A 115,343-nucleotide genomic window follows, 5' to 3' on the forward strand; every position below is an offset into this window, starting at 1 on the left:
AACTCTCTCCATTTGCCCAGCATATAGCTTTGATAAGCTTCATCTTGCCATTGTTCCTTAGCTTGTGCTGACAAAATTTGCTGCGTTTCCGGCTGCTGCATTCTTTGACTCATCTTGGCACGAAATTCTTTACCTTGACGAGTTTTCCGGCTCTTTTCAATTACATCTTGACGATGTAATGTTTTTTCAATATGAGCGCGATGCAAAGCTAAGTGGGACTCAACCGATAACCGCTGTAAATTAGTAGGGTTATTATTACGCTTGTTGAAATCAATATGATGGCAATGTTCTCCGTCTGTTAGCTGATAAACACCTAAATAACGGTTATACCAAGCCGCTAAGGTATGGGTGAACAACCAAGAATCAGAACGGGGATTCCAAACCATTTCATAGCCATTAATGGTAATCCCTGGATTGTTTATATCAGATATTTGCTGATATAGAGGCATGAGGGAATCATCAGGGGTTAACAATGCAGCTTGCTTATAACTGCCATCGCGCAACATGAAGCGATGATCCGGTGTGCAAACAATTGTTTCACCATTATCCAATGTCACCTTAATGACTTCAGCATTGGCTTTAGTCATGCGGGGGTTAATAATCCGTTCTACCCCAATAGTGCCATCATTACGAATGGTGTAGCAAAAATGCTCTTTTCCGATTGCTTGTTCGGCGACGATTTCTTTAAAACTGAGCGATCGCCCATCAACTAATGCTACTAATGTATCACCATGAAAACAGCCACCCGCTGAATCGCCTTCCACGATGTATATTTCAGACTCAGCAGGGTCGCGGGAACTACAATCTGCTAATTTACCAGGGAGAGGAGAAGATTCTAATACTGATTTGCGACGGACTAATTCCCGTGCGTGTCTAGCAGCTTCAGCAGCTTTAAACGCTTGTATGGCTTTATCTAAAATAGCATCAGCTATGGCGGGATGAAAATCTAGATACTCGGTGAGAACTTCACCCACAAAAGAATCAACAATACCGCGAACTTCTGTATTTCCCAGTTTAGTTTTAGTTTGTCCTTCAAATTCAGGATCAGGGACTTTCACCGAAATTACAGCGGTTAAACCTTCGCGGACGTGTTCACCACTAAGATTAGATTCATTCTCTTTAATTTTATTCCGTTTACGAGCGGTGGCATTTAATGTCCGAGTTAAAACTGCTTTTAAACCTTCTAGGTGTGTACCACCATCAATAGTCCGAATATTATTAGCAAAGCCGAGGACATTATCTGTGTAAGCATCAGTACACCACTGTAAAGAAACTTCTACCTGGACGTTGTTACGTTCCCCTTGGACATAGATAATTTCTTCATGGAGAGGTTGCTTCTCACGATTCATGTAGGCGATATATTCTTTAATACCACCCTTGTATTCGTAAGTTTCTATTCTTGGTGTGTCGCTTTTAAGGATTTCTAAACGATGATCCGTAAAAATAATTCTGACACCTGCATTCAGATACGCCAACTCGCGCAAACGACCTGATAAAGTAATGTAATCAAATTCTATGCTGGTGGTAAAAATTTGTGTATCTGGCTTAAAAGTAATAGATGTACCAGTTCTATCTTCTTTGTAAGGCGTTGCTACTAATTCCGTAACCGGAAAACTCCGTTCATATCGCTGGTTGTGTACCTTGTGATCACGCCAAACCGTAACTTCTACAAACTCAGACAAGGCGTTAACAACGGAAATCCCCACCCCGTGTAAACCACCAGAAACTTTGTAGCCACCACCACCAAACTTACCACCAGCATGGAGAACAGTTAATACTGTTTCTAAAGCTGATTTCCCGGTTTTTGGGTGAATATCTACGGGAATACCCCGACCATCATCTGTTACTGTAACAGAACCATCAGCATTGATATCCACTTCAACATGGGTACAGTGACCCGCCAAAGCTTCGTCAACAGAGTTGTCCACTACCTCGTAAACTAAATGGTGGAGTCCTCTCGGACCTGTAGTACCAATGTACATCCCTGGTCGTTTGCGGACGGCTTCCAGACCTTCCAGAACTTGAATCTGATCGGCACTGTAACTGCTCGTCATGAAAATTCTCCTGATGCTTGGGTGTAATATCGCCAAAAGGCGAAAAAAGTCAAATCACCCCAACATTATAACACAAAAGCCTTCCTGCCGTCTGTAGCGCAATTTGATGAGAAGTTTATATAGGGACTGTAACCCTAGGGGGAATTGGGGAGAAAATTCCCTGTTTTTCGTTTTTATTCCCACTGACAACTGACAACTGACAACTGACTAATGACTAAATTAATTGTAATTTGTGGAGCGACAGCGACGGGTAAATCTGGTTTGGCTTTGAGTTTAGCCCAGAGATTAAATACTGTAATTCTTAGTGCTGATTCTCGTCAAGTATATCGTGAATTTGATATTGGTACAGCTAAACCAAATCTAGCGGAAAAAAAATCAGTTCCCCATTATTTAATAAACATCTGCGAACCAACTCAAATAATGACGTTAGCAGATTATCAGGAACAAGCACAAGCTTTAATTGCTAGTTTAGAAGTTGAGCCACTGCTGTTAGTTGGTGGAACTGGTTTATATATTCGTTCCATTGTACAAGGAATGAAGATTCCCAGAGTTGCACCACAACCAGAATTGCGATCGCAATTAGAATCCCTTGGGCAAATTCAACTTTACCCCATGTTACAACAAGTTGATCCCATTGCTGCTCAAAAAATTCATGCTAATGATTTGGTGCGAACTTTAAGAGCTTTGGAGGTTTACTATACAACGGGTATTCCCATTTCTGAGCAGCAAGGAGAAAATCCTCCGAATTATCCAATTTTACAAATTTGTTTAGATTCTGATGCAGAACATTTAGATGTGAGAATTCGCAAACGAACTGAGCAAATGATTACAGATGGTTTAGTTGGTGAAGTTGAATATCTTTGTCAAAAATATGGTACTGATTTACCTTTATTAAATACTTTGGGATATCAAGAAATTAAGCAATATTTAACTGGTGAACTTTCTTTAGATGAAGCCAAAGAATTAATTGTTTTACATACCAGACAATTCGCCAAACGTCAACGGACTTGGTTTCGACAATCTCCTAATCTTGAATATGTTGATATGGATAATCCTGATTTATTAGAAAATGTTTGGCAAAGAATTAATCAATTTGTCGGAATCAGGATATCCAGGATTTAAGGATTTTCAGGATGTTATTTTTTATTTTTTTGTTGATATCAGGATTTTTTTGATTTAGGGATTGTTTGGAGATGTTATTTTTTTGTTGATATTAGGATTTTGATAATCTAGATATTTAGGGATTTACAGGATATTATTTTTTTACTTGTTATTCTTAATATCTTGCTATTCTCGAATAATACATCAACAAAAATCCTGTAAATCCTTAAATTCTGGATATCCTGATTCCGACAAAAAATTCATCAATAAAAATCGGAAAAACCTAACTCTAAATAAATAAACTAGGAGAAACTTTAAAATATTCTCCCAAGGCTTTAGCTTGTGCTTTACTAATTGAACGTTTACCGTTGACAACTTCTGAAACTACACCGCTACTAGAACCAAGAATGCGTACTAAGTCAGCTTGACGAATTCCGCTAGATTCCATGATATGTAGCAATATGTCATGAGGTGTAGATTCATCCATTGGATAATTTTCTTCCTCATAATCTTCAATTAGTTTGACAATCAATTTATCTAAAATTCGCTCCTCTGGAGTAAGATTCTTTTTAAAAGTTAGAAATTCTGCAACTTTCAAAAGCCGTTCATACTCTGCTTCAGTTTCAATTACTTGAGGAGCAATTTCTGCTAGTAATTGACTATAAGTTTTATCGTCAAAAGTAATAGTCATTTTTCCATTTATCTTTATTGTATTCAGCGTGAGTTAGCAAGTATTTGTAGTGAACCTTTTTTGTTTCATAATTAATCCCGACAATTAAACGATAATCATTACCTTTGATATTAAAAACAGTAAAATTACCAACAGCTTCAGCATCTCGGTAATTCTTGCGGACATCTTCTAAATTTTGCCATTCTGCTTTTTTAACAGTTGCATACCAACTCTCAATTTGTTTTTTGATATCAGGGTACTTTGCTGCTTCTTCGCGGAGGTTGCGAATTGAAATTAAGTGCATATATTTTGATTTTTCTATTATTTTTGTGTATAAACATAACTTTTTTCCTTGGTCGGTATTGTAGTCTATTCTCTCAAAATGAGAGTAAATTGTCAATCCCTAATCATGACTTATGCAAAATCTCTCTAAAACCCTCTTCCCTATCCCTAACGGGACGCTCCGCGAACGTGTTCTTCGTTCCTATCCCTTCGGGACGCTCCGCGAACGTGGTTCATTTTTCTGTAATTAAAAACTCCACAAAGATAAAAAATCCTTGAGGAGCTTGAGAGAGTATTAACAGCTTTTACCGAGCCATAAAGAATTAAGCCATAACACACCAAATAGTAAATTTACTAATTATCTGGGAGTTGCTTTTTCAAAGCATCTAATAAAGCCCAACGGCTATCAGTAGGTGGTTCGGAAACAGCAGAATTCAAAATACCTGGACAATTAATGTTACATAATTGACGCTGAGGCAATGCTAAACACATCTGTTGATAGAGCCATTCACCGGGATCAAAATGACCATCAGGCGCTAAAGTTTCCAGTAAATCCTCTACAGCAACTTCCATTTCTAAAGGCAAATCTTCCGTTTGATTAGAGGTTTCATCTAACCAAATTACTTCCTGAGTATTGAGAACCAAACGATGGTTATACTGCTGCAAACAGCGATTGCAGGTGCAAGTAACAATTGTTTCTGCCTGAGATGAAACTTCTAAATAATTACCCTGGTGTTTAACCTGGATAACTCCGCGAACTGGTGTCAATGTTTCTAATCCAGGCAGAAACTCTTGAACTTGAATTTCCTCTGTCCGCTCCGGGGCTTTGGTTAGCTGCGGAATAAAAATAGCGTCCATAGGATTTGTGAAATACCCTTAAAATTGATCATTGGTAATGGGTAATGGGTAATTGGTAATATTCTTGTCTGTTCCCTGTTACCTATTACCTATTACCTAATTATGGTGTAACTGCTTGACGAACAACTAAATGACGATAAGGTTCTTTACCACGACTGAAGGTTTCTAAATCAGAAAATTCCTGCAATAACGTGTGGATTTTGCGGCGTTCTGAAGAACTGAGAGATTGAAGTTCTACCTCTCTTCCAGAAAAGCGGACTTCTGCGGCAGCAGTTTCGGCTAAAGTGCGGATTTCGGCTTCTCGTCTCACCCGATAACCGCTCAATTCAACAGTGTAAGCCGTCTGATTGTCTTCTGGTTGATTTAAGTTGAGAACGGAATTTGCTAGATACTGAATTCCATCTAGCACCGAACCACCTGCACCAATTAAAATCCTAATTTGTTCTGATGTTAAATTGGTTTGATCTATTGTCAACCAGCAGTTTACTCCTGCGGGTACATCTTGCTCAGAAGATGGGTTAGTTTCTAAATTAGCCCGTACTTGAGTAGATACACCAGTCAGAAGTAGCAAATTCTGTAGCCATTGTTCACTACTCTGCATAAAAATGTCGCTCATAATCAACCATTAGCCTTTTTCTTAGAACTTTTGGGTTCAAATGGCAACGCTTTTACTTCGATGGTTTGGGCTTCTTTCTCTTGTAAGTCTACGATTTTTTGAATTTCTTCTGGTAGAGGTTCACGGGAGAGAATATAGGTTTGGATAGTTTGAAAAACGTTACCAATTACCATATACATGAGTACCCCAGCCGGTAGGGGGAAGAATAAGAACATCCCAGAAAAGATCACAGGAGTAATTTTATTTACCGTGTCTTGTTGAGGGTTGCCACCGCTGGAATTTTGCCCAGACAGCATTTGGCTCACATAAAGGCTGATACCAAAGAAGACAATCATCGCCACAATATCCCAATGGACTGTGTTATCGGGATCAATAGCTCCGACTCTACCCAAAGCGTCAATAAAGAGAAATCCCTTATCTGCTGCTAGTCCGGGAATTGTGCCTTGAATGGTCACGTCTCCGGCTTCTAGAGCCTCTATATTGCCTTCGGCATCAATTTTAACTCTTTCTTCACCTTTAGTGATTGTCCATTCTGGTGTCAATTTAGTGTCTGGATGTTCTACTAAGAGCAGATCAAATGGCTTACCTTCTAAGGTTTGATATTGAATCTTAGTTTTTTCTCCCACCGCTAACTTGTTACCACCAGGAAGGAGTGCGGTAACTTTAGTATGCTCCCCATCAGCAATGTAAATATTTTGTGGGGGAGTGGCAAAGGCTTGGGGTTGAATGCGCTCAATTTGTTCAGAAGGGAAGATTTGCAAGTTAACGGAGTAGTTAACCCCGGAAAAAGGCGAACCCCGCAAAGTGGCAAACAGTGCTAGTAATACTGGCATCTGTAAGAGTAGAGGTAGACATCCTGCTAAGGGATTACCAAATTCACTTTGGACCTTGAGCATTTCCTCTTGTTGCTTTTTCTGATCATCTTTGTAGCGTTCTTTAATTTCCGCCATTCGCTTTTGCATGAGAGGTTGCACGACTCGCATCCGGCGCATACTACGGATAGAGCCAGCACTCAGGGGATAGAGCGCAAAGCGGATAACCAATGTTAAAGCTACGATCGCCAACCCATAGCTAGGGACAAAACCATAGAAAAGGTCTATGATTGGCAACATCACGTTGTTCGAGAGAAACCCGATACCAAAATCCATTATTCTGAATTCAACCTGCGGTACTTTGACACTCCCACCCCGGTTAGGAGTGGGATGCTTAGTTGAGCCTATCTTCTGACTATAGTTAGTTGTCCTTCTATGTTAGAGACGGTTCTCTTCCAAGCTTTTGCTCTATATTGTAGAGGTTTTTGTTAAGCATTGCTGTGACTACCCACAAGCTACGCAAGCTTTGAAAGCTACGGATAGCCGCACATTAGATAAAAATGTGAATGTTAAAAAAGCTGTCAGCGGCTTGTTGAGAAGGGGATTTAAACCCCACCTCAACAGGTAATGAAACCCAGAATTAGCTTACTAGCTGATAGCTTGTTAACGCTCTGGACAAATGACTTATTTAGGACTGCTATATTGGGGATTTTTAGCAGCAACTTTTTCATTAATGTAGTCATAGACTTCCCGAAAATTAGGAACAGCCCGCATTTCTATGAGAGTACCATTTTTGAGAGTGATTGCCATATCTCCCCATAGGCCGATGCCACGGGGAACTTTGACAACTTTCAGCACTTCTGAATAAATTACATCATAGCGATCGCGTCCCATCCAACCGCCTGTTACACATACCCGTCGATCTGTGATGCGGAAGCGTAGCCATACAGCCCTGACTATTGCTCCAACAGCTAAGGGGATACCCACCACTGTTAGCCCAACCAGCAGGTTGAGAATCAAATCCCCAATGTGGGGACCACCCTCATAATAAACTTCTTCACGAATGCCCATTTAATACCTCAGTTTGTGCCAACAACTGCTCTAATTCTTGCAGAAATTTCTGGGTTTCGCACTCAGATTTTGCTGTTGTTGGTTTCACAATTAATACTAGCCGCCATCCTGGGACTAATTTAGGCAACAATTGATGTAATGCTGCTGTAATTTGCCTTTTGATTTTGTTGCGAACAACGGCGCGTTTACTGACTTTTGTACTAATGGCAATACCAATTTTTGTGGCAGGGGGGGCAGTATCCAAAGAAGGTTCTGTCGAAAGAGCAGGTTTTAAAGCTCTCAGGGTGAAATGAGAACTATGTCGCCGAATTCCTTCCCGGAAAACTGCCTGAAAATCCTGACGGGATTTGAGACGATATGCTTTGGGCAAAGCCACAACTAGATATTAATTGCTGAATTTTACCCTACACGCTCAGACGATGCCGTCCTTTTCTTCTTCTAGCGCTGATCACGTTTCTGCCGTCTGGTGTCCGCATTCTGGCCCGAAATCCAGATGTTCTTTTTCTTTTACGGCAAGTGCCGCCCAGTGTTCTTTGCATATCGTTCTCCTTTTAGGCGATTTTCATAAAAAGTCACAATCTGATATTTTACCACTTTACAGGCAATTGCATGAGATTTCTGGATAGAGTTTTCCAGAAAAATAAAAGCCGTAGGTTAAATAATACTGATAATCCATGAGCCGAGATAACGCAATAATGGCACATCTCCAGGGGAAAGAACTTGACAGTTAAAATAGAAAACTCCCCCAAAAGCCGGATTTTGGACGTTAGATAAGACTACCTCGACTTTTTGACCAGCGGGAACTGGTTCTTCGGGAAATATTTTAATTACCCGGCCTTCCTTATCCCATTTGACTTCCGATAGGGGGACTTTTTTGCCTTTAACTAAGACTTCAATATTTTTGGTATCAAAAGTTCCATTGTAATAATCAGGATAGGTAATGGCAAATTGAGCCACTGCCAATTTCATTTTTTTGGCAGGAACTCTGAGTATATAACGATCTGTGCTATTGGTTTGTCCGCCAAAATCTAACCGAAAGGGTAACTGATTTTCACTTTTCACGCCGCTAAAAAGTGTCAAGCCAGATTGCGCTAAGGTTGTAGCTGGTAAACTCGTTAATACACAGCTAGTGACAGCTAAAGCAGCAAGTAAGCGTTTCATAAATTGGGTTTCCTCTAGTTGATAGTTTTTAACTAAGCGTTAGTATTTGTAACTAAACTTTACTACTATATGCTTGACAATTGACGTTAGTTAAAGGTAAAAGTGCCATTCTCGTGAAAGATTCCATTTATAAAGCAAAATTACTGTTATTTAACATTTAGAGTAAATATTATTAATTTTATCATCTAAAAGAATAATTTTTGTTGCTAATTATGAATATTTAGATACATTAAAAATGATTAAAAATTAAATAGTGAATCAAAAAAAAAGAGTCGAACTCTTCCAATATATAAAATAATCTAAAGAACAATATCCAAAATGTAGAAATCGGCAGAAGATGTGCGATAACTAATTTTACTTATAGCTATTTTGTAAGGATGATATCTGCATACTGTCAAATTGAGATTGTGACTAGATAACGAAGATAACAAAAACAAAATTTGAAAATTCTATCTACAAAGGTAATTCATGGTTCATCATCCCATCAGCTTAATGATACCAATTTGAAATAAAAAGTATTAAAAGTTAACGGATGATGTTAAGTATTCATATCCAGGAGATTGCATGAAAATAGCAGTTGCGAAAGAAATAGAAGTTTGTGAAAACCGAGTGGCATTAATTCCCGACACCGTAGGCAAATTAGTCAAACAAGGTTTAGAAGTTTGGGTAGAAACAGGGGCGGGAGAAAAAGCATTTTTTAGTGATGCTGACTATGAAGCAGCAGGAGCAAAAATTAGTCATAATTCTGCCCAATTATGGAGTGAAGCGGATATTTTACTCAAGGTTAGCCCACCGGAAACTAGAGAAGATGGCCGGACAGAAATTGAGTTGCTCAAATCTGGTTCTGTATTAATTAGCTTCTTGAATCCTCTGGGAAATCCCGTAGTTGTCCAAGAACTGGCAAATCGGCAAATTACAGCTTTGAGTATGGAATTAATCCCCCGTACCACCAGAGCGCAAAGCATGGATGCCTTGTCCTCCCAAGCCTCACTGGCGGGCTATAAAGCGGTATTGATTGCGGCGGCGGCATTACCGAAATATTTCCCCATGTTAACCACTGCGGCGGGGACAATTGCTCCCGCCAAAGTATTTATTATGGGTGCAGGTGTGGCAGGATTGCAAGCGATCGCTACCGCCCGGAGACTAGGAGCAGTAGTAGAAGCCTTTGACATCCGCCCAGCCGTTAAAGAAGAAGTCCAAAGCTTAGGAGCGAAATTCGTCGAAGTCAAACTCGAAGAAGAAACCGTTGCTGCGGGTGGTTACGCCAAAGAAATTTCAGAAGACAGTAAAAAGCGTACCCAAGAACTAGTAGCCAGCCACGTCAAAAACTCCGATGTTGTCATTACTACTGCCCAAGTACCAGGAAGACAAGCCCCCAGACTGGTGACAGAAGAAATGGTAGCGCAGATGAAACCCGGTTCAGTCATAGTAGACTTAGCCGCAGAACAAGGTGGAAACTGCGCCTGTACGGAAGCAGGTAAAGATATTATTTGGAACGGTGTCACCATTATCGGACCAATTAATTTACCCTCATCAATGCCAGTACACGCCAGCCAACTGTATGCAAAAAACGTTACTTCATTAATGCAACTTTTGATTAAAGACAAAGCCTTAGAAATCAACTTTGGTGACGATATCGTTGAGGCTGCTTGTGTGACTCATGGTGGAGAAATTAGAAACCAACGAGTAAAAGATGCTTTGCAAGCGGTAGCGGTGTAATCAAATATAGATTAAATGAACCACGAAGAAGCGAAGAACACGAAGGAAGAAGAGTTTAAGAGAGATTTTGCGTAGTAAATTTTCTCTTTGCGTCTTTGCTCCTTAGCGTCTTTGCGCGAAACCTCTTAAATCCAAGAATGACATGACACAAGCATTACTTCCAGCCTTATTTGTACTTGTCTTAGCCTCTTTTATCGGCTTTGAAGTCATCAACAAAATTCCCCCCACGTTACACACCCCGTTAATGTCCGGTTCAAACGCCATTTCCGGGATTTCCGTAATTGGTGCAATCCTGGCTGCGGGGGACAAAAACACGAATTTATCAGTAATTCTCGGTTTAATCGCCGTAATTTTGGCAATGGTGAACGTTGTCGGCGGTTTTTTAGTAACAGACAGAATGTTGCAAATGTTTAAGAAAAAGGAAATAAAAGCATGAGCGACTTTTTACCAACTGGGATTCAGCTAACTTATTTAGTCGCTGCATCATTATTTATCCTGGGTTTGAAAAAACTCGGTTCTCCTGCAACTGCTAGAAACGGTAATATTGTGGCTGCGTTGGGAATGTTGTTAGCTGTTGTCGCCACATTACTAGATCAGCACGTATTAAATTACGAGATGATTTTGATCGGCTTGGCTATTGGTTCGGTAATTGGCGCTGTTATCGCTTACAAAGTGGAAATGACGCAAATGCCCCAAATGGTGGGTTTACTCAACGGTTTGGGTGGTGCTTCTTCGGCACTTATCGCTGTGGCTGAATTTTGGCGGTTATTAGATAGTTCTCAACCTATCCCCCTCGATGTCAACATATCTATGTTATTGGATGTGTTAATTGGTGGTGTCACTTTAACGGGTAGTTTTCTGGCTTTTGCGAAATTACAAGGTTTAATTAGCGGTACTCCCATTACCTTTCCTTTGCAACAACCTTTTAACCTGTTGCTTTTGGGTTCTTATTTAGCTGGAAGTGCCTATTTAATCAGAACACCAGATAGCCTCCCCGTATTTTTAGCTGTGGTGGCTGTTTCTTTGGTGTTGGGTGTGATGTTCGTCCTCCCCATTGGTGGGGGTGATATGCCCGTTGTCATCTCCCTGTTAAACTCCCTCTCCGGTGTGGCTGCGGCTGCGGCTGGGTTTGTGGTGATGAACAATATGTTAATCATCGCCGGTGCTTTGGTGGGGGCTTCTGGTCTTATCCTGACGGAAATTATGTGTAAGGCTATGAACCGTTCTTTGTTCAGTGTCTTATTTAGTGCCTTTGGTTCTGTCTCTACTGCTACTGGTGGTGCGGCTGCTGGTGCTAGTGATCAACCTGTTCGCAGTATTGATGCGGAAGAAGGGGCGATGATGTTGGGTTATGCCCGTTCTGTGGTGATTGTCCCAGGTTACGGTATGGCGGTTGCTCAAGCCCAGCATAGCGTCCGCGAGTTGGCAGATCAACTAGAACGCATGGGTGTGGATGTGAAATATGCGATACATCCGGTGGCGGGGAGAATGCCGGGACACATGAATGTATTATTGGCGGAAGCTAATGTTGCCTATACGCAGTTGTATGATATGGAGGATATTAATCCCCAGTTTGAACAGGCTGATGTGGCGTTGGTGATTGGTGCTAATGATGTGGTCAATCCGGCGGCGCGTAGTGATGTGAATAGTCCTATTTATGGGATGCCGATTTTGGAGGTTGATCGCGCAAAGCAAACTATTGTGATTAAGCGTGGTATGAGTGCTGGTTTTGCTGGTGTTGATAATGAGTTGTTTTATAAGGCTAAAACGACGATGTTGTTTGGTAGCGCTAAGGATATGGTGGCTAAGTTGGTTAGTGAGGTGAAGCAACTTTAGTTTATGGGTAGGGGTGTAGTTTTTGACTATGCCCTTTTTTTTTCACGCAGAGACGCAGAGACGCGGAGAGGTTTGTTTCGCGCAAAGTCGCTAAGGAGCAAAGGCGCAAAGAAGAGGTAAGATTAAATTCTTTCAAACCATTTATTTAAAGCATGATAAAGCAATATATTTAAACTCTGATTTTTAGCTGCTTTTTTTGCCATTTCAATACGAATTGAATGTATACTACCAAGTCCTTTACCAGCAGGTTTAACTATAGCTGCATTACTCCAATCTGTCCAAATTCTCATTCTTGTTATATTTGTTTGGATACCGCTATAAAAATTATGAGGTAGCCACAGAAAAAGTACAAGTTCTTTTTTGCTGCTATTGAATCGTAATTCAGCACAATATTTAGTTTTACCTTTCCCGTAATAAATACCTCCATCTTGGACTATTTCTTCCATACGATCATCAAATTGTAAAATTGTTTCTCGAAATTTGAGTAGTTTAGCTCGTTGTTGAGGTGTACATTTTTCAATTAATTGATAAAATCGTTTATGAGGACTAGGAATATTTTTATTTACATGATTTTCTGGTAAATAATCAAAGTCTAATTTCCAGTTGAGAGTAGTATCTGTATTAATTATGTTTAAACTGAATTTTTGCTCTTGACAAATAATTTTAAACTGCAAGAAATGAAATTTTAGTTGATGATATTTTCTGTCAATGTGATTATCTCTATGAAAATTTGGAGTAACAGCAATTAGAACTACAGGAACTTGAAAATTGATGTGTTCAGAAAAAGGTTTTTCATCTAAAAGAGCATCATAATAACGAGTAAGTTGTTGGACAATATATCTATCTTCAGAGTTTTTTAACTCTATGATTACAAGTTCTTGATTTTTACCAAAAGCTAAAATATCACAATATTGTCCACTGACTTGATACTGTCTCTTTAAAGGTTTATATCCAAATAGTTTTTCTAAGTTGTTCCAAACCAAATCTTCTAAATCTTTTTCGCTTTCAAATTCCCATCCGCTTGCTACTTGTCTTAATTTCATTTATATCTATCTATCAAACTATGAGTGTGGGTATATTTACATATTTTACCTCAACCTGTTTCTGTTGATACGATATGCTATGCGATCGCTCTCTCTTCTTCTTCTTTTCTTCCTTCGTCTTCTTCGTGTCTTCGTGGTTCGTTAAAAAAGGATGTTTGGGAGATTGAGGGGGTGCGATAGCGAAGCGCTCCGTAGGAATCGCTGTTTGGGGGGTTGAAGGGTGCGATCGCTCTTTCTCTGTGTCCTCTGTGTCTCTGTGGTTCGTTAAAAAAGGATGTTTGGGGAGTTGAGGGAGTGCGATCGCTTTTGGGGAGTTGAGGGGGTGCGATAGCGAAGCGCTCCGTAGGAATCACTTTTGGGAAGTTGGAGGGGGTGCGATCGCTCTTTCTCTGTGTCCTCTGTGTCTCTGTGGTTCGTTAAAAAAGGATGTTGGGGAGTTGAGGGGGTGCGATAGCGAAGCGCTCCGTAGGAATCGCTCTTTGGGGAGTTGAGGGGTGCGATCGCTATTTGGGGAGTTGAGGGGGTGCGATCTCACGTTGACAGAGAAAGACTTAACACCACAGCTAATGCTTGAGAAATAAGCTGCATTTCTGATTCAGAAAGTTGACCTAATTTTCTAATTAATCGTGTTTCTGAAACATAACGGATTTGAAAAGTATCAACACTAGAAACTTTTGCCAAACTATTCTCTGTAGTTGGTTCTAATTTTACCATCCAAGGTCTAATAGAATATCGTTCTTTCCAATCTGTAATCGGAACAATCACCTTTAAAGGTAAAATACCAATTCCATTATCATTAACTATAATACAAGGACGTTTTTTACTAATTTCTGTGCCTACAGTTGGATCTAAATTAACTAACCAGACTTCACCTCTATACATAAATTTAACAAATTCTATTAATCTTCATCTGGATATTCATAAAAATCTTCTCCATCTAAATCGGAGAAAACATTTAATTCACCATCATTTGCATAATCTTCAATAGCTGTAATAGCTGCTAATGCTAATTGATGTTTTTGCTGTTCTTTTGTTAAAAATTCTTGTTGTTCATTAACCAATTGTAAAGCAAATTCAGCTATTTTCAAGCGTTCATTGATACTGAGTTTTGGCAAAGATTCAAGAATTGCTTGCGTTTCCATATTAACTCAACCTCTCAATTTATTAAGTATATCACAGTTTAAGTAAGATATGTGTTAGCGTAACTCATCTTATCGCTTTTCTACTTGGGGAGTTGAGGGGGTGCGATAGCGAAGCGCTCCGTAGGAATCGCTGTTTGGGGGGTTGAGGGGATGCGATAGCGAAGCGCTCCGTAGGAATCGCTGTTTGGGAGGTTGAAGGGTGCGATCGCTATAGTATAATCATAAAAAAGTCAAAATTTTAAACAATATGGCAACAGGAATACCTAGTAAAAATGGGCGTAACCATAAACAAAATACAACATCTTTCCGAATTGAATATGAAGGGAAAATGCCTATAGAAGATATATTAAAAATTCAGCCAGCTAACTTAAATCATATAATTAGCGTTGAGGGATATCCTAGAAATCAACTAATATATGGAGATAATTTAAACGTTCTTCGCACATTATTAAATAATGATAATGTTGCTGGAAAAGTTAACTTAGTATATATTGATCCACCTTATGCAACAGGTAGCAGTTTTGAGTCTCGTAGTAGCAATCATGCTTATCATGATCTCATGGAAGGTGCAGAATATTTAGAATATTTGCGTCAACGTCTTATTTTAATTAGAGAGATTCTATCAGAAGAAGGTTCTATTTATGTTCATTTAGATGAAAAAATGGCTTGTACTGTCAAAATTATCATGGATGAAATTTTTGGAGCGAAAAATTTTCGTAATTGGATTACTAGAAAAAAATGCAATCCTAAAAACTATACACGCAAACAATATGGTAATGTTGCCGATTTTATTCTTTTTTATACAAAAACAGATAATTATGTATGGAATCAACCTTTTGACGCTTGGACAGAAGACTCGATTAAAAAAGAATATCAATATGTGGAAGAAGGAACAGGAAGACTATATAAAAAAGTTCCTATTCATGCTCCAGGGGTAAGAAAAGGAGCAACTGGTCAACCTTGGAGGGGTATGTCACCACCTCCCGGTAAACATTGGCAATACATACCAGAAACTTTGGATGAAATGGACGCAAGGGGAGAAATATATTGGTCTTCAACAGGTAATCCTAGAAGAAAAGTATATTTAGATAATAGTCAGGGTATTTCAATTCAAGATATTTGGCTTGATTTTAAAGACGCTCACAATCAAAATATTAAAATTACTGGTTATCCAACGGAGAAAAATTCAGAGATGATGAAACGGATAATTATGGCTTCATCAAATCCAGGAGATATTGTTTTAGATGCTTTTGCAGGAAGTGGAACTACTCTAACTGTATCTGAAGAATTAGGTAGAAAATGGATAGGTATTGATAATTCTCAATTATCTATTGATACAATCATTAAACGTTTAGTGAATGGTAGTGAAGCAATGGGTGATTTTGTTAATGGCAAAAATGGTAATTGTAAATATAAACAAATAAATTTAATTGAAGTTAATAGAATTTTAAAAACAGGTTTAGATTTTTATATTGAAGAATCACTAAATTTAGAGTTAATTTCTGATCAAATCATCAAAAATTGGAATAGTAAACTTAACTGTCTAACCAGCTTTGTGTAAATCTCTCGTCTAACATTTTCAAAGTACAAACCATCACTCTACTTTGTCCATATTGTTCTAAATTAGCGTAATCATTCCACATAGAACCTAGAAGTAATCCAGGACCATCATTCAGCATCAATACTTTTAATGGCAAATTATAGGTTTGAGCATAACCCAAAATTTCTGTTATTTTATCTCGATTACCACCTGTTCTATCATCTTCCTGAGAACCTCCTCTGTCGGAGTCATAACGAGCAAATCCAACTACCAATGGAGTACCATCTAAGCGGGATATCAATATATCCGCTGGAGTTTTATATTGCCAGTTCTCTAATACTTCATTTAGCATTACATCTCTTCCAGCACGAACAGGACCACGAATTAAATAATCCTTGCTAAATACTTTGTTAAACCATAAGAAAAAACTTTCTGTTAAGTCATAACCTTTTTGTCCTCGCGTACTTTGCTCTAAAAGTATTGCCATGAGAGTCTCATCAGGTATAGGACGGCTTTGCAAATTTTGTTTCACTTGCTCTATTGGACGAAATCTATAGCCAAAGTCTTTAATAATATCAGGTATTTTGGTTTTCCTTTTAGTCATTTCAACTGATGTATCTGGAGAGACATATCTCCGAAATACTCTGAGTAATTGAATTCTCAAGGGATCAGGCTCTTTAGTGATAATTTCAAGTAAATTTGCAGAACTTTGAGCTTGTTCTACAACTTCTGTAAAACGCAATAACACATTCTCATAAAGAATTTTAGCTTCATCTAAGGAATCTGGATAGAAAGGTGAATCAAATATAGTAATCCAATTAGATGCTGTTGCTTTGTAACTAGCAAATGTAGTCAAAATTATTTCCTTATTTTTATGATCAGCACAGGTTATTAATATAAGCAATAGTGGTATTCTTGTCCAGGTCTTTCTTAAAAAAGTGATATTTGGGAGGAAGGTGTGCGATAGCGAAGCGCTCCGTAGGAATCGCTTTTGGGAAGTTGAGGGGGTGCGATAGCGTAAGCGCTCCGTAGGAATCGCTGTTTCTCTGTGTTCTCTGTGTCTCTGCGGTTCGTTTAAAAAGAGATATTGGGAAGTTGAAGGAATGCGATAGCGAAGCGCTCCGTAGGAATCGCTGTTTGGGAGGTTGAAGGGGTGCGATAGCGTAAGCGCTCCGTAGGAATCGCTGTTTGAGGGGTTGAGGGGATGCGGTCGCTCTTCCAATATAATTAAACAACACTACGTGGATCAACAACGACAATATCCGAAAACCGTTTAAAATCATCAACATTAAATGTCAATAAATGTGTAATATTATGAGCTACCATAGCCGCAGCTAAACGTGCATCATGCACCTGTTTTCCCATCACTTGATATTTAATAACAAGTGATTCCCACTCAGTAAAAATTTGTGGTGTATCCAATTCCAATATAAATATCTTTTTAAGTTTTTCGCTTTCCTCTTCAGCTTGAGTTATAGATAAACCTAAGCCATTTTTATCAATAGGTCTTGTAGCAACAGCCCAAAATTCAATTATATTTTGGGGAATAATACATAAAAAATCACCTTGCTTTTTGAGAGTTAAAATTGCCCTTTGAGTATCAAGGTGCATGAGACTATTTTTTTGTACCAAACGCAGTAAAATATTAGTATCTACCAGATATTTCATAACATTTCATCTTCTCTGGTATAAATACTATCTCGACTAATAGCTGCATCTGAAAGTGGTGGTGCTAAAGCAAAAGCAGGACTATTAATTAAACTCATGAGTTCTGTTTCCCAATCTTGCTCAGTTGTTACTTGAGAAAAAGATTTTCCCTCTTGATTTTTCAAACTATCTTCAATCAAAGATTCAAGATAAGATTCAATTGATAAACCTTGTTTATTAGCTTGGGTAATCAGACGATCTTCTATTTCTGGTTTCAATTGTAGCTGTATAGTTTTATATTGTTTCATATTCTGAGATTCTAGTTAATTAATATCAAGTAAAACTTATGATTAACTTGATCTATTAAAAGTATATCAGATTTAAACACCGAAGGTATCGCTTTTGGGAAGTTGGAGGGGTGCGATAGCGAACGCATTGCGTCCCGGAGGGAACTAGCGCGACCTAGGAATCGCATAGCTGATGACTATAGCTATTCTTCTTCTGCTAAAATCTGTGAAATATCCCGTGCAGAATGAATTAACCGAACAATTTCAATATACTCATCCCCTTCTAAATAAAAAATTAGATGCTTTTCAAATCCTCTAACTCCCCACTTCCGCAAACCAACTAAACGCGGATTTTTAACATTATAAACACTACCAATACCAGGTAGTCGTGCTAATTGTGAAAAAGTCTGCCTCGTAGCATCAAAAAAACTCAATGCTGCATCAAAATTACTGTCAGCAATATAAGCAAACTGTTCATCAAGGTCAACACTAGCCTTTGGTCTAATTACAATTCGTCTAGTCATTGCTATTATTTGCGGAGTCTCTCCAGAAGCTGAGTGCGTTTTTGTTGCCACCACTCATCCGTAATTTCAATCGCTTCACCACTATCTAAGCCTTCTAATAGCAATGTTTCTAGTCGTGCTTGTGCCACTTTTTCTAAATCTTGACGAATCAAATGTCGAATATATTCGCTTGTGGTACTGTAGCCACATTTTGCAACCTGTTCATTGATAAAGTCCCGCATGGAATCGGGAAGAGAAATATTTACTGTGGTCATAGCTAATAAGTCTTTATATTTCTGATTCTTTAATTATGGCAAATATTGTCAATTTTTGTCAAATGTTTTGTAGGGATGTGGGTGCAATAGCGAAGCGCGACCTAGGAATCGCTGTTTGGGGAGTTGAGGGAGTGCGATAGCGAAATTAATCTAAATCTTCTTCAATCAAACCAGCATCTTTCAAAATACTTCTGAGTGTACCAGTAGGTAAATCACGATTACCATGAACAGGTATAGAAAGAATCACACTCATACCTTCCTTAACATAGATATGATGACTACCTGTGATCCTTTTTAGATTCCATCCATAACGTTCAATAATCTTACACAGAGACTTACCAGAAACGGATTTCATAAAGATAACTCAATTAACTGTTTTTGTGGTTCAACTTCTTCTTGCTGACTAGCAACTTCTAACCAACCTTGAACAGCATCTTTCAACATTTCTAATAAATGTTCATAACTTTCACCCCAGGTATGACATCCTGGTAAAGCTGGTACAGAACCACACCATACACCGTCTTCTTCCCAAATAATTGCTTTTATTTTCATAGCCAATTCCTTGAACTAAAGATATTTTACCGCAGGGGGAGTCAGACGTACCAGTTTAATAAAGATGAATAATCGCTGTTTGGGGAGTTGAGGGGGTGCAATGGCTATCATTAAACAACACTACGTGGATCAACAACTACAATTTCTGAAAAACGTTTAAAATCATCAACATTAAATGTTAATAAATGTGTAATATTATGAGCTACCATAGCCGCAGCTAAACGTGCATCATGCACCTATTTTCCCATCACGTGATATCTAATAACCAGAGATTCCCACTCAGTAAAAATTTGTGGTGTATCCAATTCCAATATAAATATCTTTTTAAGTTTTTCGCTTTCTTCTTCAGCTTGAGTGATAGATAAACCTAAACCATTTTTATCAATAGGTCTTGTAGCAACAGCCCGAAATTCAATTATATTTTGTGGGATAATACATAAAAATTCACCTTGCTTTTTGAGCGTTAAAATTGCCCTTTGAGTATCAAGGTGCATAGGACTATTTTTTTGTACTAAACGCAGTAAAATATTAGTATCTACCAGATATTTCATAACATTTCATCTTCTCTGGTATAAATACTATCTCGACTAATAGCTGCATCTGAAAGTGGTGGTGCTAAAGCAAAAGCAGGACTATTGATTAAATTCATTAGTGCTGTTTCCCGATATTATGAACCGTGCAGAATATCGTGGAGAAAGAATTTTAATTCAGCGTCATGGTAAAGCTGCGGTAGCGATAATTAGTATTGAAGATTTAAAACTATTAGAAGCAATAGAAGATGCCATAGATTCTGCTAAACTACGACGTGCAATAGAAGAAAACGCAGGATTTACCACCATAGAAGAAATAATAGCAAAACGCCCCAATGAGTGAACGTTATACATTGAGGATTGCTAAAACTGCGGAAAAAGATTTATTAGACTTACAACCAAAACAATATAAACAAGTCGTATCAAAAATTCTCTCCCTTCAGGGTAATCCACGTCCTCAAGACTATGCAGCTTTAAAAGGTTATCAAGGAGGTTATCGTATTGATCAGGGTGAATACAGAATTTTGTACACCATTGATGATGATAATAAATTAGTTGATGTTTTTCGGGTTGGTAAACAAAAAGGGCAGGTATTAAACCCACCCTCATTATAAATTGTAGCTGTAATTACGAATTATTTACCAATGATCGGCGCAGTCAAAGAAACATTTTGCACAGCTTTCTCTGCTGCCAAAGTGGGGACAGAATCACGTAATCTTGCAGTCAATTGCACAGTTGTAGCATCGTACATTTGCGTTAGCAACTTAGGATAGAAACCAATCCCAATAATAGGTATCAACAAACAAGCAATGATAAAAACTTCACGGGGTTCAGCATCTATCAAATTTTGGTGAGAAACTAACTCTTCATTCTCTTGTCCGTAGAAAATCTCCCGTAACATTGATAGCAGATAAATTGGCGTTAAAATTACACCAACTGCCATCAAGAAAATGACAATAACTTTGAATGTTGGATTATAGGCATCGCTAGTAGCAAAGCCCACAAATACCATTAATTCCGCCACAAAACCGCTCATTCCTGGTAATGCTAAAGATGCCATAGAACAAGTTGTGAACATGGCGAAAATCTTCTGCATCTTCTTACCCACACCACCCATTTCATCTAACATTAAGGTATGTGTGCGGTCGTAAGTTGCACCGACTAAAAAGAACAAACTTGCCCCAATTAACCCGTGAGAAACCATTTGTAAAACTGCCCCACTTAAACCCAAATCGGTGAAAGAGGCAATCCCAATCAGCACAAAGCCCATGTGAGAAATTGAAGAATAGGCAATTTTCCGTTTTAAGTTCCTTTGGGCAAAGGATGTTAAAGCAGCGTAGATGATATTTACTACCCCCAAAACCACTAACGCAGGGGCAACATAAGCATGGGCATCGGGCAGCATTTGGGCATTCATGCGAATTAAGGCATAACCACCCATTTTTAACAAAATCCCTGCCAGTAGCATATGCACGGGCGCTGTAGCCTCACCGTGGGCATCTGGTAGCCATGTATGGAGGGGAATGATCGGCAACTTGACAGCGTAGGCAATCAGGAAGCCAGCGTATAGTAAAAGTTGTAAATTCAGGGCGTAATCTTTCAAGGCGAGCGATCGCATATCAAAAGTCACCGTATCGCCATAAAATCCCATTGTCAAGGAAGACAGCAAAATAAACAGCGACCCACCAGCAGTGTATAAAATAAACTTGGTTGCTGCATATTGGCGCTTTTTACCTCCCCAAATTGACAGCAGGAAGTATATCGGCACAAGTTCCAGTTCCCACACCAGGAAAAATAACAGCATATCCTGGACAGCGAAAACGGCAATTTGACCGCCATACATAGCCAGAATCAAGAAGAAAAATAATTTCGGCTTGAGTGTCACAGGCCAAGCTGCCAAAATCGCTAGGGTGGTAATGAATCCAGTCAAGAGAACCAAAGGCATGGACAAGCCATCAACCCCTAAAGACCAATTTAAGCCCAATTGGGGAACCCAGGGATAACTTTCCACCAGTTGCAAATCGGGATTAGAGAAATCGTACCCAGTATAAAAAGCGCACACTATCAGGACAAAATCTATTAGCCCAACGATGAGGGAATACCAGCGCACCGTTTTGCCGTCTTTATCTGGGATGATAGGCAGTAGTAGTGACGCGGCTATGGGGAATAAAATAATCGTCGTCAGCCACGGGAAATTAGCTATATTCATCTCAATCAATCTGTAATTAAAATCATGTTTGCCAAAAAGTCATTAGTTATTAACTAACAGCTTTTTGGCAATTTTCCCTTCATTGTTAGGTTGATTTAATCAAATTGGCAATACCCTGGTTTTCTGCTGCGGAGTCTTTTTTGATCATTAGGGGTGTGAAATGTGGGTTAGAATACTCCCAGTCAAGTCAGAAATTCACGCTAGAAAAGCCGCTAAATAGAGGATTGATGCGATGTAATCGCGTAGCGCACCGTAAGTAAAGAGAATGGCAAACATTTTAACTGACAGTTTGCCGCAGAAATCAGAAATCTAACTAGGGATATATTTATATTTACTTTGTTTCCATCCAATTATCCCCTGCATGAATATCAACGACTAAAGGCACAGATAAAGAAACAGCATTTTCCATCACTGACTTAATTTGTGGTTGTAATTCTTCCCACTCTTGGGGAGGAACTTCAAATACTAATTCATCATGAACTTGCAACAACAACCGTGCTTGATAGTTCTTTAAAACCTCATGCAATTGCACCATGGCTATTTTGATAATATCGGCACTAGAACCTTGAATGGGGGCATTAGCAGCAGAACGGAGTAACCCGGCATCATAAGCGCCTAAATTCTTTAATTTCTGCAAATTAATATCTTCTAATTGGCTACCTTTTAATTGACGCAAACTATTATTAGTAAACTCAAAATAACGTCGTCTACCCAAAATTGTTTCTACGTAACCGTAAGCAATAGCTTCTTTTTTTACTTGCTCCAAATAGGCAAAAACATGAGCATATCTTTCGTTAAATCTTTCAATAAATAATTTCGCATCTCCTGGATTTATTCCCGTTTCTCTAGCGAATTTTTGCGCTCCCATGCCATAAATTACTCCAAAATTAATCGTCTTCGCAAAACGCCGTTCATCTGAAGTAATATCTTCTTTCTCAAAGACTAATTTTGCCGTCACAGTATGAATATCTTCATTTTGCTGATATGCTTGAATTAATACAGGTTCTTGACTCAAATGCGCTAAAATTCTTAACTCAATTTGTGAGTAATCAGCCGCTACCATTAACCAACCTGATTCCGGTAAAAATGCTTTTCTAATTTGCCGACTAAAAGCAGTGCGAATGGGGATATTTTGTAAATTTGGGTGAGAAGAAGATAACCTGCCTGTAGAAGTCGCAGTTTGGTTAAAATCAGTATGTAATCTTTGGCTTTTGGGATGTACTAAAGCTGGTAAAGCATCCACGTATGTAGACTTTAATTTTGCTAAAGTCCGATATTCAATAATCGCTTCTACAAATCCGGTATGATCAACTTCTTGGAGTTTTTCCAAAGTTGCTGCGTCTGTAGAATAACCAGTTTGAATCTTGCGAGAATATTTCGTGCTTAAACCTAATTTATCAAAAAGAATTTGACTTAATTGTTTAGGAGAACCTAAATTAAATTTTTCTCCAGCAATTTCAATAGCTGTTATTTCTAACTTTGCTAAATCTATTTCTAACTGCTGTGAAAGTTCTTGAAGATAAGCTGAATTAATTCTCACTCCTGTATATTCAAGTTCTGCTAAAACTGCTTCTAATGGTTGTTCAACCTCATTCAAAAGTTTATATAAAGCCGGAGTTTCGGCTAACTTCTCCCGTAATTTTGGAACTAAGTTAAATGTGGAATAAACATCCATTCCGCAATAATCAGCAACCGCAGAAATACTAATATCAGCGATAGTTTGTCCTTTAGGAACTAAGTCTCCATAACTTTTCCCACTTAATCCCAAATATCGCAGAGATAAATCACTTAAATTATGACTACTATCTGGATTAATCAAATAACTAGCCAGCATTGTATCAAATACCACTCCAGCTAAATTAATTCCTTGACACCGCAGAATCAACCGATCAAATTTAGCATTTTGTAAGGATTTAGGATAATCAGCACTTTCCAAAATTGGCCGCAGTGTTGCTAATACTAAATCTCGATTTAAATTATCGCCGTTTTTATGACCTATGGGAATATAAGCAAGTTCATCTGGTTCTGTTCCCCAACAGCAACCAATTCCTACTAAATCTGCATCTCGTGGTTCTAAAGCAGTAGTTTCTGTATCCCAAGCAACGGGTATTTCTGGGTTAGTGAATTTTCTTAAAAGTTCCACTAATTCCATTAGTTTAGTTTCTGTATTAATAATCCGTGGTTGAATCGGTAAAGCATTTTGTTTTATTTCTTGTGCTGTGTCTTCTGCACTAAAAAACCATAAATCATCATCTGTTTCTATTGTTTCAGATACTTCAGGTTTGACAACTTCTCCACCAAACTTTTGCTGAAGTTCATTAATTTTATCTAGAAATCTTTTAAATTCCAATTTCTCTAAAATCGGAATCAGCAAATTATTATCAAAACCTTTTAATTGACAATCTTCTAAATCAATTTCTAAAGGAACATCACAGACTATCTTAGCTAAATAGCGAGATTTTTCCGCGTCTTCTTTACCAGTAACCAGTTTTTTCTGAACTGCACCTTTAATTTCATCTATAGCTGCATAAATCTGATCAAGGGAATTATAAGTATTTAGTAATTGTACGGCTGTTTTTTCACCAATTCCTTTGACTCCGGGAATATTATCTGATTTATCACCACAAAGAGCTTTAAAATCCACAATTTGTGTAGGTAATACCCCTAATTTTTCTTTTACTTCTTCTGCTCTAAATTCCGCAATACTATTTGTAGAACGTTTTAATGCTTCTGGAGTAAAATTTAAAACTGTAATTTCTTTATCCGCATCAATGAGTTGAAATAAATCTCGATCACCGGAAAGTATCTTCACCCGATACCCAGCCGCTGCGGCTTTTTGTGCTAATGTTCCCAATACATCATCTGCTTCGTAACCAGGTGCAGTGAGTATAGGTAAATTCAAACCTCGCAGCAACTCATAGAGATTTTCTAAGTCGGGAATAAAGTCTTCCGGTGTTTCTGCACGTCCAGCTTTATAAGTATCATCAGCTTCATGACGGAAAGTAGGTAAAGCTAAATCAAAAGCCACAGCTATTGCTTGCGGTTGTTGTGTGGCTATTACCTCTAATAAGCATTTAAGGAAACCAAAACACACACTAGTAGGAATACCAGTGTGTGTACGCAATCCCCCATCTCTACCTTTAGCAAAAGCAAAGTAGGAACGAAAAGCCAGGGAGTGTCCATCTATGAGGACGAATGTAGGGTTGTTTATAACTGAAGAAATAAAAGTCAACTGATTAACCGAATTAGGGAACTATTCTATTGTAAACAGACACTCCCATAAACTCTTAGTTAAAAGCTTTGCAAGTAGCGTTGTTGCGTTGACGACGACGCAAGAAAGCGAATGTAGCTACTGCACCTAAACCGAGCATTGCACCAGGCTCAGGAGTGGTTTTTCTAGCGACAACTTTGAAATCAGGACCGTTAAAGCCTGTTTCAGCACTTAATTTCAAACCTTTTAAACTGGTTACTCCTAACTGCGCGAGGCTGACTCCCCATGAACCGACACCTTGAGAGCCAGTAATTTCTGTTGTGTCAATCTTGAAGTTAGCCCATGCTTGTTCACTGCGTAATAACTTGAAGGCAGTACCATATGTTCCGTCCTCTTTTATAGCTTGAATTTGCAAGTCACTATTCATACCCCGCTCCCAAAAGAATAGACTATCTAGTCCAGAGTTATCTCCTTTAATCACGCTATCGAAGAATACGTCAATGTTAAATTTACCGAAATCTTCGGTGTCGATGATGCTGTTTAACTGCTTGTTACCCAAGTATTCAGCAATGTCAGCACCTGTGGGATTTTCTTTACGAGTACCCAGAGGAATACTGACGTTATCGCCTTTGTCTGTACTAGCAGCACCATTATTTGTGCCAGTTTCTAAGTCATTTTGAATGATTTCAGCACGGTTAACGAAGGAAAAGGCACTGACTGTTTTGTTATTCTGTGTAATGGAATTTAACCAAGTATTTGATTTTGGTCCAGCTACCTGATTGTAATTAGTTGTAAAGCTTGCCGCTTGAGCGGAATTAGAAACCGCTAATACTGAACTAACAACTAAACCGGCAGCAACTAATAAATTTTTGACTTTCATCTTTTTACCCTTGACCTTCAATTTGATTGCGGTGAACCTTACTTATCTATTAATAAATCGAAATTTTATCTATGTCTACCAGTAAATACACGAATTCACAAACTCTTTAAAAAAGTTAGCTCTTGGTAATTTCCGCATAACACTACCTTAAAGCCGTCACTGTATAGGTTGTACCCGGTTCTTGAATCCAAATCCCTGTTTGACAAATATATTTTTTTCGTAAAGCTAGACAAAAGCCTAGTACCCCAGGACAGAATTCAAAATTCAAAATGAATATGGTATGAGGTTTTCAGGAATTTTTAAGGGTTACTTAACTGCCACCGTTGTTTACTAGTTAATTAATTTGTTACTTACATCAAGTAAGATTATTAAAAAAAATAACCTGTCTAGCTTTTTTATGACTCTTGCATCTAGAAAATTTATGACACCATTAGAGAATTATTTAAGGTCAACCGATTATCAGCCGGAAAATATTAAACTGTTAGTCTTAGATATAGATGGGACTATTGCTGGACAATCCAATACTCTCAGTAATCCGGTGAAGGAAGTTATTGCTGCGGTACAAGCCAAGGGAATTCAAGTAGCTATAGCAACGGGGAGGATGTATTGTTCAGCTTTGCGGTTTCATCAAGAAATTGGCTCTATGCTGCCTTTAGTAGCCTATCAGGGAGCTTGGATTCAAGATCCTCACAGTCACAAAATTCACCGTCATTTACCTGTATCTAGGGAAATTGCCCAACAGCTACTAGAATACTTTGAACAGCCAGATTTGCGATCGCTTCTCTCTGTTCATTTTTACATCAATGATCAACTGTATGTGCGGGAAATCACTCAAGAAACCCAAAGTTATCAACAACGCTGTGGTGTGACTCCTATTCCCGTTGGTGATTTACGTCAATTATTAGATCATGAACCGACTAAAATTTTAGCTTTGTGTGATGACGCAAATTTAATTCAACAACTTTTGGCTAATTTACGCCGCATATATAACCCCACAGAGTTATATCTAACAACATCTGTTGCGACTTTCTTAGAAGCAGCTAATACTCATGTTAACAAAGGCAATGCTGTCCGTTATCTAGCTGAAGAAATACTAGGCTTAGAAAGTCATAATGTGATGACTATTGGTGATAATTTCAATGATGTGGAAATGCTGGGCTATGCTGGCATTAGTGTAGCAATGGGTGACGCACCACCAGAAGTACAAGCGATCGCCCATTGGGTAGCACCTAGTGTAGAGTTAGATGGTGCGGCAGTAGCCATGGAAAAATTCTTGCTTTCTTAGATAATTTGACCATACACATCAAAAAAGACACCGACGACTGGCCGTGTTTCGTCTCGGTGTCTTTTTTGGTTCGCTCCTCACACACCTGCAAGTTTAGCCGGGGATATTTTTTTTGTCAATATATTTGCTCAAAGTTTTTGTAAAGTTCCTATAGATCCCCGACTTCTTTGAGAAGTCGGGGATCTAGTTAAAGTTCTACAGGTGCAACAATCCCCAATTTGCCTTCTAACACCCACCTTAAAACCAACTGAGTCGCTATTAGCAATCCCAATCTAGCTTGGGCTAATTCTGGATCATGAATTTTCACTTCCCCCCAAATCCGACAATTACACCAAAATCTCTCAACAGCTTGACTTAAGTTGCCAGCAGCTTTTTCCCAGTTGATAGTGCTACTACTATGAGCAAAAACTAAATCGTCTACCACTTTGACTAATTGATGAATAAGAAAACTCTCATCAGCGTGATTAAGGCAAAGTTTTTGATTATTATTAAGCCAAGGTATAGATTTGACGGATATAAAACTTTTAATACTTGTCCTCTGAAGTTCAATTAATCCTTCCTGGTGTCCTAGGAGTAATAAAGAACAACAGCGGGCATGAGCGTGTTGAATTGTAAAGATTTTTAATGAACTTGTTAATTGGTAATTGGGAACAGAAATTTTTATTCTCTCCTGTTCACTTTGTCCCAGTCTCCAGTCCCCATTTTCCCTGACAGTGAGATCATGTAACCAAGCCGCTAAGGTAGAGTCAACGAGTTCTATATGAATCTCTCCAGGGGGAACTACTTTAACCCTAAACAAACTATCACTGTTCTGAGATAAATGTACAGCTATAGCCTGGGCAATTTCCATCGTGGGTGAATTCTGAGATTTTGATATGCCCATAGCCATCCCAGAAATATATAAAATTTTCTGATTATATCCTCCTTGATAGAGAGGAACTTTTCTACTTTCTATGCCTGTAATTTCCTCATTATAAGTAAAAAGACTGAAAGCAGAAGTCAAATATTTGGTTACTAGCTGTTTAATTGCTTTGTTTTCACTAAAAAGTAGCCTATTACACACGTATTTATTAGATGAAATTTATGGAGTGCATCATTTTATCCTGTTCCATCTACCTTGAGATAGAAGTTTAGTCTATGTAAAGAAAAATGAGAGTAGGATAAAATTTGATGAATAATGTATAAAAGATGGGTAAACTTTACTACCCTCGTTGTACAGTAGGAAGTATAAGAAAAAAATAGAGAGCAATTTAGCTTTCTATCCCATTGGAGGGCTGGCGCTGTTAGGCGTTAAGCCTACCCCGTTAACACAAAGACACTCCTTGCACTTTTCTTATAACGTCTTTGTTTTCAGCCAAACGCTCTTTGTTACCTATGCAATCTCCATCATCCTTTTCCGAAGCTTCACGTCCTTTCTTAACTTGGCAACGTATTCTTGACTGGGCCCAAGAACACTACCGCTGCCGCACCTTCAGTAAAGATGAGCGGATTCCAGCTAGACCTGGCTTGCTCTATTTAGTGCAAAGAGGTGCTATCCGCATGGTAGGAACTGCCCAAGTCAGCGCTACCGCTAGTCAGTTAACATCTAGACGAATTAACAGAACTCCAGAAGAAGCCTTCTTAGGTTTTGTAGGAGCAGGACAACCTTTTGAAATTGTTGCTCAATCTCCATTCACACTCCAGTCCTACGCCCACGTTGACCAAACAGCCGTCCTGTGGATGTACTGGCATGACCTAGACAACTGGCCTCACTTCCGCCGTGAAGTCATGGATGCTTTTAGATATCAGCATCAGCGCAAGTTGCTCTGGTTGAGTGCTTTGGGACAACGACGCACAATTGACAGACTCTTAGGATTTCTCACCTTGTTGATTGAGGAATATGGAGAGCCTTCCATGAGCGAAACTGATCCTGATGTCATTCGTGGTTATTGCTTACCTTTTCCCCTTACCCATGCCCAAATTGGCAGCGCCATTGGTTCAACCCGTGTTACTGTCACTCGTTTAATGGGTAAATTACGTCAACGTGGCTTAATCCTTACCCAAGGAGATAATCTGATTTGCTTACCCGCAGAATCTATCAATAGAGTCAGCTAAGACGTAGTGCAAATTTCTTATGAGCAGCAGATTGATAAATGTTGACTGAGAGCTTGCCACTCTCGGACACACCAATGGCAGGTATCAGTGGATTCTGACTAACCCAAATTGGGTAATTAGTTCCTGAGCCTGCTCCTCATTTTCACTAATCTGTTTGACCACCACAAACAGATTTCGGGTAATCGGGTATGAAATTAAAATGTCTTGGACAAAAAGTTCTATAGTGCCTTCATCATGAATGGGGCATTCATAACGCTGGATCGGCAAATTGGGGCCACCCACCTGGTTCCAATTATTGGTCTTGCCTGTATAAAGAGACTTCTACGGCTCTACTCTCAATTTGAGAAGACCATGAATTTTGTATCTCACTCAAGTGCATACTCACTATAATTTGTAAATATTTTTTAAATAAGTTCAGATTGGCATTGCTGCTGATCTGAACTTGATTTATTTGGACTTATACTGCAAACGGTTCATAGTTTAACCAAATATAGAACCCCTCTGGTAAACCTCTCCCCGCACCCCTCCCTGACCCTCCCCTACACCTACAAGGGAGGGAAAAGGAGCAGCTTTTATGATTGGAGAAGCTTTGAACTTGTTCTTGGTATTATAAAAAAGTCCAGATTTTAGCCGTTTTGAGTATAATGTCACGCTTTTTTACTAGGGGTGCTATTTTTTCAGAATTGGCTCAAAGTCATTAGCAATTTATGGTTAACTAATGACTTTTGACTGATGACAAAGTATTTAACTAGCATCAGAAGCATTAGGTGTTGCTATATCTAATATATCATTTATCACTAAGTTCATTTGTGATATTTTTAACATATCTTGAGTCCAACCAGGGTTAGCAAACTGAGGTAAAATTTCTCGGCTAAAGGCTTCTGCTGCCTTGGATCTATAGCGATTAGGGTTGAATATTAGCCAGAGTGTGCGCTTGACGACAACTCCTTCGATGGGGGTACGATGAAGGACACCCATTTGCAATTCTTTAGCGATCGCTGAAGTAGAAACAAAGGCAGCACCTAAGCCAGATTGGACAGCGTTTTTAATAGCTTCTATGGAATTTAGTTCCATTTCAAACTTAAACCGCCTAGTGTCAATATCACAACGGGCTAAAACCTGATCAATAACTTTGCGGATAGTTGATTGGGAGTCAAGAGCAATGAATTGTAATTTATATAGGTCTTCTTTTTGGATAGTTTCTAATTTGGCAAAGGGATGGGATATGGGTAAGATAAGTGCCAATTCATCTTCAGCATAGGGAACAGTTTCTAAAGATTCCCCTAATTCTGTGGGAATTTCTCCACCAATAATCGCCAGATCAACCTGACCATTAGATACACTCCAAGCCGTGCGCCGGGTGGAATGGACGTGTAATTGCACGGCTACTTCTGGATATTTTTGGCGAAATAAGCCGATCATTTTCGGCAAAAGATAAGTTCCGGTGGTTTGGGAAGCACCAACAATTAATGTCCCTCCTTGGAGATTTTGCAGATCTTCAATTGCGCGGCAGGTTTCCTGACACAAACTGAGGATTTTGTCTCCATAGTTGAGCAGTAAATGTCCAGCTTCAGTTAATTGAGCGCGACGGCCGCCTCTATCAAATAGGGGAACATCCAGTTGCCGTTCCAGGTTTTGAACTTGCAAACTGACAGCGGGTTGGGAGACATACAGACTATCAGCCGCCCGCTTGAAACTCCCTTCTTGGGCGATCGCTTTGAGAATTCGTAACTGATCTAAAGTAAAAGGAAGGTCAGACATAAGACTTAACCCACAAACTGGGATTCATGAGCAACTTTAAAAATAAATCAAAATGAATAGTTTGGTGACTAAGCATGATTTATGGCATTGTTAACATTTGAACAACTAACTAAAATACTTACCACAACATCTTGACAAAATCTTCCTGTGTATCATCGGTTGAAAGTCAAGATGTTTACCAATAGTAGCTTCTTTGAATTTGAATTTTGAATTGAGTTGTATTTATGATGCCCAATCCTTGGTTTACCTCCAGTCATTTTGTCATACTAGGGTTACAATTAGTTTTTGCGATCGCCCATAGCGGGGGGGCTGCTGTGCGTCCTTGGGCAGAAAAATACCTTGGACCGAGGCTTTATCGCATTATCTTTGCATTAATTAGCCTGCCTTTGGCTGTGATCTTAATTGCGTACTTTTTTAATCACCGTTACGATGGCTGGCAACTTTGGCAGGTACAAGGTATACCAGGGGTGCAACCATTAGTTTGGGTACTATCAGCTATATCCTTTTTATTTTTATATCCTGCTACCTTCAATCTACTAGAAATTGCGGCTATTCAAAAGCCCCAAGTTCATCTTTATGAAACAGGGATTATCCGTATTACCCGTCATCCCCAAATGGTAGGACAGGTTATTTGGTGTGTAGCCCATACCCTGTGGTTAGGGACTAGCTTCACTCTTGTTACCTCCATCGGTTTGGTACTACATCACCTATTTGGAGTATGGCATGGCGATCGCCGTTTAAGTCAACGCTATGGAGAAGCTTTTGAGGTTGTCAAACAACGGACTTCGATTATCCCCTTTCAAGCGATTATTGATGGCCGTCAATCTTTGAACTGGCAAGAATTTCTCCGTCCTGCTTATTTAGGAGTTGCCATTTTTACTGGTCTATTATGGTGGTCGCACCCATTGTTATTAGTGGCAACAAGTAGGATAATGTGGTAGTTTAGTCTGATCCCCAAGATCAACAAAACATATAAATTTAATAAAACTTTATCCTGATCACTTGCTACCAAAACAATGTACGATAAACTCAAACATATATCATTAGACTGTTTACCACTAGGATTGGGAAAAGAATTTATCCACCAGGCTCAACTGGGTTTTATGCCCATATACAAGAAGCAGCCATCTACCTTGGTCGAAACCGAAAATAAATAGCAATGTATAAGCTCTACTACTTTATTCCATAAAAAATTTAAAAGATTTAAAGAGTAGTAGTAGTCAATAGTAATCAGGATTTGAAATGGATAACAGCCAGCGCGAAATTCACGGTGGCTTTTTTGTCAGCAGGAAAACATTAAAATCCTCAGTCTAAAATTTAAAATCCAAAATGGTATAACCTACCAATTTGCTCCTGCTGACAGCTAATTTTGATATAAAAACCTTATAATCACAAGAGGCGTCATGGTGTTGTCGGTTAATGAACGGACATTTACTCAAGAAGTTTTAGAATCTCCAGTTCCCGTTTTGGTTAATTTTGAAGCGCCCTGGTGTGGACTATGCCGCATCATTCACCCGCTGTTATTACAATTTCAGGCTCAATGTGGTGACGAACTTAAATTAGTGGGAGTCAACGCTGATCAAAATTTCAAGTTGTCTAATACCTATAGACTCAAATCATTACCAACATTACTTTTGATAGAAAAAGGTATTGTTAAACAAAGGCTAGAAGGGTTTGGGGGTAGAGATGATTTCCGTTTAGCTTTAGAAACAATTAAACTCACCTATACAAGTCTCGAAAAAATAGATATAGCAGAAGTCAGGAGTCAGGAGTCAGGAGTCAGAAGGTAAGAGGCAGGGAGCAGAGGAGCAAGGAGCAGGGAGCAGGGAGCAGGGAGAAAGATTTTCCACTGACAACTGACAACTGACAACTGACCAAATCTAAAGCCATGCTTAAAACCCCATCCAAAGGTATCGGGTGGGGTATTTTATCCTTAAGGGTGTGTGTTCCAATTAACTGGAGGCTGGAGTAAGAAAATGTCAAGTGTCTGAATCAGCATTTACAGGATGTAAGGATCTTCAGACGTTTGAGGATAGGGAATTTAGCGATGGTGTTAAATCCCCCAATTGATGCTGAGACCTACACTGGTGTTTGGTTCTCCTGTCAGTGTTCCCAAGCCACTCTGCCCAATTGCGTTAGTTGCAAAAATGTCAAATGCCAAAGCTGCATTTGGTAAAAAGCGCAAGCCAGCACTCCAAACATCTTTTCTGTTATCAAAAATAGGTGTATATTCTCCAATCAATTGCAGTTTATCGAAAAGAACTTGGTTAACGCCAAGACCCACGCCAAAGCGGGAAGTTTTACCAAACAATCCTACTTTGGGATTAATGGATATGGAAGTTTCAGGAGCAAGTTGGTAACTAATAGGAAACTCTGAATACAAAGTCCCTTTGATTGACCCATTTTGGGGAGTTGTCTCGCTGATTCCGGCCAATTTAAAACTGAGGGAAAGGGGATCACCCCGGAGTTGATCTAAAAATTTAAGTTTCATTGCACCGCCAATTTTGACCCCAGATCCAGGGATATCTTTAGCAGGAATGCGATCGCCAGCCCCAAATTGATCAACATTAAGTTCTAACTGCGAATCATTTGTCAAGCCATAAGCCAGGGCAAAACTGGAACTACCATTTGTACCCAGCCCTCCTCTAACTTGGAATTTACCGGTTGGTAGGGTGTTTGCGCTTGCAAGTGTAAAACCATCAAAAAGGAGCGTCTGATCTCGATAGGAAAGTGGTGGTTGGAGGCGATTTTCAAAATTAGCTGCATAGCCTTGTCCGAAATCAATCACGTGCTTGAAGCGAATCCCCACCTGTAATTCATCACCATCAGGAAGAAAGGCCAACAAGCCTGTGGTGGGCGTTGTACCATAACTGTTGGTAGCATAAATTTCTGTTCCCATTCTGGGATTGAGGGCGTAATCTAAACCTACAGTCCACAGTAACTGCCGAGAGATAGAGCGATCTTTGGAATTAAACGTATTACCTCCTGGACCTAAAGCCGCTTGAATATTCCCAAACAAGTTCAATCTTTCAGAAGTTTGCCAGCTAAATCCTGTACCAATGTTGAAAAAAGTCCCAAAAAAGCTGGCTCCCTTAATTGTGTCAGGAAAGAAAGCAACTCCAGGGGTAAGATGTAGTTGAAGAGTTCGAGATACTTTATAGGTAGTAGGAAACTGGACAGCACCTACTGGTCTAACTACAAAAAATTGGTTTTTGGAACTGTTTGCTGGAGGATTGTCAAAAACCCCTGGAGTCGTAGATATGTGTAACAACTGAGCCGTACCCATGACACCAACAGCCCAACGGTCTTTATTAATTAATCTATATTTTAACTTTGTTCCATAACTTACAGTTGTTAAATCACCACAATTCCCTTTAATTTTGCATTTTGCAAAATCGTCAAAAATATCGCCTGTAAAACCTATTTGTAAGTTGTCTGTGACTCCCCAGTCAATATCAACTTGATAGGTTTGCAAACCCGTGCCTGTTATAGAACTATCCGTTGGTAGAACTTGCAGAAAACCGGCTTCCCCCTGAACTGCTCCTTTTCTTAGTTGGTTGGCTGTTTCCAAGTTATGCAGTTTGGTTGGCTGTTCTTGCAATGGGGAAAGGGGAACTTCTTTTTGTATGTCTTTGGTTGGATTATTAATAGGTAATGGCTGTTGTGGCTCTTGCTGTGCAACTGTTTCCGCAGAAAATACTAGGGGAACTTCTGGTTGTAAATCTCTAGCTTGATTACTAACTGGTGAAATCAAAATACTGGGTGGTACTGCAACTTCCTCTGGTATGGTTTTGATGTCAGAATCCTTCGGTGCTAAGTCGGATGCGTAACATACACGGGGAAAGGCGATAGTTAATAAGGTATAGGAAAGAATTTTGAGGATGTGCATATTTATTTTTTTATTGTGTAATCATCGAGAAAATTATACAATAGACATCCCCAAAATTTGACACCAAAGACAAAAATAATTGTAATATTTTTAACTTTGGTGTCGAGTTTTTTGTCCACAGCGGAGGTTAAACAGTAGCGACCATAGTAGTCCTTTAGAGAACTCTACAAAATAAATTATCCAATTTTACGGAATCAAAACAACTTTTCCTCTCCCTCCCCCTACTCCCTGCCTTATCCCAACGACGGGATATTTTTTTATTTGGAAGTCTCTTACTGCTACCTATCATCCCAGATAAAGACGGCAAGAAGCCAAATGTGAAAGAAAGATAAATATTCCTAGTCCCCAGTCCCCAGTCCCAAATCTAAAACCATGCTTAATACCCCATCCAAAGGGTATCAGGTGGGGTATTTTATCCTCAAGGGTGTGTGTCACAATTATTAGCAGTTCTGAAAATTTCAGTTAACTGGAGGCTGGAGTAAGAAAATTCAAGGTTACTGAAAGGTACTGGACTATCAGGATTGCTAGAAGTTAGTAAATAATTCCTAATTTCGAGACACCAGATACAAAGCCTCACCCAATTGAATTTTTATTCTTTAACCTCCTCATTTGTTCGTACAGAATTCTAAAAGTAGGCGTTAGTGATGGAAGTAATCTATCAGTATGCCTGGCTGATTCCAGTATTACCTCTCTTGGGAGCAACACTGGTCGGTCTAGGGCTAATCTCGATAAATCAGGTGACAAACCGCCTGCGACAGTTGAATGCTGTGATCATTATCTCCCTCATGGGAGCATCTATGGCGCTGTCCTTGGCTTTGCTGTGGAGTCAATTTCAAGGCCATGCGCCTTATCTTTGGACATTGGATTGGGCATCAGCAGGGAATTTTCACCTGACGATGGGCTACACTATTGACCACCTGACATCTCTAATGCTGGTGATTGTCACAACAGTAGCCGTTTTGGTGATGATTTACACCGATGGCTACATGGCGCATGACCCAGGTTATGTGCGATTTTACGCCTATCTCAGCTTGTTTGGCTCTTCAATGTTAGGTTTGGTGGTCAGCCCCAACCTAGTACAAGTTTACATTTTCTGGGAATTGGTGGGGATGTGTTCCTACCTCCTAGTGGGCTTTTGGTATGACCGTAAAGCCGCAGCGGATGCTTGTCAAAAGGCATTTGTGACAAACCGGGTGGGTGACTTCGGTTTACTATTGGGCATTTTGGGGCTGTTCTGGGCGACAGGCAGCTTTGATTTCATGGTTATGGGCGATCGCCTATCCAACCTAGTAGAAACCGGTTCTATCAGCAATTTCCTCGCCATTGTCTTGGCGATTCTCGTCTTCCTGGGACCTGTGGCTAAATCTGCCCAATTCCCCCTCCACGTCTGGCTACCAGACGCAATGGAAGGCCCTACACCTATTTCCGCCCTTATCCACGCAGCGACAATGGTGGCAGCGGGTGTATTCCTCATTGCCCGGATGTACCCAGTATTTGAAAATGTGCCAGCGGCAATGAATGTAATTGCTTATACTGGGGCATTTACAGCGTTTTTGGGAGCAACTATCGCCATTACCCAAAACGACATCAAGAAGGGTTTGGCTTATTCCACCATTTCCCAACTTGGTTACATGATCATGGCTATGGGAGTGGGTGCTTACAGCGCCGGATTATTCCACCTCATGACCCACGCTTATTTTAAAGCGATGCTATTCTTGGGTTCTGGTTCGGTAATTCATGGCATGGAAGCAGTTGTTGGTCATGACCCTGTATTAGCGCAGGATATGCGTTTAATGGGCGGACTGCGGAAATATATGCCCGTGACAAGTTTCACCTTTTTGATTGGTTGCTTGGCTATTGCGGGGATTCCTCCCTTTGCTGGTTTCTGGTCAAAAGATGAGATTTTAGGCGCGGCTTTTGCTGCTAACCCTTTCCTGTGGTTTATTGGTTGGGTGACAGCAGGGATTACAGCTTTTTATATGTTTAGAATGTATTTCTCAACATTTGAAGGTAAATTCCGGGGTAATGACGAGAAAATCAAGGTAAAACTCAAAAATGCGGCTGCTGCTTTGGCTGAAAAGTCAGGGACTTTAGAATTAGCCCCTAATTTTGGTCCTGGGGCGATGAAAAAAGGAGAATTGGAAAGTCACTCCCATGACTCCCACAGCCATGAGCCTCATGAGTCTCCTTGGACGATGAGTTTACCGTTGGTGGTGTTGGCTATTCCTTCAATGTTGATTGGTTTGGTGGGGACTCCCTACGCCAATTATTTTGAGCAGTTTATCTTTCCTCCTAGCGAAACTTTAGCGGAAGTTATGGAAAAGGCTGCGGAATTTGACCCCCATGAGTTTTATGTAATGGCGGGTAGTTCTGTGGCGGTTTCTGTAATTGGGATTACTTTGGCGGTGCTGATGTATTTGGCTCGCAAAATTGATCCTAGTGCGATCGCTAAAAACATTCAACCGCTGTACGATTTATCTTTGAACAAGTGGTACTTTGATGATATTTATCATCGTGTGTTTGTTCTCGGTTTGCGTCGTGTGGCTAGACAAGTTATGGAAGTTGATTTCCGCGTTGTTGACGGCGCTGTTAATCTCACGGGTTTCTTTACTCTTGTCAGTGGTGAAGGTTTGAAATACTTGGAAAGCGGTCGGGTTCAATTCTATGCCTTGATCGTTTTTGGGGCTGTTTTGGGCTTGGTGATTGTTTTTGGTGTTACCTGATTTTAATGGGGGCGGTTTGTCCGCCCCTGGATTGTTTTTTTTACGAACCACAGAGGCGCAGAGGACACAGAGTTAATGAACCACGAAGGAGCGAAGGATACGAAGGAAGAAGGAAGAAGATAGGTGATTTTGTATACATATAGGTTTATTTTCATCTGCCTTATAAACACTCCATCAATCTATTCATTAAATTTAGAGAACTTAATATAATCATCACAAGTGGGAAAATCAGGATATAATTTTTGATGCACGTAAGTTATAAAGTATAATTGTACTATATAAATAAGAAACTTCTATTTTTGCGGAGAGAGGCAATATGAAAGGAGAGCTTCTCAAAAGATTTTTTAGAGCGATCGCTAGTTCAGACCAAGAAGCGATTGACAAACTTACATATCTAGTTATAGAAGAAGAACGCAGCAAAGGACATACTCTTCTTGCTGACCAGTTAGAGAATATTACTAAAAAGAAATCCAAGGAGCAATCTCCCGACTTTATCAAACCTGTTTCCTCTCTTGCAAATACCACACGAACAACACCAGAAAACTTACAGGGTTTAAGCGAACTACCAACTAGTAAGCGTTTTAATCTTCCTTTGGTAACGACTATACCAGGGGATAAACTACGTCATTACATGGTATTGCCTGAAAATATTGAGAAGCGTTTTCAAAGAATTGAGCGTGAATATGCAGCAAGAGATAGACTAGCTCATCATGGACTGCGTTATCGGCAAAAAATTCTCCTTTATGGACCGCCTGGGTGTGGAAAGACATTGGGAGCAGAACGTTTAGCTTGGAATACGGGTTTACCGCTTTTAAAAGTACGTTTTGATGCAATGGTTTCGTCTTTTTTAGGGGAGACTGCCAGTAATTTAAGACTTGTATTTGAGGATGCTGCAAAAAATCCATGTTTATTATTTTTGGATGAATGTGATTCAATTGCTAAAACACGAGAAGATTCTCAAGAAGTGGGAGAAATTAAGCGAGTTGTAAATACATTTTTGCAAATTTTGGATGAATATCAACCATCTTCTGGACTTATGGTAGCTGCTACGAATTTGAATAAATCTTTAGATACTGCCCTTTGGAGAAGATTTGATGATCTGATTGCAGTACCCAAACCGGGAGAAAAAGAACTAGAATTTATACTGAGGGAAACACTATCTGCAATTGAAGTGGGATCTATCAACTGGCCAAGAATTATTGAGCAGATGAAAGATTTTTCTGCCGCTCAAGCTGTGAGGGTTGCACAAGATGCAGCTAAACGAGCGATTTTGGAGCGAGAGGGGTTAGTGATTCAGGAACACTTAGAAGAAGCGATCGCTGAAATCAAGGTTTCCTAGTTTTTTGAGAATTAAATTTTTGGTGTTTGGAGAAAAAAATGGTTCAAGGTTCTCAGGGTTTTCCGCATATTAATCTTACGCTTACACACAAAGAACCAGCTAAATCTCTAGGTGGTGGCGGTGGTAGTAAAGAAACTCAAACAGAGATTAATAAAAACAATCGTCAAGGACATGGAAGCAAAATTAAAAACATAGTTTCTTCCGTAGTGGATGATTGGCGAACATTCAAAGAAGAACAAGAGAAAGAACAACAAGAAAATAAACAATCTACTCTTCCCGATGCCATAACTTTAATATTAGAAATTGATACTGAAACCTTTGATCTAGATGATTTGAGAACTTCAGATATAGCGATCATATCAGAGTTAGAAGACGGATATATTATTGGTGCATCAGCAGATACTAACCTTAGTGAACTGCAAAAGAAAATAGAAAATTTTATAAATAATCAAAGAGGTGGGGGTGTAATCGCCAAAATTTTGAATGTTCTTGATAAACATCAACATCCAGAATTTATTTTATCTCCAAAGTTATCAGAAGAATGGGATCAAATAAGAGATGAACAAGTTTATGTTGTTGAAGTAGGGATATCTTGTTTAGGAACTACAACCAAATTACGTGAATACCCAGAGCAAAAAAATTATAAAAATCGTGAAAATTATGTAAAAGCACTCAATAAATGGATTGAAGATCGTAATTTAACCTATCAAGAATGGGATGACTTAGCATCACAAAGACAAGAAGATTTATCCAAGTTTGTTACCAATCCTAGGTATCATGGTGAAATATTAAGTAGCTTTATAGAAGATACTCCTCAATATTCTGTAGTACCTGATAGTTTTTCGTGTCTAATTCAAATTTCCGGCTTAGGTTTAAAAGATTTGGTATTTAACTTTCCTTATGTTTTTGAAGTAGCTGAAAAAGATGATATTTATGAACCTTTTTTACCTGATGATGAAATATCTGGAGGTAAAAATGTCTTATTTATATTAGAATCTCCAGATAAAAAGTCTCCCAATGTATGTATTATTGATAGTGGGATTCAAGAAGATCATCCTTTATTAAAAAATGCTATTGATTCTAATAATTCAACATCTTGGATTCCTTCAGAAATAAATTTAACTGCTGATATGGTTGGTAAGGAGGGTAATGGCGGTCATGGAACTAGGGTTGCAGGAGCAGTTTTATATCCAAAAATTATTCCCCGTCAAGGAATCTATCGAGCAGTTTGTTGGCTTCAAAATGCAAGGATACTTAATAGTGATTGTAGATTATCTGATAGGCTGTATGCACCTTCATTGCTAAAAGATATTGTTGAATACTATTATAATCAAACAGGAACAAGAATATTTAATCATTCAATTGCTGGAGATTCTCCTTGTCGGACTAGATATATGAGTCATTGGGCATTTACTATAGATAGATTAAGTTATGAAAAAGATATTCTTTTGATAGTAGCTGCTGGCAATATTCCTTTAGATAGCTATCGAATTTCACCAAGATTATCCGTTAAACATCACTTATTGGCTGGTAGAGAATACCCAGATTATCTGACAGAAAATTCTTGTAGAATTGCCAACCCGTCACAAAGTTTTCAAGCCTTAACAGTCGGTTCAATTACTCTAAATTCTTTTCGTGATTTATCTTGGTCTTCATTAGGAGAAAAAGACGAACCTTCTCCTTTTTCCTGTTCTGGTTTGGGAATATGGGACACGATTAAACCAGAAGTAGTAGAGTATGGCGGTGATATTTTGAAAGATGATAATCAACCGCCAACCTTGCGTTGTAATTCTAATACCAGCCCAGAATTAGTAAGATCAACTTTAGGGAGTGGTGCTAGTCCTTTAGTAGCTGCGGATGCTTTTGGAACTTCCTTTGCAGCACCAAGAGTAACCCATATTGCAGCTAGACTTGCTGCTGAGTTTCCTAATGAACGTTGTTTACTATATCGAGCATTAATTGTTCAATCAGCCCGTTGGCCAGATTGGGCATTAGCAAAAACTAATGAAGAAAAATATAATATCATTCGTCAAATAGGCTATGGTATTCCTAATCTTGAACGTGCCATTAGTAATACTCCTAATCGTATTACACTAATCACTCAAGGGGAGAAATTCATTAAAGCTGGAGAGGTTGACATTTATCAAGTACAATTACCAGATAGTCTTCGATCACCAGGAGAAGAATTTGAGATTTTATTGGAAATTACATTATCATATAAAGCTCAACCACGGAGAACAAGACGTAATAGAAGAAAGTATTTATCAACTTGGTTAGATTGGGACTGTAGCAAAAAAGGTGAAGATTCAGAATATTTTTTAAGCAGAATTTTAGCTAATCCTAATCATAAGATTTCAGAAGATGCCGAAAAAGGAGAGGAATTATTTAACTGGACTCTTGGTAAAGAAAAACACTATAAAAGCATTAAAAATGTATCTAGAAGTATAGGAACTATTCAAAAAGATTGGGCATTTGTAAAATCCTATCAATTAAGAGAGGCATTCTGTATAGGAGTTGTTGGACATGAAGGATGGAATAATGATCCTTTTGCTGAAGTTCCATATTCTCTAGTTGTGAGTTTTGAAGCTATACAAGCTGATATTCCCATTTATACATCTATTGTGGAGGCTCAAATTGAAATAGAGATTGAACAACCTATAGAAATTCAATCTTTGTGAATAAGTGATTATCATAAAAAATCCTGTTAATCCTCTAATCCTGAGTATCCTGATTCAGACAATTAAGTATTTTCAGGATGTAGAAAAAAACTCATCTTAAAAAACCGAAATATTCCCAGATAAATATTCATAAAAAATCCTGTAAATCCTCTAATCCTGAGTATCCTGATTCTGACATTATAAAAATCCTATTAATCCTCTAATTTTGAAAATGTTGGAAAAAGTGAAACCAAACATTATATAATTGTTGATGAGTTGTTAAAATTTTAATCAAAGAGGTAATTTTATGGAATTGGGGTTTGAATGGCATGAAGAAAAAGCCCAAGAAAACCTCAAAAAACATGGAATTAGTTTTGAGGAAGCAAAAACAGTATTCAATGATCCTTTATCTATTACGATAGCTGATTCTCAACACTCTGATGATGAAGAACGCTATATTGATATTGGTCTTTCTAGTAGAGGTCAACTACTCATTGTAGTTTACACAGAACGTCAATCAAATATTCGCATTATTAGTTCCCGTAAAGCTACAAACGCAGAAAGGAAAATATATGAACAATATTAACCCTGAACAACTAGATAATACCGATAACGAAATGCTCCCAGAATACGATTTTATAGGTGGTGTACGTGGAAAACATTACCAAGCTTATCGTCGAGGACATACTGTGACAATTCATCAAGCTGATGGTACAGACATTGTACAACATTTTACCCTGGAAGATGGAGCGATAATGCTTGATCCTGATGTGCGAGAATATTTTTCTGATACGGAAACAGTTAACCAAGCTTTACGTACATTAATTAGTCTATTTCCCAAAAATCGGACATCAATAACACCTCAATCATAGTAGTTTGTGAGGTGCGTTAGGAGCGCAACGTTTCTGCAATATTTCCAGATAAATATTCATAAAAAATCCTGTAAATCTTCTAATCCTGAGTATCCTGATATGGCTTGCGCCACGCTACGCTATCAGACAATTAAGCATTTTCAGGATGAAGAAAAAAACTCATCTTCAAAACCTGAAATATTCCCAGATAAATATTCATAAAAAATCCTGTAAATCCTCTAATCCTCGGCATCCTGATTCAGACAATAAAATACATCTAATTATCGAAGAAACTTAACGAACATTACAAGATTTTCGTTCACCATCATGTTCAGGATATTGCCAAGAATAAGCAAAATGGCTGACACCCTTAATTTGAGGAGATAATTGTCGCAGTGCTTGCATTTGTACTTCTAAGGATGGACGATTACTAATAGATTCTCCCCACTTACCAGCTAACGCGGGAATGACTTTTGTCCCTGGTTGCGCCATCTTCAAAACCTCTCGGACTTGCGCCACAATACAATTAGCATTACCGCAATTTGCATAAGACATGGGATGCCATTGTAAGGTACTAGGGAACTTATCCCAAGGTTGCAAACGGGAATCATACCCTTGTCCTAAAGCTTGATTACCTTCGGGAAAAAATACTACTCCAGCGGGAATACCTTGTTGTTTTGCGGGGTAACTTGCTAAAGCCACAAAATCTAAGATTCCTTGCATAGCGTGAGCAACGGTAAATAACCACAAATCCAATTGCAAAACCCGCTGTTTTTCCTGGGGGGAAAGCAGAGATTTTTGTGATTTTGGGGGAATACGTCCTTCCCACATCGGTTCATCTTCTTGAGGATAGCGTTTATCAACTTCTGCTATATCGCCGGCACTCACATATCCCCTCGTTAGAAACCGACGAATTAATTCTAACCCTTTGGAATTTTTGGCGCGACGAAATAAGACTTCTTGGGTAGCAGCGGTAAATAACCATAGATCATGCACCTTGGTAGCAATAGAATCACCACCAGTTTGACGGGGATAGCGAACATAGTCGAAGAGGATACCATCTGGACGACGGCGCACAACCTGCTGCACCATTTGATAGTAATCGGTTTTAGCCTTTGTATTGTAGGGATCAATGAAGACTTGGGAACTATCTTCTACTACGGATAAACTGGTTTGATTCTTGCCATTACGAGCGATCGCATCTTGTCTATCTGGACGTTGAGCATAGGTATAACCAAAGTTATTAGTAAACATCCAAGCATAAACTTTTAAACCCCGTTGTTGCCCTTTTTTAATGGCAGCGGCTAATAAATCTACTTTTTCTGCACCAATAGTGCGAACTACAGCAGGCCAAGCTGTCGGGTTAGCTGCGGCTGGTAATAGTACCCGTCCATCATAAAATACTTCTAAATAAACTTGGTTATAGCCTTGGTTGACAATGCGATCCATAATTTGATCAATTATTCCCGGCTGGGTATCGCAAGGATATAAGCGTAACCAAATAGCTTGAGTTTCTGGCCAAACTCGACTGCGGCATTCTTGTAATTCTTGTGTATGCTGTTTTAGGAGTTTTTGATAGCGAATTTCTGCGTCTTTATTACCTCTGAAAGCTAATAAGCGGAGGTTTTCTTTTTCTTGGGTGGCTTTTGATGATACCCGACAATCCTGTCTTTTTTGAGCAATAGCTGGTTCTGTGACTAGGTTGATAATCAATAAGCAATTAGTAATAATTACAGTCAATAAACTTTGCCAAGATAAAACTAGTCTTACAAATTTCCAGTTGTGATCAGACATATATAGCAATCAATTTTGATTTGTAATAGCTTGCATGAAATAGCCTGTATTTAAAATATCTCCACATCTCAAGAGACATGAAACCATCAAAAGCAGTATTTCACATCAACAACTCAAACCTTGACATGAAATCAGAAGCTTATGTAATTATTAAGATTTGCATAAATCGGAACGTAGGGATTTGAACCCTAGACCTCCACTACCCCAAAGTGGCGCGCTACCAAGCTGCGCTACGTCCCGTAGATGTGAACTTCAAATTTTAGAATTTCGGAGTGGGGATGATTCCAAATTTGTCAATCTAAAATTAATTAAGTCACTCTCACGAATATATCACAAGCTTAAGGAAAATAGCAAGGGGTTTTTCAAAAAACTTTTAGCATTCCCATTGCTGGCAACAATTCGGACACGGCTGAGGCTTCCCATTTACCTTCTGTCCTCCTTCCTGTGTTCAGAATGAAGCGCAGATTATAGGCATGAGCATAACCTTCTACCTCCATCCATAATAAATCGCTTTCGGCTTCACAGGCAATTTTTTCTTCGTCCATTAATTCTGTAGCTAGAGCCTTCATAGTATCCGCAAGCTGATTAGAAAGGCGAATGAACTCGTTTAATTCTGCTTCTGTTAATTCTATCGCCCAATCCTCTGTACCGACTAATCCTTTAAACTCTGGTGCATCTGGATTCCAGCCAATGCGCCAACCAATCCCACTTTTCATGACTCTTTCCATACCCATATATTCACCAGATTGCTGCTATCAATTGCCAAATTATACCAATCGGCTTTGCAGATGACGATAGATGGAATATGAAATTGCTTATCTGTCGGTCTTTTACAATCTAAAATCCAAAATCCAAAATCTAAAATGCTATATTTTTGTAGCGATCGCGTTAGGATCTGGTCAAACCTATTTTGTAAACATTCCTATTGGCACACTTTTCGGGTAAGATAGTATATCCGTTCTATTAAAACTCCCGTCCCAGCAATTTTGAAAAATCCTATACTTAGAGGCAGGAATGGCAGCTAATACCGAAACTTCTGGCAAACAAAAAGCGTTAAATATCGTACTTGGACAAATTGAGCGCAGCTTTGGAAAAGGAGCAATTATGCGCCTGGGTGATGCTACCCGCATGAAGGTAGAAACTATATCTACGGGGGCGCTCACCCTAGATTTAGCTTTGGGTGGTGGTTTACCCAAAGGACGGGTAATTGAAATCTATGGCCCAGAAAGTTCTGGTAAAACTACTGTCGCCCTCCATGCTCTAGCAGAAGTGCAGAGAAATGGTGGGATTGCGGCATTTGTAGATGCTGAACACGCTCTAGATCCCACCTACGCCGCTGCGTTGGGTGTAGATATTGATAACTTACTTGTTTCCCAACCAGACAATGGCGAATCAGCATTAGAAATAGTTGATCAACTTGTGCGTTCTGCGGCTGTTGATATTGTCGTTATTGACTCCGTTGCTGCTTTAGTCCCCCGTGCCGAAATTGAAGGAGATATGGGGGATATTCATGTGGGTTTACAAGCTCGGTTAATGAGTCAAGCTCTCCGGAAAATTACTGGGAATATTGGTAAATCTGGATGCACTGTTATTTTCATTAACCAGTTGCGGCAGAAAATTGGTGTCACCTATGGTAGTCCCGAAACTACAACAGGTGGTAATGCGCTGAAATTTTACGCTTCCGTGCGCTTGGATATTCGCCGAATCCAAACTTTGAAAAAAGGGACTGATGAATTTGGCAACCGTGTCAAAGTCAAAGTAGCTAAAAATAAAGTAGCACCTCCTTTTAGAATTGCCGAATTTGACATTATCTTTGGTAAAGGAGTTTCTACCATTGGTTGTTTGGTGGATATAGCCGAAGAAACTGGTGTTCTCCTCCGCAAGGGTGCTTGGTATAGCTACAGTGGTGAAAATATTTCCCAAGGTAGAGATAACGCGATTAAGTATTTAGAAGAAAAACCAGAATTTGCTGCCAAAGTTAAAGAACAAGTTTTGGAAAAACTCGATAAGGGTGCTGTAGTTTCTGCTAATTCTGTAGTTCAACCCCATGATATTGAAGAAGAAGAAACTGATTTAGAAGAAGAATAAATACAGCAGGAGTCAGAAGTCAGGAGAAAAAGTAGAGACGTTCCATAAAATGTCTCTACACTTCTTTCCTAAAATATTCTCTTAAGTCGGTGGGCTGAGAAAAACCAAAATATGTAAAGAAAAGTAAAATCGCCCAAAACTTCTTCACTCTTGCATGAGTGCCTTTTGCCTCTTTCCTTGCCATAACGACAATTTTTAACGCCAACCTACTTAACAGCTTTTAATTACACCTAGTAATTCACTGGGATGATGAATTAAAAAATCTGGGTTTTGTTTACCTAGTGCTTCAGAAGAATTAAACCCCCAACTGACTGCGATTACTTTGATATTCGCTTTTTTGGCAGATTCTATATCTCTAGTTTCATCTCCTACATAAATTACTGCTTCGGGTTTGAACTGTTTTTGCCGTAACACATTATTAATAATTGTGGTTTTACCAAAAATAGTTACTCCTGAATAAATAAAGTCAAATAAGTAATCTAAGTTATGACACTTGAGAAATTGATTGACATTTTCTTGAGAGTTAGAAGTAATAATTCCTAGGTGATAACCTTGATCATGGAGTTCTGTTAATGCGGCGTTAATTCCATCAATAGGTGCTAATTCTGTAATTTTATGTTTTAATTCTCCCTTGACTTTTTTAACAAGAAAAGGGATTTTGAATAGGGAAACACCAGAATATTTAATAATCTCTCTGGCTGTTAAATTTCTAATTAGGGCTAGTTCTTGAGGATTAATCGGAATATATCCAAATTCCAGGGCTAAACGATTGGCAATAGTTACAAGAGCATCTACTGTATCAGCAATCGTCCCATCAAAATCAAAAATTATTACTTTCTGGGTCATTATTATGCCTGGATGCGTCAATATTAGCGCGACCATTACGTCGTAACATTTCTGGTTTAATGCGTCGCAAGGCTGATGCTGTAAATCGTTTATCCCACTCCTCGTTTGATATTTGGGCTAATTCTACCAGCTTGGGGGCTAAATTCCCAGGATAGGGTTGAAAATCAGTGACATCAGTGGCTTGAGCAAATCGCTGGTTCCAAGGACAAACATCTTGACAAATATCGCAACCAGCAACCCATCCTTGTAAATGAGGTGTAATTTCTGCTGGTAATTCCTCTGCCCGATTCTCAATTGTATGATAGGCAATGCAGCGATTAGCGTCTACGACAAAGGGTTCAGTAATTGCACCAGTAGGACAAGCTTGCAGACAACGAGTACAAGTTCCACAATGTTGGGTAGATGGGCGATCGCTTTCTAGTTCCAGATTGGTTAATACTTCTGCTAAAAACACCCAAGAACCATATTTCCTGGTAATGACATTCCCATTTTTAGCAATCCAACCAATCCCAGCTTTTTGCGCCCAAACTTTATCTTGGACTGGGCCTGTATCTGCATAATAACGCGCTTTCACATTTTCGCCTAAAGATTCTAGCCAACTAGCTAATTCCTTCAGCTTTTTGTGCATAACTCTATGATAATCCCGACCCCAGGCATAGCGAGAAATTTTTCCATATTCATCCCCCTGGGGACGTTCATAGGGGGTGTAATAATTCAAGGCGACAGAGATGAGCGATCGCACTTCTGGCATAACTAAACTAATATGCTCACGTTTAGGATTTTTCATCCATTCCATGTCAGCGTGATAACCCATTTTTAGCCAAGCTTGCAATTTTTGTGTTTCTGTCGGCTCTAAGTCACCTACAGCAGCAATACCCACCTCATGAAATCCCAACTCTTTGGCTTTGGCTTTCACTACTACACTACTAATTGATGTACATTCATTCATTTTGCTTATGGGAAATTTAGCCAAAAGTACAGAAATGGTCAACACATTATACACCCAGCTTATGATCCCCAGCTTTTGTCTTCCTTACCACAGATATATGTAAATATTATTTGCAATTTGTTAAGAAATAATGCAATATGGGAGGCAAGAGGTCAAGCAACCCAGAGTGATGAGCCTCCTGACTTAATTAATAGACAGTAGAGAAATTATGACATTCACTTCTGATTCAGCTTCAACCAGATTTTCTGGAGCTTTTAACTACAGCACCAGTGACGCTATCTCTTCTACCATTGCTGTATTCAAAGCCCTAAGCGTAGACGATCAATTAGCAGTCCTGTGGTATGCCTACACAGAAATGGGTCGTTCTATTACCCCAGCCGCTACAGGTGCAGCGCGTTTGCAACTAGCCGAAGGTCTTTTAAATCAAATCAAAGAAATGTCTCATCCAGAGCAGTTAGAAGCCATGCGTGACTTGGCTGCTCAAAGAAATAGCCCCGTTTCTCGCTCCTATGGTATCCTCAGCGTCAACACCAAGTTGGCTTTTTGGTACGAATTATCAGAATTAATGGTGAAAGGCTTTGTTATTCCCGTACCAGTCGGCTATCAATTATCCCGTGACGGTTCACAAGTTTTAGAAACTTTGAAAGAATTAGATTTTGGTCAACAAATTACTGTTTTGCGGAAAGTAGTTTCAGATATGGGTGTAGATCCTTTAGCTGATTAGATTTTAGATTTTGAATTCCCGTAACCGGATTTGAAAGTTTCGATATCCTCACAACCTCAATGTTTTTGCCATTTAATAGTTCTCAGGTAACTATCTGAGGACTATTTTAATTTTAGATTTTGGATTTTAGATTTTGGATTTCTGTAATTTTACAGTACATTACAGGTAAATATATGACTATTGCTGAATTTTCATCATTAAGGTCACTCCAGATTGAAGGAGTTACAGAAACCACAATTTTAAATTATTTTACTACTTTAAATGCTGGAGAATTTAAACAAACTGCGGCTTTATTTGCTGAAGATGGTGTTATGCACCCACCATTTGAATCTGCTATTTTAGGACAACAAGCGATCGCTTCTTACCTTGATCAAGAAGCCCAAGATATCAAAGCTTATCCTCAACAGGGAATGAGCGAGAATTTGCCAGATCACCATATTCAAATTCAGGTAACAGGTAAAGCGGAAACTTCTTGGTGTGGTGTAAATGTCCTGTGGTTATTCATTCTGAACCAAAACCAACAAATTATTACAGCTAAAATCAAGCTTTTAGCATCACCTCAAGATTTATTATCCTTACGGCCACCGGACAAAGAATATATAGTTGATCCTGAATTATTTTAAGCTTTAGTTGCAGTAGCTTGAGCCAGAGAACGTAATAGCAAATTTCTACCTAGTTCAACACCTGACGGCGCACACTGCCAATCTGGGTGTGCTGTCATTAATAAACTATCCAATGTTTCTTGATCAAATAGATGCCACACAGGAGCATCATTAACTCTGGATTCTAGCGCGTAGCAGTTAGGAGAAACACAGCGAATCATACAGCGGCTAGAAATTCTCGCCAAACTCATCATTTCTCCAGGTTGAAGATCACGAAATTGGCGAATAACTGCTTTAAATTCACTGATAGAAGATACTATGAGACCAGGAAGAGCCATTGTTGCTTCTTTCTCTCCATTCACCGCAATCCAGTAATGACGACTAGGATCAATTCCTTCTAACCAAGGGGACTCATCATCTAGACGATAGCGGGGTGATAGGCAAAATAAAGCTTTCATAGTTAAAATTCTATTAAATTAAGGATTTTTATGTTTAGTAATCGAAACAGGGCCATTGTTTGCGAGCAGCCCCATATCTAAAGTATTTGATAAGTTATAGTAATAGGTCAAATAAATTTAGCAAAAGTTATAATTAAGTTAATACTTCTTAATCATCAATAGACTAACAAGTTGATTCTGCTTGTATCCAGTCCGAAATTTTATGAGTTAGATAGTTCTGGAAGAATCATTTCTAGCTTCAGACAGTTAGCACCATTCACCTGTAACTGATACTCCACCTTATCCATGAGACGATTCATAATTAACCAACCATAACCACCTTCTTGTTTCTCCATGGGGTTGGGTGGAAAGTAAGTAGACATATCAAAGCCTTCACCATAATCCCAAATCTCTATGGATAAATTCCGGTCTTTCAATTCAAAACGCAGTAGAATTGGCAAACTTGGCTTTTCTTTATGAGCATGACGGACAGCATTAGAATATGCTTCCACCAAAACCAATCGTAAACGACTCGATTGTTTTGGCCAATCAACAGATTCCCCTAATTGCACTTGTAAGCATCCGAGTAACCAGTCTTCGACGATATTGATAAAACTTAAGTCACTGGGAACATGAAGTTCACTTTTCATCACCTACAAAACCTCCAGTGAGAGTATAGTTTGGTCATCTTCTTGAACATCATTATTAGTTTGAATAAGAGCTAATAAATGATCAAGACTAAGTGGTTGAGGTTGTTTTTGAATCAGTTGCCATAAACCTTCTTGATTTAGCATAGAACGATTTGTTGTGCTTAAATTGTCTAAATTTTCCCCTACGCTTGCTTCCGTAATACCATCACTGGCCAGCAGTAAGGTATCTCCAGGGGACAGAATTAAACGGCCAGACTCTGCTTGCCATTTAGGTAAAATTCCCAAAGGAATACTCCGAACTTTGAGATAATGGGGAGAATCATGCAAAGTTGTGGGCTGTGACCAAATAAAAGGATAAATATGCCCAGAATTAGCATAGACAAGTTCCCTCGTTGTGGGGTGATAACGGGCTAAAACCATAGTGATAAAATAATTACTGCTGATTAAGTCATCACTGAGGGCATAGTTAAGATTCTGCATGATTACATTTGGCTCTAGTGATACCTCTTGAGATAGTTCTCGACGCAGCAAAGAAATCGTACTAGCCATAAACAAAGCCGCTGGGACACCTTTTCCGGAAACATCACCCACAGCTAACCACAAATTACCATTAGGATGCACAAATACCTCAAAAAAATCACCTCCTACCTCTCTGGCTGGATAGCAACAAGCTTGCACTTTTACCCCTGGCATTTCCGGTAAAGTTTGTCTCAACAGGTTATGTTGAATTTGGCGAGCTACTTCCAACTCCAGATGAATTTGTTGTTGTTTTTCTTGCAGACTTTGATAGAGTTTGGCTTGGGAGAGAGCTAAGGCAGCTTGTTCGGCAACACCTGTAATTAATTGAATATCTTCTTGATACCAAATATGAGAAATTCCCACCTGACAAATAGCCAGAATAGCGAGTATTTCTTGCTGGTAAATAAGTGGTACAACTAAGTGGTGATAAGGAATATCTTCATAGATATCTTCAGTTATTTGATAATGGTGAGTTTGGAAAACTTCAGCAATTAATTCACTAGGATCTGGGACTAAACTGCATACTTTAGATTGAGAATTTTGATAGCAAAATTGCTTTTTTGTAAGTAGATTATCTTCCACAGGTGTGAGTAAACAATTATTAGCTGCAAATGTTTCTCCAATGGTGGTGACAATCTTTTGCAGCATATTATCATAATCTAAAGATTCTCTAATTGCCGTTGTTACAGCATTAAATAAAGATTCCCGTCGCAAGGCACGAGATAATTCTGCTATCCGTTTTTTAACTAAGCGATATGTATCACTAGCTTGGTTAACTAATGACTTGAGTTCGTTGGGATTCCAAGGTTTTGTAATGTACTTAAATACTCGACCAGAGTTAATTGCATCTACTAAATCTTCTACATCAGTAAAACCCGTTAACAAAATCCGAATTGTATCAGGAAAACGTTCTACTGTCAGACTTAACAATTCACTACCGTTCATATCTGGCATTCTTTGATCAGAGATAATTACGGCCATTTCACCTTCTGCTTCTAAGATAGCCAACGCTTCCCTGGCATTATTAGCTCTATAGACTTTAAAATCTCTCCAAAAGGTACGATAAAGTAAATCTAAGTTATCTAGCTCGTCATCTACCACCATGAGCTTGAGCTTGTCTAACTTTTTTTCAGTCATATTTAACTCAACTTTCCAGATACTTGAATGGTAAGATGCGTGAACTTAGCAGTTATGAGTAATGCACACAATCTATGCAACTAAGCCATGACGTAGCGCAAAAACTGCTGCTTGGGTACGGTCATCAGCACATAGTTTGTTCATAATACTGCGAACGTGTGTTTTTACAGTGCCAACTGTAATATAAAGTTTCACGGCAATTGCCGAATTATTACAACCCTCGACTATCAATTTTAACACTTCTAACTCCCTGTCTGTGAGGCTGTAGGGCTTAATATTTCCTTGACTTGCACTAAGTTTTAGAGCAGAATTTACCGAGATTGGATATAGATTTTGTTGTGCTTGTTCTAAAATAATCCGGGCAATCATCGGATCAATCCAAGGATTACCATCAGCAGTTACTCGTACAGCTTCCAGTAAATTATCAGACCGAATATCCTTCATACAGTAGGAATCTGCACCAGCATTAAAAGCGGCAAGTACGGATTCTTTGTTATCTTGCAATGTTAAGATTAATACTTTTATGTTTAATTGGCCATGAATAGTAGTCGCTTTAATCTTCCTGGTTACTTCAATACCATCTTGATCTGGTAAACCTATATCAACAATCGCAATATCTGGCTGTAGTTTTTTTAACATTATTAGCCCGTGATAGGCGTTGTTAGCCTCTCCCACTACTTCAATGTCGTCTTTTTGCTGTAAGGCTATACGAATACTGAGGCGAGTGAGGTCATGATCTTCAATAATAGCAATGCGGATTTTACTCATAGCCAAATTCTGCTAGACATAAAACAATATATAGCTTTTTGTGGATTAAGTCAGTAGTTACTCAAGAATAGTTTATTTAATTGCGATAACCAGACGCTGGATATGTAAGATTAGATGGTGTTGACTGATTAGGGGGTTGTATTCCATATCCCACTGGAGCGCTGGGGTTAACAACTACTGGAGTCACAGACTGGACAGAATAGGGATTATTTGGTATGGCAGAATTGACTGGAGATACACCAGATATAGGTAATCCTCCGGTTTGTGAAGTCTGAACACTATTAATATTAGGGTAAAGATTGGGCTGTTGATTTGTAACGGTTGGTTGAATATATCCCATATTATTACTAGGGAGTGAAACTGGATTGGGTAAGTTATTAGTTATAGGTATTGATGTGTTTGCACCATTGCTATAATTACTTGATTGTTTAATAGCTGTTTCTAAGGGATTGATTAAAACTGTACTTTCACTTCTTGAGTTTTGATCATTCAATGAAATATTAGTTAGTGCTGTGGTTCTTGGTAATGTAGTTAAAGGATTATAGCCTAAAAACTGACTATCAGAATCATTGCTACCGAACCGCAATAAATTGTCAGCTTGAGTTACGAAGGGGTTTTTCTCTATAGCTGGAGTAAAAGTTTTAGCGATATTACTCATATTTTTAGCTTGAGTATCCGCATTATTTTTCTTAATTACATCCTCTAAAAAGTTTTGATTATCTTTTGGAAGAGAAGGAGTTTGGGAATTTATTAAACTGACTGATAACGCAGCTTGATCAAAATCATTTAACAACACTGGTAAATTATCAATATCTGCGGCAATAGTTTTATCTTCATCTGATAATATTGAATCAGATTCAATCACGGGTTTCTCTGGGGTAATTTTTGAATTTTGTTGCTGACTCAGATCATCAGATTTTAATAAGTATCCCCAACTAATCATACCTACTAACAACATGAAAATACTTATTCCCCAAAAAGCCGATTGGCGGAAAAAAGATAACCTAGCTTGGAGGTAGCGTAAGTACGCGGGAGGATAGGGACGTTTTGACATAATCAGGTTATAGCTAATGGGTATTGGCACTCTCCAACTTGCTAATTTAATCCTAAGCTTTTCGGCTAGATTAGTCATTAGGAATACAGTATTCTTATTCAAAAATTTACATTACCTCTGGGCTACTCGTATTAATAAGAATAAGCCTGTTACCAATCCAAACAAGTTGGGCAACCAAGCACCAACTAATGGAGAAAATATACCAGCTTGTGCTAAAGCTCCAGAAACAGATAGTAGTAAGTAATAACTGAAAATCACAATCACACTAATACCAAAACTTGTCCCTCTCCCAGTGCGTTGAGGGATGCTACCCATAACTGAACCAACTAAGCCAAAAATTACACAGACAAAGGGAAAGGCGATTTTTTGCTGAATTCGTACTTGTAGTTTACGAATTTTTTGCACATTACCACCCAGACGTTCTATTTCTAGTTGTTCTAGGGCTTGGGAAATATTCATTTCCCCATAATCTCTGTTATTTTCAGCTAAGGTTAAGGGGGTACGAGGGAGTTGTAATTGCTGATGTTCAAATCGTAAAATATTCCGATATGAGCGATCAGTTGCTACTAAATAGATAGTACCATTGTAAAAATCCCAAACTTGTTTTTGACCGTTCCATTTAGCCGATTCAGAAACAACAATTTGATCAACTCCACCTCTAGAACGATCTATAATTGTTAAACCTTTCATTTCTTTGCCATCAAATTGGTCGGCATAAAATAAGCGAGAAAGTAGTTTACTTTTGCTACCATCTGCTAGTTTAATTTCTCGATATTCAGGATAATAAATATTTTGTTGTTTGAAGGAAGGTTGGTCTGATTTGAGGGCTTTTTGGAGGGTAATAGTGGCTTGATAATTTGCCGCAGGGGCAATTTGTTCATTAAATATATAAGTCATGATTGTAACTGCAAAACTTAAGACTACAGCAGTTAAAACCATGCGATAAACGCTGACTCCACACCCACGCAGAGCAATTAATTCACTTTCACTAGAAAGACGGCTATAGGTCATTAAAGTGGCTAACAAAGTGGACATGGGGAAGGAGTAAACCATGACATAAGGTAGCTTTAATAGGAAAATCTCTAAAGCAATGTTGAGTGGTAGCCCAGATTCTACAACTTTTCGTAATAATTCAAATAAACTATCAATTGCTAAAACTACAGAAGTAAATGCACCAACACCAAATAAAAATGGTGGAAGTAATTGGATTGCTAAGTAGCGATCCATGATCGAAAAGGAAAATATTGAAATTAAATTAGAGAAGGGTTTAAACTGTTTAGATATCATGATTATGTTTCGCGCAAAGACGCGAAGGAGCAAAGGCGCAAAGTTTAATATTTTGATAGCTTGCGTGACGTAGGCATATTTTTAAATTTCATATTTTAATTCATAAATGTCAATCTATAATGAGTTTAAACTGCGAAATTATCACCTAAATAGTATTGTCGTACCAAAGGGTTATGATAAAGTTCATCAGCATTACCAAAAGCGAGAATTTGCCCTTCGCGCATGATGTAAGCCCGATCTGTGATAGCGAGGGTTTCACGGACATTGTGATCTGTGATTAAAATGCCCATACCGCGATCGCGTAATTGCCCGACAATTGCCTGAATCTCAGACACAGCAATGGGATCAACCCCGGCAAAAGGTTCATCTAAGAACAGGAATTTTGGTCCATCTTTACCTGCGGCTAAAGCTCTAGCTAATTCCGTGCGTCGTCGTTCACCTCCAGAAAGTTGAATACCTTTGCTGTGAGCCACCTTTTCTAAGCGAAATTCCCGCAATAAAGTATGTAGTCGTTGTCCCCACTCCCTTCTGGGAACTTGAGTTTGCTCAAATACTAGCAGAATATTTTCTTGTACTGAAAGGTAACGAAATACACTAGCTTCTTGAGCTAAATAGCCAATACCTAATCTAGCCCGTTTGTGCATGGGAAAATTAGTAATATCAAAATTATCTAACCAGACTTTGCCCTGATTAGGTTTTTCTAAACCTGTGGCAATATAGAATGTTGTTGTTTTCCCCGCACCATTGGGACCGAGTAAACCGACAACTTCTCCTTGGCCAACAGAAAGGCTCACGCGATTAACAATTAATCGCTTACCGTAAGATTTGTGAATATTCTCTAAAACAATTTTCACTATGGGGTTTTGTCTAGATGTAAATGCTAATTAGAACGCTTCAGGGCTGGGGTTTTTGGGGCTGGTTTAGTAGTTTGTTGACTGGGATTAGAATCCTCGATCATGTATACAGATTCTACCTGACGGTTAGATTGGGGTAAGGCGATAAATTTACCTTCGTCAATTAAATAAGTAACTTTTTCAGCGCGAATACTATTGCTACCCTGTTGCAAAATGTACACATTGCCACTGAAATCAATCCGTCGTTCTTTACTAAAGTATTGTGCTTGTGCTGATGTGGCTTGAATTTGCCGAGCCGGATACACCATTTGCACATTACCGCGAGCAGTAATTACTTGGGTTTTAGCGTCATATTCTTGGCTATCAGAGCGGATAGTCAGGGGACGATTTCCCTTAGCAGATTGGGCTGTAGCCGTTGGTATTGGGGTGGGAAATACTACTGCACCCACCAGGAAAATCGGTAGTACCAAGGCTAAACCTAGGCAGCTTATCTGTGATTTTAGCAATTGATAGCGAGGTAGCATAAAAATTAGGGAATAGGGAACGGGGAACAGGGAACAGGAAATAGGGAAATAAAATATGAATCCTATAGCAAAAATGGACGGTTTTTTTTAACTTTAGTTTCGCTCTGCAAACCTTTGATCACAACTGGCAAAAATTTGTTGCTTGTTAATCAACTATCGAGTTTGACACACATACAAAAGATTAATCAAATTAATCACAAAAATCATCTAAATCCTAAAAATCATAGTTTGGACAGGGAAATACTGGGTAAAAGCCGAGTTTGATTTTCCGTCAATTCACTCATTGCCATTGGTTCTAGGCTTTCTTGCTGTAGTGTTTTTAACAAATCTACACTTTGAGTAAATAATTCTTCCACATTAATACCGCCGTAACTGGGTAAATAACGCCTCAGACGATTGCTACCTTCTCCTAAAAGAATCATTGCCCCTCTTTGGTTACGATTACCCAGATGATACAGTCCGACAGCAATTTGGAGAATACCTTGATAAAAAGTTTTATCTGGTTCGATACTATCGATCCAGAGTGCTTCGAGAATGTCATGACAAGCATAGAACTGTCCAGCATTGAACTGTTCTATGCCTTGCCAAAATTCTTCAGGCATGATTTCACTCATCCCATACTATCCCGAACTTCTTTGATAGTGTCGAGAGAGATTTCTTGTTTGTCGCAGGAAAACTCATTATCAGGGGTGAGGAATAGCATACAGTGACATTCTTTGCGTTCGCGCATGGGTACGCAAGGACAGTTCCAAAAGGCGGCGCTAACTTCGGCTTCTTTATCTTCGTAGTGACGACAAGGACATAAAGGCGCACCGAGTTCGTCTTTGTGCTTGGCTAGTCCTTCGATGACAACTGCGGTAACGGAAGGTTCAGAACAGAAGTATGTTCCAGTCCGTTTGGCATATTGTTCGGAAAAATGCCGCATTGCTTCTAGGCTTTTATCGCTGGATTTTGAATTCACTTCTGATGTAACCATTGGCTGTGCTGTTTATAAATTTAAATGTTTCTTTGCATTGTACATCACGCTCAGTGTGAGAAATCACCTCAAAATAAACTCAGAGCTTTTTGTAATTGAGGTTGTAGTTCTTGTTCGTTTTGGATGATGATACCGGGATATTCTCGATTAATGACAGTTTCTGTGGGTGAAGCTGGATTTTGCCACAACACCCAACGACTACCCAGGGGTAAAGAAGATGTGGTGAAGGAGTTTTGTGTTAACCAAATTAAGGGACAGTTATCTGGTGGTAAACTGTTTTTTTCTGTAGGGTTGGTAGCTGCTAAGGTTTCCAGCACCGAGATATTGCCTGTAATTAAACCTGTGGCTGCTGTCCATAGTTGCACTTGCAGTTTTTGCTGTTGGGCATAAAAATACAAGGAGGCAGCGGCAATTACGGCTTGTTCAAATAATTCTTGTTCCCATTTGAAAGAACTATCTATGGCAATAATAAGTTCTTGTCCTCCGGTAATCACTTCCAATTCCCGAACTCGTAATTCTCCATAACGGGCGCTAGTCCGCCAATGAATTAACCGAGTCGGATCACCTATGCGGTAGGGACGCAGCGATCGCACTAATCCCGTTGTGGCCATCTGTAAGGGTTTACCGCGAGGATCTCCCCGTTGGCTGTCATCTTGTCCGATTTCATCAATTAAAGGGCAAGTGGTGAGGGGTAAGACGGTAGGATAAACTATTGCCCTAGCTTCACACTGACGGGGACGACGACACCAAAATAAACCCCAGGGCGCACCTGTGGCTAATTCTACTGTGTGCCAGCGATAAACTCCTCGCTGTTGGGTAGGGTGATAATAGATCCAGTGGTAACTATCCTGTGGTGGAATTGCTTCAATGCCTTGGTGGACTGGTTGACCAAGAATAAATGGGAGAATGTCCCTAACTTGCAATAAACTCCCAGGCTGTTTTCTGTGATTGTGAACTTCTATTTCAATTTTGAGATCATCACCGGCGGTGACTGGTTCTATAGGACGACGTTTGACAATTATACCCACCAGCGATCGCGGTGCCACAAAACCGGATACACCCAAAAGAGCAAAACTGACTCCACTAATGACATATAGCCAGCCAGCCATGGTATTAATCCCTGCACCCAAATAACACACAGAAATTCCCGCTAACACCCAACCACCATAAGCAGGTGCAGCAGCATGGGTTTCCAGCCAATTGTTGATTTTTTTGGTAATTTTCATCTTTCTTTTTTAACTTAATTTGGGAAAGAGGGAACAGGGAACAGGCAAGAGGCAAAAGAGCATAAATTTGTTTAATAATGATTAAGGATTGCTATATATAAAAATTCCCTGTAATCTATTGCCACTGACAACGGACAACTGACCACTGACAACCAACAACTAACAATATGGTTTATCCCGTTATTTGGCGCAATAATTCAGTCTCACTAATTGATCAAACTCGTCTACCTAATGAATATACAGTGGTGGAGATTCACCGCAGTGAAGATATGGCACAAGCCATTACAACTATGATTGTGAGAGGTGCGCCGGCGATTGGGGTGGCTGCGGCCTATGGAATGTATTTGGGTGCAAGGGAAATTGAAACAAGCGATAGCGAAGCGCTGCTGCAAGCAGATCGCCACGAGTTTTTAACTAAACTGGAAACAGTAGCTAATTTATTGCGTTCTACCCGTCCCACGGCGGTAAATTTGTTTTGGGCAATTGGCAGAATGATGCAAACGGCTTATGAAACCGTGGGAACAGTTGCCGAAATTCAACAAGCTCTTTTAGCAACTGCCCAAAAGATTAATGCCGAAGATTTGCAAACTTGTCAAGCTATCGGTGATCATGGTTTAGCCGCATTACCGAAAAGCCCCGACAAACTAATTATACTCACTCATTGTAATGCTGGGGCTTTAGCCACCGCTGGTTATGGTACAGCTTTAGGTGTAGTGCGTTCTGCGTGGAAAGAAGGACGGTTGGCAAGAGTCTATGCAGATGAAACCCGTCCCCGGTTACAAGGGGCAAAACTCACCGCCTGGGAATGTGTCCAAGAAGGAATTCCGGTAACAGTAATTACCGATAATATGGCCGCCCACTGCATGAAACAAGGTTTAATTGATGCTGTAGTTGTGGGCGCTGATAGAATTGCCGCTAATGGTGATGCTGCTAATAAAATCGGGACTTATAGTTTAGCTATTGTGGCCAAAGCCCATAATATTCCTTTCTTTGTAGCTGCACCTTTATCTACAGTAGATTTTCAATTAACCGATGGTAGTCAAATTCCTATTGAAGAACGTCACCCAGCGGAAATATATCAAATAGGTGAAACTATCCTCACCCCTCCAGGTGTGGAATTTTATAACCCGGCTTTTGATGTCACACCTGCGGATTTAATTACCGCCATTATTACGGAAAATGGTGCTTTTCCTCCTGGTGATTTATTAAAGGCTAAAGAAAAATAAATACCTGCTTTTTTCTCGTTCCCATACTCTGTATGGGAATGAATTCTAGAACGCAGATAAACGCAGATAAACGCGGATGAAGAAATACAGATTAATTTTTTTTAATTTTTAATTCCTACCCATTGGGTAACAGGAGACATGGATTTCCAACCCAAAAATTTACCAATAGGTTCTGCGCGTTGAATAGCAATGCGGGTAAAGTTCCCTCCCACTTTTTCATACCATTGATATAATCTTTGTTCACCTTCCAAAGTCACAACATTAACCACCATTCTGCCTCCAGGAAGTAACACATTCCAACAATTTTCTAATATTTCCGGTGCTGTGACACCACCACCAATAAAAATCGCGTTTGGTGTGGGTAAATTCTGGATAACTTCTAAGGCTTTCCCGGCAATAATTTGTAAATTCGGTGTTCCCAAAGCAGCGGCATTATCAGCTATATAATTTAGTCTAGTGGAATTTTGTTCAATAGCGATCGCTCGACATCTTCTATCACTCCGCAACCATTCTATGGAAATAGAACCACAACCAGCCCCCAGATCCCAAAGCAATTCCCCCGGTAAAGGTGCTAAACTCGATAAAGTCACCGCTCGTATTTCCCGTTTAGTTAATTGTCCATCATGATGAAAAGCATTATCAGGTAAACCGGGAAATCTTGATAAAGCGACTATTCCCTTATCTGGGACACATTCCACAGCAATAGTATTTAAAGCCGCGATCTTTCTTTCTTGCCAATTAGCACAAATATCTGTTATAATACTTTCATTAATATTACCCATTTTTTCTAAAATGGTAATTTGACTATTACCATAACCGCGACTTGTTAAAATTTCCGCCACATTAGCCGGAGTATTTTTTCCCGCACTTAAAATTAATAATTTCGCACCGGGATAAATATAAGATTGCAGTAAAGAAACTGGACGACCACATAAACTTAAAGTTTCCACCTCTGTTAATGACCAACCTAGTCGAGAACAAGCCAGACTAAAAGCGGAAGGTGCGGGAATAATTGTAATTTCCGAAATATTAATATCTTTAAGAATAGTTGCACCCACACCATAACATAGAGGGTCGCCACTAGCTAAAATACAAACTGCTTCACCCCGATAACTGATAATTTCGGTTATAGAAGTTTGAAAAGGTGATTTCCAGGAAATTTTTTTGCGGTTGTCGTCAGCGGGTAACATAGAAAGATGACGTTCCCCACCGAAAATAATTGTAGCTTTATCTAAACAAGAAACAGCTATGGGACTTAATCCCGCAATTCCATCTTCACCGATACCGATAATTGATAACCATTTTTTCATAATTTGCACAAAAAGCTAAAATGGTGTAAGCTGAAAGCAGTAAAATTCACAAAAAAATTTTTATATCATTGAGTAATTTCTGGTGTGGGGTAGCGGTTCAGAAATGATTGTAAATGGGGATGTTTAAATTTTGTAGTTTGGGAATTTTTCCTAATATAAATTATATTAACTTGTCTGAATCAGGATGTCCAGGATGAAAGGATGAACAGGATGAAAACAGGGACTTTATTACCAATTACCCATTATTAGTCTCAACTAGATAACTAGTAACTTGAGTTATTAATAATATTGATTATATAGCAATACCTTTGCCAAATTGAAAAAAGCCTTGATTCGTAGGTTAGTTTGCGTCAGCGTTGCAAAGCAATAGCAGGAAACTCAACAAATGCGTTGAGTTGTCAAGAAATGTCATAAAATGCAACAAATCTAATAACAATAGACAACATAAAAGTGACAAATAAAATCCTGTACATCCTAAAATCCTGGATATCCTGATTCAGACAATGTTTTTCCTAATTAATCAAAAAATACCATTTTGTGGTAAACTACTAAATCTTAGAGTTAGGAAACTTCGGTTCAATTCCGGGACTGTGCCGCAACTGTAAAGCAATTTAAGATAATTGGAATTTGACTAAAAATCCCAAATCCAAAATTGAGTAAGTCAGAATGCTAACTCTCAAGTGTTTACTTCCGTTCTGTCTCTGCGTCACACAGAGAAGGAGTTATAATTTTGCAAATTCCATTTACTGCTTGTCCAGGATTATTTTACAGCACACCCGCCCAAGATGGTCTGCTTTATCGGCTGAGAATACCAGGGGGAATAATTAATTATAACCAATTTCAGGCTATTGCAGATATCGCTGATAATTATGGTAGTGCCTATATTGATATTACTAACCGCGCTAATATTCAAATTAGAGAACTTAAACAAGGCATAAATATTGCAGTTCTAGAAAATTTACAAACATTAGGTTTAGCTTCTACCAATGCAAAAGTAGATCATATCCGCAATATCATGACTAATCCCACAGCGGGTATTGATACAGAAGAAATCATAGATACTCGTCCCCTCGTCAAAGCCTGGGAAGAATATATTACCGCACATTCTCACCTTTCCGAATTATCCGCAAAATTTAGCGTCTGCTTTGATGGTAGAGGCAAAGTTTCCGTAAGCGATCGCCCCAATGATATTATATTGGCAGCAGAATTAATTAACAGCAATGTATATTTGCGGTTATATCTCAGTTATGGAGAAAAAGGAGAACCAGCTAAAGACACAGGAATCTTATTAAAACCAGTCCAAACAATACAAGTCCTAGCAGCATTAGCAGAAACATACCTGAAACACATAGATACTAACAATCGTCGCAAACCACGCTTACGAGAAATAATCAATAACCTTACAGTTGAAGAATATCTTCACCAAGTCCAACAACACCAAAACCCCCATATACTTAACATTACAAAGACTCCTCTCCGTGCCTCTGCGCCTCTGCGAGAAAAAGCTCATATTGGTATTCATTCCCAACGTCAAACCGGATTATATTATATTGGCATAGTATTACCCTTGGGAAGATTAGAAACGTGGCAAATTAGAGGTTTAGCGAATATTGCCAAAAGATATAGTGATGATAATATCAGGTTAACACCTTGGCAAAACTTACTATTAACCGATATTCCTGAAAATAAAATTAGAGAAGTTGATCAAGAAATTACCAATTTAGGTTTAAACTCCTCACTAAGCAACATCAAAAGTTTTTTAGTGGCTTGTTCTGGGAAACGGGGTTGTGCTGCTGCGGCCACAGAAACGAAAGATGATGCCATAAACTTGGCAAAACACCTAGAAAGTCTTATGATTCTAGATTCTCCAGTGAATATCCACTTTAGTGGTTGCAGTAAATCTTGCGCTCAACACACTCAAGCTGATATTACCTTACTTGGTATTATTACAGAAACCCCCGGCTATCAAGTGTATGTTCTCGGTCATTTACTTTATGAATATGTGACTATAGCGAAAATTCCCACTTTGATTCAAAAAATGTTGGCAGTGTATCAAAAACAACGTCTAAGTTTACAAGAAACCTTTGGACAATTTATTGAGCGTCACAACCAGCAATTAAATCAATTATTTAAGTATTAATGCAAAATATATTTCACATTTCATTTGTCTGTATGCTTTATCCAATCAAGGATACAGAATGAAAAAATAGGAAATTAATATTGCACAGGTACTTATCTAATCATCTTAATCAAATAAATCACAAAAATCACAGTCCAATTTAACCTTTACAACCTAAAAATCTCATGTTTGATTACATCCGTGATGGTAGCGAAATATATCGTAATTCCTTTGAAATTATTCGGTCAGAGTCCAATCTGGAAAGATTCCCTGAAGATGTAGCAAAAGTTGCTGTTCGGATGATTCACGCCTGTGGAATGACGGATATTGTTGACGACGTAGAATATTCCTCCACAGCGGTAGAGGCAGGGAAAAAAGCCTTAGCAAACGGTGCGCCGATTTTGTGTGATTCTTACATGGTAGCCGAAGGTGTTACCAGAAAAAGATTACCCAAAAATAATAAAGTTCTCTGCACACTCAATGACCCAGAAGTGCCACAATTAGCCAAAAGATTAAGAAATACAAGATCAGCAGCGGCTTTAGAATTTTGGCGTTTCCATATCGAAGGGGCAATTGTGGTGATTGGGAATGCACCGACAGCCCTATTTAGGCTCTTGGAAATGCTGGACGAAGGCATCCCTAGACCAGCGTTAATATTGGGTTTTCCGGTTGGTTTCGTGGGTGCAGCCGAGTCAAAAGCCGCATTGGCCGCAGATAGCCGCAATGTACCATTTTTAACTTTACATGGCAGACGGGGCGGAAGTGCGATTGCTGCTGCTGCTGTTAACGCCCTAGCCAGTGAGGAAGAGTAATGACTAACTCTGGAGGTCGTCTTTATGGAATTGGTGTGGGACCTGGAGACCCCGAACTCATCACCTTAAAAGCCTTACGTCTCCTCCGTTCTGCTCCAGTTATTGCTTATCAATCAGCTACGGACAAAGAAAGTATCGCCAGGAAAATCGTTTCCCCATATCTTGCTGGTAATCAAATCGAGGTGCTATTTCATCTCCCTCGCGCCTTAGAACCGGAAAAGGCTAAATCTATCTATGACCAAGAAACTCAACCCATTGCTGACCATTTAGCCGCCGGTCGGGATGTGGTGGTTCTCTGCGAAGGAGATCCGTTTTTCTACGGCTCATTCATGTACCTTTTTACCCGTCTAGCTGATAAGTATAAAACAGAAGTCGTCCCCGGAGTTTCTTCACTCATGGCCTGTCCTGTCGCCTTGGGTTTACCATTTACCTATTACAATGATATACTCACGGTTTTACCCGCACCACTACCAATAGAAGTTCTCACTAACCAACTTCTAGCTACTGATGCTGCGGCCATTATGAAACTTGGTCGTCATTTTCCGAAAATTAGGAATCTTCTCCATGAATTAGGACTGGCTTCACGGGCTAGATACATTGAACGGGCTACAAGCACACAACAGCGGATATTACCCCTTGATGAAGTGAACCCAGAGGATGTACCTTATTTTTCCATGATTATCATCCCCACTAAAAATAAGTTGTAGTTTTCTCAACCAGGATTTAAGGATTTAAGGATTTACGGTTACTGAACGGAGTCGAAGTACAGGATTAATAACTTCTATGAACATAAGGGTAGCCCCTGCTGTTGTGGTATTGAGTCAAAATAGCGTTACAGTGGGGCGGAAAATTACAAATGTTTTACCAGGTGCGAAACTATATGGTTTAGTTAAACGTACTGATGATGTTGATATTAGCTTTACTAATTTTGGTGAAACTGTGCGAGAATTATTCGCCGCTGGTACACCAATAATTGGTATTTGTGCGGCTGGTATTCTTATTAGAACAATTGCACCTTTGCTAACTGATAAAGGACAAGAACCGCCGATTTTAGCTGTAGCGGAAGATGGAAGTGCTGTAGTTCCGCTTTTGGGTGGTTTAGGTGGCGTAAATGATTTGGCGCGTCAAGTCGGGTCAGCACTAAATATCAAACCAGCAATTACCACCACAGGAGATATCCGCTTTCATACGGCTTTGTTGTCTCCTCCCGCTGGATATCATTTAGCTAACCCAGAACATGGAAAAAAATTTATTGCTGATTTATTAGCGGGGTTAAAAGTAAAGTTAGAGGGAACAGCACCTTGGTTAACTGAGAGTAACTTACCTCTTGATGAAAATGGTGAGTTAACTATTCAAGTTACCGAAAATTTGGGCAATGCTGACACTAATTGCTTAGTTTATCATCCGGCTAAGATAGCGATCGCTATAAGCAACCCAGAACCAAACACAATTAGCCAAATTCACCAAATCCTTGCAGAATCTAATTTAGCACCTGCCGCAGTGGCGGGCATATTTGCACCGCTGCACCTGGCGAATAATTCCCAACTTCACTCTGTAGCTAAGGCTTTGGGAGTTCCTACCCGCTTCTTTCCCGAAACTGAATTAACACAATTAGTCTTAGCTGCTATAGGTGCAGATGCTCAAATTGTATCATCTTCATTTGCCTCGATTGCCGTTGCCATTTCCACTCAAATTATCAACCCCGCTACCATAGGACAAACCCAGGGAAAATTAGTTATTATTGGTACAGGACCAGGTGCATCTCAATGGATGTCACCGCAGGTAAAGGAAATTCTGGCATTAGCAACGGATTTAGTGGGTTATAAGACCTATATTAATCTAATTGGTTCCCTGGCGGCTGGTAAGCGCGTCCATGAATCAGATAATCGAGTAGAAGCAGAAAGGGCTTATCAGGCGTTAGAGTTGGCAGCAGCGGGAAAATATGTAGTAGTTGTATCTTCAGGCGACCCCGGTATTTACGCAATGGCGGCGGCAGTTTTTGAGGTTTTAGACCAATATAATAAACCAGAATGGCAAACAATTGATATTCAAGTCGCCCCTGGTATTTCTGCTATGCAAGCCGCAGCAGCCAGGATTGGTGCGCCTTTGGGACATGATTTTTGTGTGATTTCCCTATCTGATATTTTGAAGCCTTGGGAAATTATCGCCCAACGCATTACCGCTGCGGCTGCAAGTGATTTTGTCATTGCTTTCTATAATCCTGTATCAAAAGAACGGACTTGGCAACTAGCCGCCGCAAAAAAGATTTTACTAGAACACCGCAAACCTCATACCCCAGTTGTCTTAGGACGAAATTTAGGCAGAAAGGGAGAAGAAGTCAAGGTGATTACCTTAGAAGAGTTAGAACCGACATTAGCAGATATGCGAACTGTGATTATTATCGGTTCTTCTCATACTCGAAAAATCCAGCAGGAGAATAATGTTTGGGTTTATACTTCCCGCCGATATAACTCTCAGGAATGATGTTTTTTATATTAAAAATAATATCCTTTAACCTTTGGGAATTTGCATTTGATATTAAGATATAATGCACTTAATTATGTCTAGTTTATATCTGAAAAAGACTTGATTTTTCTATTCTCATCATTAACAATAAAAGCATCATGTTCCAGACATGATTGTAGCCAATAAAAGTGACAGAAGCCCTGACAATGTCCGCTCTTGCGGACATTTTACTTATTAAAAATTATTGAGATAATTCTTACTTTTCGTCAACTTAACCCTATAGAAACGATGACAATGCTTTTTTGCTATATAATTCAAAAGCGGATCATGAAAAATCCCAAATAATATCAATTATAATCAAATAAAAGGCGAGTAACCCCGCCCAGATAAATCTATTTATCTCATGCTTTTTTCAAATTGGTGTACTATTGATTTTGCAAACTTGTAATCCCAAGTTGTCATAATATCAATAACTACCAGCCCAAGTTATCCATTTATGAGATAACCCTATGTGCAAAATTTCTCCCGTCATTTCCAACTCAGTTATGGTTGTTGTTGTTAAATCAACACCCATAAATTCGGCTTCATTGATATTACTATCAATTAAATTGGCTTTATGGAGATTTGCACCTGTAAAGTCAGCACCACTCATTTCTGCTTGATTGAGATTTGCACCTACTAAGTTTGCTGAAGTTAAATTTGCAGTTCGCAAATCAGCACGACTGAGGTTAGTTTTTTTGAGGCTGACTCTAGTTAAATCAGCACCAATTAAATTAACTTCACTTAAGTTTGCATTTTCTAAATTTGCTCTACTTAAATCAGCATTAGTTAAATTTGCTCTACTAAGATTACAATCGCTTAAATTTGCTCTACTGAGATCCGCACCGCTTAAATCTGCTGCTTCTAAATTTATTCCTCTCAAATCAACATGATTTAACTTAGCTTGGTGCAGATTTATGCCAGAAAAATTCCTTTCTCCTGATTTATATGACTTCAGGAGTTTTTTAGTGTCCATTATTCCACCTCATTATCTCTACAGGTGAGTTATTGCACTTCTCAAACCACAGACAATTACTTGAGTTTTTAGCGATCAAAATTTTAGCTAAAAATCGTATATCCATTATACTCTGATTAAGAAACTAATTAAACAAACGTTACAATTTAATGACAGCTAATTTAATATCTAATTCCCCTTCTGACTTTATCACCGCCTTATCCCGTACTGCTACTGCGTACCGGGAAGGAAATCAAGTTCTCTCCGCTGAATTAGTAGTAAATGCCTTGTTAGCAGCGGAAAAAACCGCAAAGCTGCAAAAATTAAATTATCCCTTTGAATCTTTAGGTGGTAAATGGCGACTTTGTTTTGCTACTGGTACTAAAAAAGTCCAAAACCGGGGCGGAATTATCTTAGGTAAAGGTTGGTATGTCCCAAAATTTACGAAAATTCATCTTTGCTTTAGTCCCACAGAAGAACAGGAATTAGGAAAAGGAGAAATTGCCAATCAAGTGCAACTGGGAGCAATTTTATTAAAATTAACAGGGCCAATCAAATATTTAGGAAAAAAGAATTTATTGGCCTTTGATTTTATCCAAATGCAAATTAGTTTATTTACTTGGATGTTTGTGAATAAACAGATTCGTTCTGGCAAAATTAAAAGTGGGAATTTTGATGATCAACCCATAGCTAAACTACCATTTTTTGCTTTCTTTTTAGTTACCGAAGATTTAATTGCTGCCCGTGGACGTGGTGGCGGTTTAGCACTTTGGATTAGAGATAATTAATCCTTTTTGTCAGATATAAATCCTAAAAAAGATGTAAAAGTGCAAGTATGCCGTAGGCATACATCTCTTCATTCTCTACCTCTGTGTCCTCTGTGCCTCTGCGGTTCGTTAAATTCTTATTTTCATTACCCACCACCTTTAATTCAAAATTCCTAAAAGTGACTTTTCAACTTCTTGACTGACTAATTTATTGCCTAGAGAATTAACATGAATATGGTCTTGATAAAGACTTTTAGGATCAGATTGTGTTTGAAAAATGGGGAGAAAATCTAGATAAGTAATTTGATTGACTTTGACAAAATCACTTAACCGCTGACGGGCAATAATTTCATAATCACGAGAACCTGATTCACCAAGCTCTCGTAATAGGGGAGTTAGAGCTATAATTAATTGACAATTATGAGTTTGAGTTAAAGTTTTAATATTACCAATTGCGTCGAGAATAATGGCAACTCTATCACCTCCCTCATTATTTAAGACGTGCATTTCGGGAATTGGCTGTTGCTTAAAAGCATAGCGTTGTAATACTTCCACAATTGCCAAAGGTGGTTTATGATCTGGATAATTGCGATCGCGTCCTACAGGTAAAGAAGTAGGTGCAGTTCCAAATAAATCATCAGTATTAATCAGTAATACCACCACCTTGGCGTTAAAAGTCCCAAACCTTTGTAAATAGGCTAATTCATTGCGAGGACTCCAGGAGTTAGCAGAAGCATTTAATACTTCAACTTTTTGAGTGTGACTCTTAGATCCTAAAGAATTCATCAGCAAACTAGAAATAGTCTTGTCCTGATCTGTCCACCAACCACCATTAGCGATAGAATCTCCTAAAAGGAGAATTCGTAGAGTTGAAGGTGATGGTAATTTTTGGATAGTTGCACTTCGCATGGAATATTGATTAATTTCAATCCGATTCCCAAAGCGTTTGGTGCGTTGATTCGGTGCTAATAAATAGCCAATTTTCTCATCCTTGACATAAATCAGGGGATTTCCAAAACCAAATAGCGATCGCAATCCTAACTCTATCGCTAACAATAATCCTACCACCATAGTCAAAATAATGATTATTACTGCTTTCACCTGACCATATCTCCAGAATGCCACAGTATTAAATTACACTAATTTCCCCAATCACCGCAAAAATGAATAAATATTTCGATTCCTAGTTCTCTGTGAAAAAACTCACCGTTGCAAAACTCAAAGAAAATCATAAGAAGAATTTAACACCATCTGCCAACAGAAAGACTAAAATCAGAACGGACAGATTAGCCCTGTAATCAAGGAGGCTTAGAAAACAATGTCCGACTTAAATCGCGGAATCATGAAATTTGAAGGTGCCGATTCACCAAAACTGATCACTATCTCCACGGTGGTACTTTTAGGATCAATTGCTGGCCTTATTCTTTGGGCGCTTACCGCCGCTTATGCACTAGGCTAGATTCCTGGAATAAGATTCAGGACACTAGCAAGTAAAATTTCCATTACTCTCTAGTGTCCTATATAGTCAATATTTATTCTTGTTAACAACAAACTGAGAAATTTTCGCTTTAAAATTTTAGACTAGAAAATAATGATTAGTTTTTTTGGGATCTTAATTATTTTAATTTTTTGTCCCCTGTTAGGGGCAATACCGCTCATTTCCTGGATTACCTATGCCCTGAGTGGTAAAAAATTAGCTAATGTGGGTACAGGAAATATTAGCGTTGCTGCTGCCTTTTATCACGGTGGTAAATTAGCGGGAAGTATCTGCGTAGTCTCCGAAGCCCTCAAAGGTGTTGCCGTTGTCACAATTGCCCAGTATTCTTTTCCCTCACAACCAGTCTGGGAAATTGTCGCTTTAATAGCCTTAGTTATCGGTAGATACCTTGCTACTAAAGGAGCAGGAACAACAAACGTTGCCTGGGGATTGCTGGCACAGGATCCTTTAGTAGCCGTCTTTGTCGGCTTAATTGCAGCTATTGGCTTTCTGATTACTCGCTCCAAAGAAACGATTAAATTAGGGGTATTAGTGATATTTCCCCTGCTGGTGGGTATTATCCATTCCCAGGATTTAACCAGAATCATCGCTGCTTTTGGCTTATCGGGGTTAATTTACTGGATTTATAACCAAATTCCTGATGATCTCAACCTCCCAGTCCAGGAAGCAGATCCAGAATCTCAACCGATGATGCAATACCTCAGCAGTGAGGATAGAATCATCACCCTAGATGATGACTTAGATGGGGAAATAGTGGGAGCTAAATCTGCGACATTATCGCAAATTAAACGTTGGGGTTATGCAGTTCCTAAAGGTTGGGTAATAGCTCCCTATGATGATCCCAAGCATTTAATTGAATTTTTGCAACCATCACCACTGTCACCCTTAGTAGTGCGTTCCTCTGCCATTGGGGAAGACTCGCAACAAGCCTCAGCGGCGGGACAGTATGAAACAATTTTAAATGTCACCAATAAGGCAGAACTCCGGCAAGCGATCGCTCAAGTCCAAGCCTCCTATAATCATCCCAGTGCCGTTGAATATCGCCGTCGTAGCAGTTCAGACGATGCAGCAATGGGGGTACTCATTCAACCACAAGTGCAAAGCGTATTTTCTGGCGTAGCCTTTAGCCGAGATCCGATTTCCCAACAAGGTGAAGCCGTTGTTATTGAAGCTGTCGCTGGTAGTCCCACTCAAATCGTATCGGGAAAAGTGACACCAGAACAATATCGAGTCGTGGTTGCTGATAATGAAAAATTATCTTGTTTGCAATTTGAAGGAAATGGCAAAGTTCCCGAAGCATTAATTAAACAAGTCGCATACTTAGCTCGTCGGTTAGAAAGACGTTATTTAGGCGTTCCCCAAGATATTGAATGGAGTTATGATGGTCAAAACCTGTGGGTATTACAAGCCAGACCTATCACTACACTTTTACCCTTATGGACAAGGAAAATCGCCGCTGAGGTCATTCCTGGAGTTATTCACCCCTTAACTTGGTCTATTAATTCCCCTTTAACCTGTGGTGTGTGGGGAGAAATTTTTAGTATCGTTCTCGGTGAACGCGCTCAAGGTTTAGATTTTGCCAAAACAGCAACACTACATTATTCTAGAGCCTACTTTAATGCTTCCTTATTGGGAGAAATCTTTTTGGCCATGGGATTACCCCCAGAAAGTTTGGAATTTCTGACTAGAGGCGCAAGCATGAGTAAACCTGCTCTAGATTCTACCTTAGCTAATTTACCAGGACTAACAAAGTTACTCAAGCGGGAATTTGATTTAGACAAAGATTTTAAATCGGATTATCGCCAAGTTTTCATTCCGGGATTAACCCAATTATCAAATGTTGTCATTGCCGAATTATCATTAGATCAGTTATTAACCAGAATAGATTTAATTCTCGACTTACTCCACAGGGGTACTTATTACAGTATCTTAGCCCCCTTGAGTGCAGCTATCCGCCAATCGGTTTTGGGGGCAAAGGAAGAGAAAATTGATCACAGTGTCACCCCAGAAATAGCATCTTTAAGAGCTATGCGTCTTCTGGCTGCGGATGCTAGACAAATCTTAATAGATGGCAACTATGAGTTTAAACCAGAACAAATATTTGCACAATTGGCACAAACGAGCGAAGGACAAAGGATTTTAGCTGAAATTGACGAATTGATTGAGGATTATGGCTATTTGAGTGAAGTAGGTACAGATATTTCCGTTCCCACTTGGCGCGAAAATCCCCAAATAGTTAGACAATTGTTTATGCAGTTGATCCAAGCCCCCGAACTGCCAAATTCAGATGATTCCCGTCCCGAACAGGCAAATTTAGTCCAAAAAAGAGTTGATCTTAAAGGACGGGTAACGGAAGTTTATTCCCGCTTGTTAGCTGAATTACGCTGGACATTTTTAGCTTTAGAAGAAATTTGGCTTGAGTCTAGGGTATTAACACAATTAGGAGATATCTTCTTTCTGGAGTTAGATGAAATTCGCCATTTAGTGATTGATCCAGATGTAGCTTTTAGACATCACTTGTTAGAATTAGTCGCAAACAGGCGATCTCAATTTCTCCAAGATAGCCAAATTACCCAAATTCCCGCCGTAGTTTACGGTTATAATCCTCCTCACCCCATTGCTTCTGTCATTGATCCCTCTGACAACATTTTATTAGGTATTCCTGCCAGTCAAGGGCAAATCCAAGGACGGGTAAAAGTATTGCGAACTTTGCAAGAAGCCCATGATATTGATAAAAATACCATCCTCGTTGTTCCTTACACAGATTCCGGTTGGGCCCCTATCCTAGTGCAAGCTGGGGGATTAATTGCCGAAGCTGGTGGTAAACTTTCCCACGGGGCAATTATCGCCCGTGAATACGGTATTCCTGCTGTTATGGATGTGCGGGGTGCTACATATCTGCTTCAGGATGGTCAGCAAGTGCGAATTGATGGATATAAGGGGACGGTGGAAATACAATAGACATTTGATAGAAATTAAATATGCGTTTTCTAGAACCCTTGTAGAAACTTTCATGGGTAGTGATTCTCGACTCTACATTCTTTTTCAGAGATGTCGAGAATCATCAAAAATTCGCACTTAAAGGTTAAAATTTAGTGACACTAACCTAACCCCCCTTCCCTACGAGGGAATGGGGGAACAAGAATCTTCTGACTCCCCTCTCCTTGTAGGAGAGGGGTTGGGGGAGAGGTCAATCGAATCCTGGTTAAATACCCACCAAATAAATGAAGCAGAATTTATTACTAACTTAACCAACCGCAGCGAAAATAATTTTATGTACATCAGCCAAATCTTAGCTGCTATTACTAATAATTTTTATCCCCAACCTTCCCAAATAGAAACATCATTTCCACCACCATTAGAAACCTATTACCAACAACATTTAGAAAAAATGCTGGGTTCTCAACATCAAGATTTTCCCCTAGCAGTGTTGCAAGTTTTATCCCAGACAACACAACCCATATCAGTTACAGATATTGCCAACTTCCTAAATACTGATGAATATGATGTTGAAGAAGTTTTAGAAAATTGGGTAGAATTTTTAATCCAAGAAAATAGATCAGAAAATATTTACTACAGCTTCTATCATTTTAGTTTCCGTGATTTCATTAACAAAATATAGAACTCAAACCCATCCCATAGAGAGATGATCCATACCAGCATTTGCAATAAATTATAACCGTATGCGCTTAAATAACATCCATCTTAAATCCCCTCGTCGCTTGTGGGGAAGGTAGGGTTTTTGTATTTAAATCTAGTAGGTTGGGTTGACGTTAGTAAACCCAACATTTACGGACTCTTAACCGAACAGCATTGACATCAATTCTGAATTCATCTCAATTAAACTGTGAGAAAAAAGCGATTATTTAACTTTTTAGGATTGGTAATAATAATAGCGATCGCTATTATTAGTTATCACAATTGGCTATTACCAAAACCACCCCCATTCATTACCGTAAAACTCAGCGGTTGGACAGGTAATCCCCTAGAACAAAAACTTTTAAAACAGGTAATTCAAGACTTTGAAAAGCAGCATCCCCAGATCAAAGTCAAATATGAAGCGATTTCTGATCAATATATGGATGTAATTAAAACCCGCTTAGTAGGAGAAGCCGCACCAGATGTATTTTACCTCGACGCACTCGAAGCTCCTTTCTTAATGGGTCAGAACGTCCTAGAACCCCTTGATAAATACATTGACCCCAAATTTGATCTCACAGATATAGAACCCAACTTGCTCAAGAATTTTACCTACCAAAATCGTATTTATGGTTTACCTAAAGACTATTCCACACTGGCTCTATTTTATAACAAACAAGCATTTAATCAAGTAGGTTTAACCAGTCCTCCCACCACCTGGGAACAACTCCGCAGCTATTCAAAACAATTAACAGGCAAACTGAATAAATATGGCTTTGGAGAAATTCCTGAATTAGCCCGTCAGGCATACAAAATTACCGCTTTTGGTGGAGAAATTGTTGATAACAATGGTTTTGCTACCTTTGCTAATAATCCAGGTTTGCAAGGTTTAGAATTAGTAATTAACCAATATCAAAAAGACCGTTCTTCCGCCCAAAAATCTGATGTCGGCACAAATTCCGGGAGTGAAATGTTTGGACAAAATAAAGTAGCAATGGTAATTGAAGGTAATTGGGCAATTCCCTATCGGCAAGAAACCTTTCCCAAACTAGAATTTGCCACAGCAGAAATACCAAAAATTAATCATCAGAAATCTACAATGGTTTTTACTGTTGCCTATGTCATGAATAAACAAGCACCCCATAAAACCGCAGCCTGGGAACTCATTTCTTTCCTAACAGGTAAAGAAGGCATGAAAAAATGGACAAGTACAGGATTTGCCTTACCAGCCCGTAAATCAGTAGCACAACAGTTAGGTTATGATCAAGACCCTCTGAGATCATCATTAGTAGCAGGAATTGATTATGCTACACCCTGGCAAATAGGCAAGTATCCCGCCACAATTATCAACAATTTTGATAATCAATTTATTAGTGTTTTGCTAGGACAACAACCATTAAAACAGGCAATGTTAAAGGCACAAAACGCAGCAAATCAGCAAATTAAGGCAGATATGTAGTGTTTACTATTAGCCGACAAATCAGAGAAAATTTTACAGCTTATCTATTCATAACTCCCAGCATTTTAGTTTTAGGCATATTTGTAATTTTGCCTATTCTCTATGCGGTATTTCTTTCCTTACACAAAGTGCAAATGTTAGGAGGTATTGATTACCGGTTTTCCGGCTTGGGTAATTTCCAAAGATTGCTAACAGATGAAAGAGTGGGAATTGCTTTAAAAAATACCGCCGAATATGTAGCTATTGTTGTTCCCACCCAAACTATTTTGGCTTTAGGTTTAGCTGTAACACTCAATTCTGGCATTCGTGGCAAAAATTGGTGGCGGATTCTTTACTTTTTACCAACAGTCACATCTTCAGCAGTTTTGACCCTAATTTTTATGTGGATTTATAACACAAATGGACTATTAAATAATTTTTTAGCTTGGCTAAACCTGCCTATTTATAATTGGTTGGGAGATCCATCTGTTGCCCTGAAAGGGATTATGATCATGAATATTTGGTCAACAGCACCATTTTTTATGGTGATTTATTTAGCAGCTTTACAAGATATCCCCAAAACTCTTTATGAAGCAGCAGAACTTGACGGTGCTAATAGTTGGCAACAGTTTATTTATATTACTTTGCCCTTATTGCAACCTGTGACTTTCTTTGTCATGGCTATGGGAATAATTGGGACTTTTCAATTATTTGATCAGTCTTATATATTTTCTGGAGGAACTGGTGGCCCAAATAACGCTACTCTCACCTTAGTTCTGCTAATTTATCAAACCGTATTTCGGAATTTACAAATGGGATATGGTGCAGCAATCGCTTTTTTACTAGCATTTGTAATTATTATCCTCACATTAATTCAGAGGCAATTTTTCGGAGGTTATAAAATTTGAATAAAATCTTGGGTAGTTTCTGGTTAAAAGTTCTGTTATATATCTTTCTCACCGTTTATGGAATTATTACCGTAATTCCTTTTCTTTGGGCATTTTCTGCATCATTTAAGCCTCTATCCGAGATTATTAGCGGTGAGTTTAATTTTATCCCCAAACATTTTACCCTCGATAATTACAAACAAATATTTCTGCAAGAACCTCTATTTTGGCGGTGGTTATTTAATAGTGTGATTATTGGCGTTACTGTGACGATTTTAAACTTGCTATTTAACTCAATGGCAGGTTATGCCCTAGCAAGATTGCGCTTTCAGGGTAAACAGTTCTGGTTTTTCCTGATTTTGACCGTGTTAGTAGTGCCGGCGCAAATTACCCTAATTCCCACATTTTTAATTTTAAAAGCCATAGGTTGGCTAAATTCATACCCAGGGATGATTGTTCCCAGTATGGTGAATGCTACTTTCATTTTTATGATGCGACAGTTTTTTGTCAATTTCCCTAGAGAACTGGAAGAAGCTGGGCAACTAGATGGTTTAAATGCCTGGGGAATTTTTATATATATAGTATTGCCTCTAGCCAAACCAGCATTAGCCGCACAAGCTGTTTTTGTCTTTATGGGTAGTTGGAATAATTTTTTACTACCTGTAGTGATTCTCTTTGACCCGGAAATGTTTACCTTACCGTTAGGACTAAATACCTTTAAAGGTCAATATATCAGCTATTGGAACTACATTATGGCAGCTTCAATGGTGTTTACTCTACCAGGTTTAGCTATTTATGCTTTCTTTAACCGCTACTTAATTCAAGGTGTTACCTTTACAGGTGGTAAGGGTTGAAAAGCAGCGACAGGGTTAAAAGTTTCCTGGTAATAAAAAATGCTGATCATCAGATTCATCTATGGATAAAGATTTCCTTCTATAGTTATCATCAAAGTTATCTATTACATATCCTTTTTGTGTGATTAACTAAACCTAAAACTACGTAAATCATGGTTCAGAATAATCATTATCATCAATTAAATAATATATATTAGAGACTTTCCACAAAATTAGTCCCAGACTATAAACTTTTACTTATATATCTAATCTAATATTTATTTAATAATTGCCTTGCCAAGTTGATCCATTTCCCAAAAAAACCTGTAAACTGAGTTTTAATTGGTTCAGAGATGGTTTCCCATCCCACTCAAAACCCAAAGTAATTAAACCTTGTCCCTATAGAGAAATCAGCTTTTTTATGAATAAAAAGGCTAATTTTTTATGGCATTAGCAAGAAAATCTGATTAAAGTTTTCGGCTTGTATCAGCAAAATTTAGCTAATACCAAGTATTTTTGCATACAAATAAGCTGGGTAGCTCAATTTTGGATTTTTACCCAAGATTATCACTGCCAAATTAACATGGTTGCATTATTGTTGACCAAGTAAATTTATTGACAGATGAAGACAGGTATTGTGCTTAGGTTTACTTTCTTTAGCTCTTTAAATTTCATTTAGTTCATTTATTGTAATGCTCCCTATCAGAGGAGTCACAAGGAGGTATTCGTGGATTTTTTGTCCTTATTTGTCACGGACTTTATTGCCCAGTTGCAGTCCCCAACACTGGCATTTTTGATTGGTGGAATGATTATTGCTGCCCTTGGTAGCGAATTGGTAATTCCAGAGTCAATTTGTACGATCATCGTCTTCATGCTGCTCACCAAAATCGGTCTAACCGGTGGAATTGCGATCCGTAATTCCAACCTGACGGAGATGGTGTTACCCATGATATTTGCCATCATGGTAGGGATTATTGTTGTCTTCATCGCCCGCTATACATTGGCCAAGCTGCCAAAGGTCAAAGTCGTCGATGCGATCGCTACTGGGGGGTTGTTTGGAGCCGTGAGTGGTTCTACCATGGCCGCCGGACTTACGGTACTGGAAGAACAAAAAATTCCATTTGAAGCATGGACTGGCGCACTCTATCCCTTTATGGATATCCCCGCGCTCGTAACTGCCATTGTGATAGCTAATATTTACCTCAACAAGAGGAAGCTTAAAGAAGCAGGCGAATCTGTCATAGAGGAGTCTTTGAGTAAGCAGCCCGTTGCAGCGGGCGATTATCCCAGCACCCGGCAAGAGTATCTTAGCCAGCAGAAAGATCCTGCGGATAATCGGGTCAAGATATGGCCGATCATCGAGGAAAGCCTCCGGGGTCCTGCCCTATCGGCAATGTTATTAGGTCTCGCTCTTGGCCTGTTCACCCGGCCGGAAAGTGTCTATAAAGGCTTCTATGATCCCGCCTTTCGCGGCTTGCTTTCGATCTTGATGCTGGTCATGGGGATGGAGGCTTGGTCAAGGATTGGCGAACTGCGTAAGGTAGCCCAATGGTATGTCGTGTATAGTGTGGTGGCACCGTTTCTGCATGGGTTGATCGCCTTTGGTTTCGGTATGATTGCCCACTACACCACGGGATTTAGCATGGGCGGTGTCGTGGTACTGGCTGTCATCGCTTCCTCTAGTTCAGACATCTCCGGACCTCCTACATTGCGGGCTGGTATCCCTTCTGCCAATCCATCGGCATACATAGGTGCGTCCACAGCCGTTGGTACGCCAATTGCAATCGGCGTGTGTATACCGTTCTTTATCGGGCTTGCCCAGTCCATAGGCGGACGCTAATCCCATACGGGTCGCGGTCTGTCGGCGCTCCCTTGACCGAAAAATTTTAGATTTTGGATTTTAGATTGAGAATTTTCGGTACAGGTTCCCCGCCCCTTCAGGGCGGAATTAATCCAAAATACTCGCTGCGCTGTGTACGCTTCGCTAATGCAAATCGAAAATCCCTTGACCCGGCAGACTAAGCAACTCAGTTTATAATATCAATTTACGTAGGTAAGGAGTTAACCAATATGTCCAAGCGTGCCAACAAGCTCGTCATCGTCACGGAAAAGGTTTTGCTGAAGAAGGTCGCCAAGATCATTGAGGAATGCGGGGCGACCGGTTATACGGTGGTGGAAACTGGCGGTAAAGGTAGTCGCAACGTGCGCTCTACGGGTAAACCCAACACTGCCGACACCGATTCAAATGTAAAGTTCGAGGTACTCACCGAAAATAGGGAGATGGCCGAAAAGATTGCTGATCAGGTCGCAATAAAGTTTTTCACCGATTATGCGGGCATTATCTATATCTGTGAAGCAGAGGTACTATACGGAAGACATTTCTGTGGGCCAGACGGCTGTTGAATCGAAACAACGCAGACCTAAAAAGCCGGGGTATGACCCCGGCTTTTTTTTGGTGGTCGTTACTCAAAACGTTAGATGATCAGTTTTGACAATGGGACTAGAAGGATCAACGAGTTTTAAACCGGAAATAGAGGAAAAGTGGTAACTTTACCAAAGGCGTGGGAAGACAATATATCGGAGAAATCGGTAAAACAGATAATGGGATAGTCGTATTATTTAAATATTGCATTCAGAAATTAATATTTTGAGTGCTAAAAGCTGTATGCTATTTTTATTCAAATTCCTTCTAGAGTAAGTTCTGGTTTTTTTGTTACTAGGATAAATTTTGTTGCGTTTGTTGTTGCTCGCTTACACAAATACACGCAAGTTAAGCGCAATTAAGTAACAATATCCATCAGTAATCTAAGAATCTTTTTACCTAGTACACTGCGGCGCAACTAAGACAACAATTAAAAATCCCTGAAAAGCTTATACAATCTGCTTTTTTAATTTTTAATTGTTAATTTTTAATTCCGCCCTGCGGTACTGGTTTAACCCGACACAACACTTAATCTTCAAATAACCAAAATGCAAATGACTAAAAATAATAAAGTTTTTTAAAAAAATCATTTTGCCAAATCTCATAGATATCTAAAATATATCTAGCCATGGCAATTTTTATGGCAATTTTAGCAAACATACACACTATCAATCAGATATAACTCAGTCCTTTAACGTAAGAGAAAAGGTAGCTTAGATACTCCTAATTTTTCCAAAAATAGGATTTATACAAGCTACCCTAAAATTATCACTGTGAATAAATATAACATAATTACATTTCTCCTTACTATTTGAGTTTCTAGTAGATGAGTGTAGATGTTTTTCTATGGCTAAAATTGCGAATTTAATTAGACAGAAAAAAACCTGTCTCAAACCTACAATTTTGTTGTTATTGAGCATCTATTAATGGAAATAATAAATACTATTCATACCCGTAATTTACGGGGTGACATTTTTGGTGGTGTAACTGCCGCCATCGTCTCTCTACCATTAGCTTTAGCCTTCGGTGTCGCTTCCGGTGCGGGGCCTGTTGCTGGTCTTTACGGTGCTGTGTGTGTCGGCTTTTTTGCCGCCTTATTTGGTGGTACACCCACGCTGATTTCTGAACCTACTGGGCCAATGACAGTGGTAATTACTGGTATTATCAGTTCTTTCACAGCAAGTGATCCAGAAAACGGTTTGGCTATGGCTTTTACCGTAGTCATGTTAGCAGGGTTATTTCAAATTATCTTTGGTGTTTTCAAGCTAGGAAAATATATCACTCTCATGCCCTACAGTGTAATTTCTGGCTTTATGTCAGGAATTGGGGTGATTTTGATTATTTTGCAAATCGCGCCTTTCTTGGGACAACCAAGCCCCAAAGGTGGAGTATTAGGAATAGTTAAAAACCTACCTGATCTATTAGGAAATATTAATCCCATTGCTTTGATTTTGGGTGTAATGACGGTGGCAATTATTTTCTTAACACCATCAAAAGTTAAGCGAGTTGTGCCACCTCAGTTAATTGCTTTAGTAACAGTGACAGTGGTTTCTTTGGTATTTTTCGGCGATGCTGATATCAAACGCATTGGTGTAATTCAAACTGGGTTACCCAAAATTCAACTACCAACTTTCACCTTAGAGAATATCACCCTCATGTTAGTTGATGGGGTAATGTTGGGGATGTTAGGATGTATTGATACCCTATTAACTGCGGTAGTTGCTGATAGCTTAACCCGCACAGAACATAAATCTGATAAGGAATTAATTGGCCAAGGTATTGCGAATATAGTTTCTGGTTTGTGTGGTGGTTTACCCGGTGCTGGGGCAACCATGGGAACTGTTGTTAATATTCAAACTGGGGCGCAAACGGCGCTATCTGGTATTACTCGCGCTTTGATATTATTGGTGGTGGTTTTGGGTGCTGCGGGTGTAACTCAAAGTATTCCCATGGCTGTGTTAGCTGGTATTGCGCTGAAAGTGGGTATTGATATTCTGGACTGGAGTTTCTTAAAGCGCTCTCACAAAGTCTCTCTCAAGGGAACTGTCATCATGTATGGTGTGTTGTTCCTAACTGTGTTTGTTGACTTAATTGTGGCTGTGGGTGTGGGTGTATTTATTGCCAACATCTTAACCATTGAACGTCTTTCTAGCATGAACTCTGAGACAGTTAAGGCTATTAGTGATGCAGATGATGATGTTAATTTAACTGCTGAAGAAAAGAGTTTGTTAGATCAAGCTAATGGTCGTATTTTGCTATTCTACTTGAGTGGTGCGATGATCTTTGGTGTTTCTAAAGCGATTTCTCGTGAACACAATGCTATCAAAGATTGTGATGTTATCATCCTAGATTTAAGTGATGTCCCGATGATGGGTGTGACTGCTTCTTTAACTCTTGAAGGTGCAATTAGAGAAGCTTGTGAAAAAGGTCGTCAAGTAATTATTGTGGGTGCAACTGGTAAGATTAGGAAACGGTTGGAAAATTTGGGAGTTTTGAGTTTATTACCCCCTCATCACTTAATGATAGACCGTAAGGAAGCACTGAAACAAGGGTTAGCTTTAGTTAACAGTTTGACTGAACCGCTGAATAACCCAATTTCCTCATCTCAGCCCTAATATCAAGATCATGAACAACAAAATCCCTGATTTCTTCAAGAAGTCGGGGATTTAAGGTATAAGTGATTTTTACAAATCAGAGATGATCATTTATAGAAATTTTGAGAGTAAAATTCAAGCAAGGTCGAAAGACATGGAGAATCCTGACACCTAAACTATAAAAGGTACGTCCCATGAATTCCCGCGCACTACTGTTAGTAAATCGTCATGCCCGTCAAGGACAAGAACGTTACCAAGAAGCGATAAATTGTTTAAATGGTCTGGGTTTAGAAATAATTACAGAATCTACAGAAGATCCTACACAATTGGGTGATGTGATTCGCCGTTACCAGCAAGAAATTGATTTGGTGATTGTCGGTGGTGGCGATGGTACTCTTAACGCTGCTGTAGATGCTATAGTTGATACTCAATTACCTTTAGGGATTTTACCATTGGGAACTGCTAATGATTTAGCGAAAACTTTAGGAATTCCCAACTCTTTACCGGAAGCTTGTCAAATTATTGCTTCTGGAAATTTGCGAAGAATTGATTTGGGTTGGGTAAATGATAAGTATTTTTTTAATGTTGCTAGTTTGGGTTTAAGTGTAAATATTACTCAACAATTAACTAAAGAAATTAAACGCCGTTGGGGTATATTTGCTTATGCTGCTATTGCATTTCAAGTAATTTGCAAATCTCGCCCTTTTAGTGCAGAAATTCGCATAAATGACCAATCAATTTTAGTCAAAACTGTGCAAATTGCTGTGGGTAATGGTCGCTATTATGGTGGTGGGATGGCTGTAGTTCATGATGCAGCTATAGACGATCAAAGACTGGATCTTTATAGTTTAGAAATTGATCATTGGTGGCAAATGCTCACCTTTCTTCCGGCTATGCGTCAAGGACGACATATTGATTCGCCGAATGTCCGCGCCCTTGAAGGTCAGGAAATTACAGTATATACTAGAAAACCCCATTCTATTAATACAGATGGAGAAATTACCACCCATACTCCTGCTGTGTTTCGCGTTATTCCTCAAGCGATCGCTGTTTTCGTCCCACAATTATCATCATAACTATGATTTATCTGATTGACATGATTTATTTGATGATATCTGAACTATAGTGATCCGGGTTGATTTCTGAATTCTGCTGTATCTTGATAACCATACAATCATCTTAATCACAAAAATTATCAAAATCATAGTTATGAATTTACAGTTTTCTCAAGAAATTAAATCTCTATTGGAACGCTTAAGTACACAGCCATTAAGCTTAGGTGATATCCTGGCGGAAACTTCCGAACGGGGTTTTAGCTTGGTAATCACATTATTAGTATTACCCTTTTTATTTCCGATGCCACCCGGATTAAGCAGTCCTTTGGGTGGTGCTTGCTTAATATTATCGTTGCAAATGGTTTTAGGCAGAAGAACACCCTGGCTACCAAAAAAAATCGCTAACTATAAATTTCCCAACGCTTTCGCCAAAATTATCTTACAAAATCTGCGTCGGGTAACTAGGATATTGGAGAAAATTGCCCGTCCCCGATTCCAAAAAGTCGCTAATCATCCTTGGATTTGGCGATTTAACGGGTTGTGCATCTCTTGGTTAACAATATTATTGATTTCCCCAATTCCCTTTACCAATCCCATTCCGACTGTGGGGATTTTACTTTTGGCAGTTGCTACCATTGAATCTGATGGATTGCTAATGGGCATTAGCTATATTGCCACCCTCTTGATTACTTTACTATTTGGCTTCATTGGTTATGGGCTATGGTTAGCCCCCAATTTACTGCCCTCTATTTTCAAATAAAACTTTTGACATTCTTAGGGATAAGTTGTTAGAATATAAATCCGAAAAGAAAAAAACCCCCAGCTAAAAGCAGAGGGTTATGTTTTAATTAAGGTGCATCTACTAGTTGAGTATCCACTTCCCCTGCTGCTATATCCGGATAATTTCGGTGAGATTTTAACTTTTTTATTCTCATACTTTTGAGACAGTATATTTTATTACAAACTATAAAAAACTTAATATCCAATATCTAGATCCCCGACTTCTTCGAGAAGTCGGGGATCTGATGATTTAACTTTCCTCTCGTAAATTATACCAGCTATACCAATGTAATACAGCTAACCATGCTGCTGATAGTAAACCGGCAATACTCAAAGTTAAACCTGTAAAGGGAATTAATAACCCAAACACAGGTAAGATAACTCCAGCGATAGTACAAATAATTGCTGCTAGAGAATGATGACGATTTGCACCTAAACCATAGATTAAAGCTAGGAAAATTAATGCAATCATTAACCAAGCTAATTCAGCATTAATTACCCGTGTCATGTAAGTTAAAGTTAGTAAACAAGCAAAGAAAATTCCCCCGGCAATAGTAACATCTTTTAAAGTTATAGGTAGAGATAAATACAGAAGTAATATCCACCATAAAAATAAAGCTGGTGCTAACAATAATAACCGGGGAATAATCCCAGTCTTATCAATGGGTTTAGTGCTAGTAAAGACACCAAAAGGATTTTTAACAGCAACGTTTTCTGCAAATGTCCAAGTAAATTGGGTGCTGTTACCATCAGATTTAATATCATTAGGAATAATCCCACTGGCAAAATCAGCATTACTAAAATTAGCAATGGCCACAAGCCGAAATTGAGAAAGTAATTGATTGCTGGAACTATAAACCCAGCGTGGTCCACCGTCGGCTTGATAGGTAACTTTAAAAGTAGTTTCTGTCCCCGGTTCTAAGCGGAAGGGAAAACTATAATTATCGTTATTTGTTTGTTTTAATTTTGTACCATCACGTTCTACTTTATAACTACGCAGGATTAAAGAACCATTAGGTGGTGGTACTTCCAAGAAAAAACTATTAATATTACTCAGTTCGTTAATAACCTTGTAATTAGCTGTATAGTCTGTCTGATAAATAGAACTGCGATTTTGAACATCTACACTTTGATCAATTTTAACTTGAATTTGTGAACTTGCTAAAGTTAGGTAACGAGTAACTTTTTGTTTATCATTGACTTTAACTATTTTGCCGTTAACTTGGGTGGTATAAACATAAGGTTCTTCGGTGATATAACGAACTTGGGGAGCAATTTGTTCCAGTTTATCCCCTGCGACACTAGCAGCAACTTGTGCCACTTTTGCTTGTTCCCAATAATGGTAACGATTGCTTAAGGTTGAACATAGAAAAAATCCTGTTACTAACAAAATTAAGATTAAAGCTAAATGCTGTAATCCTTGCAATAATTGAGTATACCGAATTGACCATGGACCAAAAAAAACTGCTTGTTCTGTGGGATATCTTCGCAAAGAAAAACTAATTAAGGCAATTGCAATCCCCAAGGCTATAATTATAAATACTAATAACAGTGAACCTTGAAGTAATTGAGTACCAAATTGTAGTAATTCTTGGGGATGTGTTAAATCAGGTAAACCGGGAATACCTTTAGCGTCAACAGACATAAATAGATATTTGGGTAATTTTTACACTCTGACAGATGTAATACCACAAAAGTTGCTAGTAATATAGTTTATTCTAGTCATGGGTAATTGATAATTGTCAATTCTCAATTCCCTGTTCCCTATTTCCGAAAATAATCAAAAAATATGGCGATCGCTATTGATTTTGGCACAAGTAACACAGTTATCACTCGTTGGAATTCTGTGACTCAGCAAGCAGAAACTCTGAATCTCCCCGGTTTATCAACGCAACAATTTCTCAACCCTCCACTGATTCCCAGCCTAGTTTATGTAGAAAATGCCAGCTTTGGTAAAATTATAGCTGGACAACAGGTGCGTGATCGCGGTTTGGATCTAAAAACTGATACCAGATTTTTCCGCAGTTTTAAACGGGGAATTGGTGCAGATATCCAGGGTTTTTTACCGGAACTTGATGGACAAAATATTACTTTTGAACAAGTAGGAAAATGGTTTTTAACCAAAGTAATTGAAGAATTAGCACCCCTAGAAGGTGGAATAGATTGCTTAGTTTTAACCGCACCAGTAGACAGCTTTGAAGCCTATCGTTACTGGTTAGGGAAAGTTTGTCAATCACTACCCGTCGAACAGGTGCGGATGTTAGACGAACCCACTGCTGCGGCTTTGGGTTATGGTTTAACAGATCAAGGAACTTTGTTAGTTGTTGACTTTGGTGGTGGAACTTTAGATTTATCTTTAGTAAGTTTAGATCAAGGAACACAAGCCAAAACCAAACCTCTAGGATTTCTCCTCAAATGGGGTGATAAAACTTTAGGTGAAAGTTCTAAACAAAAGACTAAAACAGCCCGTGTATTAGCCAAAGCAGGGCAAAACCTGGGCGGAACTGATATTGATAATTGGATAGTAGATTATTTTGCTAAAACCCAGGGATTACCAGTTAGTTCTCTGACAACCAGACTAGCGGAACGGGTAAAAATTCAGTTATCTACCCACGATAAAGCTAGTGAAGTTTATTTTAATGATCAAACTTTTGAAAGTTATGAAATGGATCTTGATCGTTACACCTTTGAAAATATTCTCAAGGAAAACGGATTTTTTGATAAACTGCATGATGTCATGATGACGCTGTTACAACAAGCGCGACGCTATGGCATAGAAATTGATGATATTAATGCAGTATTATTAGTGGGGGGAACGGTGCAATTGCCAGTAGTGCAAGCATGGATAGAACAATATTTTGAACCCGAAAAAATCCGTCGTCAACTGCCTTTTGAAGCCATCGCGCAAGGGGCGTTACAAATAACTCAAGGGATAGAAATTAAAGACTATCTTTATCATAGCTATGGTGTGCGTTATTGGGATCGCCGTAATCAACGTCATAGTTGGCATCCTATCATTAAAACCGGACAACCTTACCCCATGACTCAACCTGTAGAATTAGTTTTGGGTGCTTCTGTGGAAAATCAACCCAGCATTGAGTTAATTATTGGGGAATTGGGCGCAGAAACGGGAGGAACAGAGGTATACTTCGATGGCGACCGTTTAATTACTCGTCAGCTTGATAGTCGCGCAACTACCGTTAAACCGCTTAATGATACAGCAAGTGCAAGTAAAATTGCTAAACTGAAACCCCCAGGTTTTCCAGGAAGCGATCGCATTAAAATCTATTTTCAAGTTGATGAACAACGGTTTTTAAGAATTACTGTTGAAGATTTATTAACAAATAACACCTTGGTAGAAAATCAACTTGTGGCACAATTGAGTTAAGCGTTTCGATTCATATTAGCAAACCCAATATGATCAAGACTTGCATAGAAGTTAATTCGGGTTTGCTGAAAAATTTTGTTAGTGATAGCGTAGCATGACCTAAGCCATAGAGTCGGAGTCAGGAGTAAAACCCTGTTGTGGTCGGAGTTTCATTATCAATTGATGTCCTAATCCATTTCTTTATTAAAGATGCAATTTATTTGTTGTTGTAGAGATGTTCCATGGAAGGTCTCTACTTTTCGTCTTTAACCTAGGAGAATAATTTTTTTAGCAAAAACTATCATCAAGCTTTTAACTGTATAGATCAGAAAAAATCAGTAGTCTTACCTAAGTACAAATTTGCTTACTTAGGGACTACCCCAAAATAAAAAATCCCATCAAAGCTTGTAACTACTCACGGGTAAAAACTGTAATTCTGACCATTTACCTACAGCCCACTTTTTGAATGCAAATCCTGACTATGAATGGCTTTTACCTCTCAGAGTTAGAGGTTTTTTCTTTCCCTTTTCTCTTTCCCCTTTCTTCCTTAACCAACAAATATTGTGACCAATGGTATAGGACTTTTTCTAGCTATGGCAACTACCAACTTACTGACAACATCCTCTATAGACTGGATATTTGGCAGTAATCACACTGGAAATACTTAAAATTAAATCCAGTTTAATTACAGTTGTGTGAATATAAGAAAGTTTTTTATATTGAATGCATAGAGAGATTTCGCACCTCCTACTTTCACAATTCGGTTTTCTTCAAAATTGAGTTTGTAATCTATATATTCATACAAGATTACATAAATTAGCTATCACCATCGCTAATTTCTCAAACTTTCAAAACTCGTATTATGACACTTGAGAGGATGTTTGCAAAATCCTCGAAAGTATAAATTTGCAATTCTTACTTTATCAATTAAATTACTGAGGGCATTATCATGATCCGTTTAAAACTCAACAAAGTTACCACATTAATCGCTATCTGTGGTGTAATTGCTTCCACCGGTTCTATCTTTGCAGGTAAAGCTAATGCTACCCCTACAACAGCTAATTCTACTGCTGGTTTTACTGGGACTGTAGATCCATCCTGTGCCGTCGCAACAGCTTTCACCAGTGCTACAGCTAACGCCTACACTAAAACTGCCTATGCAGGATCTGGTGCTGGTGGTACTCTACAACTTAGTGCAAGTGATACCGCCGCATTTAACTGCAACAGTGATACAGTTGGCGTATCAGCAGTTGTAACCGCAACCCCACCTACTGCGCCAACCAACGCAACTCTTCTTGCAGGGGTGCATACTACTACACTTTCCAGTGATACTGCAAATACTGCTGCAACTGGGACTGGTACTACTACTGTAGCTCCCACAGGTTGGAAAACAGATACCCAAGGTAACATTGCCATTACAGTTCAGTCTACTTGGGACCCAACCGCTACTGGACAAGAATTGTTAGATGGGACTTATACTGCTGTTGCTGTTGTTACTGTGACACCTAACTAGTAGGAGACTTTCAAATAAAAAAATATTCCAAAATTTCTTGTGATGCAGATATCTTGCCTGCTAATAATAGAAGGACGGGCATCCTGCTCGTCCTGCAAGATTGGATTACTTTTTTTTTGAATTTCTCTAGAGACAAGAACTCCCTCTATCGCTCTTTTTATTTTTATGTAATGTAAGTTCCTCATTAATAACTCAGAATGGTATTATTGTGGAGAAAGTCTAAATCTTTCTATTACCAGATGCAAAGATTTAGACTTTTGTACGTAAAGATAATCATTTTTTTTTGCTCGATTTTACTTAACTTCAACTCATAAACTGTAAATTTTGCTCAAAATCAAAGTAACATATAGTGAAAATATCAACCAACTTTGTCAAACTCTTTTTAAACTATCAGTAGTGCTACTTCCTATAGTGAGTGACTAGAAAAAAGACAGATGAAAAAACTAATTTTAGTAGCTTTAACAATCATATCTAGTCTCAATCCTACTGAGGTATTAGCACAGTTAAGTCTAACCTGCCCTACTCAGGGTAGCTTGACATTAACCAATCCATATAATCTTGCTACTACACAACCTGCCCAGTGTAATTTTGTAGTTGATAATACTGTTTCTAATATTGATGTTACCATCACCCTATCTGAACCAACTTTAAATCAACAGGCAACTACTGGGAAAATAGATCCTGCTGGTACAAGTAGAACCGCACAATTAACCTATACGAATAACAGTAGTAGTAAGACCATTCATCAAAATTCTAGTACAACTGATACCTTTTCAGGTTCAAGTAGCACTCCTATGGCAGTAAGTATCCAAATCCAAAGACCACAGAAATTTTTTGCTGGCTTTTATACTTATGAACTCATGATCAATATCACTTCACCTTGAATTTTTACGAAGGAGTAAATAATGCTGAAATTAAAATTTATAAAAAAAAGTATTTTTGCGATGACGAGTATTGGGTTTTGTGGATTATTACTATTCCATAAACCAGCAAATGCTCAAGTAAATGTATCTCCCCTAGTTATCTCTACACAAACAAAACAAGGAACAGCTACAGGCTTTATTACCCTAATGAATGCAGGAAATGAAGCAGTAAAAATGAATTTATATGCTTTACCATTTACGTATAATTTAAATGGTTTCCAAGTTTTAGAATCTAGCCCCAATGATTTATCACCCTATCTCATTTTTTCTCCTTCAGAAGTAGTTTTAGAGCCAAAACAAACCCGTAGAGTCAGATTGTTAGCTCGTCTCTTGCCCAGTATGAAATCAGGGGAATATCGAGCCGTCATTTTTTCTGAACCTTTTAAGCCAAAAAATACAAGTGGTTTGACTGTAAATACTCGACTGGGAACAGTGGTTTATGTTCGTCATGGTGAAATTCGAGAAAGTTTAATCCCCAAGGAAACTAACTATGATATCAAAAACAAAAAACTCTATTTGTTAGTTAAAAATGAAGGAAATGTTACTATTCGTTCTCAAGGTAGATGGGAATTAAAACAAGCCGGAAAACCAGGGTTTCAAGGGGAAATTTCTAAGATTACCATTATTGCAGAAGGAACAAGAAATGTTCCCATCACTATTAAAAAAGACCAAACAAAAGAGTTAATACCAGCGGGGAATTATCAGCTTACAGGAGAATTGTCTTGGGGAGATCCCCTGAATCCGACAAAAGTACCTTTTAGTTTACCAGTTACTATTCCATAAAGATGAAACTCGTACCTGTCAAATATGCAGGGCTTAAATTTGTAGGCTTAATTGTAGCAAACTCTAGCATTATCGGTGGGATGATGTCAATTTTTCTCATATATCCACCCGTGAATGCTCAGGAGTTTAGAAATGTATATTTAACTGACAATTCTACTGTTTTAGAACCTAATCAAGCTCCTGCTGCTAGTAAAACACCATTATCAGGAAAATTTACGATTCTCCCGCTGGGAATTAATGTCGGTGGGAATAATGTAATTCCTTCCGTCACAGTTAAGGGTTTAGAGAATGGCAAAGAAGCCATTGATTTTAATCACTGGCTAGTTCCTTTTGCTGATGTCATTAAAGCCTTAAAATTCAACGTCACCAAAAAAGATGATGGTCAATTAGAATTACGTTCTGTTGGTTTAATCATAAAATTTGATTCAAATATACTGATTAATGACCCTGATATCGGTCAAGCTATTTCTGTAGAACAAATTAGAAATATTTTAAAAATTCCTGCTGAATTTAGTATAGCAGAATATGCTCTTGTTTTAACTCCATCTTGGTTAACAAAAAGTCTTAATGATAGACGATACCAGGAAAAAGAACAACCAGTAATCTTGGCAGGATTACCTCAAATCAATCCTCCTTTTTTGAGCTTGACTGGTATTTCTCAACGAACAAATTTGAGTCAAACTCAGGGAACAAATTTTAGTAATAATAATTTAAATTACAACTCAGAATTTAAAACATTAGGAAGTTTTGTTGGGGGAAGCTTATTTTCAAGAATTCAACAACTTAATAGTAATGTAGGCAGCAACTGGCAAATAAACGAACTGCAATATTTTCATCCTAGTCCTTATACAGACTATATTATCGGCACTCAAGCACCTTTTTGGGGACGATTTGATCGCAATCAAAGTGAGTATTTTGGTGCTACAATAATTCAACGCTTAGGCTACACTCCTGCAAATAATCCTAGTTTTTCCTATGGAGGTGTTAATCCTCTAGAAAAACTTAATACTAATCAAGTTCTGCGAACCATAGCCGGAAAAGCTGCCCCTGGAACTTTAGTACAATTAGTTACTCAAAATGGTAATGTGATAGTTGGGGAACAACTTGTAGATAATTCAGCAAAATACCGCTTTGAAAATGTGGTGACAGCTAGTAATTCTTTTACAGGTAATGCAGAAAGTCAGAATTATAAACTTCTGCTTTATCCAGGAGGAAATTTGAGTGGTAAACCAGAAGAAATTCCTCTAAATTATCGCAATTTACAAGGTCAAATCAATAAAGGAAAATCAGCTTTCGTTATCAGCGCAGGGACACAAAGAAATCCCACAAATCAAAGTTTTTTCGGGAATCTTGGTGATTTTCAAGGTGGAGCTACTTATTATTTTGGACTTACTGATGAAATTACTTTAGGTACTGGGGTAGTTTATGATGGTTCGACTAAACCATACAGCGAAATATTGTATCAACCAGTGAATTCTCCTCTAACTTTTAAAGTTGGGGCATTAACTGGTAATCAAATTAGTTTTAACGCAGATATTAGCTACAGAACCAATAATTTTAGCTTAGGTTTTGGCGGTGATGAAAAATCTTATAATTCAAATTTATATTGGGCTTTAAGCCGAAAAATTAGTTTATTTTCTAACTGGTATTCTGGTGGGACAAATAATCGCTTAGAAACAGGTTTTAACTTAAACTTACAACCAGTTTTTCTGAGTTTGAGTTATGATTATAAAAATAATATCAATGGTGCGTTAAATGCTCGTTTCGATCCTTTTCTGATCGGCATTCGTAAATATAACCAAAATATTTCTTCTGAATTAATCTATAATCTTTCTGGCAATCGGCTTTTTAGCTCTACAGGCAATGCAATTCGCCTAAAATATGATACTGATGATAAAAACTATTTAGGCAGCCTGAATTTGATTTATCGAACTCCTTGGAAGAACAAAGATGGTCGGAGTTTATTAGACTTAGAATTTGGTTATGGTAGTGGTTCTCAAGGGAATGGGATAATCACATCTGCTTCTACAACTCTAGTTCCTGGTTTAGGATTAAGATTAACTTATAGTGAAGTCAGTTTAAGTAATAATAATTCTTCTTTAAGTCTCAATTTATTTACCAGTTTGTTATTACAACCTAGTATGAATTTCAGCAGTGACGAGACAAAATTAGAAAAATTACGCACTCAAGGGGGAATCTTTCTCCAACCCTTTCTGGATAAAAATAATAATGGTCGTCATGATCATGGAGAAGATTTTTATACTGAAGATATAGAATCACTATTCTTAATTAATAATCAACCTCTGAATAGATTAGGTGTCTCTCGTCCAAAAATTGTTACCAAAGGGGCATTATTTGAAGTTCCACCAGGTAATTATCGTTTAGATATAGATCCAGCGGGTTTTCCTCTTGGTTGGAAAGCTATCCAACCAGCCTATGCAGTTAAAGTTTCTCCTGGAACTTATACGACTGTTTCAATACCTCTGATTCCATCGTATGTTGTGACAGGAAGAGTGATAGATAAAGAAGGAAAACCGATAACAGGAGTTAGTGTAGAATTTGTTTCTCGTAGTCATCCAGAAAAACGAGTTACTTCAGTAACTAACAGCGCTGGAATTTACTATTTAGAAGATTTAAATATAGATATATATAATGTATTTATTGATAGCAAACTAGCCCAACCAAATACCTTAGAAATTAATACAAATTCCCAGACCTTCTTAGAATTAAATTTACAGCCATAACATCAAAATGAGGTGCAGAATCTTAGCTTATAAAGGATAAAGGTTCAGAAAAAATTTTGGCTCTCCTAGACTAGTTATAGAAAAATAATACTTGATATCAGGTTAAATCCTTACGTCATAGAGGATTCAAGAATTAGAAAGCATATTTTTATTAAATCTTTGATTCTATTTTAGCGAAACCTAGTTATATCAGGTGTTTTAGGTATTTTTTAGTATTAATTTATCAAACGAAGTCTAGGAGAGCCAAAATCTTTACCCTTTATCCAACTCTGAGAAGATATAGCGTTTTCTAATCTAACGAGGCACAAAATTATCTGCGTTCATTTGCGTTTATCTGCGTTCAATTCTTACTGCTTGTACCTCACTTGAATGGTAATTGCTATATCTATTATCTCCCTAATAATTGCTGCGGTTTTTTAGTATCTATGGGGATAGGTTTGAAAGGCTTGAATGTTCCTATTTTTAGCCTTGTGCTTGGTTTATTATTAATTTTTTTCTGCTTATTTTTACAGTTGAAATAACATTGCTAAACTTGCCTATTTCTGAATCACCACAGTTGTTCCTACCTCAGCCCAATTAAATACCCATTTAGCATGATCAGGGGCAAGATTCACACAGCCATGACTTACAGGTGTACCAAATCGTTTATGCCAATATGCTCCATGAATAGCATATCCGCCTTGATAATACATAGTGTGAGGAACATTGGCAACATCATATCCCGTACCCCTCATCCTGGTTTTTTTCAACTTAGTTTGAATCTTAAAAGTACCAACAAGAGTAGGTGTAGATTTTTTTCCCGAAGAGATAGTAATAGCATAAACAGGTTTATTTCCTTCCCAAGCAATTAGATTTTGCTTGGAGAGATCAATTTGAATCCAACGTTGATCGGACTTTTTTAGTGTTTGAATAGCTGTGGCAATTTTTTGCGGTGGGGAATTTGCCCAGACTTCACCAGCAATAGGATTAAGCATAGTAGCAGAAGCTACTGTACCCGCCAGTAACATTTTTAAGGGATGTACCCAGTGAGAATAAATTAGGCTTTTCATGGTAAATACACTGATTGGTGATTGGTAATTGAGAAGAAAATTTCTGATTCGACCTATTCCCCCTTACCTAAATACTAATGTAACCTCTGCATGAGAGTTTTTGCTTGCCCTGTGATTGCTGGCCAATTTTCCTCTAACACTGATTTTTGGGGGAATAATTCCCCACTTAACCCCACAGCTACTGCACCAACTTGTAAAAAATCTTGAGCATTTTCCAGTGTCACCCCACCAGTAGGTATTAAGGGAATATGCCCAAGGGGTGCTTGTAAACTTTTGATATAGCTAGTTCCTCCCACTGCTTGCACAGGAAACACCTTGACGCAAGTTGCACCATAATTCCAAGCGGTAATAATTTCTGTGGGTGTCAATGCACCGGGAATCATCGGGATATTTTTGGTGACTGCGGCTTTAATCATTTCTGAGTCAGTGTGGGGACTGAAGAGAAATTGCGCCCCACAAGCGATCGCATCTTGTAACTGTTGGACATTAAATAACGTTCCCGTACCAATCATACAGTTAGGTAATTGGGCGCGGAGTTGGGAAATTAATTCGGGTGCGCGATCGCTATTCCAGGTAATTTCTATTAACTGCATCCCCCCAGATGCTACAGCTATTGCCATTTGTTCACCCCATACCATCTTCGGGGCGCGAATAACAGCGATCGCTCGCTGTATTTTTAACTGTGATAACCAAACTTGATTAGGCATTAGCAGTAAGTAAAAGTCTCGTAAATGGTAGGATGACTAAAGATAAATATGTTTAATTAACAATGAATCGAATTTTTTGGATTACTGCTTTAATTGCTTTTATTAACTCCCTAAGTTTTACAATTTTAATTCCCATTATTTATCTTTATGGTAAACAATTTGGTTTAAACGATTTTCAAACCAGTTTATTATTTTCCACCTACTCTATCGCTCAGTTTTTCGCCACTCCAGTTATTGGTAAACTCTCCGATAGATTTGGGCGGAAACCATTATTAATCATCAGTTTAGCGGGAACAGTAATTGCTAATACTCTAGCGGGAACTGCCACAACCGCAACTTTACTATTTCTAGCCAGATTTTTAGATGGTATCACAGGTGGAAACGCTTCCGTTGCCCAAGCTGTTATTTCTGATGTCACCGATCAAAAAAATCGCGCCCAGGGATTTGGGATTTATGGTGCAGCAATGGGATTAGGCTTTATCCTCGGTCCAGCAATTAGTTTAGTAGCCCAACAAGTATCCTTGGGAACAGCATTTTTAGTTTCCGGTGTAGTTGCCTTGATAGCGATGTTAATGACAATTTTCTTATTACCAGAAACTCTTCAAAACAAATCTGCTAAATCTACGAATATCTTTGATTTAGGGTTAGATAATTTAATTAAAGGGTTTGCCATGCCAGGAATTGGCATTTTACTATTAATTAACTTTTGTACAGGGACAACATTTACCATGTTTACCTATGCTTTTCAACCCTATTTTATTAAGGTTTTAGATCAGAATAATAAATCTTTAACCCTTTTGTTTCTAGCTTTTGGGACATTAGCGGTAATTATGCAAACTTGGGGAGTATCTGTTCTCCGTCGTAAATTTAATGTTGTCAAAATCTTATTTTTAGGTTTATTTGTTCGCAGTTTATCATTTGTGTTAATGCCTGTTTATCCTAGTATTACCTATTTTGTCATAGTTAGTTTATTATTTGCTCTATTTAATGCTTTAGTCCAACCCATGATTAGTACATTAATTTCCCTGAATGCTCAACCACAAGATCAGGGAACTGCATTAGGATTAAACGCATCTTATTTAAGTATTTCTAATGGGATTGGTCCGGTGATTGCTGGCATGATAGTTCAACAATCCCAACCTATCACCTATGGCTATCCTTTATATCTAGCAGGAGTTTTGACATTTTTGGTTTTAGCCTTAGCCATAGCTACGCGCAAAAAATATAGCCCTGGTATTTAATGGGTGAATTTACAGCAATTTCATTAATCAAATGCACCATTTGATGGAAATTTTTCATAAACTTAACTAAATTTAAAATTTATCCATATTTTTGCAGACAATTATGGAATAGAGCTTTTCACCCCTTTTATTAAAAAAAATATCATTTACCGCAACTTGTCAATAATGCTACTTTCGTGTAATATAATTGATGGGTTGTAAAAATATTTTTTGCAAAAATTTTCCCAATCATCAATTCAACATTCAGACAATAACTACATCAGGCGAAAATATGTTGTTTTTTTTCAATTTGATTGATTATTTATTAGGCGCAGTAGCTATAACATCAGTTATTATTATTTTTGTTGATTCTAGTAATCAACAATATGTAACTGCTGCTGCTGTTGCTTTAACTGTTGCCATTGGGTTGTTTCTTTTTAATAGACAATCGGTAAATAATGCTAAAAAAGAAACACAAAGAATTGAACTTTCCAAAAAAGCTGAACTCTATACCTCTTTATTAAGTAATGGTACTACATTGGACTATAATACAATTTTGCCAGCACGAGCTAAAGCTTTAGAATATTGTCAAGAGTTGATTAACGATTATAAAAGTTCTAGGAATCTGGCTAGAAATCTTTATTATGTTCTGCAAATTTCTACCGTTATCTTTTCAGGTATCACACCGATTTTAGTGCTTGTGGATAAATTGGAAGCAGGACAAGCCTGGTTAAAATGGCTGCCTGTAATTTGTCCAGCTATTGCTTCCATTGTTGCTAGTATAGTGACATCCTTTCCTTTTCAAAAAAACTCGATGGCTGCTAACACAGTTGTTGAATTGTTAGAAGCGGAACAAGAAAAGTTTATTTTGGGAATTAGCCCTGCCTATCGTTGTTATGATATTCCAGAGGAAGCTAAACAGCAACAGAAAGTAAGTCAGGCAATAGAACAATTTATTAACCAAGTAAATAATATTCACCTGCAACAAGTCCAACAAAATACAGATTCAGATCAGGAAAACAAAGAAAAACAAGAGTCACCAAAACCTGAAGAGTCAACTACAGAACAAAAAGTAACCCCATAGTTTTGGCATAATCTCAACTTTTGGGAGTAGGGACTAACTGGGCGTAGTCCCTGCGCCTCGACGAAAGTTCCAAATGATAAAAATGTCAGGGATAACTGACATTACGGTTTATCGCAAAAAAATAGTTAGAATAGATTAGAGACTCTCTTTTGGAGAGTTAACCTACCAGTGATTTGATTAACTGCAACTTTGTATGAATTTAAATAGCCAGTCTGCCAATTCTTCCGATACATATTCCCAACGTTTGGCAGACATTGTGGGAACAGTGATCGCGCTTATCACCCTCACTTTACCGGTATTTATCATTGCCCACTATTCTTCACCCAATGTTGAAAACAATCAGCCATCCTTAACCTATAACCTATACATTCATGGAGATTAAGTGTAAAAATCATACGCATAATCATTGACAATACTGACTCCTGGCAAGTAACAAAATTTAACAAAGTTTAAATAATTTTGATAGTCAAAGCCCAAAAAGATTTGACTCCATAGCAAAAAGCAATAACCAGGGGTATGGGGTTTTCATGAGAAAGCCCTTTTCTTTTTTTTTGACTATGATTTAGGTGACAATTCACCAGCAGTTGACAAGGAATCTTGGAGAAGAGATCCACAATGCCCTAAAATCTTACACTGGGAGCGAAAATGTTTGCTGCCGCTTATTCACTTTTAGTAGAGGAGTTTTGTTGTGGATTTATCTCTGATTCCTGCCCAACCTAAACCGGGTGTGATTAATGTCCTAATCGAAATTGCTGGTGGGAGTAAAAATAAATACGAATATGATAAGGATTTACAAGCATTTGCGCTAGATCGTGTCCTCTATTCTTCCGTCAAGTATCCTTATGACTATGGTTTTATCCCTAATACCTTAGCTGATGATGGCGATCCATTAGATGGTATGGTAATAATGGATGAACCAACCTTTCCCGGTTGCGTTATTGCGGCTAGACCAGTTGGTTATTTGGAAATGATTGATGGTGGAGATCGGGATGAAAAAATTCTTTGTGTTCCCGATAAAGATCCACGCTATGCTCATGTAAAGTCCCTCAAAGACATATCCCCACACCGATTAGAGGAAATTGCCGAATTTTTCCGCAGTTATAAAAATTTGGAAAAAAAGGTGACAAACATTCTTGGTTGGCAGGATGTGGATCAGGTAGCCCCTTTAGTAGAAAAATTCATCCAAGCGGCTAAAGCTAAAGCATAATAGATCATGGGTAGTGGTAATATCAATTACTCATTACCCACTAAATCAATAATTGTGGAACAATCAGTAACAAACTACTGATCTAATTCTCAAAACTCTCGCTGGTTGCGAAAAAAAATTTAAAACAAAATGCAGCGCACTCTCTTATTGGCAAAAATTCATAACTGTACGCTCACAGCGGCAAACATCAATTATGTGGGTAGTATCAGCATTGACGAGATTCTCTTGAAACAAGCTGGTATAGTTCCTTATGAGCAAGTACAAGTAGTGAACATTGCCAATGGTGAGCGTTTCATTACTTATGCCATACCTGCTCTAGCTAATTCAGGAGCTATTGAATTGAATGGAGCAGCAGCACGGTTAGGCATAATTGGCGATCGCTTGATTATAATGACTTACGGGCAGTTTACTATAGAAGAGTTAAAATGTTACTCTCCTACCGTTGTAATTGTGGATGAAAAAAACCAGTTGTTAGAAGTCCGACACTATGATGATCTGCTTAGTAAGCTCTAATTTTCAAGAAAATGTCAAATTTTGAGTTGTCCGATTCTCAAATCTACGTTTCTGAACAACTAAGTCCCATCCTTGCTAATCAATCTGAGCCATTTCAGGTGCGATTCTGGGGTGTACGTGGTTTAATTCCTACTCCTAGCGCCCATAACACCCGCTATGGTGGTAATACTGCCTGTGTGGAGATGGATGTGGCTGGAAACCGCTTAATTTTTGATGGAGGGACGGGGTTACGCATTCTCGGTGGCAATTGGCAAGAATTAGAAAAATCTCTAGAAGCTCATTTATTTTTCACTAATTCCCAATCCAATCGCATCCAGGGCTTTCCTTTTTTCGCACCAGCTTTTATTGCAGGCAATTGTTTTCATATTTATGGAACAGCGGCTTCCAATGGGGCATCAATTAAGCAATGTCTGTGTGATCAAATGCTCCAGCCTCATTTTCCGTATCCCTTACAAGTGATGCGGTCAACATTAGAATTTTATAATCTGACTCCAGGAAAGTTAGTTGAGTTAAATGATATCAAGATTACAACCGGATTAATTAATAAAAATCAGCGTTCCATTGGCTATCGTGTCAGTTGGGGGAAGTACAACGTAGCCTATGCTACGGAGTTGCATAAAATTGTTGATTTAGAAGATCAAACACAGATTCTGCAAATTATTCAAGATGCGGATTTATGGATTACTAATGCCATTTATACTCCGCCAACAGGTCATAAACATGAAACCACTGAATCATTTTGGCAACCAGTCATAGATATGGCTCAAAAAGCGGGAGTAAAACGCTTAGTCATCTCCCATCATCATCCCGATGATCATGATGATTTTCTTGACTCTGTTCAAACGGAAATTCAGTCAGTATTCCCTAAAGCATTACTAGCTCGTGAAGGACTGGTTTTAAATATTAATTGATTAAGTTGCTCAAAAATCAAATAAAGTTCTATATCAACCTGCTCAATTTAATTGAGTAGAAAATTAATTTGTTTAAGTTTAGCAGCTACTATGCCACTGCTAATTAACTCCGCTGCTTTGTCTATACCAGCTTGCATATCTGGACATATCCCACTGCGCCAGAGGTAAAAACCACCATTCCAAAGGGCTGTTTGCATCATTTCGCTGGCTTTTCCCGTCAAAACCCCTTGCATATCCTTGATGAGTTCTTCTGTAGTCGTCAGAGGGACGTTTTTAGTTGTAAAACCATATTCACGAGGTGCAAGTTGTAGCCGTGCTAGTTCTTGTGGACTTGATGAAGATAAGCCGATAATGGCTGTGCGGTCGCGGGGTAAATCACAACTACCTTCCAAACCCTTGACAAAGGTATATTTAGTCACGCCACGCAACCCCAACGCTACCTGAAACATTCCTTCTGTAGGAGGATGAACAAAACCGGCAATAATGTGAGCATTACCAGCGTAGGGACACCAAATTAATTCCATTGTCGCTAATGGTGGACGTTTTCCCAATTGTTCACGGTACTCCCACAAAATTTGATTTAAAGGAAAATGCTGGGGTGTATAAATAAAACCAATTCCTGTTTCCTCAAAAACCTCCTGGATTTGTTCCAGTGGTAAACCAGTCCAATCTATGCCTAAACCTTGCCAAATCTCGATTAAAGGTAAACCATATTTGGTGGGTAAGCGATTTCCCCCGTGCATAATTACAGGTTGTCCCGCAGCAGCCAATAATAAAGCCGTAATCACATTAATGGGTGCGGTGCGAGTTCTGCCATCATAGGGTATACCTAAAACGATCACAGGTTGTGGGATTGGTGGCAATTTGGGACCGAGTTCATAGTAAGCATCTAACATCCCTGCTAACTCTTCCCCAGTGGGACGTTTAATGCGGTGAGCAATTAAAAATGCGCCAATTTGGGCAGGTGTCGCTTCAGCCAATAACATCATTTTTGTCGCAGTAGCCGCTTCAGCGCGAGTTAAATTTTCTGATGTATGACTTCCGCTACCTACTTTTTGGATAAATTCTCTAAATTTATTAGTCATTCCTGGTTATTGAGAATAGGAGTATTTATTGGCTGTACAGAATGCCATTTACCAAATATTAACGCGGCAATGGCAATAAATCCTTTTCCTACACTCATTCCTTCGGCAAAAAATCTTAAAATAATATTTTATGTAATATTTTCTAATTGGAGACATATCATTTTTTTGTCAGAATCAGGATATCCAGGATTTAAGGATATACAGGATGTTGGTTTGCGTTAAGGTTTTTTAGATGTAAAGATTTTTGTGATGTACTAGAAACTTTTTTAGCATTGTATGGTAACATCAAATTAAATGCAAATTTAGCGTAAATTAGTTATTATGATTAATTTAAGTCGAGATATTCAGTCACTTTCAACTTTTAAACGCAATACTAATGAACTGATTAACCAGATGAAAGAAACTGGAAACCCTATGGTTTTAACAGTTAATGGTAAAGCAGAATTAGTAGTACAAGATGCTGCTGCTTATCAAAAATTACTCGATACTTTGGAAAAGTTAGAAACTCTCATTGGTATCAAAAAAGGATTAGAAGATATAGCAACAGGTAATACACAATCTCTAAATAATTTTATTGAAGAAATGCAGCAAAAATATGGAATTTCAGGTTAAATTAACTGGTAATGCCAAACTAGAAATAGAAGCTGTATATCTTTGGCTAAAAGAATATAATTCTGATTATGCAGATCAATGGTTTAGGGATTTAATGAATACTATTGCTACTTTGCAAGATAAACCTAAACGGTGTGCTTTTGCTAGAGAAAATGATGATTGTCCTCAAGAAATAAGACAATTTTTATATGGGAAAGGAAGAAATAAATATCGTGTAATTTTTACCATTGAAGAGGATATTGTTTATATTCTTTATGTCCGTCATAGCGCACAATCTTCAATAATATTCAATCCTCTTGATTTTGAGGAATAGTGTAGATAATGCACGACAGCTTAACACACCCTAGAATCTAATTTGTCTGATAGCGAAGCGTGGCGTAGCCATATCAGGATATCCAGGATTTGAGGATTTACAGGATTTTGATTTTATTTGTGGTGTACTAATATTTTAATTTGTCTGATAGCGAAGCGTGGCGCAAGCCATATCAGGATGTCCAGGATTATAGGATTTTCAGGATGTTTTTTGGTGATCGTGTGTAGGTATTTTGGGATTTTCAAGATGTTTTTTGATGATTGTCTTTAAATAATTATAAAAAATCTAAAAATTACCATCCTGTACATCCTTTAATCCTGGTTATCCTGATTCGGACAAATACAACTTTCATCACCAACAAACAATCTAAAAATTACCATCCTGTAAATCCTTTAATCCTGGATATCCTGATTCTGACAAATACAACTTTTATCACCAACAAACAATCTAAGAATTACCATCCTGTTCATCCTTTAATCCTGGTTATCCTGATTCTGACTTAATAATTTGCTGTAACCCTTAAATGTTACAGTTTACAAGTCTCGACGCGAGAGAAGAGAGCATTCTACATACCAAGACTCTTCTTCAATATACTCCCCCATTTGCCACCGCATCTCCCCTGGAAGGTGTCCTTCTGGTGCTTTTATATCAAAATTAATATCTTCATAGTCCAACTCTATACCTCCTTTTCTCCATCCTATCTTGTCTATGAACTTATCGAAAATTTTCTTATCATATTCTCTCGTTCCCCCTAAACTTTGATAAATCTTTTTCTGTACAGAGAACCCAAATTTACCATCACTATATTTTACCCACAATTGGTCAATAGTACAGAGATCCTCACAGGGAAAATTATCAATATCTTCTACTCTTAACCAATATTCTTCTTCCCGTTTTGCAACTTCTAACATTACCTGTGCTGTTTCCTCATCCGCATCTTTCCAATTCCCAGCTTTGAGTAAGTCCCGCAGTTTACTATAATCCATCCCTACGGCTGATTTTAATTCTACCTTATTACCATTATTCCTACTACTTAAACCAGGAAATAAACCCACCCATTCCTGCATACTTTGGGGACGGTTTTTAGGTTCTAATTCTAAACCTTTAATAATCGCTTGATTTAACCTATCACTAATCCTTGAATTAATCCTTTTTGGTTCTATTAACTCATTATTTAACATCTTCCTTGCTAAAGAAGGTCTGGGAGTATCTCCAGTCACCAAATAAAATAAAGAAGCAGCTAAAGTATAAACATCAATACTTGCTGATTTTTCCGTTTCTAGCATTTGTTCCCAAGGTGCAAAAGCTAGATTAGCAGCTTGGTTAATGCTTTGACTATTGACATTTCCCGCTAAACCAAAATCTATTAAAATTACAGTATTGCTATGTTCTCTTAAAATCATATTACCAGGATGTGCGTCCCGGTGAATAATGCCATTTTGATGACAGAGAGATAAAGCATCAGCAATTTGTTTAATATAATCAATAGCAATTTTTTCCGATAAAATGCCCTTATCTTGGATTAAATGATATAAATTTTCACCCTTGACAAAATCCATGACTAAACATGGTAAATTATCCTCTTCAAAAAAGTCTATAATTCTGACAATGTTGGGATGATAATTTTGAGAAATTTTGGCTAATGTTCTTCCTTCCTTGCGAAAACCTTCCACATATTTAGGATAATTAGCATCTCTACACAACCGACTATTAGGAGTTTTAATAACAACAGGAAAATTCAATTCTTGATGTCTAGCTTTATAAGTAATTCCAAAACCTCCTTCTCCAATTACTTTTTCTATAATATATTGGGGACGTTGTTTTAATGCTTTTCTTGGTTGCAGCATAGACAGAGAGATGATTGAGTATATCCGTGATTATAACATTTCCTAGTTTAATCAAGTACAAAATTAGCATTTATTATCTGTGTTCATCTGCGTTTATCTGCGTTCAATTAATTATCCTGAAAATCCTTTAATCCTGAAAATCCTGATTCAGACAATTCAAATTCCCAACTTCTTGTAAAAATATTGTCATTTATTTTATCCTATATAAAGCATCTCAAAAACAAGTTCCATGCCCAAACGCCTCCTAGTTGTTGAATCACCCGGAAAAGTCAAAAAACTGAGTCAAATTCTCGGTGCAGATTGGATTGTCCGCGCTAGTTGTGGACATATCCGCGAACTTAGTAACGAGGGTGATGATTCACTGGGATTTACAATGGAGGGTAATACTGTTCGCTGCAATTATATCCCCCGTGACCAACGCGCAAAAGAAACGATTCAACAGTTAAAAGCCGCTGTTAGGCAAGTTGATGAAGTTGTTTTAGCTACAGACCCAGACAGAGAGGGAGAAACTATTGCTTGGCATCTTAAAGAAACGTTAGGATTAAGAGACCCCAAACGAGTAGTTTATACAGAGATTACACCATCAGCGGTACGAAATGCGATCGCCCACCCCCGAAAACTTGACACTAATCTCATCGGTGCCGGATTATGTCGAGATTGCCTTGATAAGTTGGTAGGTTATAAAGGTAGTCCCTTAGTTTGGGCATTAAATAACGGGGCAAAAAGTGTAGGTAGAGTTCAAAGTGCCACATTGCATCTAATATGTCAGAGAGAAAGAGAAATTCTGGCTTTTGTCCCCCAAGATTATTGGAGTGTGTGGGTAGATTATCAAGAAGGATTTAGGGCTTTTTACAAAGGTACGGCAAATACTGACAAAGAAACATCAGAACCAGAAACAGAAACTCACGATGATGCAGCTAGTAACAACCCAGAAAAACCCGAATCTAAGCGCGTTCTTTCGGAAGCAGAAGCAAACAGATTAGTTGAAGAAGCAAAACGTCATCCTCATCAAATTATTCACCTAGAAGGGAAACTCGTTTATCGTCAACCCCCTCCACCATTTACCACTTCTACCCTCCAACAAGCTGCCGGTTCAAAGTTGAAATTTTCCCCTGATAAAACCATGCAGGTGGCACAAAAACTATATGAGGCAGGATTAATTACATATATGCGAACTGATTCAGTGATGTTAAGTCCTGAATTTTGTGCTAGTGCGCGTCAATGGTTGGAACAAAATGACCCCCAGAATGTCCCCCAGCAAGTAGCCAAGCAGCGCAGTAGTAAAACGGCTCAGGAAGCACACGAAGCCATTCGTCCTACAGATGTGTTTCGTCCTTCCGTGCAATTGCGGGCAGAATTACCTGAAGATGAGTTTAACCTATATGTGATGATTTGGAAAAGAGCGATCGCTTCCCAATGTCGTCCTGCACAACTTCGCAAAACTCTGGTAATTACGAAATCAGGTAATATCTTATGGCAAGCTAGAGGGCAGGTAATTGAATTTTACGGTTATGCAAAATATTGGCTGAATCTGAGCAAAGATGCCGTTTTACCTTTATTGCAACAGGGACAAATACTAACTTTAGAAAAAGCCGGACATGACCAGAAACAAACCCAACCACCGCCCAGATATAGTGAGCCAAAACTTGTACAATTAATGGAACGTAAAGGAATTGGTCGTCCTAGTACCTATGCTCCGACAATTGCCACTTTAAAGAAACGCAATTATGTAGAATTAAAAAAAGACAATCTTCAACCTACAGCTTTGGGTTTAGAAGTAGATGAATTTTTACAAAAGGCTTTACCAGATTTATTAGAAGCGGAATTTACTGCGAAAATGGAGGACGCGCTAGATGCAATTTCCGAAGGAAAAAACTCTTGGCAACATTACCTAACTAATTGGAATCAAACTTATTTTGTTCCGGCACTTTCTAAAGCTAAAACGGTGGTAGCTAATTCATCAACTACAGGTAAAAATAATAATTTTCTTGAAAGAAAATATGAAACATCTAAAACTCGTTGTCCTGAATGTAAGGAGTGTTTAGCCAAAATTCCCAGCAGTAAAGTTAAAAAGAAATACTTTCTTAAATGTGTAAGTGGCTGTGAAAACATTGTCCTATTTTGGAGTGATTTTAATAAAAAGTGGGAAGCACCGAAAACTAAAACATCTTCAGATGAAAACGCTCCCAAACCTGCAAAAAAAATCACTGCATACCCTTGTCCAGTATGTCAGAAACCTTTAGAAGAATACAGTTATATTAAAGACGGACAAAACAAAACTATGCTGCGGTGTTCCGGTCAAGAATCATGGAAAGATAAGAAACATAAAGACGTAGCTTATTTTCATACAGCAAAAGGGTGGTGGAGTCCTAAATTTGGGAATTTAAATAATATCGTATCCGGACAAACATGAATCAACCCATTAGCCATAGCAATCCTAAACAAAATATAAACACCTCCTTATTCTCTTCCTCTGCGCCCTCTGCGCCTCTGCGGTTAGTTTAAAAAACGGCATATCTGCGAAAATTAAATATGCTTTATTTTGAACTTTGAATTGCCGGAATATTATCCTTAACAAGTTGCCAAAAATGCTGAATTGGGGGAATCTGAAGACGATCTTGAGTAGTTACCATAACTACCCGACGAGTCAGACTAGAATCATCAGATATACCACTATTAGCTAGAGAACGAACTGCAAGAGTAGGATCATATCTAGCTTCTATTAATGCTGACTGGGGAAGTAAAGCAATGAGTTGTCCTTGACGAACTACTCCCCGAAAAGCATCTAAAGTATTTACTTCCAAAGCTGCGTAAAGTTTGACTTGCATCTGTTCAAATCTATCTTGAATCAGACGCTGCATCCCATAACCATCTTTAAATACTACTTGGGGATAACGAATTAACTCTAACCAAGGAATAGACTCATATTCAGCCAAGGGGTGATTTGCTGCGGTTAAGACTTCTATGGGTTCTTCGTATAGCATTTCTACAGCCATTTCCTTACCCGTGATTAAAAAGCGATTGTGCATGACAATTGCTAAGTCTACTAAACCATCTTTAAGGACCTTAAGAGAGCGATCGCTTCCTAATGATGTTACCCTTAATTGTACATGAGGATAATCATGACAAAACTTTTGTAACACTGGTGGTAAGTAAGAAGCGCAGACAGAATGAATTGCGGCAATACATAGTTCTGGCTGCTTTCCCGTAACTAAATCCGTTAATTCTTGTGTAGCGGATTCCCATTCTTGGCAAATTTTGCGGACACGGGGAAGTAAACATTCACCCCCTAAAGTCAATTTGGCATGGCTACTGCGATGAAACAGTTCTACCCCTAAATCTGCTTCTAGTGCCTGAATTTGTCTACTAATAGTTGATTGAGTCACACCACATTGTTTTGCAGCTTGTTGAAAACTGCCAGTTTGAGTGATCGCCAAAAAGGCTTGCAACTGCTCTAGACGCATTTTGATCTAGCCTGATGATAAATTTAGAACTTTAATTAATTTAACGGTTTCTCTGTATAATTTTAATTTAATTTAATTTCTTATCCAGATATTTAATTTACATCATCACATTAGCATAAATACTTGTTAACACTGATAATAAAAACCGAAGCAGTAAAACGCAACTTAAATCCTATGAATTAATAATTTTGCACTTAAAACAGTTTTTATGTACTTAGACATACTATTGATTCCTCTTTGCGCCTCTGCGCCTCTGCGTGAGACAAAAAAAATGGAAATTACCGATTATATCGTTCAAAGACCTAACCCTGTTATCCCAAAAAACCGAGAATTCAGCCCAATTCAGCCCGAAAAAGCTCCACCGACTCCTCTAGAAACAAATCCACCTACCCTGCAACCTGGGGAAATATCACCACAGATTCCCGGTACAATTCGCGTAGAAGGCTTTGAATTTGTGGGAAATACTGCATTTAGCGATCGCCAACTTGCAGAAGTCACCAAGCCCTTTACAGCCAGGGAAATCACCTTTGCGGAACTCATCGCAGTAGAGACAGCAGTAACGCAAAAATATGTAGAAGCTGGATATATTAATTCTGGTGCAGTGATTTCCGCAAACCAAACCTTTCCTAGAAGCGGAGGAGTGGTAAAAATTCAGATTATTGAAGGGGAATTAACAGAAATTCAGATCATTGGTAATCATCGCCTCAATGCTAATTATGTGCGATCGCGTTTAGAAATTGCCACCAAAAAACCCCTCAACCGCAACAAATTATTAGAAGCCTTACAAATACTACAACTAAACCCCCTCATTGCAAATATTTCCGCCGAACTCCAAGCAGGAAGCCGTCCCCAACAAAGCCGCTTACAAGTGCGAGTCAAAGAAGCAGATACAGTTAGTGGTGAAATATTTACTGATAACAATCGTTCTCCCAGCGTGGGTAGTCTCCGCAGGGGGATTAAAATTAATCAAAGCAATTTACTGGGTTGGGGTGATGGATTAGAGTTATCTTATGCCAACAGTGATGGAAGTAATGCCTTTGATGCTAATTATACTTTACCCATCAATGCCCACAACGGCACAATTGAATTTACAGCAGGTGTAACTAATACTAACGTGATTGAACAGCCATTCAATCGCCTAGATATTGCGGGAAAATCACGCACTTATGAACTCACCTATCGTCAACCCATTCTTCAAAAGCCAAATCAAGAATTAGCTTTAGGGCTGACTTTTTCCCGACAAGAAAGCGCAACTTCTCTATTAAATGAAGGATTTCCCCTGTCTCCTGGTGCGAATAATCAGGGAGAAACCAGCGTTTCCAGTTTGCGGTTTTTTCAAGAATATGTGCAACGGAGTCCTCGTCAAGTTTTAGCAGCGCGATCGCAATTTTCTTTAGGTACAGATATTTTTGGTGCTACAGTAAATAATAATGCACCAGATAGTCGTTTTTTCGCCTGGCGAGGACAAGGGCAATATGTGCGTTCATTAGCGCCAGAAACCTTGTTAATTCTGCGTTCAGATATTCAGATATCATCAGATTCATTATTATCCCTAGAACAAATAGGAATTGGTGGAATTAGAAGCGTGCGAGGCTATCGTCAAGATTTAATCTTAACAGATAATGGTGTCATTACTTCCGCAGAATTACGCCTGCCGATTTTGCGCGTACCAGAAATAAAAAGTGTTTTCCAAATTGCGCCCTTCATTGATTTTGGAGTCGGGTGGAACTATTCTGGAGAAAAACCCAATTCTCAATCAAATAGTTTATTAAGTACCGGTTTAGGATTAATCTGGCAAATGAGCGATAAATTAAATGCGCGTTTAGATTATGGTATGCCCCTAATTGATATAAAAACAAATAATCAAACCTTACAAGATCAAGGACTTTATTTTACTATTAATTATTTTCTTTTTTGAATTATGAAAATATTTTTTTCACGCAGAGGCGCAGAGTCACAGAGAGAAATTAAGAGTTTAGTTTTAATATGTAAAAAATCTTCCTTTGCGCCTTTGCTCCTTTGTATCTTTGCGCGAAACTTTATCCTTTTTCCCTTCCCAGCCTTAGCGCAAATCATCCCAGATAATAGTCTAGGTTCAGAAAAATCCCAAATTATCAATGATAATATTGCCGGGGGAGCAATTCGTGGTTCTAGCTTATTTCATAGTTTTCAAGAATTCAATGTTAGTGAAGCAAAAGCAGTTTATTTCACAAATCCCAATAATATCACCAATATCTTTACCCGCGTTACAGGTAGCAACCCTAGCAATATTTTGGGAACGTTAGGAGTTTTAGGAAATGCTAATTTATTCTTATTAAATCCCCAAGGGATTGTTTTTGGTAAAAATGCCCAATTAGATTTACGGGGTTCGTTTTTTGCTTCTACAGCCGACAGTGTGGTATTTAATAACGGTTTTGAATTTAGTAGTAGTAATCCTCAAGTACCTCTATTAACTGTAAATATGACCGTGGGGTTGAGATTTCGAGATCATCAGGGGACAATTATTAATCAATCGCAAGCTGTAGGAACATTAAATTTACCTCCATTACCTGAAACTATCCCTATAGATAATCATCTTGGTTTGGCTGTAGATGATGGTCAAGCCTTAGCGTTACTTGGTGGTAATATTCAACTTGATAATGGTAATTTAACTGCTAATAACGGACAAATTATTTTGGGTAGTGTGGCTAATTCCGGCTTAGTTAATTTCACTGTCAGTCCGCAAAATGTAACTGTAAATTATGATAATATTCAAAACTTTGGCAATATTGAAATAACCAATAATTCACTTATTAATACCAGCGGTATGGGTGGTGGTCAAATAAACTTACAAGGTGAAAATCTTCTTTTAAATAGTTCCCAAATTTTTGCCTTAACCCTAGGAAATTTAGCTGGAAAAGGCATAAATATCAATGCTCAACAATTTCGCTCTCAGGCAGGATCAAAAATATCCACTACCACCTATGGTGAGGGTGCGGGAGGGGCTATAAATATCCGCACTACGGACTCTGTAGAATTGAGTGGTGTAGGATTTCCTAGTCTGCAAAACTTGATAGCTACATATCTAATTACTGGGATAATAAACTCTTTTGATCTGCCCATTGTTTTGAGTAATAATACTTTTAATACAGGGACGGCTGGAGATATTACAATTGATACCGGAAATCTATTGTTAGAAAATGGAGCAGCGATAGGAGGAGGAACTTATAGCTCTCAAAATGGGGGAAAACTCAACATCCATGCCAAAGTTGTAGAATTAGTTAGTTCTGGGATTAATAGCGGTAATCTGCGCGGAAGTACCGGCACAGGAGGAGATATTTATATTAATTCACAACAGTTGATAGTGCGTGACGGTTCTAGTTTGGCTAGTTTAAATCGTGGTGAAGGAGCATCAGGAAATATCAATATTCAAGCCTCTGAATCCGTGGAAATACTGCGTACTCCCGCTGGAAGTGTGTCACAAACCCTGATTGGGACAACTTCTTTTGGTGCAACTGGCAAAGCTGGGGATATTACTATTGATACTAAACGATTACTGATTTCTGAAGGTGCGGGAATTACCTTAACCAGTGGTGTGGCCATTGGTAATGTTCTCCTGAATCCGACGGGGGGACTTGGGGGAAATTTAACCATTAAAGCGACGGAATCCGTAGAATTGAGCGGTGTTTCCGGGGTTTTAGCTAACGGGGGAAAGAGTGTGAGTTTTCTCAGTGCTGACACTTATACTAGCAGTCGTGGAGGTGATATTTACCTTTCTACACCCTTGCTGACTCTTGAGAATGGGGGGATAATTTCAGCGGCCTCTTTAGGTACAGGTGATGCCGGAAATATTACCATTGATGCTGGACGTGTCCAGCTTTTAGGGATTCAGAATCCAGGGGAATTAAATAGTAGAATCCAAGCTTCTGTGGGAATTGTCGGTGATTTCACTAATGCCAAGGCTACAGCAAATGCAGGTTCATTAAATCTCAATGTTCAGCAATTGCTTGTCCAAAATGAGTCCACAATTAATGTGCAGGGTTTAGGAACAGGGAAAGCTGGGAGTATTAATATTGTTGCTGATACAATCGCTCTTAATAATAAAGGTAGCATTAATGGCAGTACGGACGCAGGTGGTGGGGGAAACATTAACATCACAGCTAAAGATATACAATTACGTCGAGCCAGTACAATTACCACCGATGCTGGTAGTTCTGACGGTGGTAACATCAATATCAATAGTGACACCCTGTTAGCATTTCCCCAGGAAAATAGCGACATCACAGCCAATGCTCGCACAGCCCAAGGTGGTAAAGTTACGGTTAATGTTCCCTATATATTCGGTTTTACAGCGGTGAGTCGAGAACAAGTTAGAGAGCGTCTAGGGTTGACAGATGCCCAGTTTGCAGCTTTACAGGTCAGTCCCACATCTCTACTAAATACCAGTGACATCGCCGCTTTTTCCCAAGTATCAGGTGCTTCTTTACAAGGGGCTGTTACCTTTAGCACCTCTGGTGTGAATCCTGCCCAAGGGTTAGTAGAAATACCAGAAAATGTCGTTGATCCTAATACTTTAATTGCCGCTAATCCCTGCACAAGAGGGGCAGGAAGCGAATTTTCTATCACTGGACGGGGAGGAGTGCCACCAAGTCCCAGTGACGCTCTGAGCGGTAATTCTCAGCAGTTTGCTTGGGTAGAAGAGGCAGGGGTGCAGGGAGCAGGGAGCAGGGGGCAGGGGGAAATAATTACCAATTACCAATTACCAGTTCCAGTGAGGGGTTGGGTAATTAATGAACAGGGGGAAGTAACGCTTTTAGCTTATGAACCAACTGGGCAATTTTCTCAACGTTCTTGGCGACCTTTATCTAATTGTCAGCCACAATGAAGACATAAATATATTGATTATTTCTTTTTTCTTCTCATGTCTATCTAAAGAAATATCTATTCTTTAATGTTATTTGAACTTGGTTTTGTTGATATAGAATAGCGGCATCTTTAAAGCCCAATATAAATATGATTTCATCAACAATTGTCCAAAACATTGAAAAACATATTCCCATAGTGGGAGATGTGCATACCAAAAGTCCCATTGCTTATAAAGCAACTCGTCTCGCAGTTAGTACAGTTAACGCAGTGCAAATGGCAATAGCAGAGTCTTATATTAACGGATTAGAAGTACCAGATTCTGTATTGCGATCACTTTTTGATAGTTGTATGCCTGTCTTATTTAAGTATTTTCCCTCTCTGCTTGCACCCTACGAATGGGTATTAACAGAAACAGATAATACTGCCGAAGGTGCGCGGGATTTAATGAAGATTCAGTACGATTTGCCTCAAGTTATGCTGAATTCTATGTTAGGTGATGGCAAACTCATTTATCCTAAATACAGTATGGGATTGTGGGAAAAAGGAGCAGCTAATCTCGAAGAATCACAAATGCAAATGATTGATGATGTGATTGACAAATTAGAGATTAAAGATGGTGATCATATTTTAGATTTTGGCTGTGGTTGGGGTTGTGTAGCCAATTATATTCTTGCCAAATTCCCCAATGTCAAGTTTACAGGAATTAACTTGAGTCATCAACAATGTGAATATATGCGTCAGAAAATGCAAGATCCTGAAAGTTACCTTAGTTCTGGTCGTTTTACTCTCTATGAAGGAGATTTGAATGATGCAGAATTTGAGACAAAATTTGATAAAATTCTCTCAATTGGCGTTTTTTGTCATGTAGGTAATTTAACAAAAGCTTTCCAAAAGTTGGCATCTTTTCTCAAGGATAATGGGCGGGTTTTTATTCACATTATCACAGTCCGCACTCCTAATAATATCTCTAGTGTTTTTACTCACAAATACATTTTTCCCCATGGCCGTTACTGGAAATATGATGCAGTTCCCAGTCACAATCAAGACCTGAAAACTATTAAACAATGGTATCTCAATGGCTCTAATTACTCTAGAACTTTTGCTAGTTGGCTGAAAAATTTTGATGATTCTCAAGCGATAGTTAAAGATTTAGACTATGGGATTGACTATGCCAAATTTCGCCGTATCTGGCGGTTTTATTTGATTTGGTTTGTTGCTAATTTCGCAAGTTGTGACGGTGAATATAACGGTAATGGCCAATATTTAATGGTTCATGCCTAATCGTTAAACAACTAACTTCTAAATAAGCATAGGCTTACTGACAGTAGGGTGTATCAGCGATAAAGCAATACACCCTACAAAATAGAATGATTTATTGAAAATAGTGTAAAATAATCAAAAGCATTCAAGAGGTGAATCATGGTTCAAACCTTAACTAAACCAGTAACCTTTGACGAATTTATCCAATGGTATCCAGAAACAGGATTATGCTATGAATTATACAACGGAGTAATTATTGAAATGAACCCACCAGTAGGAGATCATGAATTAGTGATTGGTTGGTTAGTCCGTAAATTATCAGCGCAATTAGATAGACTTAACCTTCCCTACTTAATACCAAAAACAACATTTATCAAACCATCAAAATCTGAATCTGCTTATTCACCTGATATTTTATTACTAAATCCTGAAAACTTAGTTAATGAACCTTTGTGGAAAAAAGAATCAACCATTACTCAAGCAGCTTCAGTTCCTTTAGTCATAGAAATTGTCAGCAGTAATTGGCAAACAGATTATTCTACTAAAACAAATGATTATGAATCAATGGGTATTCCTGAATATTGGATAGTTGATTATGCTGCTTTCGGTGGGAGAAGATTTATCGGTAATCCTAAACAACCTACTATCTCAGTTTATTCTTTAATTGATGAAGAATATCAAGTTAATCAATTTAGAGGTGATGATTTGATCATATCTCCACTTTTTCCCGATTTAAACTTAACTATTGCTCAAATTTTACAAATAATATAACTATGGTGATTCAGATTTATTAATGAAATTTACCCAATCCTTTATAAAATCCACTTTATTATTTTTTCTCTCTTTGTTATTAATAATTGGCATTACCCCTGTAATGGCTCAAATCCAACAACCACAAACAATTATTCAACAAGCTCAGATTCTTTATAATGCGGGAAAATTTCCAGAAGTTATCCCTTTATTACAACAAGCTGCAACCACATTTAAGACTCAAGGAGATTTCTTAAATCAAGGCATGGTATTGAGTAATCTAGCTGCAACCTTCGGACAATTAGGACAATGGGAACAAGCAGAACAAAATATCAATTCTAGTCTTTCTCTCCTCAAATCCCAAAGTCCAACTTCCCAACAACAGCGCATACTTGCCCAAACTCTCGATATTCAAGGACAATTACAACTAGAACGGGGAAATATTCAAGATGCTTTAGATACTTGGATTCTATCAGCTAAAATCTACAAACAGCTAGAATTAAAAGACAAACTTACCCAAAATCAAATTAACCAAAGTCTAGCTTTACAGTCATTAGGATTATATCCCAGAGCTTGCCAAACACTTTTACTATCTTTAAATTTAGAAACAGCAACCTGTGAAGTTGATTCTACAAAATTAGCAACTGGGAAAAATCAATCATTCTCTTTACAGAATATACAATCTATCAATGCTTTAGGTCATGTTCTGCGAGTTTTAGGACAGTTAAATGAGTCTCAAGAAATTTTAACTTTAGGTTTACAAGCTGCTGAAAAATTAAATCTTCCTCAAATCCAAGCTGAAATTTATGTAAATATTGGCAATACAAACCGCGCTTTTGCTAATCAACCTGGTTTAACTAAACAACAAAAAAATCAATATCAAGAAAATGCTCTTGCGGCTTATATTAATTCTGCTCAATTAGCAACTCACCAAAATACTAAAATTCAAGCTTTATTAAATCGTCTCAGTTTATTGACAGATTTACAAAAATGGCAAGAAGCACAAACTTTATGGTTAACATTAAAACCGCAAATTAATCAGATTTCTCAGAATCAAACGGGAATTTATGCTCAAATTAATCTAGTTGAAAGTTTAATTAAATTAGCAATACATTCTTCAGAATCATTTACAGAAATTGAGCAAATTCTCAACCGTGCTTATCAACAGGCACAAAGTTTAGGAACTCCCCGCACTCAAGCTTATGTATTACTCACCCAAGGTAGATTATCTGAACTGCAAAAACAATGGATAAAAGCGGAAAATTATACAACT

106 protein-coding genes and 1 tRNA gene (2 of these 107 cut by a window edge) are annotated in these 115,343 nt (G+C 38.5%); 54 read left to right on the plus strand and 53 right to left on the minus strand.

Annotated elements, in window-relative coordinates; all coding sequences use genetic code 11:
* A protein-coding gene (gene gyrB / locus FJR11_RS17110; RefSeq protein WP_168505810.1) for a DNA topoisomerase (ATP-hydrolyzing) subunit B crosses the window boundary here: on the minus strand, positions 1-2,054 show its 5' portion. Its footprint begins 1,189 nt before the window's first position; the window shows 2,054 of its 3,243 coding nt (coding positions 1-2,054); its start codon is at positions 2,052-2,054; its stop codon lies beyond the left edge, outside the window.
* Between the two features lie 210 nt (positions 2,055-2,264).
* Between gyrB and miaA the strand changes: the two genes are divergently transcribed.
* Positions 2,265-3,176 (plus strand): tRNA (adenosine(37)-N6)-dimethylallyltransferase MiaA, encoded by a 912-nt coding sequence (miaA, locus tag FJR11_RS17115; protein ID WP_168505812.1) that lies wholly within the window; start codon positions 2,265-2,267, stop codon positions 3,174-3,176.
* 268 nt (positions 3,177-3,444) lie between these two features.
* Here the strand turns inward: miaA and FJR11_RS17120 are convergent, their stop codons facing one another.
* The 9 genes from FJR11_RS17120 to FJR11_RS17160 form a co-directional block, all read right to left on the minus strand.
* Positions 3,445-3,846 carry a type II toxin-antitoxin system HigA family antitoxin gene (locus FJR11_RS17120; protein WP_168505814.1) on the minus strand — a complete coding sequence of 134 codons (402 nt, stop codon included), beginning with the start codon at positions 3,844-3,846 and terminating at the stop codon, positions 3,445-3,447.
* On the minus strand, positions 3,830-4,129 hold the full coding sequence (locus tag FJR11_RS17125; RefSeq protein WP_015081061.1) for a type II toxin-antitoxin system HigB family toxin: 300 nt from the start codon (positions 4,127-4,129) through the stop codon (positions 3,830-3,832). Before FJR11_RS17125 ends, FJR11_RS17120 begins: the two co-directional genes overlap by 17 nt.
* 332 nt (positions 4,130-4,461) lie before the next feature.
* Positions 4,462-4,965 carry a DUF177 domain-containing protein gene (locus FJR11_RS17130; RefSeq protein WP_168505816.1) on the minus strand — a complete coding sequence of 168 codons (504 nt, stop codon included), beginning with the start codon at positions 4,963-4,965 and terminating at the stop codon, positions 4,462-4,464.
* Between the two features lie 100 nt (positions 4,966-5,065).
* Positions 5,066-5,581 (minus strand): R3H domain-containing nucleic acid-binding protein, encoded by a 516-nt coding sequence (locus FJR11_RS17135; RefSeq protein ID WP_168505818.1) that lies wholly within the window; start codon positions 5,579-5,581, stop codon positions 5,066-5,068.
* Positions 5,582-5,583: 2 nt separating this feature from the next.
* On the minus strand, positions 5,584-6,729 hold the full coding sequence (yidC, locus tag FJR11_RS17140) for a membrane protein insertase YidC (RefSeq protein WP_168505820.1): 1,146 nt from the start codon (positions 6,727-6,729) through the stop codon (positions 5,584-5,586).
* A gap of 348 nt (positions 6,730-7,077) precedes the next feature.
* A complete protein-coding gene (locus FJR11_RS17145; protein ID WP_168505822.1) occupies positions 7,078-7,464 on the minus strand; it encodes a PH domain-containing protein in 387 nt (128 codons plus the stop codon).
* The gene (rnpA, locus tag FJR11_RS17150) at positions 7,451-7,840 is read right to left on the minus strand and encodes a ribonuclease P protein component (protein WP_168505824.1); all 390 of its coding nucleotides are present in this window, start codon (positions 7,838-7,840) and stop codon (positions 7,451-7,453) included. The genes FJR11_RS17145 and rnpA overlap by 14 nt, the downstream gene beginning before the upstream one ends.
* A gap of 28 nt (positions 7,841-7,868) precedes the next feature.
* Positions 7,869-8,003: a 50S ribosomal protein L34 gene (rpmH, locus tag FJR11_RS17155; protein ID WP_015209090.1), complete on the minus strand. Its 135-nt coding sequence runs from the start codon at positions 8,001-8,003 to the stop codon at positions 7,869-7,871.
* Between the two features lie 115 nt (positions 8,004-8,118).
* The gene (locus tag FJR11_RS17160) at positions 8,119-8,625 is read right to left on the minus strand and encodes a DUF2808 domain-containing protein (RefSeq protein WP_168505826.1); all 507 of its coding nucleotides are present in this window, start codon (positions 8,623-8,625) and stop codon (positions 8,119-8,121) included.
* Between the two features lie 564 nt (positions 8,626-9,189).
* Between FJR11_RS17160 and FJR11_RS17165 the strand changes: the two genes are divergently transcribed.
* The 3 genes from FJR11_RS17165 (at position 9,190) to FJR11_RS17175 (ending at position 12,180) form a co-directional block, all read left to right on the plus strand.
* Positions 9,190-10,344 carry a Re/Si-specific NAD(P)(+) transhydrogenase subunit alpha gene (locus FJR11_RS17165; RefSeq protein ID WP_168505828.1) on the plus strand — a complete coding sequence of 385 codons (1,155 nt, stop codon included), beginning with the start codon at positions 9,190-9,192 and terminating at the stop codon, positions 10,342-10,344.
* Between the two features lie 142 nt (positions 10,345-10,486).
* Positions 10,487-10,780 (plus strand): NAD(P) transhydrogenase subunit alpha, encoded by a 294-nt coding sequence (locus FJR11_RS17170; RefSeq protein ID WP_168505830.1) that lies wholly within the window; start codon positions 10,487-10,489, stop codon positions 10,778-10,780.
* Positions 10,777-12,180, plus strand: a complete 1,404-nt coding sequence (locus FJR11_RS17175) for an NAD(P)(+) transhydrogenase (Re/Si-specific) subunit beta (RefSeq protein WP_168505832.1) — start codon at positions 10,777-10,779, stop codon at positions 12,178-12,180. Before FJR11_RS17170 ends, FJR11_RS17175 begins: the two co-directional genes overlap by 4 nt.
* A 122-nt stretch (positions 12,181-12,302) precedes the next feature.
* Here the strand turns inward: FJR11_RS17175 and FJR11_RS17180 are convergent, their stop codons facing one another.
* From FJR11_RS17180 to FJR11_RS17195, 4 genes are all read right to left on the minus strand, one after another.
* Positions 12,303-13,223, minus strand: a complete 921-nt coding sequence (locus tag FJR11_RS17180) for an endonuclease NucS domain-containing protein (RefSeq protein WP_168505834.1) — start codon at positions 13,221-13,223, stop codon at positions 12,303-12,305.
* A 77-nt stretch (positions 13,224-13,300) separates the two neighbouring features.
* Positions 13,301-13,576: a hypothetical protein gene (locus FJR11_RS17185; RefSeq protein WP_168505836.1), complete on the minus strand. Its 276-nt coding sequence runs from the start codon at positions 13,574-13,576 to the stop codon at positions 13,301-13,303.
* A 178-nt stretch (positions 13,577-13,754) separates the two neighbouring features.
* Positions 13,755-14,105: a type II toxin-antitoxin system PemK/MazF family toxin gene (locus tag FJR11_RS17190; RefSeq protein WP_168505838.1), complete on the minus strand. Its 351-nt coding sequence runs from the start codon at positions 14,103-14,105 to the stop codon at positions 13,755-13,757.
* 17 nt (positions 14,106-14,122) lie between these two features.
* Positions 14,123-14,365 (minus strand): hypothetical protein, encoded by a 243-nt coding sequence (locus FJR11_RS17195; RefSeq protein ID WP_168505840.1) that lies wholly within the window; start codon positions 14,363-14,365, stop codon positions 14,123-14,125.
* Positions 14,366-14,612: 247 nt separating this feature from the next.
* Here FJR11_RS17195 and FJR11_RS17200 point away from each other — a divergent pair, with 247 nt between their 5' ends.
* Positions 14,613-15,926 carry a site-specific DNA-methyltransferase gene (locus FJR11_RS17200; RefSeq protein WP_168505841.1) on the plus strand — a complete coding sequence of 438 codons (1,314 nt, stop codon included), beginning with the start codon at positions 14,613-14,615 and terminating at the stop codon, positions 15,924-15,926.
* Here FJR11_RS17200 and FJR11_RS17205 read toward each other — a convergent pair.
* From FJR11_RS17205 to FJR11_RS17240, 8 genes are all read right to left on the minus strand, one after another.
* Positions 15,901-16,761: a hypothetical protein gene (locus FJR11_RS17205; protein WP_174763100.1), complete on the minus strand. Its 861-nt coding sequence runs from the start codon at positions 16,759-16,761 to the stop codon at positions 15,901-15,903. The genes FJR11_RS17200 and FJR11_RS17205 overlap by 26 nt on opposite strands.
* Before the next feature lie 371 nt (positions 16,762-17,132).
* Positions 17,133-17,573 carry a PIN domain-containing protein gene (locus FJR11_RS17210; protein ID WP_168505843.1) on the minus strand — a complete coding sequence of 147 codons (441 nt, stop codon included), beginning with the start codon at positions 17,571-17,573 and terminating at the stop codon, positions 17,133-17,135.
* Complete coding sequence (locus tag FJR11_RS17215; protein WP_168505845.1) at positions 17,570-17,860, minus strand: hypothetical protein; 291 nt, start codon at positions 17,858-17,860, stop codon at positions 17,570-17,572. The genes FJR11_RS17210 and FJR11_RS17215 overlap by 4 nt, the downstream gene beginning before the upstream one ends.
* Before the next feature lie 182 nt (positions 17,861-18,042).
* On the minus strand, positions 18,043-18,363 hold the full coding sequence (locus FJR11_RS17220; RefSeq protein ID WP_039203371.1) for a type II toxin-antitoxin system RelE/ParE family toxin: 321 nt from the start codon (positions 18,361-18,363) through the stop codon (positions 18,043-18,045).
* A 5-nt stretch (positions 18,364-18,368) separates the two neighbouring features.
* Positions 18,369-18,617 carry a type II toxin-antitoxin system ParD family antitoxin gene (locus FJR11_RS17225; RefSeq protein WP_071188346.1) on the minus strand — a complete coding sequence of 83 codons (249 nt, stop codon included), beginning with the start codon at positions 18,615-18,617 and terminating at the stop codon, positions 18,369-18,371.
* 145 nt (positions 18,618-18,762) lie between these two features.
* Positions 18,763-18,972, minus strand: coding sequence for a type II toxin-antitoxin system HicA family toxin (locus tag FJR11_RS17230; protein WP_168505847.1), 210 nt, complete (start codon positions 18,970-18,972; stop codon positions 18,763-18,765).
* Positions 18,969-19,169, minus strand: coding sequence for a type II toxin-antitoxin system HicB family antitoxin (locus tag FJR11_RS17235; protein ID WP_006278807.1), 201 nt, complete (start codon positions 19,167-19,169; stop codon positions 18,969-18,971). The genes FJR11_RS17230 and FJR11_RS17235 overlap by 4 nt, the downstream gene beginning before the upstream one ends.
* Positions 19,170-19,405: 236 nt before the next feature.
* The gene (locus tag FJR11_RS17240; RefSeq protein ID WP_168505849.1) at positions 19,406-19,720 is read right to left on the minus strand and encodes a PIN domain-containing protein; all 315 of its coding nucleotides are present in this window, start codon (positions 19,718-19,720) and stop codon (positions 19,406-19,408) included.
* A 118-nt stretch (positions 19,721-19,838) separates the two neighbouring features.
* Here FJR11_RS17240 and FJR11_RS17245 point away from each other — a divergent pair, with 118 nt between their 5' ends.
* Entirely contained in the window at positions 19,839-20,042 is a 204-nt protein-coding gene (locus FJR11_RS17245; protein ID WP_168505851.1) for a type II toxin-antitoxin system Phd/YefM family antitoxin, read from the plus strand.
* Positions 20,035-20,313: a type II toxin-antitoxin system RelE/ParE family toxin gene (locus FJR11_RS17250; protein WP_168505853.1), complete on the plus strand. Its 279-nt coding sequence runs from the start codon at positions 20,035-20,037 to the stop codon at positions 20,311-20,313. Before FJR11_RS17245 ends, FJR11_RS17250 begins: the two co-directional genes overlap by 8 nt.
* Before the next feature lie 20 nt (positions 20,314-20,333).
* Here FJR11_RS17250 and FJR11_RS17255 read toward each other — a convergent pair whose 3' ends face one another.
* The 3 genes from FJR11_RS17255 to FJR11_RS17265 form a co-directional block, all read right to left on the minus strand.
* Positions 20,334-21,908, minus strand: a complete 1,575-nt coding sequence (locus FJR11_RS17255) for an NAD(P)H-quinone oxidoreductase subunit 4 (protein WP_168505855.1) — start codon at positions 21,906-21,908, stop codon at positions 20,334-20,336.
* A 331-nt stretch (positions 21,909-22,239) separates the two neighbouring features.
* Positions 22,240-25,140, minus strand: coding sequence for a DNA polymerase I (gene polA / locus FJR11_RS17260; protein ID WP_168505857.1), 2,901 nt, complete (start codon positions 25,138-25,140; stop codon positions 22,240-22,242).
* Positions 25,141-25,195: 55 nt separating this feature from the next.
* Positions 25,196-25,999, minus strand: a complete 804-nt coding sequence (locus FJR11_RS17265) for an exosortase-dependent surface protein XDP2 (protein ID WP_168505859.1) — start codon at positions 25,997-25,999, stop codon at positions 25,196-25,198.
* A gap of 421 nt (positions 26,000-26,420) precedes the next feature.
* On the opposite strand from FJR11_RS17265, the gene FJR11_RS17270 reads away from it, so the two are divergent.
* On the plus strand, positions 26,421-27,284 hold the full coding sequence (locus FJR11_RS17270; RefSeq protein ID WP_168505860.1) for a Cof-type HAD-IIB family hydrolase: 864 nt from the start codon (positions 26,421-26,423) through the stop codon (positions 27,282-27,284).
* Between the two features lie 187 nt (positions 27,285-27,471).
* Here FJR11_RS17270 and FJR11_RS17275 read toward each other — a convergent pair whose 3' ends face one another.
* Positions 27,472-28,287, minus strand: a complete 816-nt coding sequence (locus FJR11_RS17275) for a DALR anticodon-binding domain-containing protein (RefSeq protein WP_174763101.1) — start codon at positions 28,285-28,287, stop codon at positions 27,472-27,474.
* A gap of 371 nt (positions 28,288-28,658) precedes the next feature.
* Between FJR11_RS17275 and FJR11_RS17280 the strand changes: the two genes are divergently transcribed.
* Positions 28,659-29,378, plus strand: a complete 720-nt coding sequence (locus FJR11_RS17280) for a Crp/Fnr family transcriptional regulator (RefSeq protein WP_174763102.1) — start codon at positions 28,659-28,661, stop codon at positions 29,376-29,378.
* Between the two features lie 744 nt (positions 29,379-30,122).
* Here FJR11_RS17280 and FJR11_RS17285 read toward each other — a convergent pair.
* Positions 30,123-31,139, minus strand: coding sequence for a LysR family transcriptional regulator (locus FJR11_RS17285; RefSeq protein WP_168505864.1), 1,017 nt, complete (start codon positions 31,137-31,139; stop codon positions 30,123-30,125).
* Between the two features lie 224 nt (positions 31,140-31,363).
* On the opposite strand from FJR11_RS17285, the gene FJR11_RS17290 reads away from it, so the two are divergent.
* Positions 31,364-32,080: an NnrU family protein gene (locus FJR11_RS17290; RefSeq protein ID WP_174763103.1), complete on the plus strand. Its 717-nt coding sequence runs from the start codon at positions 31,364-31,366 to the stop codon at positions 32,078-32,080.
* Positions 32,081-32,542: 462 nt separating this feature from the next.
* The gene (locus FJR11_RS17300; RefSeq protein ID WP_168505869.1) at positions 32,543-32,929 is read left to right on the plus strand and encodes a co-chaperone YbbN; all 387 of its coding nucleotides are present in this window, start codon (positions 32,543-32,545) and stop codon (positions 32,927-32,929) included.
* 263 nt (positions 32,930-33,192) lie between these two features.
* Here FJR11_RS17300 and FJR11_RS17305 read toward each other — a convergent pair whose 3' ends face one another.
* Positions 33,193-35,028: a porin gene (locus tag FJR11_RS17305; RefSeq protein WP_168505871.1), complete on the minus strand. Its 1,836-nt coding sequence runs from the start codon at positions 35,026-35,028 to the stop codon at positions 33,193-33,195.
* 644 nt (positions 35,029-35,672) lie between these two features.
* On the opposite strand from FJR11_RS17305, the gene FJR11_RS17310 reads away from it, so the two are divergent.
* The 5 genes from FJR11_RS17310 (at position 35,673) to FJR11_RS17330 (ending at position 42,619) form a co-directional block, all read left to right on the plus strand.
* The gene (locus FJR11_RS17310; RefSeq protein WP_168505873.1) at positions 35,673-37,751 is read left to right on the plus strand and encodes an NAD(P)H-quinone oxidoreductase subunit 5; all 2,079 of its coding nucleotides are present in this window, start codon (positions 35,673-35,675) and stop codon (positions 37,749-37,751) included.
* 316 nt (positions 37,752-38,067) lie between these two features.
* Positions 38,068-39,090 (plus strand): 26S protease regulatory subunit, encoded by a 1,023-nt coding sequence (locus tag FJR11_RS17315; protein WP_168505875.1) that lies wholly within the window; start codon positions 38,068-38,070, stop codon positions 39,088-39,090.
* A 38-nt stretch (positions 39,091-39,128) separates the two neighbouring features.
* Positions 39,129-41,768 (plus strand): S8 family peptidase, encoded by a 2,640-nt coding sequence (locus tag FJR11_RS17320; protein WP_168505877.1) that lies wholly within the window; start codon positions 39,129-39,131, stop codon positions 41,766-41,768.
* A gap of 286 nt (positions 41,769-42,054) precedes the next feature.
* Positions 42,055-42,333 carry a BrnT family toxin gene (locus FJR11_RS17325; protein ID WP_168505879.1) on the plus strand — a complete coding sequence of 93 codons (279 nt, stop codon included), beginning with the start codon at positions 42,055-42,057 and terminating at the stop codon, positions 42,331-42,333.
* Complete coding sequence (locus FJR11_RS17330; RefSeq protein WP_168505881.1) at positions 42,320-42,619, plus strand: hypothetical protein; 300 nt, start codon at positions 42,320-42,322, stop codon at positions 42,617-42,619. The genes FJR11_RS17325 and FJR11_RS17330 overlap by 14 nt, the downstream gene beginning before the upstream one ends.
* Positions 42,620-42,892: 273 nt before the next feature.
* Here FJR11_RS17330 and FJR11_RS17335 read toward each other — a convergent pair whose 3' ends face one another.
* The 3 genes from FJR11_RS17335 to FJR11_RS17345 form a co-directional block, all read right to left on the minus strand.
* Entirely contained in the window at positions 42,893-44,392 is a 1,500-nt protein-coding gene (locus FJR11_RS17335) for a family 10 glycosylhydrolase (RefSeq protein WP_168505883.1), read from the minus strand.
* Positions 44,393-44,558: 166 nt separating this feature from the next.
* Positions 44,559-44,632 (minus strand) — tRNA-Pro (locus FJR11_RS17340).
* A gap of 122 nt (positions 44,633-44,754) precedes the next feature.
* A complete protein-coding gene (locus FJR11_RS17345) occupies positions 44,755-45,120 on the minus strand; it encodes a DUF1818 family protein (protein ID WP_168505885.1) in 366 nt (121 codons plus the stop codon).
* Between the two features lie 286 nt (positions 45,121-45,406).
* On the opposite strand from FJR11_RS17345, the gene recA reads away from it, so the two are divergent.
* Positions 45,407-46,480 (plus strand): recombinase RecA, encoded by a 1,074-nt coding sequence (gene recA / locus FJR11_RS17350; protein ID WP_168505887.1) that lies wholly within the window; start codon positions 45,407-45,409, stop codon positions 46,478-46,480.
* 210 nt (positions 46,481-46,690) lie between these two features.
* On the opposite strand, the gene FJR11_RS17355 is transcribed toward recA, so the two are convergent.
* Both FJR11_RS17355 and queG read right to left on the minus strand, forming a co-directional pair.
* Positions 46,691-47,326: an HAD-IA family hydrolase gene (locus tag FJR11_RS17355; RefSeq protein ID WP_168505889.1), complete on the minus strand. Its 636-nt coding sequence runs from the start codon at positions 47,324-47,326 to the stop codon at positions 46,691-46,693.
* Complete coding sequence (queG, locus tag FJR11_RS17360) at positions 47,301-48,275, minus strand: tRNA epoxyqueuosine(34) reductase QueG (RefSeq protein ID WP_168505891.1); 975 nt, start codon at positions 48,273-48,275, stop codon at positions 47,301-47,303. The genes FJR11_RS17355 and queG overlap by 26 nt, the downstream gene beginning before the upstream one ends.
* Before the next feature lie 208 nt (positions 48,276-48,483).
* Here queG and FJR11_RS17365 point away from each other — a divergent pair, with 208 nt between their 5' ends.
* Together FJR11_RS17365 and FJR11_RS17370 are read left to right on the plus strand one after the other, a co-directional pair.
* Positions 48,484-48,999 carry an orange carotenoid protein N-terminal domain-containing protein gene (locus tag FJR11_RS17365; protein ID WP_168505893.1) on the plus strand — a complete coding sequence of 172 codons (516 nt, stop codon included), beginning with the start codon at positions 48,484-48,486 and terminating at the stop codon, positions 48,997-48,999.
* 173 nt (positions 49,000-49,172) lie between these two features.
* Complete coding sequence (locus tag FJR11_RS17370) at positions 49,173-49,622, plus strand: ketosteroid isomerase family protein (protein ID WP_168505895.1); 450 nt, start codon at positions 49,173-49,175, stop codon at positions 49,620-49,622.
* On the opposite strand, the gene FJR11_RS17375 is transcribed toward FJR11_RS17370, so the two are convergent.
* The 11 genes from FJR11_RS17375 to FJR11_RS17425 all read right to left on the minus strand — a co-directional run bounded on the left by FJR11_RS17375 (position 49,619) and on the right by FJR11_RS17425 (position 59,033).
* Positions 49,619-50,059: a hypothetical protein gene (locus FJR11_RS17375; protein WP_168505897.1), complete on the minus strand. Its 441-nt coding sequence runs from the start codon at positions 50,057-50,059 to the stop codon at positions 49,619-49,621. The two genes, FJR11_RS17370 and FJR11_RS17375, sit on opposite strands and share 4 nt — an antisense overlap.
* Before the next feature lie 200 nt (positions 50,060-50,259).
* Entirely contained in the window at positions 50,260-50,688 is a 429-nt protein-coding gene (locus tag FJR11_RS17380; protein ID WP_168505899.1) for an anti-sigma regulatory factor, read from the minus strand.
* A 3-nt stretch (positions 50,689-50,691) separates the two neighbouring features.
* On the minus strand, positions 50,692-52,344 hold the full coding sequence (locus tag FJR11_RS17385) for a SpoIIE family protein phosphatase (RefSeq protein WP_168505901.1): 1,653 nt from the start codon (positions 52,342-52,344) through the stop codon (positions 50,692-50,694).
* A gap of 72 nt (positions 52,345-52,416) precedes the next feature.
* On the minus strand, positions 52,417-53,112 hold the full coding sequence (locus tag FJR11_RS17390) for a response regulator transcription factor (protein ID WP_168505903.1): 696 nt from the start codon (positions 53,110-53,112) through the stop codon (positions 52,417-52,419).
* Between the two features lie 76 nt (positions 53,113-53,188).
* Positions 53,189-54,244, minus strand: coding sequence for a hypothetical protein (locus FJR11_RS17395; protein WP_217358241.1), 1,056 nt, complete (start codon positions 54,242-54,244; stop codon positions 53,189-53,191).
* 33 nt (positions 54,245-54,277) lie between these two features.
* The gene (locus tag FJR11_RS17400; protein WP_168505907.1) at positions 54,278-55,393 is read right to left on the minus strand and encodes an LptF/LptG family permease; all 1,116 of its coding nucleotides are present in this window, start codon (positions 55,391-55,393) and stop codon (positions 54,278-54,280) included.
* A gap of 185 nt (positions 55,394-55,578) precedes the next feature.
* Positions 55,579-56,307: an LPS export ABC transporter ATP-binding protein gene (gene lptB / locus FJR11_RS17405; RefSeq protein ID WP_168505909.1), complete on the minus strand. Its 729-nt coding sequence runs from the start codon at positions 56,305-56,307 to the stop codon at positions 55,579-55,581.
* A gap of 26 nt (positions 56,308-56,333) precedes the next feature.
* Positions 56,334-56,831: an LptA/OstA family protein gene (locus FJR11_RS17410; protein WP_168505911.1), complete on the minus strand. Its 498-nt coding sequence runs from the start codon at positions 56,829-56,831 to the stop codon at positions 56,334-56,336.
* 221 nt (positions 56,832-57,052) lie between these two features.
* Entirely contained in the window at positions 57,053-57,445 is a 393-nt protein-coding gene (locus FJR11_RS17415; protein ID WP_168505913.1) for a DUF309 domain-containing protein, read from the minus strand.
* Entirely contained in the window at positions 57,442-57,807 is a 366-nt protein-coding gene (locus FJR11_RS17420) for a ferredoxin thioredoxin reductase catalytic beta subunit (RefSeq protein ID WP_168505915.1), read from the minus strand. Before FJR11_RS17420 ends, FJR11_RS17415 begins: the two co-directional genes overlap by 4 nt.
* A gap of 68 nt (positions 57,808-57,875) precedes the next feature.
* The gene (locus tag FJR11_RS17425; RefSeq protein WP_168505917.1) at positions 57,876-59,033 is read right to left on the minus strand and encodes a DUF58 domain-containing protein; all 1,158 of its coding nucleotides are present in this window, start codon (positions 59,031-59,033) and stop codon (positions 57,876-57,878) included.
* 167 nt (positions 59,034-59,200) lie between these two features.
* Here FJR11_RS17425 and mtnA point away from each other — a divergent pair, with 167 nt between their 5' ends.
* Positions 59,201-60,259 carry an S-methyl-5-thioribose-1-phosphate isomerase gene (gene mtnA / locus FJR11_RS17430; protein WP_168505919.1) on the plus strand — a complete coding sequence of 353 codons (1,059 nt, stop codon included), beginning with the start codon at positions 59,201-59,203 and terminating at the stop codon, positions 60,257-60,259.
* 101 nt (positions 60,260-60,360) lie between these two features.
* Here mtnA and cbiE read toward each other — a convergent pair whose 3' ends face one another.
* A complete protein-coding gene (gene cbiE, locus FJR11_RS17435) occupies positions 60,361-61,569 on the minus strand; it encodes a precorrin-6y C5,15-methyltransferase (decarboxylating) subunit CbiE (RefSeq protein ID WP_168505921.1) in 1,209 nt (402 codons plus the stop codon).
* Positions 61,570-62,299: 730 nt separating this feature from the next.
* On the opposite strand from cbiE, the gene cobG reads away from it, so the two are divergent.
* The 4 genes from cobG (at position 62,300) to cobJ (ending at position 66,984) form a co-directional block, all read left to right on the plus strand.
* The gene (cobG, locus tag FJR11_RS17440) at positions 62,300-63,709 is read left to right on the plus strand and encodes a precorrin-3B synthase (protein WP_168505923.1); all 1,410 of its coding nucleotides are present in this window, start codon (positions 62,300-62,302) and stop codon (positions 63,707-63,709) included.
* A 164-nt stretch (positions 63,710-63,873) separates the two neighbouring features.
* The gene (locus FJR11_RS17445) at positions 63,874-64,500 is read left to right on the plus strand and encodes a precorrin-8X methylmutase (protein WP_168505925.1); all 627 of its coding nucleotides are present in this window, start codon (positions 63,874-63,876) and stop codon (positions 64,498-64,500) included.
* Positions 64,500-65,207 carry a precorrin-2 C(20)-methyltransferase gene (locus tag FJR11_RS17450; protein WP_168505927.1) on the plus strand — a complete coding sequence of 236 codons (708 nt, stop codon included), beginning with the start codon at positions 64,500-64,502 and terminating at the stop codon, positions 65,205-65,207. Before FJR11_RS17445 ends, FJR11_RS17450 begins: the two co-directional genes overlap by 1 nt.
* Before the next feature lie 76 nt (positions 65,208-65,283).
* Positions 65,284-66,984 carry a precorrin-3B C(17)-methyltransferase gene (cobJ, locus tag FJR11_RS17455; RefSeq protein ID WP_168505929.1) on the plus strand — a complete coding sequence of 567 codons (1,701 nt, stop codon included), beginning with the start codon at positions 65,284-65,286 and terminating at the stop codon, positions 66,982-66,984.
* A gap of 448 nt (positions 66,985-67,432) precedes the next feature.
* On the opposite strand, the gene FJR11_RS17460 is transcribed toward cobJ, so the two are convergent.
* Complete coding sequence (locus FJR11_RS17460; RefSeq protein WP_168505931.1) at positions 67,433-67,981, minus strand: pentapeptide repeat-containing protein; 549 nt, start codon at positions 67,979-67,981, stop codon at positions 67,433-67,435.
* 149 nt (positions 67,982-68,130) lie between these two features.
* Between FJR11_RS17460 and FJR11_RS17465 the strand changes: the two genes are divergently transcribed.
* The gene (locus FJR11_RS17465; RefSeq protein ID WP_168505933.1) at positions 68,131-68,748 is read left to right on the plus strand and encodes a hypothetical protein; all 618 of its coding nucleotides are present in this window, start codon (positions 68,131-68,133) and stop codon (positions 68,746-68,748) included.
* A gap of 138 nt (positions 68,749-68,886) precedes the next feature.
* Here the strand turns inward: FJR11_RS17465 and FJR11_RS17470 are convergent, their stop codons facing one another.
* A complete protein-coding gene (locus FJR11_RS17470) occupies positions 68,887-69,828 on the minus strand; it encodes an SGNH/GDSL hydrolase family protein (RefSeq protein WP_168505935.1) in 942 nt (313 codons plus the stop codon).
* Between the two features lie 490 nt (positions 69,829-70,318).
* On the opposite strand from FJR11_RS17470, the gene FJR11_RS17480 reads away from it, so the two are divergent.
* The 10 genes from FJR11_RS17480 to FJR11_RS17530 all read left to right on the plus strand — a co-directional run bounded on the left by FJR11_RS17480 (position 70,319) and on the right by FJR11_RS17530 (position 83,853).
* Positions 70,319-73,186: a glycerol-3-phosphate acyltransferase gene (locus FJR11_RS17480; RefSeq protein WP_168505939.1), complete on the plus strand. Its 2,868-nt coding sequence runs from the start codon at positions 70,319-70,321 to the stop codon at positions 73,184-73,186.
* 169 nt (positions 73,187-73,355) lie between these two features.
* The gene (locus FJR11_RS17485; RefSeq protein ID WP_254444775.1) at positions 73,356-73,847 is read left to right on the plus strand and encodes a hypothetical protein; all 492 of its coding nucleotides are present in this window, start codon (positions 73,356-73,358) and stop codon (positions 73,845-73,847) included.
* Positions 73,848-74,072: 225 nt separating this feature from the next.
* On the plus strand, positions 74,073-75,323 hold the full coding sequence (locus FJR11_RS17490) for an ABC transporter substrate-binding protein (RefSeq protein ID WP_168505941.1): 1,251 nt from the start codon (positions 74,073-74,075) through the stop codon (positions 75,321-75,323).
* Complete coding sequence (locus FJR11_RS17495; RefSeq protein ID WP_168505943.1) at positions 75,323-76,210, plus strand: carbohydrate ABC transporter permease; 888 nt, start codon at positions 75,323-75,325, stop codon at positions 76,208-76,210. The genes FJR11_RS17490 and FJR11_RS17495 overlap by 1 nt, the downstream gene beginning before the upstream one ends.
* Positions 76,207-77,043, plus strand: coding sequence for a carbohydrate ABC transporter permease (locus FJR11_RS17500; protein ID WP_168505945.1), 837 nt, complete (start codon positions 76,207-76,209; stop codon positions 77,041-77,043). The genes FJR11_RS17495 and FJR11_RS17500 overlap by 4 nt, the downstream gene beginning before the upstream one ends.
* Before the next feature lie 706 nt (positions 77,044-77,749).
* Positions 77,750-78,862 (plus strand): sodium-dependent bicarbonate transport family permease, encoded by a 1,113-nt coding sequence (locus FJR11_RS17505; protein WP_168505947.1) that lies wholly within the window; start codon positions 77,750-77,752, stop codon positions 78,860-78,862.
* A gap of 230 nt (positions 78,863-79,092) precedes the next feature.
* Positions 79,093-79,425, plus strand: a complete 333-nt coding sequence (locus FJR11_RS17510; protein WP_168505949.1) for a P-II family nitrogen regulator — start codon at positions 79,093-79,095, stop codon at positions 79,423-79,425.
* A 945-nt stretch (positions 79,426-80,370) separates the two neighbouring features.
* Positions 80,371-82,059 (plus strand): SulP family inorganic anion transporter, encoded by a 1,689-nt coding sequence (locus FJR11_RS17520; protein WP_168505951.1) that lies wholly within the window; start codon positions 80,371-80,373, stop codon positions 82,057-82,059.
* Positions 82,060-82,232: 173 nt separating this feature from the next.
* Positions 82,233-83,114, plus strand: a complete 882-nt coding sequence (locus tag FJR11_RS17525; protein ID WP_168505953.1) for a lipid kinase — start codon at positions 82,233-82,235, stop codon at positions 83,112-83,114.
* Positions 83,115-83,247: 133 nt separating this feature from the next.
* Positions 83,248-83,853, plus strand: a complete 606-nt coding sequence (locus FJR11_RS17530) for an exopolysaccharide biosynthesis protein (protein WP_168505955.1) — start codon at positions 83,248-83,250, stop codon at positions 83,851-83,853.
* A gap of 270 nt (positions 83,854-84,123) precedes the next feature.
* Here the strand turns inward: FJR11_RS17530 and FJR11_RS17535 are convergent, their stop codons facing one another.
* On the minus strand, positions 84,124-85,518 hold the full coding sequence (locus FJR11_RS17535) for a UbiA family prenyltransferase (RefSeq protein WP_168505957.1): 1,395 nt from the start codon (positions 85,516-85,518) through the stop codon (positions 84,124-84,126).
* Between the two features lie 144 nt (positions 85,519-85,662).
* Here FJR11_RS17535 and FJR11_RS17540 point away from each other — a divergent pair, with 144 nt between their 5' ends.
* The 5 genes from FJR11_RS17540 to FJR11_RS17560 all read left to right on the plus strand — a co-directional run bounded on the left by FJR11_RS17540 (position 85,663) and on the right by FJR11_RS17560 (position 93,203).
* Positions 85,663-87,261, plus strand: coding sequence for an Hsp70 family protein (locus tag FJR11_RS17540; protein ID WP_168505960.1), 1,599 nt, complete (start codon positions 85,663-85,665; stop codon positions 87,259-87,261).
* Positions 87,262-88,189: 928 nt separating this feature from the next.
* On the plus strand, positions 88,190-88,753 hold the full coding sequence (locus FJR11_RS17545) for a hypothetical protein (RefSeq protein WP_168505962.1): 564 nt from the start codon (positions 88,190-88,192) through the stop codon (positions 88,751-88,753).
* 434 nt (positions 88,754-89,187) lie between these two features.
* A complete protein-coding gene (locus tag FJR11_RS17550; RefSeq protein WP_168505964.1) occupies positions 89,188-89,637 on the plus strand; it encodes a hypothetical protein in 450 nt (149 codons plus the stop codon).
* 21 nt (positions 89,638-89,658) lie between these two features.
* Entirely contained in the window at positions 89,659-90,459 is an 801-nt protein-coding gene (locus tag FJR11_RS17555; RefSeq protein ID WP_168505966.1) for a hypothetical protein, read from the plus strand.
* 2 nt (positions 90,460-90,461) lie between these two features.
* Positions 90,462-93,203 carry a carboxypeptidase-like regulatory domain-containing protein gene (locus tag FJR11_RS17560; protein ID WP_168505968.1) on the plus strand — a complete coding sequence of 914 codons (2,742 nt, stop codon included), beginning with the start codon at positions 90,462-90,464 and terminating at the stop codon, positions 93,201-93,203.
* 536 nt (positions 93,204-93,739) lie between these two features.
* Here the strand turns inward: FJR11_RS17560 and FJR11_RS17565 are convergent.
* On the minus strand, positions 93,740-94,252 hold the full coding sequence (locus FJR11_RS17565; protein WP_168505969.1) for a L,D-transpeptidase: 513 nt from the start codon (positions 94,250-94,252) through the stop codon (positions 93,740-93,742).
* Positions 94,253-94,326: 74 nt separating this feature from the next.
* Positions 94,327-94,959 carry a bifunctional 4-hydroxy-2-oxoglutarate aldolase/2-dehydro-3-deoxy-phosphogluconate aldolase gene (locus FJR11_RS17570; RefSeq protein WP_168505972.1) on the minus strand — a complete coding sequence of 211 codons (633 nt, stop codon included), beginning with the start codon at positions 94,957-94,959 and terminating at the stop codon, positions 94,327-94,329.
* Between the two features lie 62 nt (positions 94,960-95,021).
* Between FJR11_RS17570 and FJR11_RS17575 the strand changes: the two genes are divergently transcribed.
* The 6 genes from FJR11_RS17575 to FJR11_RS17600 all read left to right on the plus strand — a co-directional run bounded on the left by FJR11_RS17575 (position 95,022) and on the right by FJR11_RS17600 (position 99,894).
* Positions 95,022-96,200 carry an MFS transporter gene (locus FJR11_RS17575; protein ID WP_168505974.1) on the plus strand — a complete coding sequence of 393 codons (1,179 nt, stop codon included), beginning with the start codon at positions 95,022-95,024 and terminating at the stop codon, positions 96,198-96,200.
* Between the two features lie 271 nt (positions 96,201-96,471).
* Complete coding sequence (locus tag FJR11_RS17580; protein WP_168505976.1) at positions 96,472-97,263, plus strand: DUF4231 domain-containing protein; 792 nt, start codon at positions 96,472-96,474, stop codon at positions 97,261-97,263.
* A 193-nt stretch (positions 97,264-97,456) separates the two neighbouring features.
* On the plus strand, positions 97,457-97,645 hold the full coding sequence (locus FJR11_RS17585) for a hypothetical protein (protein ID WP_168505978.1): 189 nt from the start codon (positions 97,457-97,459) through the stop codon (positions 97,643-97,645).
* Positions 97,646-97,951: 306 nt separating this feature from the next.
* Positions 97,952-98,470, plus strand: a complete 519-nt coding sequence (locus FJR11_RS17590; RefSeq protein WP_168505980.1) for an inorganic diphosphatase — start codon at positions 97,952-97,954, stop codon at positions 98,468-98,470.
* 129 nt (positions 98,471-98,599) lie between these two features.
* A complete protein-coding gene (gene panD, locus FJR11_RS17595; RefSeq protein ID WP_168505982.1) occupies positions 98,600-98,983 on the plus strand; it encodes an aspartate 1-decarboxylase in 384 nt (127 codons plus the stop codon).
* Positions 98,984-98,994: 11 nt separating this feature from the next.
* On the plus strand, positions 98,995-99,894 hold the full coding sequence (locus FJR11_RS17600; RefSeq protein WP_168505984.1) for an MBL fold metallo-hydrolase: 900 nt from the start codon (positions 98,995-98,997) through the stop codon (positions 99,892-99,894).
* A 47-nt stretch (positions 99,895-99,941) separates the two neighbouring features.
* On the opposite strand, the gene FJR11_RS17605 is transcribed toward FJR11_RS17600, so the two are convergent.
* Positions 99,942-100,979 carry an anthranilate phosphoribosyltransferase family protein gene (locus FJR11_RS17605; protein WP_168505986.1) on the minus strand — a complete coding sequence of 346 codons (1,038 nt, stop codon included), beginning with the start codon at positions 100,977-100,979 and terminating at the stop codon, positions 99,942-99,944.
* A 321-nt stretch (positions 100,980-101,300) separates the two neighbouring features.
* Between FJR11_RS17605 and FJR11_RS17610 the strand changes: the two genes are divergently transcribed.
* Both FJR11_RS17610 and FJR11_RS17615 read left to right on the plus strand, forming a co-directional pair.
* Positions 101,301-101,591: a type II toxin-antitoxin system Phd/YefM family antitoxin gene (locus FJR11_RS17610; RefSeq protein ID WP_168505988.1), complete on the plus strand. Its 291-nt coding sequence runs from the start codon at positions 101,301-101,303 to the stop codon at positions 101,589-101,591.
* Positions 101,575-101,904 carry a type II toxin-antitoxin system RelE/ParE family toxin gene (locus FJR11_RS17615; RefSeq protein ID WP_168505990.1) on the plus strand — a complete coding sequence of 110 codons (330 nt, stop codon included), beginning with the start codon at positions 101,575-101,577 and terminating at the stop codon, positions 101,902-101,904. The genes FJR11_RS17610 and FJR11_RS17615 overlap by 17 nt, the downstream gene beginning before the upstream one ends.
* A gap of 533 nt (positions 101,905-102,437) precedes the next feature.
* Here the strand turns inward: FJR11_RS17615 and FJR11_RS17620 are convergent.
* Entirely contained in the window at positions 102,438-103,751 is a 1,314-nt protein-coding gene (locus tag FJR11_RS17620; protein WP_217358242.1) for a serine/threonine-protein kinase, read from the minus strand.
* Positions 103,752-103,980: 229 nt separating this feature from the next.
* On the opposite strand from FJR11_RS17620, the gene topA reads away from it, so the two are divergent.
* On the plus strand, positions 103,981-106,164 hold the full coding sequence (gene topA, locus FJR11_RS17625; RefSeq protein WP_168505992.1) for a type I DNA topoisomerase: 2,184 nt from the start codon (positions 103,981-103,983) through the stop codon (positions 106,162-106,164).
* 124 nt (positions 106,165-106,288) lie between these two features.
* Here topA and FJR11_RS17630 read toward each other — a convergent pair whose 3' ends face one another.
* The gene (locus tag FJR11_RS17630) at positions 106,289-107,215 is read right to left on the minus strand and encodes a LysR family transcriptional regulator (RefSeq protein ID WP_168505994.1); all 927 of its coding nucleotides are present in this window, start codon (positions 107,213-107,215) and stop codon (positions 106,289-106,291) included.
* A 271-nt stretch (positions 107,216-107,486) separates the two neighbouring features.
* Between FJR11_RS17630 and FJR11_RS17635 the strand changes: the two genes are divergently transcribed.
* From FJR11_RS17635 to FJR11_RS17655, 5 genes are all read left to right on the plus strand, one after another.
* Positions 107,487-109,133, plus strand: a complete 1,647-nt coding sequence (locus tag FJR11_RS17635) for a ShlB/FhaC/HecB family hemolysin secretion/activation protein (RefSeq protein WP_168505996.1) — start codon at positions 107,487-107,489, stop codon at positions 109,131-109,133.
* Positions 109,134-109,136: 3 nt separating this feature from the next.
* A complete protein-coding gene (locus FJR11_RS17640) occupies positions 109,137-112,079 on the plus strand; it encodes a filamentous hemagglutinin N-terminal domain-containing protein (protein WP_254444776.1) in 2,943 nt (980 codons plus the stop codon).
* 128 nt (positions 112,080-112,207) lie between these two features.
* On the plus strand, positions 112,208-113,341 hold the full coding sequence (locus FJR11_RS17645; protein ID WP_168505998.1) for a cyclopropane-fatty-acyl-phospholipid synthase family protein: 1,134 nt from the start codon (positions 112,208-112,210) through the stop codon (positions 113,339-113,341).
* A 138-nt stretch (positions 113,342-113,479) separates the two neighbouring features.
* Positions 113,480-114,091 carry a Uma2 family endonuclease gene (locus tag FJR11_RS17650; protein WP_168506000.1) on the plus strand — a complete coding sequence of 204 codons (612 nt, stop codon included), beginning with the start codon at positions 113,480-113,482 and terminating at the stop codon, positions 114,089-114,091.
* A 103-nt stretch (positions 114,092-114,194) separates the two neighbouring features.
* Positions 114,195-115,343 carry the 5' portion of a CHAT domain-containing protein gene (locus tag FJR11_RS17655; RefSeq protein WP_254444777.1) on the plus strand. It continues 1,374 nt past the right edge of the window, so 1,149 of the gene's 2,523 nt are visible here — the first part of the coding sequence; its start codon is at positions 114,195-114,197; the stop codon falls past the right edge of the window.

Origin of the sequence: Anabaena sp. UHCC 0187 (assembly GCF_009712035.1) — a bacterium.
Taxonomy (GTDB): domain Bacteria; phylum Cyanobacteriota; class Cyanobacteriia; order Cyanobacteriales; family Nostocaceae; genus Dolichospermum.

What these genes read in the sequence shown, in the direction of transcription:
- FJR11_RS17280 (WP_174763102.1), top strand. Translation starts at nt 28,659, where the DNA reads ATGCAATCTCCATCATCCTTTTCCGAAGCTTCACGTCCTTTCTTAACT.
- FJR11_RS17265 (WP_168505859.1), bottom strand. Translation starts at nt 25,999, where the DNA reads ATGAAAGTCAAAAATTTATTAGTTGCTGCCGGTTTAGTTGTTAGTTCA.
- queG (WP_168505891.1), bottom strand. Translation starts at nt 48,275, where the DNA reads ATGAATGAATGTACATCAATTAGTAGTGTAGTAGTGAAAGCCAAAGCC.
- FJR11_RS17365 (WP_168505893.1), top strand. Translation starts at nt 48,484, where the DNA reads ATGACATTCACTTCTGATTCAGCTTCAACCAGATTTTCTGGAGCTTTT.
- FJR11_RS17200 (WP_168505841.1), top strand. Translation starts at nt 14,613, where the DNA reads ATGGCAACAGGAATACCTAGTAAAAATGGGCGTAACCATAAACAAAAT.
- FJR11_RS17370 (WP_168505895.1), top strand. Translation starts at nt 49,173, where the DNA reads ATGACTATTGCTGAATTTTCATCATTAAGGTCACTCCAGATTGAAGGA.
- FJR11_RS17290 (WP_174763103.1), top strand. Translation starts at nt 31,364, where the DNA reads ATGATGCCCAATCCTTGGTTTACCTCCAGTCATTTTGTCATACTAGGG.
- FJR11_RS17395 (WP_217358241.1), bottom strand. Translation starts at nt 54,244, where the DNA reads ATGACTAATCTAGCCGAAAAGCTTAGGATTAAATTAGCAAGTTGGAGA.
- FJR11_RS17160 (WP_168505826.1), bottom strand. Translation starts at nt 8,625, where the DNA reads ATGAAACGCTTACTTGCTGCTTTAGCTGTCACTAGCTGTGTATTAACG.
- FJR11_RS17225 (WP_071188346.1), bottom strand. Translation starts at nt 18,617, where the DNA reads ATGACCACAGTAAATATTTCTCTTCCCGATTCCATGCGGGACTTTATC.
- FJR11_RS17565 (WP_168505969.1), bottom strand. Translation starts at nt 94,252, where the DNA reads ATGAAAAGCCTAATTTATTCTCACTGGGTACATCCCTTAAAAATGTTA.
- FJR11_RS17325 (WP_168505879.1), top strand. Translation starts at nt 42,055, where the DNA reads ATGGAATTGGGGTTTGAATGGCATGAAGAAAAAGCCCAAGAAAACCTC.
- FJR11_RS17255 (WP_168505855.1), bottom strand. Translation starts at nt 21,908, where the DNA reads ATGAATATAGCTAATTTCCCGTGGCTGACGACGATTATTTTATTCCCC.
- FJR11_RS17420 (WP_168505915.1), bottom strand. Translation starts at nt 57,807, where the DNA reads ATGGTTACATCAGAAGTGAATTCAAAATCCAGCGATAAAAGCCTAGAA.
- yidC (WP_168505820.1), bottom strand. Translation starts at nt 6,729, where the DNA reads ATGGATTTTGGTATCGGGTTTCTCTCGAACAACGTGATGTTGCCAATC.
- FJR11_RS17250 (WP_168505853.1), top strand. Translation starts at nt 20,035, where the DNA reads ATGAGTGAACGTTATACATTGAGGATTGCTAAAACTGCGGAAAAAGAT.
- FJR11_RS17640 (WP_254444776.1), top strand. Translation starts at nt 109,137, where the DNA reads ATGAAAATATTTTTTTCACGCAGAGGCGCAGAGTCACAGAGAGAAATT.
- FJR11_RS17375 (WP_168505897.1), bottom strand. Translation starts at nt 50,059, where the DNA reads ATGAAAGCTTTATTTTGCCTATCACCCCGCTATCGTCTAGATGATGAG.
- FJR11_RS17345 (WP_168505885.1), bottom strand. Translation starts at nt 45,120, where the DNA reads ATGGAAAGAGTCATGAAAAGTGGGATTGGTTGGCGCATTGGCTGGAAT.
- FJR11_RS17220 (WP_039203371.1), bottom strand. Translation starts at nt 18,363, where the DNA reads ATGACTAGACGAATTGTAATTAGACCAAAGGCTAGTGTTGACCTTGAT.
- FJR11_RS17230 (WP_168505847.1), bottom strand. Translation starts at nt 18,972, where the DNA reads ATGAAATCCGTTTCTGGTAAGTCTCTGTGTAAGATTATTGAACGTTAT.
- FJR11_RS17520 (WP_168505951.1), top strand. Translation starts at nt 80,371, where the DNA reads ATGGAAATAATAAATACTATTCATACCCGTAATTTACGGGGTGACATT.
- FJR11_RS17245 (WP_168505851.1), top strand. Translation starts at nt 19,839, where the DNA reads ATGAACCGTGCAGAATATCGTGGAGAAAGAATTTTAATTCAGCGTCAT.
- FJR11_RS17355 (WP_168505889.1), bottom strand. Translation starts at nt 47,326, where the DNA reads ATGACCCAGAAAGTAATAATTTTTGATTTTGATGGGACGATTGCTGAT.
- FJR11_RS17315 (WP_168505875.1), top strand. Translation starts at nt 38,068, where the DNA reads ATGAAAGGAGAGCTTCTCAAAAGATTTTTTAGAGCGATCGCTAGTTCA.
- FJR11_RS17285 (WP_168505864.1), bottom strand. Translation starts at nt 31,139, where the DNA reads ATGTCTGACCTTCCTTTTACTTTAGATCAGTTACGAATTCTCAAAGCG.
- FJR11_RS17560 (WP_168505968.1), top strand. Translation starts at nt 90,462, where the DNA reads ATGAAACTCGTACCTGTCAAATATGCAGGGCTTAAATTTGTAGGCTTA.
- mtnA (WP_168505919.1), top strand. Translation starts at nt 59,201, where the DNA reads ATGGTTTATCCCGTTATTTGGCGCAATAATTCAGTCTCACTAATTGAT.
- FJR11_RS17385 (WP_168505901.1), bottom strand. Translation starts at nt 52,344, where the DNA reads ATGACTGAAAAAAAGTTAGACAAGCTCAAGCTCATGGTGGTAGATGAC.
- FJR11_RS17570 (WP_168505972.1), bottom strand. Translation starts at nt 94,959, where the DNA reads ATGCCTAATCAAGTTTGGTTATCACAGTTAAAAATACAGCGAGCGATC.
- FJR11_RS17170 (WP_168505830.1), top strand. Translation starts at nt 10,487, where the DNA reads ATGACACAAGCATTACTTCCAGCCTTATTTGTACTTGTCTTAGCCTCT.
- FJR11_RS17555 (WP_168505966.1), top strand. Translation starts at nt 89,659, where the DNA reads ATGCTGAAATTAAAATTTATAAAAAAAAGTATTTTTGCGATGACGAGT.
- FJR11_RS17235 (WP_006278807.1), bottom strand. Translation starts at nt 19,169, where the DNA reads ATGAAAATAAAAGCAATTATTTGGGAAGAAGACGGTGTATGGTGTGGT.
- FJR11_RS17540 (WP_168505960.1), top strand. Translation starts at nt 85,663, where the DNA reads ATGGCGATCGCTATTGATTTTGGCACAAGTAACACAGTTATCACTCGT.
- cobJ (WP_168505929.1), top strand. Translation starts at nt 65,284, where the DNA reads ATGAACATAAGGGTAGCCCCTGCTGTTGTGGTATTGAGTCAAAATAGC.
- FJR11_RS17335 (WP_168505883.1), bottom strand. Translation starts at nt 44,392, where the DNA reads ATGTCTGATCACAACTGGAAATTTGTAAGACTAGTTTTATCTTGGCAA.
- FJR11_RS17175 (WP_168505832.1), top strand. Translation starts at nt 10,777, where the DNA reads ATGAGCGACTTTTTACCAACTGGGATTCAGCTAACTTATTTAGTCGCT.
- FJR11_RS17510 (WP_168505949.1), top strand. Translation starts at nt 79,093, where the DNA reads ATGTCCAAGCGTGCCAACAAGCTCGTCATCGTCACGGAAAAGGTTTTG.
- FJR11_RS17635 (WP_168505996.1), top strand. Translation starts at nt 107,487, where the DNA reads ATGGAAATTACCGATTATATCGTTCAAAGACCTAACCCTGTTATCCCA.
- FJR11_RS17270 (WP_168505860.1), top strand. Translation starts at nt 26,421, where the DNA reads ATGACACCATTAGAGAATTATTTAAGGTCAACCGATTATCAGCCGGAA.
- FJR11_RS17605 (WP_168505986.1), bottom strand. Translation starts at nt 100,979, where the DNA reads ATGACTAATAAATTTAGAGAATTTATCCAAAAAGTAGGTAGCGGAAGT.
- FJR11_RS17180 (WP_168505834.1), bottom strand. Translation starts at nt 13,223, where the DNA reads ATGAAATTAAGACAAGTAGCAAGCGGATGGGAATTTGAAAGCGAAAAA.
- FJR11_RS17480 (WP_168505939.1), top strand. Translation starts at nt 70,319, where the DNA reads ATGATTAGTTTTTTTGGGATCTTAATTATTTTAATTTTTTGTCCCCTG.
- FJR11_RS17300 (WP_168505869.1), top strand. Translation starts at nt 32,543, where the DNA reads ATGGTGTTGTCGGTTAATGAACGGACATTTACTCAAGAAGTTTTAGAA.
- FJR11_RS17485 (WP_254444775.1), top strand. Translation starts at nt 73,356, where the DNA reads ATGGGGGAACAAGAATCTTCTGACTCCCCTCTCCTTGTAGGAGAGGGG.
- FJR11_RS17580 (WP_168505976.1), top strand. Translation starts at nt 96,472, where the DNA reads ATGTTGTTTTTTTTCAATTTGATTGATTATTTATTAGGCGCAGTAGCT.
- FJR11_RS17330 (WP_168505881.1), top strand. Translation starts at nt 42,320, where the DNA reads ATGAACAATATTAACCCTGAACAACTAGATAATACCGATAACGAAATG.
- FJR11_RS17135 (WP_168505818.1), bottom strand. Translation starts at nt 5,581, where the DNA reads ATGAGCGACATTTTTATGCAGAGTAGTGAACAATGGCTACAGAATTTG.
- FJR11_RS17400 (WP_168505907.1), bottom strand. Translation starts at nt 55,393, where the DNA reads ATGGATCGCTACTTAGCAATCCAATTACTTCCACCATTTTTATTTGGT.
- FJR11_RS17120 (WP_168505814.1), bottom strand. Translation starts at nt 3,846, where the DNA reads ATGACTATTACTTTTGACGATAAAACTTATAGTCAATTACTAGCAGAA.
- FJR11_RS17305 (WP_168505871.1), bottom strand. Translation starts at nt 35,028, where the DNA reads ATGCACATCCTCAAAATTCTTTCCTATACCTTATTAACTATCGCCTTT.
- recA (WP_168505887.1), top strand. Translation starts at nt 45,407, where the DNA reads ATGGCAGCTAATACCGAAACTTCTGGCAAACAAAAAGCGTTAAATATC.
- FJR11_RS17620 (WP_217358242.1), bottom strand. Translation starts at nt 103,751, where the DNA reads ATGCTGCAACCAAGAAAAGCATTAAAACAACGTCCCCAATATATTATA.
- FJR11_RS17210 (WP_168505843.1), bottom strand. Translation starts at nt 17,573, where the DNA reads ATGAAATATCTGGTAGATACTAATATTTTACTGCGTTTGGTACAAAAA.
- miaA (WP_168505812.1), top strand. Translation starts at nt 2,265, where the DNA reads ATGACTAAATTAATTGTAATTTGTGGAGCGACAGCGACGGGTAAATCT.
- FJR11_RS17195 (WP_168505840.1), bottom strand. Translation starts at nt 14,365, where the DNA reads ATGGAAACGCAAGCAATTCTTGAATCTTTGCCAAAACTCAGTATCAAT.
- FJR11_RS17380 (WP_168505899.1), bottom strand. Translation starts at nt 50,688, where the DNA reads ATGAAAAGTGAACTTCATGTTCCCAGTGACTTAAGTTTTATCAATATC.
- FJR11_RS17550 (WP_168505964.1), top strand. Translation starts at nt 89,188, where the DNA reads ATGAAAAAACTAATTTTAGTAGCTTTAACAATCATATCTAGTCTCAAT.
- FJR11_RS17415 (WP_168505913.1), bottom strand. Translation starts at nt 57,445, where the DNA reads ATGAGTGAAATCATGCCTGAAGAATTTTGGCAAGGCATAGAACAGTTC.
- FJR11_RS17320 (WP_168505877.1), top strand. Translation starts at nt 39,129, where the DNA reads ATGGTTCAAGGTTCTCAGGGTTTTCCGCATATTAATCTTACGCTTACA.
- FJR11_RS17460 (WP_168505931.1), bottom strand. Translation starts at nt 67,981, where the DNA reads ATGGACACTAAAAAACTCCTGAAGTCATATAAATCAGGAGAAAGGAAT.
- FJR11_RS17165 (WP_168505828.1), top strand. Translation starts at nt 9,190, where the DNA reads ATGAAAATAGCAGTTGCGAAAGAAATAGAAGTTTGTGAAAACCGAGTG.
- cbiE (WP_168505921.1), bottom strand. Translation starts at nt 61,569, where the DNA reads ATGAAAAAATGGTTATCAATTATCGGTATCGGTGAAGATGGAATTGCG.
- FJR11_RS17145 (WP_168505822.1), bottom strand. Translation starts at nt 7,464, where the DNA reads ATGGGCATTCGTGAAGAAGTTTATTATGAGGGTGGTCCCCACATTGGG.
- FJR11_RS17240 (WP_168505849.1), bottom strand. Translation starts at nt 19,720, where the DNA reads ATGAAATATCTGGTAGATACTAATATTTTACTGCGTTTAGTACAAAAA.
- FJR11_RS17465 (WP_168505933.1), top strand. Translation starts at nt 68,131, where the DNA reads ATGACAGCTAATTTAATATCTAATTCCCCTTCTGACTTTATCACCGCC.
- FJR11_RS17575 (WP_168505974.1), top strand. Translation starts at nt 95,022, where the DNA reads ATGAATCGAATTTTTTGGATTACTGCTTTAATTGCTTTTATTAACTCC.
- FJR11_RS17650 (WP_168506000.1), top strand. Translation starts at nt 113,480, where the DNA reads ATGGTTCAAACCTTAACTAAACCAGTAACCTTTGACGAATTTATCCAA.
- FJR11_RS17125 (WP_015081061.1), bottom strand. Translation starts at nt 4,129, where the DNA reads ATGCACTTAATTTCAATTCGCAACCTCCGCGAAGAAGCAGCAAAGTAC.
- FJR11_RS17600 (WP_168505984.1), top strand. Translation starts at nt 98,995, where the DNA reads ATGTCAAATTTTGAGTTGTCCGATTCTCAAATCTACGTTTCTGAACAA.
- FJR11_RS17310 (WP_168505873.1), top strand. Translation starts at nt 35,673, where the DNA reads ATGGAAGTAATCTATCAGTATGCCTGGCTGATTCCAGTATTACCTCTC.
- FJR11_RS17425 (WP_168505917.1), bottom strand. Translation starts at nt 59,033, where the DNA reads ATGAAAATTACCAAAAAAATCAACAATTGGCTGGAAACCCATGCTGCT.
- topA (WP_168505992.1), top strand. Translation starts at nt 103,981, where the DNA reads ATGCCCAAACGCCTCCTAGTTGTTGAATCACCCGGAAAAGTCAAAAAA.
- panD (WP_168505982.1), top strand. Translation starts at nt 98,600, where the DNA reads ATGCAGCGCACTCTCTTATTGGCAAAAATTCATAACTGTACGCTCACA.
- FJR11_RS17450 (WP_168505927.1), top strand. Translation starts at nt 64,500, where the DNA reads ATGACTAACTCTGGAGGTCGTCTTTATGGAATTGGTGTGGGACCTGGA.
- FJR11_RS17390 (WP_168505903.1), bottom strand. Translation starts at nt 53,112, where the DNA reads ATGAGTAAAATCCGCATTGCTATTATTGAAGATCATGACCTCACTCGC.
- rpmH (WP_015209090.1), bottom strand. Translation starts at nt 8,003, where the DNA reads ATGCAAAGAACACTGGGCGGCACTTGCCGTAAAAGAAAAAGAACATCT.
- FJR11_RS17525 (WP_168505953.1), top strand. Translation starts at nt 82,233, where the DNA reads ATGAATTCCCGCGCACTACTGTTAGTAAATCGTCATGCCCGTCAAGGA.
- FJR11_RS17610 (WP_168505988.1), top strand. Translation starts at nt 101,301, where the DNA reads ATGATTAATTTAAGTCGAGATATTCAGTCACTTTCAACTTTTAAACGC.
- FJR11_RS17585 (WP_168505978.1), top strand. Translation starts at nt 97,457, where the DNA reads ATGAATTTAAATAGCCAGTCTGCCAATTCTTCCGATACATATTCCCAA.
- FJR11_RS17615 (WP_168505990.1), top strand. Translation starts at nt 101,575, where the DNA reads ATGGAATTTCAGGTTAAATTAACTGGTAATGCCAAACTAGAAATAGAA.
- FJR11_RS17535 (WP_168505957.1), bottom strand. Translation starts at nt 85,518, where the DNA reads ATGTCTGTTGACGCTAAAGGTATTCCCGGTTTACCTGATTTAACACAT.
- FJR11_RS17190 (WP_168505838.1), bottom strand. Translation starts at nt 14,105, where the DNA reads ATGTATAGAGGTGAAGTCTGGTTAGTTAATTTAGATCCAACTGTAGGC.
- FJR11_RS17130 (WP_168505816.1), bottom strand. Translation starts at nt 4,965, where the DNA reads ATGGACGCTATTTTTATTCCGCAGCTAACCAAAGCCCCGGAGCGGACA.
- FJR11_RS17445 (WP_168505925.1), top strand. Translation starts at nt 63,874, where the DNA reads ATGTTTGATTACATCCGTGATGGTAGCGAAATATATCGTAATTCCTTT.
- FJR11_RS17530 (WP_168505955.1), top strand. Translation starts at nt 83,248, where the DNA reads ATGAATTTACAGTTTTCTCAAGAAATTAAATCTCTATTGGAACGCTTA.
- FJR11_RS17215 (WP_168505845.1), bottom strand. Translation starts at nt 17,860, where the DNA reads ATGAAACAATATAAAACTATACAGCTACAATTGAAACCAGAAATAGAA.
- FJR11_RS17410 (WP_168505911.1), bottom strand. Translation starts at nt 56,831, where the DNA reads ATGCTACCTCGCTATCAATTGCTAAAATCACAGATAAGCTGCCTAGGT.
- FJR11_RS17545 (WP_168505962.1), top strand. Translation starts at nt 88,190, where the DNA reads ATGATCCGTTTAAAACTCAACAAAGTTACCACATTAATCGCTATCTGT.
- FJR11_RS17630 (WP_168505994.1), bottom strand. Translation starts at nt 107,215, where the DNA reads ATGCGTCTAGAGCAGTTGCAAGCCTTTTTGGCGATCACTCAAACTGGC.
- FJR11_RS17645 (WP_168505998.1), top strand. Translation starts at nt 112,208, where the DNA reads ATGATTTCATCAACAATTGTCCAAAACATTGAAAAACATATTCCCATA.